This is a genomic window from Enterobacter sp. E14S, assembly GCF_055666685.1.
The window spans coordinates 111,665-207,928 of the sequence record NZ_JBVODQ010000006.1 but is presented as its reverse complement, the minus strand read 5'-3'; the positions used below and the strand labels follow the sequence as shown (position 1 = coordinate 207,928).

The following is a 96,264-nucleotide window of genomic DNA, read 5'->3' as shown; positions in this document are numbered from 1 at the left end:
GGCGGCTTTAGCGCGGTGGTCCCACCTGACCCCATGCCGAACTCAGAAGTGAAACGCCGTAGCGCCGATGGTAGTGTGGGGTCTCCCCATGTGAGAGTAGGGAACTGCCAGGCATCAAATTTAGCGTGCTGATATGGCTCAGTTGGTAGAGCGCACCCTTGGTAAGGGTGAGGTCCCCAGTTCGACTCTGGGTATCAGCACCACTTTATACTTAGGTTAAAGTTCGGCAAGAAGTAAAAGAATTTGTCTGGCGGCTTTAGCGCGGTGGTCCCACCTGACCCCATGCCGAACTCAGAAGTGAAACGCCGTAGCGCCGATGGTAGTGTGGGGTCTCCCCATGTGAGAGTAGGGAACTGCCAGACATCAAATAAGTGAAAAGGCCATCCGAAAGGATGGCCTTTTTGCGTTTATGCGCCGAAAAAACGGTAGGCCGGGTAAGGCGAAGCCTCCACCCGGCAGAGCAAACAACTAATGAATCACCTGTGACAGGAATGCCCGCGTACGTTCTGACTTCGGATGGGCAAAGAACTCATCCGGCGGCGCCTGTTCGACAATCTCACCGCGGTCCATAAAGATCACCCGGTCGGCCACGGTTCGCGCAAACCCCATCTCATGTGTAACACAAAGCATGGTCATGCCGGATTGTGCCAGCCCAATCATGGTGTCCAGAACCTCTTTCACCATTTCCGGATCGAGGGCAGATGTCGGTTCATCAAACAGCATAATTTTCGGCTTCATACACAGCGAACGGGCGATAGCCACACGCTGCTGTTGGCCACCCGATATCTGGCCAGGGAATTTATTGGCATGCTCCGCGATACGTACGCGTTCCAGGTAGTGCATTGCCAACGCCTCCGCTTCCTTTTTCGGCATCTTTCGTACCCAAATCGGCGCAAGCGTACAGTTCTGCAGAACGGTCAGGTGCGGAAACAGATTAAAGTGTTGAAATACCATTCCTACTTCCTGACGTACGCGTTCGATATTGCGGATATCTTCATTCAGCTCGATACCATCAACCACAATGCGTCCTTGCTGATGTTCTTCAAGATGATTAATACAGCGAATGGTTGTGGATTTCCCGGAGCCCGAAGGGCCGCAAAGGACAATGCGTTCTCCCTGCTTTACCTTAAGATTAATGTCCCTCAGGACATGAAATTGTCCGTACCATTTATTCACATTTTCCAGCGTAATCATCGCGTCGGCGGGTGTCATAGTTATTTGGCTCATAATTTCCTCAGTGCGGTGTACGCCCGGTGTTAAAGCGCTTTTCCAGATGCTGGCTGTAGCGCGACATGCTAAAACAAAAGATCCAGTAGATCAGGGCAGCAAAGACATATCCTTCGGTGGACATGCCCAGCCAGACAGGGTCAACGGTTGCCTGTTGCACGCTGCTAAAGAGATCGAACAATCCGATAATGATCACCAGGCTGGTATCCTTGAAGAGGGCAATGATCGTGTTGACCAGACCCGGAATGACCAGCTTGAGTGCTTGTGGGAGAATGACCAGTCCCTGCGTTTTCCAGTAACCGAGAGCCAGTGATTCCGCCGCCTCGTACTGGCCTTTAGGCAACGCTTGCAGACCACCACGTACAACTTCAGCGACATAGGCGGACTGGAAGAGAATCACCCCCACCAGGGCACGGATCAGCTTGTCGATGGTTGTTCCCTCTGCCATAAACAGCGGCAGCATGACCGACGACATAAACAACACGGTGATAAGCGGTACGCCGCGCCAGAACTCAATGAAGATAACGGAGAGCACGCGGACGATCGGCATTTTTGAACGCCGTCCCAGGGCCAGTAAAATCCCCCACGGTAAAGCACCGGCTATCCCCACTGAAGCGATAATCAGCGTCAGCGTCAGCCCGCCCCACTGGCGTGTTTCAACGCGTTCCAGTCCCAGGAAACCGCCATACAACAGTACCCAGACAATAATCGGATAAACTACGGCCCAGGCAGCAATATAGCGTCCACGATGAGGCAGCTTTTTCCAGAACATAGCCGCGACAGAGAGCAGGCCGATAACCAGCGCCAGATTTATCCGCCAGCGCTGTTCATGGGGATACAATCCATACATGAACTGACCGAAACGTTCATGAATAAACACCCAGCAGGCGCCGGCTTTAGTGCAGTCAGCTCGGGTTGAACCGACCCAGTTGGCCTGTAAAAACGCCCAGTTCAGCAGGGGAGGAATCAATTCCCACATGAGCCACAGGCAGACAATCGTCAGCAGGCTGTTGCTCCAGCTGGAGAACAGATTCTTACGCGCCCAGAGAATGAAACGTCCACCTGTCGAGTTGGCAGGGCGCGAGGAGTGCGACAGTATCGCTTTTGTCATCATAGATCCTTAGCGCTCGACCAGTGCTATACGGCGGTTATAAAGGTTCATCAGCAGTGAAATCACCAGGCTGATGATCAGATAGACAGACATCGTGATGGCGATGGTTTCAATGGCTTGTCCGGTCTGGTTAAGCACGGTTCCGGCGAAGAGTGACACCATATCCGGATAACCAATCGCAGCGGCCAGCGACGAGTTTTTGACAATATTGAGATACTGGCTGGTCAGGGGTGGAATGATGACCCGTAAAGCCTGCGGAATAATGACCTGGCGAAGCGTCACGGTATGGGGTAATCCCAGCGAGCGCGCCGCCTCGTGCTGCCCATAAGGAACGGCCTGGATCCCTGCACGGATAATCTCTGCTATAAACGCGGACGTATAAATCGACAGCGCCAGCGTCAGGGCTGCCAGCTCGGGAATTAATACCATTCCGCCCTGAAAGTTAAAGCCCCGCAGATGTGGAACATCCCAGTGCAAAGCGGCCCCAAACAGCCAGTGTGCAATTAGCGGCAGGCTAACGATCAGGACAATTGCCGTGGGCCAGGTTCTACGAAGCTGACCGGTTTTGATCTGATGCTTGCGGTTAAAACAGAATACCCCCGCAGAGAGCGCAAGCGCTATCACAATCGCGCCGATAAAAGCGTACAGCCCTTCACCCGGCTGAGGAGAAGGAATGGACAACCCACGGTTACTGAGGAAAAACAGCTCAAACGCGTCGACGGCCTGGCGGGGGCCGGGAAGGTTACGTAGTACGGCGAAATACCAGAAGAAGATCTGCAGGAGCGGGGGGATATTGCGGAACGTCTCAATATAAACAGTCGACAGTTTCCGCAGGAGCCAGTTTTCAGAAAGACGCGCCAGGCCAATAAAGAAGCCCAGTATCGACGCGAAGACGATACAAAGCGCCGATACCAACAGCGTATTCAGTAAACCGACCACGAATACGCGTCCGTACGTGTCACCTTCCTGGTAATCAATAAGGTGCTGAACAATGCCAAACCCCGCGCTGCGATCTAAAAACGCGAAACCGGAGGTAATGCCGCGGTTATTCAGGTTGGTGATGGTGTTATGGATGAGATACACGGCGATGAGAACAACCGCAACAATAGCAATAATCTGGAATAGCCAGGCGCGGACCGCGGGATGAGAAAAGGATAGCGATCCTTTTACGGCTGAGCGGCGATGGGACATAAAGAAACCTCAGTAACCATGACTCTGGAGTGGGCACTGCCGGAGCAGTGCCCGTTACAGCTATGACTTAACGTACTGGTGGTGCGTACTGAATACCGCCGTTGTTCCAGAGATTGTTCTGGCCGCGTTTGATCTTCAGCGGGCTCTCCGATCCCACGTTGCGTTCAAAGATCTCAGAGTAGTTGCCCACCTGTTTGATGATGTTGTAAGCCCACTTGTTATCCAGCTTCAGATCCTTGCCGAAATCACCTTCTTTACCGAGCAGGTGCGCCATATCAGGGTTGGATGGCTTAGCGGCTTTCTCATCAACGTTTTTAGAGTTGATGCCCATCTCTTCTGCGTTCAGCATGGCAAACAGCGTCCAGCGAACGATGGAGAACCAGTCTTCATCGCCACGACGAACAACGGGGCCGAGAGGCTCTTTGGAGATGACTTCAGGCAGGACAATCCACTCTGCCGGGTTGCTCAGCTTAATGCGTAAGGCATACAGCTGTGACTGGTCAGAGGCCAGCGTGTCGCAACGGCCGGATTCCAGCGCTTTGGCCGATTCATCCGAGCGGTCGAATGTCACCGGGGTGTATTTCATGTTGTTTGCTTTGAAATAATCCGCGACGTTCAGCTCGGTATCGGTGCCCGCCTGGATACAAACGGTGGCGCCATCCAGTTCCTTAGCGCTTTTCAGGCCCGCTTTATTGTGGGTCAGGAAGCCGATGCCGTCATAATAGGTCACGCCCGTAAATGACATCCCCATGCCGGCATCACGGGAGGAAGTCCAGGTGGTATTACGGGAGAGCATGTCGACCTCGCCGGACTGCAGCGCCGTAAAGCGTTCTTTCGCCGTCAGCGGGGTATATTTTACTTTGCTGTCATCGCCAAAAACGGCGGCTGCAACGCCACGGCAGACATCCACATCAATACCGGTAAATTTGCCGTTCGCATCGGCATAAGAGAAGCCAGGCAAACCGTCACTGATACCACATTGAACAAAACCTTTCTTTTTAACGGCATCCAGTGTCGTTCCCGCATGGGCTTGACCGGCTACGGCAAACAACATGCCTGCAGCGGCCAGGCTGGCTATCATCGTCTTTTTCATAATGCATCCTGTGTGGCGAAATTTATCGTTATAGAGGCGTTTTTAAACGCTTTACCTGTCTGTGGCTTTGGCCAACGTTTATAAAGCAAACGTAATGCCAGTTTTGCGTTCGACAAAATAAGAGACGAGTGAACGCTTAATGCTGAGTGTAGACAGGCTTAAATAAAACGAGCGCCCCGAAACGGTGCGAAATTACAACCTGTGCCACAAATCGGAGCAAAAGTTGCGAGTCGGGCAAGGAAAAAGAAGAGATAGTTTTCAGCGTGAATATTGGCAGGGTATTCAATAATCTTAATGTGTGAAAATCATCACGATAGAATAAGTAATTTGAATGAATATGCGAAAAAGTTGTGACTGACTTCAGGCTTAGATTAATTGCGTGAATAAATACGGGGCTAATTTTTTACTTATTTGAAAATACTGCACTCATTAAAAGCAAAAGCGCGGCCAGAGCCGCGCTTTCTCAACAGATGTTACTTCGTGAGGGCAACAATACCCAGTGTTAAACCCGCTACTGCGGCGGCACCGCCGGCGATAGCACCCGCAGTCTCCCAGTTATCCTGAGTGGTGCCTTTCATACAGGTATTGGTATGAACCAGTCGGCCCTGGTCGTCGTAAACCGGTACACATGGAGAGTCGTGCGCGCAACCAGCAAGCAGCGCAGCGAGAAGTGCAACGGAAATGAATCTTTTCATGATGTTACCTCAGTATTATTTCTCATCCGCTATAAAGCCAGGAGGGCTATTAACGAACTGGAGGTTATTTTACCACCGGGGTAAGTCCTCGTTACACGAGGAATAATCTCAAATTATGTAGTTTGTAAAAATCGTGGAGAAAAGTCGGTTTCAGGAGGAATTAATGGAGAAATTATGAAGTTACAAGAGACTGTTTTTGCTTAATGCAAATCATCATATTCTTAATACTGCCTTCCTGTAAAACCTAATTCGTTGTTTATGTTAAAAATAAAAAGGCACCAGAGGTGCCTTTTCAGGGAAACATTAATCTTTATGGTGAGTAAACCGTCGCCGAACAACCACAAAGAAGACGGGCACGAAGAAAATCGCCAGAAGCGTTGCGGAAAGCATTCCCCCCATAACGCCCGTACCGACGGCGTTTTGCGCGCCGCTCCCGGCCCCGGTGCTGATTACCAGCGGCATGACGCCAAGAATAAAGGCCAGGGACGTCATCAGGATCGGTCGAAGGCGCATCCTGGAGGCTTCCAGCGTGGCCTCAATAATGCCTTTGCCTTCTTTATCCATCAGGTCTTTAGCAAATTCGACGATCAGAATGGCGTTTTTCGCCGATAAACCAATCGTCGTCAGCAGGCCGACCTGGAAATAGACGTCGTTGTTTAACCCGCGCAGCAACGCTGCGAGAAGAGCCCCAATGACCCCCAGCGGCACAACCAGCATGACGGAGAACGGAATGGACCAGCTTTCATACAGCGCAGCCAGGCACAGGAACACCACGATCAGTGAAATGGCGTACAGTGCTGGCGCCTGGTTACCCGAGAGGCGCTCCTGATAAGACATCCCCGTCCAGTCATAGCCGATACCGGAAGGCAGTTTTGTCGCGAGGCTTTCCATCATAGCCATGGCCTCGCCGGTACTTTTACCCGGAGCGGATTCACCCAGGATCTCCATAGAGGGCATCCCGTTATAGCGTTCCAGACGAGGTGAACCATAGACCCAGTGAGCGTTGCTAAAGGCGGAGAACGGGACCATTTCCCCATTCGCGCTGCGCACGTAAAGGTTATTAATATCTCCCGGCAACATACGGAATTTTGCGTCGGCCTGGACGTAGACCTTTTTCACGCGCCCATGATCGATAAAGTCGTTCACATAGCTGCCACCTAAGGCCGTCGAAATCGTCTGGTTGACGTCAGAAAGACTGACGCCCAGCGCCTGCGCTTTCTCCTGATCGACATCCAGCTTGAACTGAGGCGTATCTTCAAGACCGTTAGGACGCACGCGAACCAGCAGGTCAGGGTGCTCTTTCACCATGCTGAGCAGTTGGTTACGCGCCTGCGTCAGCTGGGTATGCCCCAGGTTAGCCTGATCGATCAATTCAAAGTCGAAGCCCGTGGCGGTACCCAGTTCGATAATTGCAGGCAGGTTAAACGGGAACACGAGGCCATCTGTAATTTGACTGAAGGCTTTTGTCGCGCGACCCACAATGGCTTCAACGCCGTTTTCCGCCCCCGGGCGCTCCTCCCAGGGCTTCAGGCTGACGAAGGCAATACCGGCGTTCTGACCCTGGCCGCTAAAGCTAAAGCCATTTACGGTAAAGACGGATTCCACGTTCGCCTTTTCGTTGTTCAGATAGTAGTCCTGAACCTGATCGAGGACCTGCTGAGTACGCGTCTGGGTTGCACCCGCCGGGAGTTGAACCATCGTCATAAACACCCCCTGATCCTCTTCGGGCAGGAAGGAAGTGGGCAAGCGCAGGAAGAGCACCGCCATCCCACCGACAATAATGACGTACACCGCCAGATAGCGCCCTGTCTTACGCAAAATACCGCTCACGCTGTTGCTGTAGTGCTCCACGCTTTTATCGAAGAGCGCATTAAACCAGCCGAAGAAGCCACCTTTTTTCTCATGATGGTCGCCGGATACGGGCTTAAGCAACGTTGCGCAGAGTGCGGGCGTCAGGATTAGCGCAACCAGTACGGACAACGCCATCGCGGAAACGATAGTCAGCGAGAACTGACGATAGATCGCCCCCGTCGAGCCGCCAAAAAAGGCCATCGGAATAAAGACCGCCGAGAGCACCATGGCGATCCCCACCAGTGCACCCTGGATCTGCTCCATCGACTTCTGCGTGGCCTCTTTCGGCGGCAGTTTGTCCTCGACCATGACGCGTTCAACGTTCTCAACGACCACGATAGCGTCATCGACCAGCAGACCTATCGCCAGCACCATGCCGAACATCGTCAGGGTATTGATGGAGAAACCGAATGCCGCCAGAACCGCGAAGGTACCCAGCAGAACGACCGGCACCGCGATAGTTGGGATGAGCGTCGCGCGCAGGTTTTGCAGGAACAGGTACATGACCAGGAAGACAAGAATGATTGCTTCAAACAGGGTCTTCACCACTTCGTGAATGGAGATCTTCACAAAAGGCGTGGTGTCATAGGGATAAACCACTTTCAGCCCCTGCGGGAAGAACTGCTGCAGTTGCGCCAGCTTGCTCTTAATGGCTGCCGCGGTGTCCAGCGCATTTGCCCCGGTTGCCAGCTTAATCCCCAGGCCGGTTGCCGCCTGCCCGTTGATTTTAGTGACCATGTTGTAGTTTTCGCCACCCAGCTCAATACGTGCCACGTCCTTCAGATGAACCATCGAACCGTCCTGGTTCACCTTCAGCGTCACGCGGCCAAACTCCTCTGGAGATTTCAGGCGGGTTTGCGCGATGATCGAGGCATTCAGCTGCTGCCCGGGAATGGACGGCGTTCCGCCCAGCTGGCCTGCCGCTATCTGGTCGTTCTGCGTTTTCAGCTGGTTGATAATATCCTGCGGCGTCAGCTGGTATTTGTTCATCGCGTTGCTGTCGAGCCAGATGCGCATCGCATACTGCGCGCCAAACAGCTGAACGTCACCGACGCCAGACGTTCGGCTGATGGCATCTTTGACGTTCGACGCGACATAGTCAGAGATGTCGTTCTGCGTGAGATTTTTGTTGTCTGAAACAAAGCCGGCGACCAGCAGGAAGCTACTGCTGGATTTCTCCACGCCAATCCCTTGCTGCTGTACCTCTTGCGGCAGTAGCGGCATGGCGAGCTGCAGCTTGTTCTGCACCTGCACCTGGGCGATGTCCGGATCGGTCCCTGACTCGAAGGTCAGGGTGATGGTGACGTTACCCGCTGAATCGCTGGTGGAGGACATATACATCAGCTTATCGATACCGTTCATGTTCTGTTCGATAACCTGGGTCACGGTATCCTGCACCGTTTGAGCATCGGCTCCCGGGTAGGTCGCGGATATCGCCACAGCGGGAGGGGCAATGGTCGGATACTGTGCGACGGGAAGTTTGAGAATGGCCAGCCCGCCTGCAATCATCAAAATGATGGCAAGTACCCAGGCGAAAACTGGTCTCTGAATAAAGAAATTAGCCATGTCGTCGTCCCTTAACCGGCTGGGGTCGTGGTGGTATCCGGCATGGCGACGACGGTTGCCCCCGGTCTGACTTTCTGTAGCCCGCTGACAATCACGCGATCACCGTTTTTCAGCCCTTCCGTCACCAGCCAGCGATCGCCAATTGCCTGAGGGGCCACGACGGTTCGCGGCTCAACCTGATTTTTATCGTTCACCACCAGGACGGTTGCATCGCCTCGCGGTGTACGGGTCACGCCTTGCTGAGGAACCAGAATCGCATCCGGCTGGGTGCCTTCATCAATGCGGGCGCGAACGAACATGCCGGGTAACAACAGATGCTGAGGGTTCCGGAAAATGGCGCGCAGAGTGATCGAGCCGGTACTTTCATCGACCGTGACGTCAGAGAACTGCAATGTGCCTTTCAGCGGATAGGGATGCCCGTTCTCCATCAGCAGTTCAACGCTGCTGGCGGTATCGCCTTTTTGCAGGCTCGTCTGTTTCAGGCGCATAAAATCATTGCTGGACTGGGTGACATCGACATAAATCGGATCGAGCTGCTGGACCGTTGCCAGCGCTGCGGCTTGTCCGTTCGTCACCAGCGCCCCTTCGGTCACGCTGGATTTCCCGATACGACCATCAACCGGAGAGGTCACTTTGGTGTAGGCAAGGTTGATACGTGCGCTTTCAACGCCCGCTTTTGCGGCAACCACGCTGGCATCTGCCTGCTGAGCCGTCGCTACGGCCTGGTCATACTCCTGCTTACTGACATACTGGGTGCCTACCAGCGGGAGATAACGTTTCACCGTCAGGTGTGCAATATTGGCCGCCGCCTGAGCCTTCGCCAGTTCGCCTTTCGCGCTGTCATAGGCTGCCTGATAGGTCGCAGGATCGATCTGGTAGAGTGACTCGCCCGCTTTTACATCGCTACCCTCCGCGAAGTTACGGCGAAGGATAATGCCGCTAACCTGAGGACGAACCTCCGCAACGCGAAATGCATCTGTTCTGCCCGGGAGTTCAGTGGTGACGGCCAGAGGCGCGCTTTTCACAATATGCACGCTGACCTGAGGCGCCTGCAGATGCTGTTGTTGATTTTCCTGACCATCGCATCCAGTGAGCAGTACCGTGCAGACAATGAAACCGGATAAAGGCAAGAGTCTGAAATGATTCGTCATTACTGTTCCTTTAAATACCCATTAACCGATATATGCCGCGAATCGGTAGCAGGGGCAGAGGGATAAAAATAAAATGTAGCTGCGTATAATAATGAGGGTATTTAATGTTTTTTAATTTATAAGTGCGAATGACCATGCTTATAGAAGAAAATCAGAATCAGACCGGCTTCATTCTGGGATATAGTTCAGGCATGTTAATCAGGTAAATGAGTTTAATATTTTATAATTATTCATTTCGTCAATTTAATTGATTGGATGTATTTGTATTAATTATAAATCAAGAGGGGTGACTTTTTTTGTGCAAAATTAAAACGGATTTTAGTGAATACTTACATTTGCATGAACGCAATATGACCTTTAAACCTTGTGAGTAACGAGTAGTTGCCTATGGCGCGTAAAAAGAAAGAAGAGGCTCAACAAACCCGGCAGCAGCTGATTGAGGCGGCTATCGGACAGTTTGCCACGCGTGGCGTAGCCAGCACGACGCTGACGGATATCGCTGATGCCGCTAAGGTGACGCGCGGCGCGATCTACTGGCACTTCACCAGTAAATCTGAAATATTTAATGCCATCTGGGAACACCAATTACCGCTTCGCGACATTATTCACGACAGGCTTTCCCTTTCCGATAGTGACGATCCATTGTTAAAACTTCGTGAGCAATTTATTACCGCGCTGCAGTATATTGCCCATGAACCCCGGCAATGTGCGCTTTTACAAATTCTGTATCATAAGTGTGAATTTAGCAGTGATATGATTTCAGAGCGCGAAATCAGAAAGCGTATCGGATTCAACGATGACACGCTACGCGCCACGCTGGAGACCTGTATTTCGCGAAACATCATTTCGCCACAGGTGAATGTTGATCTCACCTTGATTGTATTTCACGGTTTTTTTAGCGGAATAATTAAAAACTGGTTAATGAATAACGACAGTTTTAATCTTTATCAGCAGGCTCCCGCTCTGGTCGATAGCATACTGGCGACACTCCCGGTTATTCGCGTGTCGCCAGATGAGGGTGCTTACTGTTCAGCGCCAGGTAACATTTCCCCTCGGGCACAAAGTGCCTCTATGGTCTGCGCGCTGACGGGTTTACCTAACAGATAACCCTGAAGGGTGTTACAGCCAAGCTCGGTTAAAAAGGCTTGCTGCGCTTCGGTTTCCACACCTTCAGCCACGACTTTCAGGTTAAGTGTTTTAGCGAGAGCCACAATTGCTGAGACAATAGTGGCATCCTCGCTCTCGCCGCTGAGCTCTTTCACAAACGCCCTGTCGATTTTCAATTCGCAGGCCGGTAAGCGCTTGAGGTACAGCAGGCTCGAATATCCGGTGCCAAAATCATCAATGGAGGCTTTCACGCCTGCATCCGTCAGCTCTGTCAGCACGCGTACGCTCTCATCCGGGTTGCTCATCGCCGTGGTTTCCGTCACTTCGAGGATCAGCATTTCCGGTGGCACCTGGTGAAGTGCCAGGCAGTCGAGAACCGTTTTAACCAGCGAAGGTTGTTCAAACTGCAGTGTCGACAGGTTTACAGCCATTGACCAGCTTTGATGCCCCTGGAGATGCCATTCCCGCAGCTGACGACAGGCTTCATTAATCACCCAGTTGCCAATGGGGACGATTAGCCCCGTTTTTTCCGCCAGCGGCAGAAAAAGGTCAGGCGTCAGTAGCCCCTGCTTAGGATGCTGCCAGCGCAATAACGCCTCGAATCCGAGGACCGGGCCCGCCGGGGCGTGAAATTTTGGCTGATACAGCAGGCGCAGCTCATTGCGATCGATTGCCATCCACAGATCGTTCATTAACTGGAGATGGGTTTGCGCCAGGGTGTTCATGGAGGGCTGGAAAAAGTGGTAACCGTTACGGCCCATATGCTTCGTGTGATACATCGCCGCGTCGGCGTTAAACATCAGCTCACGCTCGGTTTTGCCGTCGTGAGGGTACAGCGCGATACCAATGCTGAGGGTCACTACCAGTTCATAGGGGCTGAGATTGAACGGGCTATCGATCGCGCGCACCAGCGAATTTGCCAGCGATGCCGCGTCGTCCGGACCTTCTCCCTCTGCCAGCAGAACAAATTCATCACCGCCGATGCGTGCAAGGGTGAACTGGCCTTTCAGGAGAAGCAGCAGACGCTGCGTAACGGCGACCAGCAGCCTGTCACCGACATCATGGCCGTAGGCATCATTGATGGCTTTAAAGCCGTCAAGATCCATGAACATCAGGGCAAAGTGGTTCCCTTCACGATCGGCTTTGCTGATGGCCTGATCGAGTCTATCTTCCAGCAGGATACGGTTAGGCAGGCGCGTCAGGGTATCGTGTAGCGCCAGTTGAGCGAGTTCCCGGTTAGCTTCTGCCAGCGACGAGGCCAGAAGGGCGGTGCGTGCCTGAAGGCGGGCATCCAGCATCGACACCAGCAGGGTGATCCCAAGAATAGAGAGCGCGACGACGCTGACCAGCACCGCAAGCCAGCTCCCGTTGATACCCTCATGGTGAACCATTGTGGACATCGGAAACTGCGCCGCTTTCATCCCGGCATAGTGCATGCCGGCAATGGCAATTCCCATCGTGATGGCGGCACCCATGCGCATCAGCACGACCTGAGCGGCTTCGCGACGCAGGCGGAAGGTCAGCCATAATGCCGCGAGCGAAGCGGCAAGCGCAATCACGACCGAAATGGCCACCCACATCTTGTCCCAGATAATCCCGGGCATCACTTCCAGCGCCGCCATGCCGGTGTAATGCATAGCAACAATACCGCTTCCCATCACTAGCGCGCCGGGCAGCAGTCGGCGCAGGCGTAATTGCTCGCAGCTCACGAGCCATAGCGCAAACAGCGACGAACCTACGGCGATGACCATGGATAACACCGTCAGGGTGGCGTTGTAGCTCATGCTCATGGAGAGGTCCATCGCCAGCATGCCGATAAAATGCATGGCCCACACGCCAATCCCCATAGCAATACCGCCGCCAGCCAGCCAGACGCGGGCAGCGACACCTTCACTCCCGGCGACGCGTGCAGCCATGTTCAGCGCGGTATACGCAGCAAGAATGGCAACAACAAAGGAGAGGACGACAAGGATAGGGTTGTATTGGCTGACCAGCATGGACGGTTCTACTCGAGTGTGGGGTTACGCTAGAGCGGTTGAGAAGGGCGAGACATTATCACCGTCAGGTAATGGCTCAAAGGGATTTAAATCCCCGTTTTTAGTGGGTAATAACGGGGTGATTTGCGCAATCGGGCGGTTAGTCGAGCTCTGAGCAGTTCACGAGTTTCAGCGGATTGACGGAGTTCATATTGCGACACTTATCGGTTTCGGTGCTCATCAGTTCAATCCACTGCATCAGGAGTGCATCGAAAATGAGAACGGAGATTGCAAAGACAACCAGCCACCAGTATTTACGAATCATTGTGTCATTCCGCGGGAAGAGCGCCAGTAAGGTGGGGGAAATATACACGAAAAATTGGGGTTGAAAAGCAGGAGAGGCGAAGGTTTACAATGCGTTGACGGAGAAGCGCAGGTAATAAAAAAGGCGCTTCCCCATGCCGAAGAGCGCCTTTTTAAACAAGCATTTAACTGATTAGTATCAGTTCATGCCGTATTTTTTCAGTTTCTTACGCAGAGTACCACGGTTGATACCCATCATCAGCGCAGCGCGGGTTTGGTTACCGCGGGTGTATTGCATCACCATGTCCAACAGTGGCTGTTCAACTTCAGCCAGTACCAGCTCATACAGATCATTAACATCCTGACCATTCAGTTGAGCAAAATAGTTCTTCAGTGCCTGTTTAACCGAGTCACGCAGGGGCTTTTGAGTTACCTGGTCCTGAGAGTTAACGGTAGAAACGGTCAGTACGTCAGAATTTACGCGTTGTTCGAACATAGTTCTGTCAGCTCTTTATTTCATTACGCAAGATTTTCGAAGTATGCCTCCAACGCCTCCAGCTGTACGCTGGCATCCTCTATGGCGTTGAATGTGCGCCGAAACTGGTCATCTGGAGCGTGCTCCTGGAGATACCAGGAGACGTGTTTACGCGCAATTCGGTACCCTTTTGCCTGACCGTAGTGGTCATGCAGTTCCCGAACATGCGAACAAAGCAAGCGCTTAACCTCTGCCAGAGGCAGCGGGGCAAGCAGCTCCCCAGTGTCCAGATAATGCTGGATTTCCCGGAAGATCCAGGGTCTTCCCTGAGCGGCACGTCCTATCATCAGAGCATCAGCTCCCGTATAGTCGAGTACAGCTCTGGCTTTAAGCGGGTCAGTTATGTCGCCATTCGCGATAATCGGAATGGAAACTTTCTGCTTAACTGCCCGAATGCTGTCGTATTCAGCTTCACCGTTGAACAAACAGGCGCGAGTGCGTCCATGGATGGTCAGGGCCTGAATGCCACAGTCTTCGGCCAGTTGGGCAATCTCTACACAGTTACGGTGTTCCGGCGACCAACCCGTGCGAATCTTCAACGTAACAGGAACGTCCACCGCGCTGACAACCGCCGTCAGGATAGCTTTCACCTGGTCGGGGTATTGCAGAAGGGCTGAACCTGCAAGCTTGCGATTCACCTTTTTGGCCGGGCACCCCATATTGATATCAATAATCTGGGCACCACTGTCCACGTTAATCCGCGCGGCATCTGCCATCTCTTCAGGCACGCTTCCGGCAATTTGCACGGTGCGAATACCTGGTTCATCAACGTGCACCATCCGAAGGCGGGATTTATCGCTTTCCCAAACCTGCGGGTTAGACGACATCATCTCGGATACGGTTAAACCGGCTCCCATCTCATAGCACAGCGTCCTGAACGGCCGGTCTGTAATACCTGCCATTGGGGCTGCGATCAGGCGATTTCTAAGCTGGTGGTGTCCGATGCGCATGAGTTAAGAAATGACCATACTGTGACTGCAAGGCGGCGTATATTACGCATTTTTTGCACGAGATGAAAGGCCAAACTTTGAACAATCCACTGTTGTAGATCAAGGAATCGCCGCCCAATCTTTCCGTTCAAAATTATTCATTATTTAAATCATTAAGTTATATAATAATGGTTATTTTATGGACGCTTACAATTTCCCGTAACTTCTCATCATTTCTGAATAAATGCATCGCTGAAGCGGGATAATCTGCTGTTTTTAGCAGCAGATTTCCCTAGTTCTTTGCGATCTGCGTCGCATTTTAGAACATGATCGTCATGCGAAAAATGCGTGTTATTCGACCACGACGCGCCCATGCAGCGACTGTACCGGACGGTTATTATCGTGATGCATTGTCTGGGTGAATCTGGCAAGTTGTTCTGCAGAAACCGTCAGGGGCTGTTTAAGCACAATCCAGATAACGCCTTCTGAACACGGTGGAGTGGTCAGTGAACCGCTAAAGCGCCAGTACGTTTTATTTTTTGGCAGCAGTTTGTTCAGGTTGAGATCCTGTTTGATAGAGACGTTCTGCTCGGCCTGCTGAGGCATAACGCGCCACAGTTTTTCAAGCTCCGGGTTTGCGGCCCCTTTATCAAACATGACCGCCACCACCGTCAGTTCTCCACCGGCATTTTTATGAACCAGGTGCATTTCCATCGCGTATCTCTTGCCATGTACGGTGTTTTCGCTCGGCGCGTGGAAATGGAACTGCTGTAACGTCCAGGTTTGCTTATCAAGAGTAAGGGTATCGCGGGTGTTCGCCTGTTCACCTGCCTGAATGGTATGGCCATTGTTCGTCAGTGTAACAGGGCCATCAACGTAGTGGGTTTGTAGCGGAGAGAGATGGGCGTTAACGGTCGAATCAATATTAATGGGAGACTGGTTCATTCCGCTTTGACAGGTCTTGTATGCCTCGTCCAGTTCGCTCCAGTGTTTCGGCGAACCTTCCCCTTCGTAGCTCCAGTGTGATGCGAATGCTGAACCCGAGATCACGCTCAGCGCCAGCAGCGCTGCCTTGCCTGTAATGTGTTTCATCATATTCTTCCGGTGAATTTTTGTAATACAAATCAATGTGATTTGTAGGGTTATTTTACCGAAGAATGAACGAAGGAGAGAGGATTATCAGAGGGGGTGAGGCGTGGTCAGATGACCACGCCAAATGCTTATTTTTTACGACCGGTGATGCGGCACCACTCTTCTTTTTCCACTACCGGGTCAAGGGCAAAGAGATCGGCGTAGGCTTCACATACGCTGTCGGCCTGGCTCGCCAGGATACCGGAAAGCCCCAACAGACCGCCCTCAACGGGCAGCACGCTGATTAACGGGGCCAGCTCGCGCAGTGGGCCCGCCAGAATGTTTGCGACCACCACATCGGCTTTCATGGCTTCTGGCTGAGCATCCGGCAGATACAGCTCCAGACGATCGGAGACGCCGTTACGCTCGGCATTATCGCGGCTGGCCTGAATCGCCTGCGGATCGATATCGATCCCGATGGCTTTTGCCGCGCCCAGCTTCAGGGCTGCAATCGCGAGGATCCCGGATCCACAGCCGAAGTCGATCACTGTCTTACCGTCCAGATCCAGCCCATCCAGCCACTGCAGGCACAGAGACGTGGTTGGGTGAGTACCGGTACCAAACGCCAGACCCGGGTCGAGCATCACGTTGACTGCGCTTTCATCAGGGACATCGCGCCAGCTCGGGCAGATCCACAGACGTTTGCCGAACTGCATCGGGTGGAAGTTATCCATCCACTCGCGTTCCCAGTCTTTATCTTCAAGCTGTTCGATTTTGTGCACGAAACCCGCGCCCAGCAGAGGATGATTCTCCAGAATCGCGACAACCTCTTTCATATCGGTTTCGGCATCAAACAGGCCAATAACGTCGGTATCACCCCACAGGCGGGTTTCGCCCGGCAGCGGCTCAAAGACCGGCGTGTCATGCGTGTCCTGGAAGGTGATAGAGACCGACCCGGCCTCCATCAGCGCATCGCTCAGTTCTTCGGCGTTAGCGCCGGTTGTGTTCAGTTTTAGTTGGATCCACGGCATGGCAAAACTCTTTATTTATCAGTAGAAATCATAGCGGGTTGTGGGACGGGCTGACCGAAACGGTTCCCCACCACAAACGCCAGTAAACTTAGCAGTAACGAAGGCACAATCGGATGGAAGCCCAGGTACTGAATCTTAAACGTTGCGAGGACGGCGTAAAGCACGCCGCCTACAATCATCGCGCTCAGCGCACCGGCGGCATTCGCGCGCTCCCAGTAGAGCCCTAACACCAATGGCCACAGGAATACCGCTTCAAGCCCACCAAATGCCAGCAGGTTCAGCCAGATGATCATCTCCGGCGGGCGCCACGCGGCTAACAGCAGCAATGCCCCTAACGCCAAAGTAATAACGGCCGACATGCGCTTCAGGCGCCGTTCATTCTCTGCCTGCTCAGGACGCAGGTTCAGATAGAGATCTTTTATGATCGTAGCGGAACTTTGCAGCAGCTGAGCGTTGATTGTCGACATAATGGCGGCCATCGGTGCGGCGAGGAAGATCCCGGCGGCAAATGGCGGCAGCACTTTAACCATCAGGGTTGGGATAACCAGATCGGGTACGGTAAGGTCGGGAATAACTGCCCGACCTAACGCGCCCGCCAGGTGCATACCAAACATCAGGATTGCGACAACGATAGTGCCGATAATGATACCTCTGTGCACGGCTTTGCTGTCTTTGTAAGAGATACAGCGCACGGCGGTATGCGGCAGGCCAATCACCCCAAAGCATACCAACACCCAGAACGAGGTCATAAAGGTTGGCGAAAGGATGTCATCCGCGCCCTGCGGCGAAACCAGTTTTGGATCGATCGCCTCGAGCGTTTCAACCGCATGGCTCAGGCCGCCCGCGGCGTGGACGATGCCGACCAGCAGGACAATAGTGCCGATAAGCATAACCATGCCCTGCATCGTATCGTTCAGCACGCTGGCGCGAAATCCGCCAAACGCGGTATACAGCGCAATGCTGACTCCGAAGATGATCAAGCCTGTCTCGTAGGGGATACCCGCAGCCGTTTCCAGCAGGCGTGCCCCGCCGATAAACTGCACCGTCATTGCGCCAATAAAGGCCACCAGCAGGCTTAAGCTGGCCAGCCACACCAGTAAACGGCTCTGATAGCGGGCAAACAGCATATCGTTGAGCGTCACGGCATTATAACGGCGCGCCAGAATGGCAAATTTTTTACCCAGTATGCCCAGCGAGAGCCAGACGGCTGGAAGCTGGATCATCGCCAGCAGCACCCAGCCTAACCCGTATTTATAGGCCGCACCGGGCCCGCCGATAAACGAACTGGCGCTGATGTAGGTCGCGGTCAGCGTCATGGCCAGCACGACGCCACCCATCGAGCGGCTGCCAAGAAAATACTCGTTCAGGAAGGTGCCCGTTGTTCTTTTACGCATGGCGTAAACGGATAAACCAAACACCACTAACAAGTAAGCGATAAGCGGCAGAATGACTTCAAGCTGCATCATCGTCCTCCAGCGGAATATCGCGATAGATGAATTTCACCATTGCCCAGCACAGCAGGATGAAGACCAGCGGTACCAGCAGACACGCCATTTCGAACCAGTGCGGCAGGCCGGTGATGCCAATAGCGGAGTCAGGTAAGTAAGCAGTTACTATCCATGCTGCGAGATAGAGAAGGGTCAGCCACAGCGCCCAGCGCGCTTCTTTATGGGCCTGAACAAAACGTTTGTCCATTTTTTGTCCCTTGTGGATGAAGAAAGCGGGGATTGTACATGATGAGGCTTTCCAGGCCCCAGAAATAAAAAAGGCCGGATAATCCGGCCTTTTAGCAACACAGGTCTCTTACTTCTCGTTCAGACCGAGTTTTTTCTCCAGATAGTGGATGTTAGTTCCACCATTCTGGAAGTGCTCGTCGCTCATGATACGCATCTGCAGATCAACGTTGGTTTTGATACCGTCGATGATCAGTTCCTGCAGGGCGTTTTTCATGCGGGCAATCGCCACGTCACGGTTTTCGCCGTAGCAGATAAGCTTGCCGATCATTGAGTCATAGTACGGCGGTACGGTGTAACCGGCGTAGATATGAGACTCCCAGCGCACACCAAAGCCACCCGGCGCGTGGAAACGCGTGATTTTACCCGGGCTTGGCAGGAAGGTGTTCGGGTCTTCGGCGTTGATACGGCACTCTACCGCATGGCCTTTCACCACAACTTCTTCCTGCTTGATGGACAGCGGCTGGCCTGCAGCGATACGCAGCTGTTCTTTGATCAGGTCAACGCCGGTGATCATTTCGGTAACCGGGTGTTCAACCTGAATACGGGTGTTCATTTCGATGAAATAGAACTCGCCGTTTTCGAACAGGAACTCAAAGGTACCTGCACCGCGATAGCCGATATCGACACACGCTTTGGAGCAACGCTCGCCGATGTAGCGACGCAGTTCCGGGGTAATGCCCGGTGCTGGTGCTTCTTCGACCACTTTCTGGTGACGACGCTGCATGGAGCAGTCACGTTCTGCCAGATAGATCGCGTTACCCTGACCGTCAGCCAGCACCTGAATTTCGATGTGGCGTGGGTTTTCCAGGTATTTTTCCATGTACACCATGTCATTGCTGAAAGCGGCTTTCGCTTCTGCTTTGGTCATGGAGATGGACTGCGCCAGTTCAGCATCGCTACGCACAACGCGCATACCGCGACCGCCGCCGCCGCCGGACGCCTTGATGATAACCGGGTAGCCAATGCGTTTAGCATGAGCACGGTTAGCATCCATGTCGTCGGTCAGAGGGCCGTCAGAGCCTGGTACGGTTGGAACACCGGCTTTTTTCATCGCGGTGATTGCAGACACTTTGTCGCCCATCAGGCGGATGGTGTCGGCTTTCGGGCCGATGAAGATGAAGCCAGAGCGTTCCACCTGCTCAGCAAAGTTGGCGTTCTCAGAGAGGAAGCCGTAACCCGGATGAATTGCCACCGCGCCGGTGATTTCAGCGGCGCTGATGATAGCCGGGATGTTCAGATAGCTTTTTACGGACGGAGCCGGGCCAATACAGACCGTCTCATCCGCCAGCAATACGTGTTTTAAATCGCGATCCGCGCTTGAGTGCACAGCGACGGTCTTGATGCCCAGTTCTTTACAGGCACGAAGAATACGCAGTGCGATCTCGCCGCGGTTGGCGATAACAATTTTATCCAGCATGTACGCCTCGTTACTCGATGACGACCAGCGGCTCGTCAAATTCAACCGGCTGACCACTTTCGACCAGAATCGCTTTCACAGTACCTGATTTGTCTGCTTCGATCTGGTTCATCATTTTCATCGCTTCAACGATGCACAGGGTATCGCCTACGTTGACTTTCTGACCCACTTCGATGAACGCCTTCGCGTCCGGGCTCGGGGTGCGGTAGAAAGTACCAACCATTGGGGAACGTACGATGTGACCACTGATTTCTGCTGCAGCGGCAGGTGCGGCTTCAGCTGCTGGCGCAACGGCTGCGGAGAGCGCAGGCTGCTGCACTGGCGCAGCATAAGCTTGCTGCATTACCGGGAAGCTAGCGGCTGGGGCTGCACGGCTGATGCGTACAGACTCTTCGCCTTCAGAAATTTCCAGTTCGGAGATGCCTGATTCTTCAACCAGCTCGATCAGTTTTTTAATCTTACGAATATCCATGAGTGGGTTCCGTACTCTTGTTTAGTGTGATTGTGACAAGCGTTTTACCGCTGTCTGTAAAGCGTATGAATAGCCGTCTGCGCCCAGTCCACAGATAACGCCAGCAGCGATATCCGACAGATACGAATGGTGACGGAACGGCTCTCGGGCGTGCACATTACTCAGGTGGATCTCGATAAACGGGATACTCACCGCAAGCAGTGCGTCGCGGATAGCAACACTGGTGTGCGTAAACGCGGCCGGATTGATCAGGATATAGTCCACATTGTCTTTAGCCTGATGAATACGGTCGATGAGTGCGTACTCCGCATTCGACTGAAAATGATCCAAATCCACATTTAGTGACGCTGCTTCCGTTCCCAGACGGTTAACAATTTCACTCAATGTTAGCGTGCCATACTTCTCTGGCTCACGGGTGCCGAGCATGTTCAGGTTCGGTCCGTTCAAAACTAAGATATGGAACTTATCAGTCATAATGCCGCTATCTCCTGCGATTTTCGGGTAAAAAACAAAATATACCTTCGAAACGCAAATGTCACCTTTTCAGAGGCTTAAAACCGCTGTCAGGCGAACCAAGGTCGCACATTATAACGATTTCGTAGCATTTAGCAGCTAAATACTGGTCTTATCAGGGAAGATTATCAACCGCTATCCGAAAAAGATTTGCGGTTGACGGGTAATCTGCGGGAAAACGCACAGTTTCGCGAACTATCGCAACCACTGGCGGAACTTCTTGTAACGCCATGCTAAAAGCGCCACGGCCGCCAGTGCATACAGGATTGGCTGCGGCGAGAGGATCTTCACCGACCACAGGTAATGAATGGGAGCGAGGATCGCGACAAGATAGACGAGGTTGTGCAGAAGCTGCCAGCGCCTGCCCAGTTTTCGCTGCGCATATTGCGTGGATGTCAGCGCTAACGCCAGTAAAACCACCCAGCTCACGATACCCAGCGTCAGATAAGGACGTGTCACCAGTTCGCGGCCAAGCAGCGCCAGATTGTTAATTCCCAGTTCCAGCAGGGCGTAGCTGGTGAGGTGCAGCGTCGCCCAGGCAAAACACCATAGCCCTAACAGGCGACGGGTGCGTATCAATAAGGGCTGTTTAGCGTAGCGCGCCAGCGGCGAGACGAGCAAGGTAGCCAGCAAAAATTTCAGAGCCATCCGACCGGTAAAATGCTGGATATCCTTCGCCGGGTCTGCGCTAAAGAGCCCCTGGCTTGCGGCCCAGAACAGCCATATAAAAGGAAGCAGCCCGGCCAGGTGCAGCAGCACTTTCAGCCAGGTAATCTGTTTTGCCGTTAAACGCACTCAGAAGTTCTCCCGTAAGTTGAGGCCACGGTAAAGCGAGGCCACTTCATCCGCATAGCCGTTAAACAGCAGCGTCGGCTGGCGCTTCACGTCCAGCGCACCGCCGGAACCGATAAACCGCTCGGTTGCCTGCGACCAGCGCGGATGATCCACGTGCGGGTTCACGTTGGCGAAGAAACCGTATTCGTCCGGGGCCGCCAGATTCCAGGTGGTTGGCGGACGTTCGCGGGTAAGCTTAATGCTGACGATAGATTTAATCCCTTTGAAGCCATATTTCCACGGTACGGTTAAACGGATGGGGGCGCCGTTCTGCGGCGGAAGCGCTTTGCCATAAACGCCAACGGTCAGCAGGGTGAGGGGGTGCATAGCTTCGTCGAGACGTAGCCCTTCCACATACGGATACTCAAGCCCGCCACCGATAAACCGATCTTTCTGCCCGGGCATCTCGTCAGGCGCATAGCGCGTCTGGAAAGCGACATATTTTGCGTTGCTGGTGGGTTCAACCATCGCCAGCAGCTTATGAAGCGGGAAGCCGACCCAGGGCACCACCATCGACCAGGCTTCCACGCAGCGCATGCGATAGATACGCTCTTCGAGCGGGAAGCGGGTAGTGAGATCGTGGTGGTCCAGCGTCAGGGGTTTCGCCACTTCGCCATCAATTTTCAGCGTCCACGGATCGGTTTTGAGGCTCCCCGCGTTGGCGGCAGGATCGGCCTTATCGAGACCAAATTCGTAGAAGTTGTTGTAGCCGGTAACTTTATCTTCCGGCGTGAGCGTCAGCTTTTTTTGCCATTCGGCCGGTTTCGTAAAGGTGAGCGGGGCGCCGGATGGGGCCTTTGGCCGATCGTTGCCTTTAAACCAGTCGAGCAGGTCGGCGTGTGCCGCTGGAGAGAGCGTCAGGGCAGTGGCGCTGATGCCAAGCATTTTCAGGATCTGGCGGCGCTGTAACATAAAGACAGACTCAGACGTTACGTCGGCTTCCGTCAGTTTTCGGTTTTTCATGGCATCCTCCGTCATGCGTTTTTCTAAGCATGACGGAGGAGAGGGATTCGCGCGAATATGTCACGAAAATTTGAAGATTAGGCGATTTTCACCAGCGCGCGGCCGTGGAACTGGTTGTCCATGATCTTACTGGCGTATTCCGGCGCCTGGCTGAGGGTTATCTCCGTTGCGCTCTGGGTATAGAAAGATTCCGGCAGATCGCGCACCAGCCGTTCCCAGGCTTCATGACGACGGGCCGCAGGGGTCATCACGGAATCCACACCCTGCAGGCGTACGTTACGCAGAATAAATGGCATCACGGTGGTTGGCAGGGCAAATCCGCCGGCCAGACCGCAGGCTGCCACGCATCCGCCGTAGTTCATCTGCGCCAGGACTTTTGCCAGCACCTTATCGCCGACGGTATCCACCGCCCCTGCCCAAACCTGTTTTTCCAGCGGACGGGTTTCGGCAAATTCGTCGCGGCTGAGAATGCGGCTGGCGCCGAGCTGGCGCAGATAGTCATGTGTGCTTTCTCGGCCGGAAACCGCAGCGACCTGATAGCCCAGCTTGTGGAGCAGCGTGACTGCCGTGCTGCCCACGCCGCCGCTGGCACCGGTGACGACAATTTCCCCTGATTCAGGGCGGATACCCGCATCTTCCAGCGCCATCACGCACAGCATGGCGGTAAAGCCTGCCGTGCCGACGATCATTGCCTTGCGGCCATCCATGCCTTTCGGCACAGGCACCAGCCAGTCGCCCTTCACGCGCGCCTGCGTTGCCAGCCCGCCCCAGTGATTTTCACCCACGCCCCAGCCAGTGAGCAGTACATGCTGGCCTGGATGGAAGCGCGGGTCCTCGCTGGTATGAACCCGGCCAGCGAAATCGATCCCCGGCACCATAGGGAAATTTCGGATGATTTTACCCTTACCGGTAATAGCCAGCGCATCTTTATAATTTAAACTGGACCAGTCGATGTCGACGGTTACGTCGCCTTCCGGCAGGCGACTCTCTTCAACCGCCTGCACTGAGGCAAGCGTTTTGCCGTCCTGCTGTTCTAAGATCAAAGCCTGCATAAGGGGTCCTCACGACTCAGATGATTGGAAAATAATTTCTGAAGACTATACTCGCTCAGGGAAACGCAGTGCCGATTTAACGCAATAAATTGCCAGATACACCCGATTTGGTAGTATGCCGCATTTGAAATGCAAGTTAGCGCTTACTCGCTACCCCATCAACCACGGAGTAATCTCAAGGATGCGATTAACGACGAAGTTCTCAGCTTTTATCACCTTGCTGACGGGGCTTACCATTTTTGTCACGCTTCTGGGCTGTTCCCTGAGCTTTTACACCGCCATTCAGGACAAGCTGGTCAACCGGGTACAGTCTGTTGCCTCGGTGATTGATACGCGTCTGCTGACGACGCCGCTACCGGCGCTCTCCCGTGAGCTCGATGAGTTGATGGTACCTGTTGATATCGTTCAGATCGACATTCTGCAGGGAAAGCATCGTGTTTTAAGCCACGAACGACCGGGAAGCTATCGCCCCGCGGGCGTGGTAAGCCAGTATCGGGAAGTGACGGTGCATTCCCTTAAAAATCCGGGGATGACCATACACATGGTCTACCTCGATCCGATGGCCAGCTATTTTCGTTCCATGATGACCACCGCGCCGCTCACCGTCGCCGTTGCGTTTATCGTCCTGCTGATCTTTCTCGCAGTCCGCTGGCTGCGCCGCCAGCTCTCTGGTCAGGAGCTGCTTGAGATGCGATCCGTACGTATCCTGAACGGTGAACGCGGCCCGCAGGTGCGTGGCTCTGTCCACGAGTGGCCGTCACGCGCCAGCAGCGCGCTCGATACCCTGCTCTCCGAAATCCAGTTTGCCAGCGACCAGCGCAGCCGTATGGATACGCTGATCCGCTCTTATGCGGCGCAGGATAATAAAACTGGCCTTAACAACCGTCTTTTCTTTGATAATCAGCTCGCCACGCTGCTCGACGATTCAGAAAAAGTGGGGACACACGGGGTGGTGATGATGATTCGCCTGCCCGATTTCGATCTCCTGCGCGACACCTGGGGACAGCGAGCCGCGGAAGAAAACCTCTTTACGCTGATCAACCTGCTCTCCACCTTTATTATGCGCTACCCGGGCGCGCTGCTGGCCCGCTATCACCGCAGCGACTTTGCCGTGCTGTTACCTCACCGTACGCTGAAGGAATCCGAAAGCATCGCCAGCCAGCTGCTGAAGGCGGTAGATGCGCTGCCGCAGAGCAAAATGCTCGACAGGGACGATATGGTCCACATGGGGATCTGCGCCTGGCGTGGCGGACAATCGACTGAACAGGTGATGGAGCACGCGGAAGCCGCTACCCGCAACGCCGTGTTGCAGGGGGCCAACGGATGGTCGGTTTACGATGACTCGCTGCCGGAAAAAGGGCGTGGCAACGTGCGCTGGCGCACGCTGATTGAGCAAATGCTCAGCCGCGGCGGTCCACGTATTTATCAAAAACCCGCGGTCATGAAAAACGGCAACGTTCATCACCGTGAACTGATGTGTCGTATTTTTGACGGTACCGAAGAGGTCATCTCTGCGGAATATCTGCCGATGGTGCTGCAATTTGGCCTGTCCGAAGAGTATGACCGCCAGCAAATTACCCGGCTGATTCCGTTTTTATCCTTCTGGCCTGAAGAAAACCTGGCGTTACAGGTGACCGTGGAGTCGTTAATACGCCCACGTTTTCAGCGCTGGCTACGTGATACGCTAATGCAATGCGAAAAATCGCAACGTAAACACATTATTTTTGAACTTGCTGAGGCCGATGTAGGTCAACACATCAGCCGGTTACGTCCGGTGGTACGTCTGATCAATGCGCTCGGTGCACGTATCGCTGTGACGCAGGCAGGTTTAACGCTTGTCAGCACCAACTGGATCAAGGAACTGGATGTGGAGTTATTAAAGCTACATCCGGGGCTGGTAAGGAATATTGAGAAGCGTACGGAAAACCAGCTGCTGGTACAGAGTCTGGTAGAAGCGTGCAAGGGTACGCGAACACAAGTATTTGCCACGGGCGTGCGCTCCAGAAGCGAATGGCAGATGTTAACAGCGCGCGGCGTGATGGGCGGTCAGGGGGATTTTTTTGCTGCCTCTCAACCGCTTGACACCAACGTGAAAAAATATTTGCAAAGATACTCTGTTTGACCTGCCGTTTACGCTGTTTTCACGTAGAATATCGCGCCTGTAGCTTTGAGTATGTCGAGCAAAAAGCCAGTGAACGACCTGTAACGGGTTACAAATGTCAGTGGGAAACGCTACTGTTTACTCAGCCCTGAGGAAATCAGGGGATGATTTTGTAACATCAGGAAACGTACTGCACAAATTTTCACCGTTGCAGATGATTTTTGCGCCTTGTCGCTGCTGCGTGTGGTTGGTAAAGTAAGCGGATTTTGTTTTCCGCCCCAGCTTTCAGGATTATCCCTTAGTATGTTGAAAAAATTTCGTGGCATGTTTTCCAATGACCTGTCCATTGACCTGGGTACCGCGAATACCCTTATTTATGTAAAAGGACAAGGCATCGTATTGAATGAGCCTTCCGTTGTGGCCATTCGTCAGGATCGTGCAGGCTCGCCGAAAAGCGTGGCTGCAGTGGGTCATGACGCGAAGCAGATGCTGGGTCGTACCCCTGGCAACATCGCCGCCATTCGCCCAATGAAAGACGGCGTTATCGCCGACTTCTTCGTGACTGAAAAAATGCTTCAGCACTTCATCAAGCAGGTTCACAGCAACAGCTTCATGCGTCCAAGCCCGCGTGTTCTGGTGTGTGTGCCGGTTGGTGCAACCCAGGTAGAGCGTCGCGCAATCCGTGAATCTGCCCAGGGTGCAGGTGCACGCGAAGTGTTCCTGATTGAAGAGCCAATGGCTGCGGCCATCGGTGCTGGCCTGCCTGTATCCGAAGCTACCGGTTCTATGGTGGTGGATATCGGTGGTGGTACCACTGAAGTGGCCGTTATCTCTCTGAACGGCGTGGTGTACTCCTCTTCCGTACGTATCGGTGGTGACCGCTTCGATGAAGCCATCATTAATTATGTGCGCCGTAACTACGGCTCTCTGATCGGTGAAGCCACCGCAGAGCGTATCAAACACGAAATCGGCTCTGCGTATCCGGGCGATGAAGTGCGTGAGATCGAAGTACGTGGCCGTAACCTGGCTGAAGGTGTTCCACGCGGTTTCACCCTGAACTCCAACGAAATTCTGGAAGCTCTGCAGGAACCACTGACGGGCATCGTGAGCGCGGTAATGGTTGCGCTGGAACAGTGTCCACCAGAGCTGGCGTCCGATATCTCCGAGCGCGGTATGGTTCTGACCGGTGGTGGTGCGCTGCTGCGTAACCTCGACCGCCTGTTAATGGAAGAGACAGGTATTCCTGTCGTAGTTGCAGAAGATCCACTGACTTGCGTCGCCCGTGGTGGTGGCAAGGCGCTGGAAATGATCGACATGCACGGCGGCGATTTGTTCAGCGAAGAGTAGTCGAGTTTGAGAGGGTAGCAATTTGCTACCCTTTCTCTCTGACGCGAGAATACGCATAGCCTATGAAGCCAATTTTTAGCCGTGGCCCATCGCTACAGTTTCGCCTCATTTTGGCGGTTCTGGTTGCGCTTGGGGTCATTATTGCCGATAGCCGCCTCGGTACGTTCAGCCAGATCAGAACGTACATGGATACCGCCGTCAGTCCTTTCTACTTTGTTTCAAATGGTCCCCGTGAACTGCTCGACTCCGTTTCTCAAACGCTGTCTTCGCGCGACCAACTCGAACTCGAAAACCGGGCATTACGTCAGGAACTGCTGCTCAAAAACAGCGAACTGCTGATGCTGGGGCAATACAAGCAGGAAAACGCGCGTCTGCGTGAACTGCTCGGCTCGCCGCTGCGTCAGGATGAGCAGAAAATGGTCACCCAGGTGATCTCCACCGTGAACGACCCCTACAGCGATCAGGTTGTGATCGACAAAGGGAGCGTGAACGGGGTGTATGAAGGTCAGCCTGTTATCAGCGATAAAGGCGTTGTGGGCCAGGTTGTTGCCGTGGCCAAACTGACCAGCCGCGTGCTGCTGATTTGCGATGCCACGCATGCGCTGCCGATCCAGGTTCTGCGCAACGACATCCGCGTGATTGCGGCCGGTAACGGCTGTACGGACGACCTGCAGCTGGAACACCTGCCGGCTAACACGGATATCCGCGTAGGCGACGTGCTGGTGACGTCCGGTTTGGGTGGACGCTTCCCTGAAGGCTATCCGGTTGCGGTGGTCTCTTCGGTCAAGCTGGATACCCAGCGTGCCTATACCGTGATTCAGGCCCGTCCAACCGCCGGTTTGCAGCGTCTGCGCTATCTGCTGCTGCTGTGGGGCGCCGATCGTAACGGTTCTAATCCGATGACGCCTGAAGAGGTGCATCGCGTGGCGAACGAGCGCCTGATGCAGATGATGCCGCAGGTTCTCCCACCTGCGGATTCCATGGGGCCGCCTGCGCCAGTACCGGCGCCGGCAACCGGGTTAACGCAGCCGCTGCCGGATGCGCCGCCACCGCCTAAACTCTCTTCGGGAGGGCAGTAGTGGCAAGCTATCGTAGCCAGGGACGCTGGGTCATCTGGCTCTCGTTTCTCATTGCACTGTTACTGCAAGTGATGCCCTGGCCGGATGACATTCTCGTTTTCCGGCCAAACTGGGTATTACTCATTTTACTCTACTGGATCCTTGCCCTGCCGCATCGCGTAAATGTCGGCACAGGTTTCGTGATGGGTGCCATACTGGATCTCATTAGCGGCTCTACGCTTGGCGTGCGCGCCTTGTCCATGAGCATTATTGCGTACCTCGTCGCACTCAAATTCCAGCTCTTTCGTAACCTTGCGCTCTGGCAACAGGCCCTGGTAGTGATGCTATTGTCGCTCGCTGCGGATATCGTTGTTTTCTGGGCAGAGTTTTTAGTGATCAACGTCTCTTTCCGACCGGAAGTGTTCTGGAGTAGTGTAGTAAACGGTGTGCTCTGGCCTTGGTTATTCCTGCTGATGCGTAAGGTTCGCCAGCAGTTTGCTGTGCAATAAAAGGTTTCTATGACGTCTTTGTATCTCGCTTCCGGCTCCCCGCGCCGTCAGGAACTCCTGACGCAGCTAGGCGTCTCTTTTGAACGCATCGTTACCGGCATTGAAGAAAAACGTGCTGAGGGCGAAAGCGCTCAACAGTACGTGTCTCGCCTGGCGCGCGAGAAAGCGCAGGCGGGCGTGGCCAGTGTGCCACGCGATCTTCCCGTGCTGGGAGCAGATACCATCGTTATTCTGAACGGTGAAGTGCTTGAGAAACCGCGCGACGCCGATCATGCGGCGCGCATGCTGCACAAAATGTCCGGACAAACGCATCAGGTGATGACGGCCGTCGCGCTGGCTGACCACCAGCACGTGCTGGATTGCCTGGTGGTGACCGAAGTGACGTTCAGAGTACTTACCGACGACGACATCGCCGCTTATATTGCCAGCGGTGAACCAATGGATAAAGCAGGTGCATACGGTATTCAGGGGCTGGGTGGCTGTTTTGTCAGGAAGATTAATGGCAGCTATCACGCCGTAGTCGGCTTACCGCTGGTGGAAACGTATGAGTTGCTGAGCAATTTTAACTCACTGCGTGAGGGAAGGGATAATTATGACGGCTGAATTGTTGGTAAACGTAACGCCATCGGAAACCCGTGTGGCCTATATTGATGGTGGCATTCTTCAGGAAATTCATATTGAGCGTGAAGCGCGGCGCGGAATAGTAGGCAATATCTACAAAGGTCGTGTCAGTCGTGTACTACCGGGTATGCAGGCGGCTTTTGTAGATATTGGACTGGATAAGGCGGCGTTTTTACATGCCTCCGATATCATGCCGCACACCGAGTGCGTCGCGGGCGAAGAGCAAAAGCAGTTTGCCGTGCGCGATATTTCTGAACTGGTGCGTCAGGGACAGGATCTGATGGTGCAGGTGGTGAAAGACCCCCTCGGTACCAAAGGTGCCCGTCTGACCACCGACATCACCTTACCTTCCCGCTATCTGGTCTTTATGCCCGGCGCGTCGCACGTGGGCGTTTCGCAGCGTATTGAGAGCGAAACCGAGCGCGAGCGTCTGAAGAAAGTGGTCAGCGCCTACTGCGATGAACAGGGTGGGTTTATCATCCGTACCGCTGCGGAAGGGATCAGCGAAGAAGACCTCGCGTCGGATGCGGCTTACCTGAAGCGCGTCTGGACCAAGGTGATGGAGCGTAAAAAACGCAACCAGACCCGCTACCAGCTTTACGGTGAACTGGCGCTTGCTCAGCGCGTTCTGCGCGACTTTGCCGATGCCCAGCTCGACCGCATTCGCGTGGACTCGCGTCTGACCTATGAAGCGCTGCTGGAATTTACCGCTGAGTACATCCCGGAGATGCCAGGCCTGCTGGAGCATTATTCAGGGCGTCAGCCGATCTTCGATCTCTATGATGTCGAAAACGAGATCCAGCGCGCGCTGGAGCGTAAGGTCGAGCTGAAGTCAGGCGGCTATCTGATCATCGATCAGACCGAAGCGATGACCACCGTCGATATCAACACCGGCGCGTTTGTCGGCCATCGCAACCTCGATGACACCATCTTCAACACCAACATCGAAGCCACGCAGGCGATTGCGCGCCAGCTTCGTCTGCGCAATCTGGGCGGTATTATCATCATCGACTTCATCGATATGAGTAATGAAGACCACCGTCGCCGCGTGCTGCACTCGCTTGAGCAGGCGCTGAGCAAAGACCGCGTGAAAACCAGCATCAACGGCTTCTCGCAGCTGGGGCTGGTGGAAATGACGCGTAAGCGTACCCGCGAGAGCGTTGAGCACGTGCTGTGTAATGAATGCCCAACCTGCCATGGGCGCGGAACGGTAAAGACGGTTGAGACCGTCTGCTACGAAATTATGCGCGAAATCGTGCGTGTTCATCATGCCTACGACTCCGATCGTTTTCTGGTCTATGCTTCCCCTGCGGTGGCTGAAGCGCTGAAAGGCGAAGAGTCACACGCGCTGGCGGAAGTGGAAATCTTTGTCGGCAAACAGGTAAAAGTACAAATTGAACCGCTCTATAACCAGGAGCAGTTTGACGTCGTGATGATGTAAGACGCAGTACGCTGCGTGACGAAAGCTGACAAGGAGAGATGCGTGAGGCGATTGCCGGGGATTTTATTGCTTACAGGGGCAACGCTGGTCGTGATTGTCGCGTTGCTCGTGAGCGGGCTACGCCTCGTATTACCGCATCTGGACAGCTGGCGTCCGCAGCTGCTGGCTAAAATTGAATCCACCACCGGCGTGCCGGTGAACGTAAGCCAGATTAGCGCTAACTGGCAGAATTTTGGCCCGACGCTCGATGTCCGGGATATCAACGCCAGCCTGAAAGATGGCGGTCACCTGAAAATCAAACGCGTGACCCTGGCGCTGGACGTCTGGCAAAGCCTGCTGCATCTGCGCTGGCAGTTTCGCGATCTCACCTTTTATCAACTCCAGTTCCTGACCAATACGCCTCTGTCCGGCGGCGATAGCGGTCAGGGTCTGGAAGCCAACCGCTTCAGCGATCTTTTCCTCCGTCAGTTCGATCACTTCGATCTGCGCGACAGCGAAGTGAGCTTCATTACCCTTTCCGGCCAGCGCGCCGAACTGGCGATCCCCCAGCTGACCTGGCTCAACGGTAAAGAACGTCACCGCGCCGAGGGGCAGGTCAATCTCTCAAGCCTGAATGGCCAGCACGGCGTGATGCAGGTGCGCATGGATCTTCGGGACGATGACGGCCTGTTAAACAACGGCAAAGTCTGGCTGCAGGCCGACGATGTTGACGTGAAGCCGTGGCTGGGCGACTGGCTCCAGCAAAATATGCAGCTGGAGACAGCCCGTTTCAGCCTTGAAGGCTGGCTGACTCTGACCAAAGGCGAATTTGCCAGCGGCGATATCTGGCTCAAGCAGGGGGGCGCCAGCTGGAAAGGCGAAAAACAGCAGCATCAGCTTTCCGTCGATAACCTCACCGCGCACGTGACGCAGGAGAAAGAGGGTTGGCAGTTTGCCATTCCGGATACGCGCATCACCATGGACGGCAAGCCGTGGCCGCGCGGTGCGCTGACGCTGGCCTGGATGCCGGAGCAGGACGTCGGCGGCACGGCCAGTAAACGCAGCGACGAGCTGCGCATCCGCGCCAGCAACCTCGATTTGGCGGCCATTGAGGGCCTGCGCTCGATGGCGGCAAAGCTCTCTCCGGACCTGGGCGAGATCTGGCTGGCAACCCAGCCGAGCGGGACGATCGATGCGCTGGGGCTGGACATCCCGCTCCAGGCGACGGAAAAAACCCGCTTCCAGGCAACGTGGAAAGATCTTGCCTGGAAGCAGTGGAAGCTGCTGCCGGGGGCGGAGCACTTTAGCGGCAAGCTGGAAGGCAGCGTGGAAAACGGCAGGCTAACGGTTGATATGCACGACGCCAAAATGCCTTATGAGACGGTCTTCCGCGCGCCGCTGGAAATCGAACAGGGCAGCGCGGTGCTTAACTGGCTCCGTAACGACAAGGGTTTTCAGCTTGATGGCCGCCATATCGACGTGAAAGCCAAAGCGGTGCACGCGCGCGGCGATTTCCGCTATCTGCAGCCTGTAGGTGACGAGCCGTGGCTGGGCATTCTGGCCGGGATCAGCACCGATGACGGCTCTCAGGCCTGGCGCTACTTCCCGGAAAACCTGATGGGAAAAGCCCTGGTGGACTATCTCAGCGGCGCGATTCAGGGCGGTCAGGCGGACAATGCCACGCTGGTGTACGGCGGAAATCCGCATCTTTTCCCGTACAAACACAATGAAGGCCAGTTCCAGGTGCTGGTGCCGCTGCATAACGCGACCTTTGCGTTCCAGCCCGGCTGGCCCGCGCTGAAAGACCTGGATATCGAGCTCAACTTCCTCAATGACGGGCTATGGATGAAGTCCGACAGCGTGGCGCTGGGCGGCGTGACGGCCAGCAACCTGACGGCCAACATCCCGGATTACTCCAAAGAGAAGCTGCTGATTGATGCCGACATCAATGGCCCGGGCAAAGCGGTGGGGCCGTACTTTGAGGAGACGCCCCTGAAAGATTCGCTGGCGGCGACGCTCCAGCAGCTACAGCTTGATGGCGATGTGAATGCTCGCTTACATCTTGATATCCCGCTGGACGGCGAGATGACCACCGCCAAAGGTGACGTCCGCCTGAAGAACAACAGCCTGTTCATCAAACCCCTTGAGAGCACGCTGAAAAATCTCAGCGGGCAGTTCAGCTTTGACAACGGAAATCTTAAGAGCGAGCCGCTTACGGCCAGCTGGTTTAATCAGCCCGTTAATATCGACTTCACGACCACCGAGGGTGAAAAGGCTTATCAGGTGGCCGTCAATCTGGACGGTAACTGGCAGCCAGCGCGCATGGACGTCCTGCCGAAGCCCATTGAGGCGTCAGTGCAGGGCGCAGTCGCCTGGCAGGGTAAAGTGGCAATCGACCTGCCTTATCACGCGGGCGCCCAGTATAAGGTCGACATCACGGGCGATCTGAAAAACCTTCAGAGCCAGCTGCCTGCGCCGCTGGATAAACAGGCCGGACAGCCGCTGCCGGTAAAGCTGAACGTCGATGGCAACCTGAACAGCTTCGCGCTGACCGGAAGCGCGGGCGAGACAAACCACTTCAACAGCCGCTGGCTACTTAACCGCAAGCTCACCCTCGACAAAGCCATCTGGACAACGGATAGCCGCTCCACGCCGCCTCTGCCGGAGCAGTCGGGCATTGAGCTGAATCTCCCGCCGATGGACGGTGCAGAGTGGCTGGCGCTGTTCCAGAAAGGCGTTGGGCAAAACGTTGATGAAACCGCCCAGTTCCCACAAGCCATTACCGTACGCACGCCGTCACTGATGCTGGGCGGGCAGCAGTGGAACAACCTGAGCCTGGTTTCACAGCCTGGCGCTAGCGGCACTAAGGTGGAGGCCCAGGGAAGGGAGATCAACGGCACGCTGACCATGCGCAATCACGCGCCGTGGCAGGCGGCGATCCGCTACCTCTACTACAACCCGGCAAGCGCCGCGAGCGGGAAAGATAAACCGGCAGAAGCGTCGCCGCTGAGCAATGTCTCCCGCGTCGATTTTAGCGGCTGGCCCGATCTCCAGCTGCGCTGCGCGGAGTGCTGGCTGTGGGGGCAGAAATATGGCCGTATCGACGGTGATTTCACTATTCAGGCCAACACGCTTACGCTCTCCGGCGGCCTGGTTGATACCGGTTTTGGCCGCATGACGGCCGCAGGGGAATGGGTGAATAACCCGGGCGAGCAGCGAACGTCCCTGAAGGGCGACATTAAAGGCAACAAGCTGGATGCGGCAGCCAATTTCTTTGGAATCAGCACGCCGCTGCGCGGCTCGTCGTTTGACGTCGATTACGATCTTCACTGGCGTGACGCTCCGTGGAAGCCGGATGAAGCCTCGCTGAACGGCATTCTGAAAACCCGCTTCGGCAAAGGTGAAATTGCCGACGTGAGCACGGGGCGCGCCGGGCAGATCCTGCGCCTGCTGAGTTTTGATGCGCTGCTGCGCAAGCTGCGCTTCGATTTCAGCGATACCTTCAGCGAAGGTTTCTACTACGATTCCATCCGCAGCACGGCGTGGATCAAGGACGGCGTTCTGCATACGGACGACACGCTGGTGGATGGCCTGGAAGCGGATATCGCCATGAAAGGCTCCGTTAACCTCGTGCGTCGCGAGCTGGATATGGAAGCCGTGGTGGCGCCGGAAATTTCCGCCAGCGTGGGCGTGGCGGCGGCCTTTGTGGTGAACCCGATTGTCGGTGCGGCGGTGTTTGCCGCCAGCAAAGTGCTGGGTCCGCTGTGGAGCAAGGTCTCCATTCTGCGCTACCGCATTACCGGTCCGGTAGATAAACCGCAGATTAACGAGGTGCTGCGCCAGCCGCGCAAAGATGCACAGCAATGATTTGACGTGGGCAGGTAATTGCCTCACTCTCAATAAATACGATCTTTATACCGCCACGGGCGGCAACGAACGAGTAGCAATACGATGAGTCTGAACCTGGTAAGTGAACATTTGCTCGCAGCGAACGGCCTGAGCCATCAGGACCTGTTCTCCATTCTTGGTCAACTGACCGAACGCCGTCTCGACTACGGCGACCTTTATTTCCAGTCGAGCTATCACGAATCCTGGGTTTTAGAAGACAGCATCATCAAAGATGGCTCCTACAACATTGACCAGGGCGTCGGCGTCCGTGCCGTCAGCGGCGAGAAAACCGGTTTTGCCTATGCCGATCAGATTAGCCTTACCGCGCTCGAGCAGAGCGCGCAGGCCGCACGTACCATTGTGCGTGATACCGGTGATGGTCGCGTGAAAACCCTGGGCGAAGTGCAGCACTCAGCGCTTTATACCAGCATCGATCCGCTGCAGAGCATGAGCCGTGAAGAGAAGCTGGATATCCTGCGTCGCGTGGACAAAGTCGCCCGCGCGGCGGATAAACGCGTGCAGGAAGTTTCAGCCAGCCTGAGCGGCGTATATGAGTTGATTCTGGTTGCGGCAACGGATGGTACCCTTGCGGCGGACGTTCGCCCGCTGGTGCGTCTCTCCATTAGCGTGCAGGTCGATGACGACGGCAAACGCGAGCGCGGCTCAAGCGGCGGCGGCGGTCGTTTCGGCTATGACTGGTTCCTGGGCGACGTTGACGGTGAAGCACGCGCTGACGCCTGGGCGAAAGAAGCCGTGCGCATGGCGCTGGTGAATCTGAATGCCGTCGCGGCGCCGGCGGGCTCATTCCCGGTGGTGCTGGGCGCCGGCTGGCCGGGCGTACTGTTACATGAAGCCGTAGGCCACGGCCTGGAAGGCGACTTTAACCGTCGCGGGACGTCCGTGTTCAGCGGTCAAATCGGGCAGCTTGTCTCCTCTGAGCTGTGCACCGTGGTGGATGACGGCACCATGCGCGATCGTCGCGGCTCGGTGGCTATCGACGATGAAGGTACGCCAGGCCAGTACAACGTGCTGATCGAAAACGGCGTGCTGAAAGGCTACATGCAGGACAAACTCAACGCGCGCCTGATGGGCGTCGCGCCGACGGGCAACGGACGCCGTGAATCTTACGCGCATCTGCCGATGCCGCGCATGACCAACACGTACATGCTGCCGGGCAAATCGACGCCGCAGGAGATTATCGAATCCGTCGATTACGGTATCTTTGCGCCAAACTTTGGCGGCGGCCAGGTGGACATCACCTCCGGTAAGTTTGTTTTCTCCACGTCAGAAGCGTATCTGATCGAGAAAGGCAAAGTGACCAAAGCGGTGAAGGGTGCGACGCTGATTGGCTCCGGCATTGAAGCCATGCAGCAGATCTCTATGGTCGGTAACGATCTGAAGCTGGATAACGGCGTGGGCGTCTGCGGTAAAGAGGGCCAGAGCCTGCCGGTTGGCGTGGGCCAGCCAACGCTGAAGGTGGACAACCTGACGGTGGGCGGCACGGCGTAATTTCCTGACCCTCTCCCCAAAGGGGAGAGGGGACTGCTCCGCGCTGTATTTTCTCCCGCGTCCTTTTGGAAAAAGGCCTACTCTTTCCTTCTCCCCCGCATCCCCTGAAACAGCTCCGCCACGTCCACAAAATACTCGGTCAGATAGTTAATACACACCTGAACCTTGAGCGGGAGTTTGTCTTTTTCGGTATACAGGGCGTACACCGGGCGCGGATCGGACTGGTAGCGCGGGAAGAGGATCTCCAGCACGCCGCTGTTGATCTCGTTGATCACCCACATTAACGGCACGTAGGCGATCCCGGCGCCGGCCACCAGCCAGCGTGAAATCGTCATCGGATCGTTAGTGACAAACCGCCCTTCCGGCAGCAGTTTGGTAGAAATCCCTTCCGGGGCAATCAGCTCAAATTCATTATCGGGCCGCACGCTGTACTCCAGCCACGAGTGGTTGGTGAGATCGGCGGGCTTCTCCGGAACGCCGTACTGCGCCAGATAGCTTTTCGAGGCGCAGACGACCATCGGCATGCTGCCCAGCCGTCGCGAGAACAGGCTGGAATCCTGCAACGCGCCGACGCGGATCACCACGTCCAGCCCGTCGGCAATCAGATCCGGCGCCGGGATACCCGTCACCAGATTGACCGTAAGACCGGGGTACTCTTTCAGCATATCCGCCGTCATGGCAGCGAGAACATTTTGTGCCATAGTTGAAGAACACCCGATGCGCAGCGTGCCGATGGGGGTGTTGTTGAAGGCATAGAGCTGTTCGTGAACATCCTGCACTTCAAGCAGCATACGGCGACAGCCCTGATAGTAAATTTTACCCGCTTCGGTCAGCCCAATGCTGCGGGTACTGCGGTTGAGCAGCTTGACCTGAAGCTCATCTTCCAGTTTGGACACCGTCTGGCTGATGGATGAGACGCTCATCTGAAGCTGGCGTGCAGCGGCGGTAAAAGAGCCCAGCTCAACCACTTTGGCGAAGACCGACATGCGTTTTAAACGTTCCATTGTTCACTCTGGCTTAAAAGTGATTTAGATCACATATTATAGATAACAGCATAACAGTTACGTTAATATATTATTAATTACATAACGGCTGCGCCATTCTCGCCCGGCGTTTCTTGCTCTCCTGCGGTGGCGTGCGCTAAAAAATTCTGAAGCCTGCACTCTCTCTTATCAAGGTCAACATGAGTCTGTTTCCCGTTATCGTGGTGTTCGGTCTGTCGTTCCCACCGATATTTTTCGAGCTTCTTTTATCACTGGCGATCTTCTGGCTGGTGCGCAAGGTGCTGGTCCCTACCGGGATCTACGATTTCGTCTGGCACCCTGCATTGTTCAATACCGCGCTGTATTGCTGCCTGTTTTATCTGATATCGCGCATGTTTGTCTGAGGTTGATGTGAAAACGCTAACAAGAAAAATCTCCCGCACCGCCATCACGATGGCGCTGGTTATCCTCGCCTTCATCGCTATTTTCCGCGCCTGGGTTTATTACACCGAATCACCGTGGACGCGTGATGCACGCTTCAGCGCCGATGTGGTGGCAATAGCCCCTGACGTGGCCGGTCTTATCACAGCGGTCAACGTCCACGATAACCAGCTGGTGAAGAAAGATCAGGTCCTGTTCACCATCGACCAGCCTCGTTACCAGAAAGCGCTGGAAGAGGCGGAAGCGGACGTGGCCTATTACCAGGCGCTGGCTGCGGAGAAACGCCGCGAGGCAGGGCGCCGTAACCAGCTGGGCGTTCAGGCAATGTCCCGTGAAGAGATTGACCAGTCCAACAACGTGCTGCAAACCGTGCTGCACCAGCTGGCGAAAGCGCAGGCAACGCGCGATCTGGCGAAGCTCGATCTCGAGCGCACCGTGATCCGCGCGCCGTCCGATGGCTGGGTGACCAACCTTAACGTCTATGCCGGGGAATTCATTACCCGTGGCTCTACCGCCGTGGCGCTGGTTAAACAGAACTCCTTCTACGTGCTCGCCTATATGGAAGAGACCAAGCTGGAAGGCGTGCGCCCAGGTTACCGGGCGGAAATCACGCCGCTCGGCAGCAATCGCGTCTTTAAAGGCACCGTCGACAGCGTCGCCGCAGGGGTGACTAACTCCAGCAGCTCTAACGATGCCAAAGGGATGGCGACGGTAGATTCCAACCTGGAGTGGGTGCGTCTGGCCCAGCGCGTGCCGGTACGTATTCATCTGGATGAACAGCAGGGAAATCTGTGGCCCGCGGGTACCACGGCGACGGTGGTGATCACCGGTGAAAAGGACCGGGATGCCAGCCAGGACTCGTTCTTCCGTAAAATTGCCCACCGCCTGCGCGAGTTTGGTTAATCGCCATGGGTATCTTTTCCATCGCCAGCCAGCACATTCGCTTCGCCGTGAAGCTGGCGTGCGCCATCGTGCTGGCGCTGTTTGTTGGCTTTCACTTCCAGCTTGAAACCCCTCGCTGGGCAGTGCTGACGGCTGCGATTGTCGCGGCGGGTCCTGCCTTTGCCGCGGGCGGGGAACCCTATTCAGGCGCGATCCGCTATCGCGGGATGCTGCGTATCATCGGGACGTTTATCGGCTGTTTCGCGGCGCTGACCATTATTATTTTGATGATCCGCACTCCGCTACTGATGCTGATGGTCTGCTGCATCTGGGCCGGTTTCTGCACCTGGATCTCGTCTCTGGTGAAAGTGGAGAACTCCTACGCCTGGGGACTGGCGGGCTATACCGCGCTGATTATTGTCATTACTATCCAAAGCGAACCGCTGCTCGCGCCGCAGTTTGCGGTTGAGCGCTGCAGCGAGATTGTGATTGGCATTGTCAGCGCGATCGTCGCTGACCTGCTTTTCTCCCCGCGCTCCATCAAGCAGGAAGTCGACCGTGAGCTTGACGCGCTGATCGTTGCCCAGTATCAGCTGATGCAGCTGTGCATTAAGCATGGCGATAGCGAAGAGGTGGATAAAGCCTGGAGCGGGCTGGTACGTCGTACGCAGGCGCTGGAAGGAATGCGCAGCAACCTTAATATGGAGTCGTCGCGCTGGGCCCGCGCGAATCGACGCCTTAAAGCCCTTAACACCGTCTCTCTGACGCTGATTACCCAGGCCTGTGAAACCTATCTGATTCAGAACACCCGGCCGGAAGCGGTCACCGATACGTTCCGCGAACTGTTTGCCGAGCCGGTAGAAACCGTACAGGACGTGCATAAGCAGCTTAAGCGCATGCGCCGGGTGATTGCCTGGACCGGGGAGCGCGACACGCCGGTGACCATCTACACCTGGGTCGGCGCCGCGACGCGCTACCTGCTGCTGAAGCGCGGCGTGATCGGTAACACCAAAATCAGCGCGGCGGAAGAAGAGGTGCTGCAGGGGGAAGTGGTGATCAAGGCGGAATCCGCCGAGCGCCATCACGCCATGGTCAATTTCTGGCGTACGACGCTTGCCTGCATGCTCGGCACGCTGTTCTGGCTGTGGACGGGCTGGACGTCCGGCAGCGGCGCGATGGTGATGATTGCCGTTGTGACCGCACTGGCGATGCGTCTGCCTAACCCGCGTATGGTTGCCATTGATTTCCTTTACGGCACGATTGCCGCGTTGCCGATAGGCGCGCTCTATTTCCTGGTCATCATCCCGTCGACGCAACAGAGCATGCTGCTGCTCTGTATTAGCCTGGCGGTAATGGCGTTCTTTATAGGCATTGAAGTGCAAAAGCGGCGTCTGGGATCGCTGGGGGCGCTGGCGAGTACGATTAACATCATCGTGCTCGATAACCCGATGACCTTCCATTTCAGCCAGTTCCTCGACAGCGCGTTAGGCCAGCTGGTGGGCTGCTTCCTGGCCATGATGGTGATACTGCTGGTGCGGGATAACTCGCAGGCAAGAACGGGCCGCGTGCTGCTGAACCAGTTCGTGTCGGCTGCCGTGTCGTCTTTGACAACCAATACCGCGCGCCGTAAAGAGAACCACCTGCCCGCGCTCTACCAGCAGCTGTTTTTGCTGCTGAACAAGTTTCCGGGCGATATCGCGAAGTTCCGCCTGGCGTTAACCATGATCATTGCGCACCAGCGTTTGCGTAACGCGCCCGTGCCGATCAACGACGATCTGTCGGCATACCACCGCCAGCTGCGTCGTACCGCCGATCACGTGCTTTCTGCCAGCAGCGATGACAAACGGCGTCGCTACTTTACGCAGCTGCTTGAAGAGCTCGATACCTATCAGGAAAAGCTCAAGCACTGGGAGGCGCCGCCTCAGGTGACCGAGCCGGTAGGACGGCTGGTGTTTATGCTGCATCGCTATCAGAATGCCCTCACGGATAACTGACTGAAGTAAAAAAACCGACGCCAAAAGCGTCGGTTTTTTTGTGGCTATACTTATCCCAGCACGTTCTTACATTTCAGAAAGGGAGAACACATGACGACCCAGGCGCTTCAGGACCACATCCTTTTTCAGACCGGTTATCTTGTCAACGGAATCTGGAAAACGCTGGATACAACCTTTGATGTGCTGAATCCCGCGACCGGCGAGGTCATTGCTAAAGTCGCAAAAGCGGGTAAAGCGCAAACCGAAGACGCTATCGCAGCGGCTACCCAGGCCTTCCCGGCATGGCGTGCCAAAACCGCGAAAGAACGCTCGGCGATTCTCTACCGCTGGTACGAACTGATTATTGAGAATAAAAGCTGGCTCGGTCGGTTGATGACCACCGAACAGGGCAAACCCCTGAAAGAGGCGGAGGGAGAAGTCGAGTACGCCGCCAGCTTTATCCAGTGGTTTGCCGAAGAGGCCAAACGCGCGAACGGTGAAATTATTCCGCCGATAAAACCCGGCTCACGCATTCTGGCGACCCGTGAACCCATTGGCGTGGTCGCGGCGATTACGCCGTGGAACTTCCCGATGGCCATGCTCACCCGCAAGTTAGGCCCGGCGCTGGCAGCAGGATGCACCGGGGTCATTAAACCGGCCAATAACACGCCGCTCAGCGCATTTGCGCTGCTTACGCTGGCGAAACAGGCCGGTGTGCCCGACGGTGTTCTCAACGCCGTCGCCGGGAATACGCATGAAATAAGCGATGCGATCATGGCAAGCCGCGACGTGCGTAAAATCTCCTTTACCGGCTCAACCTCCGTCGGCAAAACGCTGGTGCGTAACGCCGCAGAAACCATGAAAAAAGTCTCGATGGAGCTGGGGGGAAATGCCCCGTATATCGTTTTTGAGGATGCGGACATCGACGCGGCGGTTAAGGGCGCGATCGCCAACAAGTTCCGCAATGCCGGGCAGGTCTGCGTCAGCGTGAACCGTTTTTATATTCAGGAAACCGTCTACGACAAATTTGTGAATAAACTTGCCGATGCGGTGAAGGCGCTGAAGGTGGGTAATGGTCTCGAAGAGGGGGTGGTCGTCGGGCCGCTGATTGAACCTTCTGCGGTCAACAAGGTGCGTGAGCATGTCGACGACGCCGTTGCCCGGGGCGCAACCGTACTGGCAGGAGGTAAGCCTCATCCGCTTGGCGGGAATTTCTGGATGCCAACCGTACTGGGCGACTGCCATGAAGGCATGAAGCTGGCAGAAGAAGAGACGTTTGGCCCGGTGGCGGCGTGCTTCCGTTTCACCTCGGAAGATGAAGTCATCCAGCGCGCCAACAACACGCCCTATGGGCTGGCGGCTTACTTCTACACCCAGAATCTCTCGCGGGTCTTCCGCGTTTCACAGGCCATCGAGAGCGGGATGATCGGCATCAACGAGTGCGCCGTCTCCACAGAGCTCGGCCCCTTTGGCGGCGTAAAAGAGTCAGGTCTTGGACGAGAGGGCTCCGTGCTGGGACTGGAAGAGTATCTGGAAGTTAAAACCCTGCATATTGGGGGATTATAATAGACAGGGCGGCATCTGCCGCTCGCCTGGACTGGGTGGCTGGCAATGAAAACCTATACGTTTGATTTTGACGAGATCGACAGTCAGGAAGACTTTTACCGTGAATTTATCCGGGCGTTTGATCTTGAACGGGAAAGCGTGACGAATCTGGATACGCTGTGGGACGTGGTCACCGGCAGTCAGTTGCCGCTACCGCTGGAAATTGAGTTCATCCATTTGCCCGATAAGCTGCGAAGACGTTTTGGCGCGCTGATATTGCTGTTCGATGAAGCGGAAGAAGAGCTTGAAGGGCAGCTGCGCTTTAACGCGCGGCATTGAATGAAAAAAGCCCCTGACCATGAGGCCAGGGGCAAGTCGTATGATGAGATACGACGAGGGTTTATTTATACAGCTCTGCCGTTGCATGCCAGTGGTCACCCTGATTCAATTCGGTGACGCGATAGCTGCTGGCGCCTGCTTTTTCAGCTTTGGCGGCAAGTTCGTGACGGATATCCATCGGTGAACCGGTGACAGACGTTACGGAGACGCTGCCCATACGCTGTAGATTTTGTGCCTGGTCGGCATTCACCTGCTGTACGGCTGCGATCGCGCCGAAAGAGAGAACGGATGCCAGACCGAGGGTTGCGATGATCAATTTGGTTTTCATAGTCTTTACTCCTGAATAGGGTTTTTTACTCAACGGCGAGAAGGGTTGAACCGCTATTTTTATGCCTGGTGCCGTTGAGTGGAGATTTTCGTTTTCAGCTATTACTAAAACTTATTTGTACAGCTCAGCGGTGGCGTGCCAGTGGTCACCAGAACGCGCTTCGATGATGCGATAGGATGACGCACCCTGTTCTTCCGCTTTTTTGTTCAGCATCTCATGCATGTCCATTGGCGATGTGCCGACCGCGCCGACAGAAACCGTACCGATGGCCTGACGGGATTGCGCCTGATCAGCATTGATAGAGTCAGCTGCGAAAGCACCGAATGACAGGACGGACAGGACGCTGAGCGCCGCTACAGTTGATTTGATTTTCATGATTTTTACCTCGTCGAATTTTTTAGTGGGGTCTTGTTTCGTGACCCTCATCACAAAATCAAGTATACACTAATAACGGCAAAAATTAATACCAGACTAATGGTTTCTATTGTTATTACGTGTTAACCAGTCTGGTTTTTATAACCAAATTGCATAATATTGGGCGTTTTTTGTTCATTTTTATTGGTTATATGTAATAAAATCATATGGATATCAGCTTTTGATTTTTTGTGCGATTTTTTGATTTAGCATTCACCGGATGAATGTTAATGGGTGGTAAAAAGCACTATTTGTCAAAGTGAAGGGCAGTAGAAAAGAGGGGAGAACGCAGCGGAAGCAGAACGATCCCCGCAGCGGCGCTACGGGGAGAGGGGATTAGAGTTCCTGTTCAAACAGTACCAGAATGGCTTCGTGGAGATCTTTCACGGAGAAACCGCTAGCCGGTGTGGTAAAGATAGTGTCATCGCCGGCGATAGTCCCGAGGATACCTTCCGTTTTACCCAGCGAGTCCAGCATGCGGGCAATCAGCTGCGCGGCACCCGGGCTTGTGTGGATCACCACGACGGCGTCGTTATGATCGATATCCAGAACCAAGTTTTTGAGCGGGCTGGAGGTGGTCGGCACGCCAAGTTCTGCCGGCAGGCAATAGACCATCTCCATCTTGGCGTTTCGCGTACGCACCGCGCCAAATTTCGTTAACATGCGGGAGACTTTCGACTGATTGATGTTATCGAAGCCTTGTTCCTGCAGCGCCTGAACAATTTCTCCCTGAGAACTAAATTTCTCTTCTTTGAGTAGCGCCTTAAACGCCTTTACTAATTCTTCTTGCTTAGACGAGCTTCGCATAAGTCACCCGGAATATGACGATAGAAACAACATTATTATGCATGTGGATGAATTTTTATGCAAATTATCTACTCAGCGCCAGGCTGAAATAATGTTATGAAAGGGAGTGATTTTATCAGATTTCGTTATCAGAAAACATGCCTGGGTCACGCCGCGCAAATAAGCTTAAAAGTAAATTAAATGTTATCAAAATGATGTTGTTTTGGTGGCGGGGCAGGGTGTATTGTAACCACCTCTTAATGCGTTGCCCTCTGTCGTCAGATAGTCTTCTGGTGAGAGATAAAGTCGCGTGACCTCAAATTCTTTAGCTACGAAAATTGTAATTATTTACTTGCTGAATTATGGTCGCCGCAACGGATTTACAGATACTTAAGTTAACCATAATAAGGAGTTTAGGATGAAAGTCGCAGTCCTCGGCGCTGCTGGTGGTATCGGCCAGGCGCTTGCCCTACTACTGAAAACCCAACTGCCTTCAGGCTCAGAACTCTCCCTGTACGATATTGCTCCGGTAACCCCAGGTGTGGCGGTTGACCTGAGCCACATCCCGACTGCTGTAAAAATCAAAGGCTTCTCCGGTGAAGATGCACGTCCTGCGCTGCAGGGTGCCGACGTGGTGCTGATTTCTGCAGGCGTGGCGCGTAAGCCAGGCATGGATCGTTCAGACCTGTTCAATGTCAACGCGGGCATCGTGAAAAACCTGGTGCAGCAGATTGCAGAAATCTGCCCGAAAGCATGCATCGGGATCATCACCAACCCGGTGAACACCACCGTGGCTATCGCGGCAGAAGTGCTGAAGAAAGCGGGTGTTTACGACAAAAACAAACTGTTCGGCGTTACCACGCTGGATATCATCCGTTCCAACACCTTTGTTGCTGAGCTGAAAGGCAAGCAGCCAACAGAAGTGGAAGTTCCGGTCATCGGCGGTCACTCTGGCGTCACCATCCTGCCTCTGCTGTCGCAGATCCCAGGCGTGAGCTTCACCGAGCAGGAAGTGGCTGACCTGACTAAACGTATCCAGAACGCGGGCACCGAAGTGGTGGAAGCGAAGGCGGGTGGCGGTTCTGCAACCCTGTCTATGGGCCAGGCGGCTGCACGTTTTGGTCTGTCGCTGGTTCGCGCTCTGCAGGGCGAGAAAGGCGTTGTTGAATGCGCTTACGTTGAAGGCGATGGCGAACACGCTCGCTTCTTCTCTCAGCCGCTGCTGCTGGGTAAAAACGGTATCGAAGAGCGTAAATCCATTGGTACGCTGAGCGCGTTTGAACAACACGCGATGGAAGGCATGCTGGATACGCTGAAGAAAGATATCACCCTGGGCGAAGAGTTCGTTAACAAGTAATACGAACCGTCTCCCGGTAAAAAAAAACGGAGCTTATCGCTCCGTTTTTTTATGCCTGTCAGTTAGTGGCCGGGTATTCCTGAATCGTCACGTGCAGCGTCAGTTTCTTATCGTTGCGCATGACCTCAACAGGGATAATAGAACCCGGGCGAATTTCTGCCACCTGATCCATCGTCTCCAGCGCAGAGACCGCTGGCGTGCCGTTGACCGACACAATGACATCGTTTACCTGAATCCCCGCGTTAGCCGCCGGACCACCCGGTGCCACCTCGTTAACCACGATGCCCTGAATCTGATCGATACCGCCGCCCTGGGTATGCATCGGTGCAATTTCGCGCCCGCCGATACCGATATAGCCACGGATCACGCGTCCGTCGCGAATCAGTTTATCCATAATTTTGGTCGCCAGCTGGAACGGAATAGCAAAGCCGATCCCTTCCGGCGTCTCACCGTCGTTACTCTTATCGAACGAGAGGGTGTTGATGCCCATCAGCTCGCCCAGCGAGTTGACCAGCGCCCCGCCGGAGTTACCGTGGTTGATGGAGGCATCGGTTTGCAGGAAGTTCTGCCGCCCGGAGGGGTTCAAACCGATACGACCGGTCGCGCTGATAATCCCCTGGGTGATGGTCTGGCCCAGGTTGTAAGGGTTACCGATAGCCAGTACGACGTCACCAATATGCGGGGTACGTTTACGGTTGATCGGGATGACCGGCAAACCGCCGGTGGCGTTAATTTTCAGAACGGCCAGGTCGGTCAGGCTGTCAGAGCCAACGAGTAACGCCTCAAACACGCGGCCATCCTGCAGGGCGACGATGATCTGGTCGGCATCGTTAATTACGTGCTTGTTGGTAATAATGTAGCCGCGCTCGTCCATGATCACGCCGGAGCCGAGGGTGCGGATCTCCAGCTGGTTATGGGCTGAGGTATTCAGGCCTCGGTTATAGACGTTAACCACGGCAGGTGCGGCACGGCGAACGGCCTGGTTATAGGTGGCCGGCGTTTCATCCGTGCTATCGAACTGGGGAGCCGACAGTTTATTGAACTGACGTAAAGACGGCAGCGCCAGCAGCAGCAGGCCAGCGACAATCAAACCGATGACAGTAGAACGTAAGAGCTTTAAAAGCATGATGCGCGTGTCGTTAAAAAAGGAACGATTTGCAGCATAACATGAGTTATCCGGACATCACACGCAGCGGTGATGTCCGGGTCGCAAATGCTTAGCGCAACAGAATATAGATGGACTCATTGCCACGCATGACCTGCAGGGCAATAACCGCTGGTTTGCTTTCCAGCACCTTGCGCAGTTCGGCAATAGACTGCACGCGGTTGCGGTTTACACCGATAATCACGTCATCCTGATGCAATCCGGCCTGTGCGGCAGGGCTGCTCTTCTCGACGGTGTCGATGCTAATGCCTTTCGTACCGTCCTTCAGCTGCCCATCGCTCAACGTAGCCCCTTGCAGCGCCGGGGCGATAAGCTCCGCGCTGGCCGAGGATGACGTGCTCTTATCCAGCGTCACTTCAACGTCAAGCGGCTTACCGTCACGTATCAGGCCCAGCTTCACTTTGGCGCCAGGTTCCGTCGTGGCAATCCGTGAGCGCAGTTCTGCAAAGCTGTTCAGCGGTTTGTCGTTCAGGCTGACGATCACATCCCCCGATTTCACGCCCGCTTTTGCCGAGCCGGAGTTTGGCAGCACTTCACTGACAAACGCCCCGCGCTGTACGTTGATATTGAACGCTTTTGCGATATCCGCGCTCATCTCCATACCTTTAATACCCAGCAGCCCGCGTTTGATTTCACCGAACTGGATCAGCTGCTGCGCCAGGGTTTTGGCCATATTGCTGGGGATAGCAAAACCGATCCCGATGCTGCCGCCGCCCGGGGCCAGAATCGCCGTGTTAATCCCAATCAGCTCGCCGTTAAGGTTGAGCAACGCTCCGCCGGAGTTACCCCGGTTGATTGAGGCATCGGTCTGGATAAAGTTTTCCAGCCCTTCCAGATTGAGGCCGCTGCGCCCGAGCGCCGAGACGATCCCGGAGGTGGCGGTCTGCCCTAAGCCAAAGGGGTTGCCTACGGCGACGGCAAAATCGCCGACGCGCAGTTTGTCGGAATCCGCGATGGCAATCTGGGTCAGGTTGCTTGGGTTTTGCACCTGCAGCAGCGCGATGTCGCTCTGGTCATCGCCGCCGATCAGTTTGGCATCAAATTCACGGCCATCGTTCAGCTGGACGCTGATTTTATCGGCCTGGCTGATGACGTGGTTGTTGGTCAGGATATAGCCTTTTGCCGCATCAATAATGACGCCAGAACCCAGGCCTTCAAAAGGCTGAGCCTGCTGGTCGGGAGACTCATCGCCAAAATATTTTTTCAGTTCTTCAGGGACGCGTTGGCTTTGTACTGCGGTGCCCTCAACCTGAACGCTGACGACCGCCGGCAACACTTTTTCCAGCATAGGCGCGAGGCTTGGAATGGCCGCCTGGCCAGGTACCTGGGAAGGAATGGCGGCAAATACAGGGACGGACGCCGAGAGAGATAACCCGACACTTAACGCGATAGCGCTCAACAGCTGGTTTTTTTTCTTCATCGATGTTGACTCTCGTAACCTGGAATAAAGGAAAAACGGCCCTAAAAACACGTTGATGTTATTGAATTTTAAACCGCTGAACAATGAGGTGTTTAACTAAATGATAGCTGGGGTCATCAGGAAAGGACGGGCGCAATTGCTGCGCCCGTAAAATAAATTCAGGTTGTGCGATTAATCGCGTTTTACACCGCCGCGCAGCAGGCCGGACGCGCCATCGGAATAGTCGCGAGGCATCTGAACGGGCGCCTGATCGTTACCGGCTTCAGAGTCAGCCAGACGGTTGCGGAACGGATTAGTCTCCGCGGTCATTTCCGGCAGCAGGCTGCTGGAGCTTTTCGCCATATGCTGATACAGCTGGCGGTAGTCGGTCGCCATGTTGTCCAGCAGCTCGGCGCTACGGGCAAAGTGGCTGACCAGCTCTTCGCGATACTCTTCCAGCTCGGCTTTGTTCTTTTCCAGTTCGTACTGCAGTGACTGCTGCTGACGCAATTTGCGGTTACCGAAACGCATGGCCACAGCACCGATCACGATGCCGACGACTAAACCGATTAGCGCATATTCCCAGGTCATGAACTTCTCCCGTTGTCTTGTTGTTCCGTAGGGTGTTGGCTCGGCTCCTGCCTGTGCCTGATAATGCCACTATAACCGCTATTTCCGCAGAAGTGGAATCCTGACGTATCATCGCGTAGTGTAGAACGGCCTTTTTTTCATCAGTCACCTCTGCTGGTGAGCGTTAATTGAAGGAATAACAATAAGATTATGCAAAACCTGTCCCCTGCATTGCGATATCAACAGGCCCTTAATGAGGGCACTCATCAGCCTGATGACGTTCAGCGTGAGGCGGTAAATCGTCTGGAGATGATTTATCAGGAGCTCACGGCAAAACCCGCTGAAGTCGAACAGAACGGTGGGCTAAAGGCGGCGTTTGGGCGGTTGCTCGGTAAAAAAGCGCCACAGGCTCACGCGCCGGTGCGCGGTTTATATATGTGGGGCGGGGTCGGTCGCGGAAAAACCTGGCTGATGGACCTGTTTTATCTAAGCCTGCCTGGCGCACGTAAACAGCGTCTGCACTTCCATCGTTTTATGCTGCGGGTGCATGAAGAGCTGACCGCACTGCAGGGCAAAAGCGATCCGCTGGAGAATGTGGCCGACAGGTTCAAGGCGGAAACGGACGTGCTCTGCTTCGACGAGTTTTTTGTGTCTGACATCACCGATGCCATGCTGTTAGGCGGCCTGATGAAGGCGCTATTTGCCCGCGGGATCACGCTGGTGGCCACGTCGAATATCCCGCCGGATGAACTCTATCGTAACGGCCTGCAGCGGGCACGCTTCCTGCCCGCCATCGATGCCATCAAGCAGCACTGCGATATCATGAACGTCGATGCCGGTGTCGATTATCGTCTGCGCACGCTGACCCAGGCGCACCTGTGGCTTTCGCCGTTAAATGCCGATACCACCCGCGAGATGGATACACTCTGGCTGGCGCTGGCGGGAGCAAAACGCGAGCACGCCCCAGAACTCGAGATTAACCATCGCCCGCTGCCCACACTCGGCGTCGAAAACCAAACGCTGGCGGTCTCCTTTACGACGCTCTGCGTGGATGCCCGCAGCCAGCACGACTACATTGCGCTTTCGCGTCTGTTCCACACCGTGATGGTGCTGGATGTACCGGTGATGACGCGGCTGATGGAGAGCGAAGCACGGCGCTTTATTGCGCTGGTGGACGAGTTTTATGAGCGCCACGTCAAGCTGGTGGTCAGCGCCGATGTACCTTTATATGAGATTTACCAGGGCGAGCGGCTGAAATTTGAGTTCCAGCGCTGCCTGTCGCGCCTGCAGGAGATGCAGAGTGAGGAATACCTGAAGCTGGAGCATATGCCATAAATGCCACCCTCTCCCTGAGAAGGGAACCTTGTAGGCCGGGTAAGGCGCAGCCGCCACCCGGCATTTTCCACACCCCCGAAAAACCCATTCCAAATCACATTTAAGGGTCGATCTTTGACCTCAACTTCTCTATAATCTTGCGACCCCACGTTACGAGAAGGTTTTTTTCCCGAAACTTTCTATGTGTCGGCATGTGCTATTCGAAGGGGTAGGTTTGCCGGACTTTGTCGTGTGAACCTCAACTGACTAAACGTTTGGGTGTTCACCAACGTGTAACTTATTATTTGGGTAAGCTTTTAATGAAAACTTTTACAGCTAAACCAGAAACCGTACAGCGCGACTGGTATGTTGTTGACGCGACCGGTAAAACTCTGGGCCGTCTGGCTACTGAACTGGCTCGTCGCCTGCGCGGTAAGCATAAAGCGGAATACACTCCGCACGTTGATACCGGTGATTACATCATCGTTCTGAACGCTGATAAAGTTGCTGTAACCGGCAACAAGCGTACTGACAAAATGTACTACCACCACACCGGCCACATCGGTGGTATCAAAGAAGCGACCTTTGAAGAGATGATTGCCCGCCGTCCTGAGCGTGTGATTGAAATCGCGGTTAAAGGCATGCTGCCAAAAGGCCCGCTGGGTCGTGCTATGTTCCGTAAACTGAAAGTTTACGCAGGCAACGAGCACAACCACGCGGCACAGCAACCGCAAGTTCTTGACATCTAATCGGGATTATAGGCAATGGCTGAAAATCAATACTACGGCACTGGTCGCCGCAAAAGTTCCGCAGCTCGCGTTTTCATCAAACCGGGCAGTGGTAAAATCGTAATCAACCAGCGTTCTCTGGAACAATACTTCGGTCGCGAAACTGCCCGCATGGTAGTTCGCCAGCCGCTGGAACTGGTTGACATGGTAGAAAAACTGGATCTGTACATCACCGTTAAAGGTGGTGGTATCTCCGGTCAGGCAGGTGCGATCCGTCACGGTATCACCCGCGCTCTGATGGAGTACGACGAATCCCTGCGTTCTGAACTGCGTAAAGCTGGCTTCGTTACTCGTGACGCGCGTCAGGTTGAACGTAAGAAAGTGGGTCTGCGTAAAGCACGTCGTCGTCCACAGTTCTCCAAACGTTAATCCATTCTGCTTACGCAGAACGATTGGCGAAAAACCCGCTTCGGCGGGTTTTTTATGGATAATGCGCAGGTTATCCACAATATCCATGCATATATCTTCTCTTTTTCCACATTTCCAGAATCCCCTCACCACAAAGCCATCAAAATCTGGTAAACTATCATCCAATTTTCTGCCCAAATATCGGTGAATACTCGATTTTTGTTCGTTTCTTGAACAATGTGTTTTCTCTGGGATGGGCGATACAACATCTGGCTGGCCCCTGTTGGGCTGGTAGCAGTAAAAATTCTGAATATACCTGGAGGTTTTCATGGCTGTCGCTGCCAACAAACGTTCGGTAATGACGCTGTTTTCTGGTCCTACTGACATTTATAGCCATCAGGTTCGTATCGTGCTGGCCGAGAAGGGTGTCAGTTTTGAGATCGAGCATGTGGAAAAGGATAACCCGCCTCAGGATCTGATCGATCTCAACCCGAGCCAAAGCGTACCGACGCTGGTGGATCGCGAGCTGACCCTGTGGGAATCCCGTATCATTATGGAATATCTGGATGAGCGTTTCCCGCATCCGCCACTGATGCCTGTTTACCCTGTCGCGCGTGGTGAAAGCCGCCTGTACATGCAGCGTATCGAAAAAGACTGGTACTCGCTGATGAACGTGATTACCAGCGGTTCCGCTTCTGAAGCTGACGCTGCACGTAAGCAACTGCGTGAAGAGCTGCTGGCAATCGCCCCTGTGTTTGGTCAGAAACCGTTCTTCCTGAGCGATGAGTTCAGCCTGGTGGATTGCTACCTGGCACCGCTGCTGTGGCGTCTGCCAACCCTGGGCGTAGAGTTCAGCGGTCCTGGCGCGAAAGAGCTGAAGGGCTATATGACTCGCGTATTTGAACGCGACTCTTTCCTGGCATCTTTAACTGAACCGGAACGTGAAATGCGTCTCGGCCGAGGCTAATGACTGTGGAAATGTCACAACTTACCCCACGCCGTCCGTATCTGCTGCGCGCCTTCTATGAATGGCTGCTGGATAACCAGCTCACGCCGCACCTGGTTGTGGATGTGACGTTGCCGGGCGTGCTGGTTCCAATGGAATACGCGCGTGACGGACAAATCGTACTGAACATTGCGCCGCGTGCGGTGGGTAACCTGGAGCTGGCAAACGATGAAGTGCGCTTCAACGCGCGTTTCGGCGGCGTGCCGCGTCAGGTTTCCGTGCCGCTGGCAGCCGTGCTGGCTATCTACGCGCGTGAAAACGGTGCGGGTACCATGTTCGAGCCGGAAGCGGCGTATGATGAAGATGTTGCCAGCCTGAATGATGACAACGCATCCGACGAGCGCGAAAGCGACACGGTGATGTCACTTATCGATGGCGATAAACCCGATCATCACGACGACAATGATCCTGATGACGATCCGCCTCCGCGCGGTGGTCGTCCGGCTCTTCGCGTCGTGAAATAAAAACAGGCCCAAGCGGGCCTGTTTTTTTTTTACACTTCCAGGTAGTTCAGGATCCCGTCAGCCGCCTTACGGCCTTCGGCAATCGCCGTTACCACCAGGTCAGAACCGCGAACGATATCACCACCGGCGAAGATTTTCGGGTTGCTGGTCTGGAATGCGTTGTCGCTGCCTTCTGGCGCAATCACGCGGCCCTGCGAATCCAGCTCAACGCTGTGCTTCGCCAGCCATTCCATGCTGTGAGGACGGAAACCGAACGCCATCACCACGGCATCGGCCGGGATCACGTGCTCAGAACCGGCGACGATCTCGGCGCGACGACGGCCTTTCGCATCCGGTGCGCCCATCTCAGTGCGCGCCATCTTCACGCCGCTCACTTTACCGTTGGCATTCACTTCAATACCCAGAGGCTGGATGTTGAACTGGAACTCCACGCCCTCTTCACGCGCGTTTTTCACTTCGCGTTTAGAGCCCGGCATGTTCTCTTCGTCACGACGGTAGGCGCAGATCACGTGTGCCGCATTCTGACGAATGGAGGTACGCACGCAGTCCATCGCGGTATCACCGCCGCCCAGCACCACCACGCGTTTGCCTTCCATGCTGACGAACGGCTCATCGGCGGTTTCGCCGTAGCCCATGATCTGCCTGGTGTTGGCAATCAGGAACGGCAGCGCGTCGTACACGCCCGGCGCGTCTTCGTTTTCCAGACCGCCGCGCATGGACTGATAGGTGCCCACGCCGAGGAATACGGCGTCGTAATCCTTCAGCAGGTCGTCGAGCTGCACGTCGCGGCCCACTTCCACGTTCAGTTTGAACTCAATGCCCATACCGGTGAAGATTTCACGGCGACGGGTCATGACCTCTTTTTCCAGCTTGAAGGCCGGGATACCGAAGGTCAGCAGGCCGCCGATCTCCGGATGGCGGTCAAAGACTACCGCCTTCACGCCGTTGCGGGTCAGCACGTCCGCACAGGCCAGGCCCGCCGGGCCCGCGCCGATGATTGCCACACGCTTGTCGGTTTGCTTCACGCCGGTCATATCCGGACGCCAGCCCATCTCGAACGCTTTATCATTGATATAGCGCTCAATGTTGCCGATGGTCACCGCGCCGAACTCGTCGTTCAGCGTACAGGAGCCTTCGCACAGACGGTCCTGAGGACACACGCGGCCGCACACTTCCGGCAGGGTGTTGGTCTGGTGAGACAGCTCGGCGGCTTCAAAAATACGCCCTTCGTTGGCCAGCTTCAGCCAGTTAGGGATGTAGTTGTGTACCGGACATTTCCATTCGCAGTAAGGGTTACCGCAGGACAGGCAGCGGTCTGCCTGCGCTTTGGCCTGGCCTTCTGAAAACGGCTCGTAGATTTCAACAAATTCAATTTTGCGGATCTTCAGCGGTTTCTTTGGCGGATCAACACGCTGCAGGTCGATAAACTGGTATACGTTCTGGCTCATCTGAATTCCTTACTGCGCCTGCACGCGCAGCTCTGCTGCGCTACGACTACGGTGACCCAACAGGGCTTTAACATCGCTGGACTTCGGCTTAACCAGCGCGAATTTCGCAGAGAACGCCGGCCAGTTCGCCAGGATCTCTTCGCCGCGCGAAGAACCGGTATGCTGCACGTGTTCGGTAATCAAACCGCGCAGGTGTTCTTCATGGATAGCCAGCGTATCAACGTCCAGCACTTCTACCAGCTCCGGGTTCACGCGTTTGCGGAACTCACCGTCTTCATCCAGGACGTACGCAAAACCGCCCGTCATGCCCGCGCCGAAGTTCACGCCGGTTTTACCCAGAACGCAAACAATCCCGCCCGTCATGTATTCACAACCGTTATCGCCAATGCCTTCCACCACGGTGATAGCACCGGAGTTACGCACCGCAAAACGCTCGCCCGCACGGCCTGCTGCAAACAAACGACCGCCGGTCGCGCCGTACAGGCAGGTATTACCGATGATGCTGGCTTCATGACTGCGGAAGGCTGAGCCAACCGGAGGACGCACCGCCAGCAGACCGCCCGCCATGCCTTTACCGACGTAGTCGTTGGCATCACCGGTCAGATACAGCTCAACGCCGCCTGCGTTCCATACGCCGAAGCTCTGACCCGCGGTACCGCTGAAGTGCGCGGTAATCGGATCCGCTGCCAGCCCCTGGTCACCGTGCGTCTGCGCGATATAACCGGAGAGGGAGGCCCCCACGGAGCGGTCGGTGTTGCGGATATCAAACCAGAACGTTTTGCTCTGCTTGTCGTCCACGTACGGTTTCGCCTGCTGCAACAGCTGTGCGTTCAACACGCCGTTATCGAACGGCGGGTTGTTCTCGGTGCAGTAGACCGCTTTGCCAGGGTGCGGCTGCGCGGTTTCCAGCAGCTTAGACAGCTCAAGCTTCTGCTGCTTCGCCGTGAAGCCTTCCAGCTCTTTCAGCAGGTCAGTGCGGCCAATCAGGTCCACCAGGCGCTTCACGCCCAGTTGCGCCATCAGCTCGCGGGTTTCGCGGGCGATGAAGTCAAAGTAGTTGGTCACTTTGAACGGCAGACCGTGATAGTGGTTCTTACGCAGCTTCTCGTCCTGGGTAGCAACACCGGTTGCGCAGTTGTTCAGGTGGCAAATACGCAGGTATTTACAGCCGAGCGCAACCATTGGGCCGGTACCGAAGCCGAAGCTTTCCGCGCCGAGGATCGCCGCTTTAATGATGTCGAGACCGGTTTTCAGGCCGCCGTCCACCTGCAGGCGGATCTTGTGACGCAGGCCGTTAGCCACCAGCGCCTGCTGGGTTTCCACCAGGCCAAGCTCCCACGGGCAGCCCGCGTATTTCACGGAGGAGAGCGGGCTTGCGCCGGTACCGCCGTCGTAGCCGGCGATGGTGATCAGGTCAGCATAGGCTTTCGCCACGCCGGTAGCGATGGTACCGACGCCCGGTTCGGAAACCAGCTTCACGGAGATCATCGCCTTCGGGTTGACCTGCTTCAGGTCGAAAATCAGCTGCGCTAAGTCCTCGATAGAGTAGATATCGTGGTGCGGCGGCGGGGAGATCAGCGTCACGCCCGGCACGGAATAGCGCAGTTTGGCGATGTACGGGGTAACTTTATCACCCGGCAGCTGGCCGCCTTCGCCCGGTTTAGCACCCTGAGCGACTTTAATCTGGATCACGTCGGCGTTGACCAGGTACGCAGGCGTCACGCCAAAGCGACCGGATGCCACCTGCTTGATACGGGACACTTTGTTGGTGCCGTAACGCGCCGGGTCTTCACCGCCTTCGCCGGAGTTGGAGTTGCCGCCGATGCTGTTCATGGCTTCCGCCAGCGCTTCGTGGGCTTCCGGGCTCAGCGCACCGATGGACATCGCCGCGGTATCGAAGCGTTTGAACAGCTCGGATGCAGGCTCAACCTCGTCAATGCTGACCGCTTCATCACCCGGGTTCAGGGCAATGAGGTCGCGCAGCGTTGCCGCCGGGCGGTTGTTTACCAGCTCAGCGTACTGCTGGTAATCGCTGTATTCACCGCTCTGAACCGCCTGCTGCAGCGTGCGCACCACGTCAGGGTTGTAGGCATGATACTCGCCGCCGTGAACGTATTTCAGCAGACCGCCCTGATCCAGCGGCTTACGTGCCAGCCAGGCGCGTTTGGACAGGTTTACCAGATCCTGCTGGAAGTCAGCAAAACCGGCGCCGCCGATGCGGCTGACAACGCCCTGGAAGCAGAGGTTTGCGACCTCGTCATGCAGGCCGACCGCTTCAAACAGCTTCGAACAGCGGTAGGAGGCAATGGTCGAGATGCCCATTTTGGACATGATCTTGTACAGGCCTTTGTTGATGCCGTTACGGTAGTTCAGCATCACCGCGCGGTAATCTTTGTCGATCGCGCGGGTATCCACCAGACGGGCCAGCGTTTCGTAGGCCAGGTACGGGTAGATCGCCGTCGCGCCAAAGCCTAACAGCACGGCAAAGTGGTGCGGGTCGCGGGCGCTGGCGGTTTCCACAATGATGTTGGCATCGCAGCGCAGGCTCTTGTCGACCAGACGCGTCTGGATAGCGCCAACCGCCATCGGGGCAGGTACCGGCAGACGGTTTTTCGCGATATTACGGTCGGACAGCACCAGCAGAACGGTACCGTTACGCACCATCTGTTCGGCTTTGTCACACAGCGCATTCACCGTCTCTTCGAGGCTCGCTTCGGTCACGTCGAAGGTAATATCGAGCGTGTCGGCGCGGTAGTGCTCCTCTTTCATGGTGGTGAGCTGTTTGAAATCGGAGTACAGCAGGATCGGCGATTTAAAGGTCAGACGGTGCGCCTGGCCTTCGGCCTCGCAGAAGACGTTCATCTCGCGACCGATACTGGTGGCCAGCGACATCACGTGCGCTTCGCGCAGCGGGTCGATCGGCGGGTTGGTCACCTGCGCGAACTGCTGGCGGAAGTAATCGTAAATGATGCGCGGCTGGCTGGAGAGCACGGCAAACGGGGTATCGTCCCCCATGGAGCCGACCGCTTCCTGGCCGTTTTCACCGAGCACGCGAATAACGGAATCCAGCTCTTCCGCGCTGTAATTAAACTGTTTCTGGAAGCTTGCAAGCGTATCGTCGTCCAGTTCGCGGCGGCCCACTTCTTCATCCGATAAATCTTCGAACGGCACGAGTCGACGCACGTTCTTTTCCATCCACTCTTTGTACGGATGGCGGCTTTTCAGATCGTGATCGGTTTCGGCTGAGTGCAGAATGCGCCCGCCGCGGGTGTCGATCACCATCAGCTCGCCCGGACCGACGCGGCCCTTCTCGACCACTTCGTCAGGCTGGTAATCCCAGATACCCACTTCAGAGGCGCAGGTGATGAGCTTGTCTTTGGTGATGACGTAGCGCGCCGGACGCAGACCGTTACGGTCCAGGTTACAGGCGGCGAAGCGGCCGTCGGACATGACGATGCCCGCCGGGCCGTCCCACGGCTCCATGTGCATGGAGTTAAAGTCGAAGAACGCGCGCAGCTCAGGGTCCATATCCGGGTTGTTCTGCCAGGCCGGTGGCACGAGCAGACGCATGGCGCGCACGATGTCCATCCCGCCTGCCAGCAGCAGTTCCAGCATGTTATCCATTGAGCTGGAGTCAGAGCCGGTTTCGTTCACGAACGGCGCGGCATCGTGCAGGTCAGGGATCAGCGGCGTCTGGAACTTATAGGTACGGGCGCGGGCCCACTGGCGGTTACCGGTGATGGTGTTGATCTCGCCGTTGTGCGCCAGGTAGCGGAACGGCTGAGCCAGCGGCCAGCGTGGAACGGTGTTGGTGGAGAAGCGCTGGTGGAACAGGCAAATGGCCGATTCCAGACGCAGGTCCGCCAGGTCCAGGTAGAAGCGCGGCAGGTCAGCCGGCATACACAGACCCTTATAGATGTTCACCAGGTTAGAGAGGCTACAGACGTAGAACTCTTTATCGTCCTGAAGACGTTTTTCAATGCGGCGACGGGCAATAAACAGACGGCGTTCCATATCACGCGGACGCCAGCCCGCAGGCGCGTTGACGAAAATCTGTTCAATACGAGGCAGCGAGGAGAGGGCGATTTCACCGAGCACCCCTTCGTTGGTTGGCACATTGCGCCAGCCGACAATCGACAGGGTTTCACGCTGAAGTTCTTCTTCGACGATGCGGCGTGAGGCGGCAGCCTTTTCAGGATCCTGATTCAGGAACAGCATGCCGACAGCGTAGTTTTTGGCTAAACGCCAGCCGCGCTCTTCCGCCACGATACGGAAGAAACGATCCGGTTTTTGCAGCAGCAGGCCGCAACCGTCCCCGGTTTTACCATCGGCAAGAATAGCGCCACGGTGCTGCATTCGGGCCAGTGCGTGAATAGCAGTACGCACTACCTTGTGGCTAGGTTCGCCTTCTATGTGGGCGATCAGGCCGAAACCACAGTTATCCTTCTCAAGGGATTTATCGTACAACATATCAGTGAACCTCCCCAGGCTCGTCGGGCTTCCCACTGAACTTTACCGTGGCGCACAGGCACAGAAAGAGCATGGCGACGGGGTTTGCGTTTCATACGCGGACCTCGCATTCGCCCTCTTTTTCATCCTTTCGCGCAGGTAAACAAGTTTGAGGACTTGCTTCAGAGGGAATCTCAATTACTGCATAAATATGATGAGCAGGCCGCTCATCCAGAAAGCTTCCAGCGGATTTCCAACTTATCGGGAATTGGTACACAGGTCAAATGGCAATCTTATTTATACAAAAATGTGCTAAAGAGAGTTTATGTGATTGTATTTAAGGGTATTTAACTAATTTTACATTGATTGAAAGCCCTGGAAGAGCACAGCGGAGTGTGATCTGACTCACTATATGAAAGCGGTATTATCAATGTAGCGTGCTGAATAGCAGTTTTATAGCAGAATAATAATCTGGCATTGGTTGCAAACCCGCATAAACCCACTGTTTTTCAGTGGTGGCGCTATAAATGAAAAAAACAATCAGAACATAAGGAAAAGTAATTACGAATGGCGTGAATGAAATTGCAGTAATCCTGATTATTTATTCATATAGATAAAGGCCGTCCGGGGCGATTGATCCAGGTCATCGCCGACAGAGGCTAAAAGTGGCAGGCTTGTCCCCTTTCTCCGGGACGGTCTATCAGATTATGCAGTTACAGAAATTAGTCAATATGTTTGGTGGGGATCTTTTGCAGCGATACGGACAAAAGGTTCATAAGCTGACGCTGCACGGCGGGTTTAGCTGCCCGAATCGCGATGGCACCATCGGGCGCGGCGGCTGCACCTTCTGTAACGTTGCGTCCTTTGCTGACGAAGCCCAGCAGCATCACTCTATCGCTGAACAGCTTGTCCATCAGGCCAGCCTGGTGAACCGCGCGAAGCAGTATCTGGCCTATTTTCAGGCCTACACCAGCACGTGGGCGGAGGTGCAGGTGCTGCGCTCTATGTATCAGCAGGCCGTCAGCCAGGCTAACATCGTTGGGCTGTGCGTGGGCACGCGCCCGGACTGCGTACCGGACGCGGTGCTGGACCTGCTCGGCGAGTACAAAGAACAAGGCTACGAGATCTGGCTGGAGCTGGGCTTGCAGACCGCGCATGACAAAACCCTGCACCGTATTAACCGTGGCCATGATTTCGCCTGCTACCAGCGTACCACGCGCCTGGCCCGCGAGCGCGGGCTGAAGGTCTGCTCGCATCTGATTGTCGGCTTGCCGGGTGAAGGGCAGCAGCACGGCCTGGAGACGCTGGAAAAGGTGGTTGAGACCGGCGTGGACGGCATTAAGCTGCACCCGCTGCATATTGTTACGGGAAGCATTATGGCGAAAGCCTGGGAAGCCGGGCGGTTAAGCGGTATTGAGCTTGAGGACTATACGGTGACGGCGGGGGAGATGATTCGCCACACCCCGCCGGAAATTGTCTACCACCGCATCTCGGCCAGCGCCCGCCGTCCAACGCTTCTGGCACCGCTATGGTGTGAGAACCGCTGGACGGGGATGGTGGAAATCGACCGCTATCTGCAGGAGAACGGCGTACAGGGCTCAGCGCTTGGTCGTCCGTGGGTTCCCCGTCTACCGGCGACGGCCGCCTAACAGACTTCCCAGCATGCCGCGTACTATCTGATTGGTGACCTGCCGTGCCGCGCTTTTCGCCATGGTCTGTACCACGCCGTCGCGTTTGCCGCCGCGCGGCCCGGTGCTGCCGAACAGGATATCTTTGAGCCCCCCGAGAATACCGTCATCCACGGCGACGGACTGCCCTTTAGCGACAGGCGCATCCTGCGACTCCGTTGTCGCCTGCACTCCTTTTTGCAGCATCTCGAACGCGGACTCGCGATCAACCTCGTCTTCGTACTTTCCGTAAACCGGAGAGTGGTTAATCAAGCCGTTACGTTCATCGTCGGTAACGGGCCCCATGCGCGAGCAGGGCGCGATCACCATGGCGCGTTCCACCACGGACGGGCTGCCCTTCGCATCCAGGAACGAGATCAGCGCTTCACCGGTGCCTAACGCCTGAATCGCCGCTTCGGTATCAAAGGCAGGATTGGCGCGCATGGTTTGCGCGGCGGCTTTTACCGCTTTTTGATCCTTCGGCGTAAAGGCGCGCAGGGCGTGCTGCACGCGGTTACCAAGCTGGCCGAGCACGTTATCCGGGATATCCGACGGATTTTGCGAGACAAACCAGACGCCAACGCCTTTGGAGCGGATCAGGCGAATGACCTGTTCAATCTTATCCAGCAATACCTGCGGCGCGTCGTTAAACAGAAGGTGCGCTTCGTCAAAGAAGAAGACCAGCTTCGGTTTTTCCAGATCGCCCGCTTCCGGTAACTGTTCGTAGAGCTCTGAGAGCATCCACAGCAGGCTGGCGGCGTAGAGCTTTGGCATCTGGTAGAGCTTCTCGGAGCTCAGAATGTTGATGATGCCTTTGCCGCTGCTGTCGGTGCGCATCCAGTCTTTGATATCCAGCATCGGCTCGCCGAAGAAGTGCTCTGCGCCCTGTTGCTCCAGCGTCAGTAACCCGCGCTGAATGGCACCCACCGAGGCGCTGCTGATATTGCCGTACTGGTTCTGGAAGGATTTGGCGTTATCGCCGATGTACTGGGTAATGGCGCGCAGATCTTTGAAATCAAGCAGCAGCAGCCCCTGATCGTCGGCAATGCGGAAGATAATATTCAGCACGCCGGACTGCACGTCGTTGAGGTTAAGCAGACGGGCCAGCAGCAGCGGGCCGAGATCGGAGACGGTAGCGCGCACCGGGTGGCCTTTCTCACCAAAGATATCCCATACCACCACCGGATTGTTATGCGGCGTCCAGTCCGTGATGCCAATATTCTTCAGCCGTTCGAGCAGTTTCTCAGAGGCCGTACCTTCCTGAGCCACACCCGTTAAATCGCCTTTCACGTCAGCCATAAAGACCGGTACGCCAATCTCCGAAAGCGACTCTGCCAGCTTTTGCAGGGTGACGGTTTTCCCTGTCCCGGTCGCTCCGGTGATCAGACCGTGGCGGTTCGCCATCGCAGGCAGTAAATACAGCTCTTTCTCCAGCGTCCGGGCAATTAACAATGGTGTACTCATGATGCGCTTCCTCTCTTTGTCCTGGGTGGAGTATAGGCAACCTGACCGCAATTTGGTTGAGTAAATTCCTGACTTTGCGGCGCATTATCCAGCGCGGACTATGCTTTTGCATACGGTTCACAAAAATAGTGAGAAACGATGTCCAGATTCTTCTTTAACGATCGCAAACAGCTGGTCAACGATGCCATTGAAGGCATACTGCTTTCTGCGCCACACGCAAACCTCGTCAAACTTGATATCGATCCGGCCATCAGGATCGTCGCCCGCGGCGACTGGGACAAAAGCCGCGTGGCGGTGATCTCCGGCGGCGGCTCAGGCCACGAACCCGCGCACGCCGGGTTTGTCGGCAAAGGGATGCTGACGGCGGCAGTGTGTGGAGATCTGTTCGCCTCGCCGAGCGTGGATGCGGTGCTGAACGCCATTGTGGCGGTCACGGGCGATCGCGGCTGTCTGCTGATCGTCAAAAACTACACCGGCGATCGCCTGAACTTTGGCCTGGCGGCTGAAAAAGCCAAACGCTACGGACTCAAGGTGGAGATGGCGATCGTGGCGGACGATATCGCGCTGCCGGATAACAAACAGCCGCGCGGTATTGCCGGTACGGCACTGGTGCATAAGATTGCGGGCTATGCGGCGGAGCACGGGAAATCGCTAAGCGAGGTGCGGGATATTGTGCAACAGGCCTGCGATAACCTCTGGAGCCTGGGCGTTGCGATGCAAACGTGCAACCTGCCGGGCAGCGACGAGGAAGAGGGGCGCATTAAGCAGGGCCATGTCGAGCTGGGGCTGGGCATTCACGGCGAGCCCGGTGCTTCCGTCGTGGATACGCAGAACAGTAAAGCCATTATCGACACGCTGGTGACGCCGTTACGCGCGCAGGCGGGAGAAGGGCGGTTTGCGGTATTGATTAACAATCTTGGCGGCGTCTCGGCGCTGGAGATGGCGCTGCTGACCAAAGAGCTGGCGCATTCGGCGCTGAAAGAGGAGATCGCGTACCTGATAGGCCCCGCGCCGCTGGTGAGCGCGCTGGACATGAAGGGCTTTTCGCTCACGCTGCTAAAGCTCAATGACTTCTTTGAAAAGGCGATTCACGCCGAGGTCGAAACGCTGGGCTGGCAGAAGCCCGTGGCGTTTGCGCCACTGCGCACCGTGGCACATACCGCCATTCACGATCGCGTGGAATACACTCCGTCGGACAATCTGCGGGTGGGCGAGTATGTCTCCTCGGTGACGAAAACGCTGCTCCAGCTGGAAAACAGACTGAACGCGCTGGATGCCAAAGTGGGCGACGGCGATACCGGCTCCACTTTTGCGCAAGGGGCGCGGGATATTGCGCAGCGTCTGGAGGATCGCAAGCTCCCGCTTGATAACGTATCGACGCTGCTGTTGCTGGTGGGCGAGCGGCTGGCGACGGTGATGGGCGGATCGAGCGGGGTGCTGATGTCGATCTTCTTCACCGCGGCCGGGCAAAAGCTTCACGATGGTCAGCCGCTGCCCGAGGCATTGCTCAGCGGGCTGGCGCAGATGAAGCAGTACGGTGGGGCAGATCTCGGCGATCGTACCCTGATCGACGCGCTGCAGCCGGCGCTGGAGGCGTTGCTGAAAGGCGATGTCGATGCAGCGGCGAAGGCAGCACAGCACGGTGCCGAAGCAACGGCGAAAATGGCGAAAGCCGGCGCGGGGCGCTCGTCGTATGTGAATAAAGAGAATCTGGATGGGGTAATGGATCCCGGTGCGGTCGCGGTGGCTGAGGTGTTTAAGGCCATGGTAGATGCAAAACGGTAACGACCGTTACCGTTTTTAGTGTGTGCGCCTTCTCCCTGTGGGAGAGGGTTGGGGTGAGGGAATCAGGCCGCACATTCCCCGCCAATATCACATCAAAAATCCGCTTTCAACACCACGCGGTAGCGGGCTTTGCCGTCACGCACGTGCTGGATCGCTTCGTTGATTTTCGACATCGGATACAGTTCGGTGGTCGGCGCCACTTTGGTGCGTCCGGCAAACTTCATCAGCTTGCGCAACTCAAACGGCGTACCGGTCGCGGAGCCTGACACGCTGCGATCCCCGCCGATCAGGGTAAACGCCGGAACCGGCAGTGGCTTCATCACGGCACCTACGGTGTGGAAGTTACCGCCGTAGGCCAGCGCCTCAAAGTACGGCTGCCAGTTGAGATCCACGTTAACGGTGTTGATGATCAGGTCAAACTGCCCAGCCAGCGCGTTCAGCGCGTCAGGATCGCGGCTGTTCACCACTTTATCCGCACCCATCGCCAGCACTTCTTTCTCTTTCGCCGGGTTGGAGCTGAACGCCGTGACTTCACAGCCCATCGCGTGCAGCAGCTTGATGGCGATATGCCCCAGGCCGCCAATACCGATGACGCCCACGCGGCTGGTGGCGGTGATGTGGTGCATCAGCAGAGGTTTGAAGACGGTGATACCGCCGCACAGCAGCGGACCTGCGGATTCGATATCAATGCTGTCCGGCAGCGGGATCACCCATTGCCAGTCGGCGCGCAGTTTGTCGGCAAAACCGCCTTTGTTCAGAATGGTGGGAACGGCGCCTTCGAGGCAGTTGATCTGATTCCCGCTGATACAGGCGTCGCAGTGACCACAGCTGCGTGCCGTCCAGCCAATGCCCACGCGTTGGCCTACCTTCAGCCCTTTGTCCTGTGCGGCACTACCGAGCGCCACGACGCGGCCAATGACTTCGTGCCCGGCAACCAGCGGATAGCTCGAGAAGCCCCATTCGTTGTCGATCATCGAGAGATCCGAGTGGCAGATCCCGCAGTAATCAACCTGTACTTCGACGTCTTCTGCTTTTAGTTCGCCCGCATCGTACTCGTACAGCTCAAGTTCTGCACCCGCCTGCGGTGCGGCGTAGCTTTTTATCTTCGACATCGTGTTTCCCCCGTTGTGGTGTGAACTGAGAGTGTAGAGCATTCAGTTTACAGCCGCTTAACAGAACAGGGCAGGAACGAAACTTACAGACTTTTCAGCATCCTGACTTCGCAATCAACGTGGCCGGTACAGCCCAGCGGCGCATCGATATGCTCAAAGCCCAGATGTTCATACAGGCCGATGGCCTCTTTGAGGAAAGCGGTGGTTTCCAGGTAGCAGCGGGTAAAACCCTGCTTGCGCGCGTGGTCCAGCGCCATCAGCGCCAGCTTTTTCGCCAGCCCTTGCCCGCGCGCCGTTGGCAGAAAATACATTTTCTGCAGCTCACAGATATCCGGCTCGCTGCAGCTGAGGGGCGCCACGCCGCCGCCGCCCACAACCTGACCGTTCAGCTCGATTACCCAGTAGGCATGCCCTGGCTGGCTGTAGAGCTGGTAAAGCTCGTCCAGGTTCGGGTCGGCAACCGTGTAGCCTTTGTCAGCCGTCAGGCCATATTCGGCAGAAACGGTGCGGATAACGGCGGCGATTGCCGGGTTATCCTGCTCAGCGATCCGGCGCATCGTCGTCGCGACGGGGGTAATCACGCTCATAGCATTACTCATTACAAAAATTGACACATAACTGCTGTTAATAGCACCGCAGAAAGGGGAGTGCAAGCGAGGAGTTTTCAGGAAGGATACCCCTTACGCCCTGAAGCGTAAGGGGTAAAAGCATTACAGGGCTGCGATAACCGCCTGCTGCTCGATCAGCTTGGTCTTCGCATCGGCGAAGGCAACCAGACGCTCGCGCTCTTTCGCGATGACCGCTTCCGGCGCGCGGGCGACAAAGCCTTCGTTCGCCAGCTTGCTTTCGATTTTGCCAATTTCCACGTCGACTTTTGCCACTTCTTTCGCCAGACGAGCCAGCTCGGCGTCTTTGTCGATCAGGCCCGCCATTGGGATCAGCAGCTCGGCGCCGTCGATGATTTTTGTCACGGAAACCGGACCTTTGTCATCCGCAGGCAGCACGGTGATGCTTTCCAGACGCGCCATGGTTTTCAGGAAGGTGTTGTTCTCGGTGACGCGACGAACGGCAGCCTCGCTGCAGCCACGCAGCAGCAGCTCCAGCGGTTTGCCAGGGGCGATGTTCATTTCAGCGCGGATGTTACGTACCGCAACGATCGCCTGTTTCAGCCACTCGGTATCCGCGGACGCCGCTTCATCAACCTTGGCCGCATCGAATTCCGGGAACGGCTGCAGCATGATGGTATCGGCGTTGATGCCTGCAATCACCTTCACGCGCTGCCAGATGGTTTCGGTGATGAATGGAATGACCGGATGCGCCAGGCGCAGCAGACCTTCCAGAACGGTAATCAGCGTATTGCGCGTGCCGCGCAGCTCCGCCTCAGTGCCGCCGTTCATCACCGGCTTCGCCAGCTCCAGATACCAGTCGCAGAACTGGTTCCAGGTGAATTCATACAGGATGCCCGCCGCGATATCGAAGCGGTAGCTGTCCAGCGCCTCGCGGAACGCTTTCACCGTCTGGTTGAATTCCGCCAGGATCCAGCGGTCTGCCAGAGACAGCGTCATCTCGCCGCCGTTGAAGCCGCAATCCTGATCTTCGGTATTCATCAGCACGAAGCGGCTGGCGTTCCACAGCTTGTTACAGAAGTTACGGTAACCTTCCAGACGCTTCATGTCCCAGTTGATGTCACGACCGGTTGAGGCCAGTGCCGCCAGGGTGAAGCGCAGGGCGTCGGTACCGTGAGACTCGATCCCGTTCGGGAACTGCTTCTCGGTACGCTTGCGGATTTTCTCAGCCAGCTGCGGCTGCATCATGTTGCCGGTACGTTTTTCCAGCAGATCTTCCAGAGAGATACCGTCAACCATATCCAGCGGGTCAATCACGTTCCCTTTGGACTTGGACATCTTCTGGCCTTCGTCGTCGCGGATCAGACCGGTCATGTAGACGGTATGGAACGGAACCTGCGGCTTGCCGTTTTCGTCTTTGATGAAGTGCATGGTCATCATGATCATGCGGGCAATCCAGAAGAAGATAATGTCGAAGCCGGACACCATCACGCTGGTTGGGTGGAACTGACGCAGCGCGTCGGTGTTTTCTGGCCAGCCGAGGGTGGAGAAGGTCCACAGCGCGGAGGAGAACCAGGTGTCCAGCACGTCTTCGTCCTGACGCAGCGCAACGTCCGCGCTCAGGTTGTGTTCCTGACGCACTTCGTCTTCGCTACGGCCAACGTAAACGTTGCCTTCGTTGTCGTACCACGCCGGAATACGGTGACCCCACCACAGCTGACGGGAGATACACCAGTCCTGAATGTCGCGCATCCAGGAGAAGTACATGTTTTCGTACTGCTTCGGCACGAACTGAATGCTGCCATTTTCAACCGCTTCGACAGCCGGTTTCGCCAGCACGTCGGCACGCACGTACCACTGGTCGGTCAGCATTGGCTCGATAACCACGCCGCCACGGTCGCCGTACGGCACGGTCAGATCGTGAGGTTTGATCTCTTCCAGCAGGCCGAGCGCGTCAACGGCTGCCACGATGGCTTTACGCGCGGCAAAGCGTTCCAGCTTCTGGAACTCTGCCGGGATGTCGCTGGAGTAAACGTCGGATTCGTTGCCTTTGGTGTCGTACACTTCTGCGCTTTCGCGGATATCACCGTCGAAGGTCAGAATGTTGATCATCGGCAGGGCGTGACGACGGCCGACTTCATAGTCGTTGAAATCGTGTGCAGGGGTGATTTTTACGCAGCCGGTGCCTTTTTCCATGTCGGCGTGTTCGTCGCCCACAATCGGAATACGGCGGTTTACCAGCGGCAGCACCACGAATTTGCCGATCAGATCTTTATAACGCGGATCTTCCGGGTTAACGGCCACGCCGGTATCGCCCAGCAGGGTTTCCGGACGGGTCGTTGCAACCACCAGGTAATCTTTACCGTCGGCGGTTTTTGCGCCATCGGCCAGCGGATAGCGGATGTGCCACATGGAGCCTTTAGACTCGCGGTTTTCCACTTCCAGGTCAGAGATGGCGGTGCGCAGTTTTGGATCCCAGTTTACCAGGCGTTTGCCGCGGTAAATCAGGTCTTCTTTGTACAGACGGACGAAGACTTCTTTAACGGCGTTGGATAGGCCTTCGTCCATGGTGAAGCGCTCGCGCTCCCAGTCCACGGAGTTGCCGAGACGGCGCATCTGACGGGTAATTGTGCCGCCGGATTCCGCCTTCCACTGCCAGATTTTGTCGATGAACGCGTCGCGACCGTAGTCGTGGCGGGTTTTTCCTTCTTCAGCGGCAATTTTACGCTCAACCACCATCTGGGTCGCGATACCCGCGTGGTCAGTCCCCGCCTGCCACAGGGTGTTTTTACCCTGCATGCGCTGGTAGCGGATCATGGTGTCCATGATGGTCTGCTGGAAAGCATGACCCATATGCAAACTGCCGGTGACGTTCGGCGGCGGGATCATGATGCAGAAGGACTCTTTGCTTTCGTCGCCGTTAGGCTTGAAATAGCCCTGCTGTTCCCAGTGCTCGTAAAGCGGCTGTTCGATATCGCGTGGGTTATATGTCTTTTCCATTATTTCCAGGTTGCCGTATTCAGGTTAAAACCAGCCAGGCGGTACGCTTTATAGCGTTCGCGCGCCAGTTGTTTCAAAGATTCTTCGTAAGGGACAAAGTCTACCACTTCTGTGAAAGCGGTGGCAAAATCTGCAAAATCTATCCGCAGGCTAATCAGAATATCGCGCGCGCTGCTGTTGCGCTTTTGCGGCCAGGCTATTTCAACCGGTGCACCGCCGCGCGGGCCTTCGCCCGACAGGTTATGCGGCACAAAACTCTCCGGCGGGCGCGCCCACAGCGCTTCATCCAGGCGAATCGCCTGCTGTTCATCTTCACAGGCAATCAGAACGCGTTTACCTGCGCGCCAACGTTCTGCGGCAATTTCACACACCAGCTGTTCTACGGCGCTGAGGCCATCCTGATGGGTGTCGTTGTCCAGAAGGTAGAACGTTGCATTCTTCATATATGGGGCTTCTTGTGCTCACTTTAAATGCTTAAGCCGGGCGGCGGCTTCGCCTTACCCGGCCTACGGTTTACTGCCGTTTTGACTTACTCGTCGCCGTTAAAACCTGCGCGGTTCAGCAGGAACTGCGACAGCAGCGCCACTGGACGACCGGTTGCGCCTTTGGCTTTACCGGAGCGCCATGCGGTGCCCGCGATATCCAGGTGCGCCCAGTTGTACTTGCGGGTGAAGCGTGCCAGGAAGCAGCCCGCGGTGATCGCCCCGCCAGGACGTCCGCCAATGTTCGCCATATCCGCAAAGTTAGACTCCAGCTGATCCTGATACTCGTCACCCAGCGGCAGACGCCATGCGCGGTCCCCGGCCTGCTCTGAGGCACCGATAAGCTCATGCGCCAGCGGGTTGTGGTTCGACATCAGGCCGGTGATATGGTGGCCCAGCGCAATCACGCAGGCTCCGGTGAGGGTAGCGACGTCAATCACCGCTTCCGGCTCGAAGCGCTCAACGTAGGTCAGCACGTCACACAGCACCAGACGCCCTTCGGCGTCGGTGTTCAGCACTTCAACGGTCTGGCCGGACATGGTGGTCAGAACGTCACCCGGACGATAGGCGCGCCCGCCAGGCATGTTTTCGCAGCCCGCCAGTACGCCGATCACGTTGATAGGCAACTGCAGTTCCGCGACCATGCGCATCACGCCGTAAACCGCCGCCGCACCGCACATGTCGTACTTCATCTCATCCATGCCTTCGGCAGGCTTGATGGAGATACCGCCGGAATCGAAGGTGAGGCCTTTACCGACGAGCACAATCGGGCGCGCGTCTTCGGACGGATTGCCTTTGTACTCGATGACGGACATCAGGGATTCGTTCTGCGAGCCGTTACCGACCGCCAGGTAAGAGTGCATCCCCAGCTCTTTCATCTGCTGTTCGCCGATGACGCGGGTAATGACGTTTTTGCTGTAGGCGTCGGCCAGCTGACGCGCCTGAGAGGCCAGGTACGCCGCGTTACAGATGTTAGGCGGCATGTTGCCGAGATCTTTGGCCGCTTTAATGCCGGCCGCGATCGCCAGACCGTGCTGGATCGCACGTTCGCCGCTGGTCAGCTCGCGACGGGTTGGCACGTTAAAGACCATTTTACGCAGAGGACGACGCGGCTCGCTTTTATTGGTCTTCAGCTGATCGAAGCTGTACAGGCTCTCTTTTGCCGTTTCAACCGCCTGACGCACTTTCCAGTAGGTGTTACGCCCTTTAACGTGCAGCTCCGTCAGGAAGCAGACGGCTTCCATTGAGCCAGTATCATTCAGCGTATTGATTGTTTTCTGAATTACCTGCTTATACTGACGTTCATCCAGCTCGCGTTCTTTGCCGCAGCCAATCAGCAGAATACGTTCTGACAGTACGTTCGGAACATGGTGCAGTAACAGCGTCTGCCCAGGTTTGCCTTCCAGTTCGCCACGGCGCAGCAGGGCGCTAATATAGCCGTCACTGATTTTATCGAGTTGCTCGGCGATCGGGGAGAGTCGGCGTGGTTCAAAGACGCCCACAACGATGCAGGCACTCCGCTGTTTCTCCGGGCTACCGCTTTTTACACTGAACTCCATGCACTACGCTCCTGAATCTTAAAGACAACGGCGGCAGCTACGGATAGAATTGAAACCTTTCGTAACTCATGTCCGCTGTTGTGGTGACTTCGTGTTAATCTTACGTTACTACGGTTTCGACACGTCAGAAAAAGTCCTGAAGCGTGAATCCGCCGGATGTTTTAATCTTAGCGATGATTTCGACGACTCAAGAGAATAAATGACGTTTAAGCCATGAAACAAGCGAAATTCCTGCAAAGAGACGGGTTTTTACGGGCGTATTTAAAGTGATAATCATAAGATATCTGGTGCGGGAGACGCTCAAAAGCCAACTGGCGATCCTCTTCATCCTGCTGCTGATTTTTTTCTGTCAGAAGCTGGTTAAGATCCTCGGTGCGGCCGTTGACGGCGAAATTCCAACAAATCTGGTGCTTTCCCTGCTTGGCTTAGGGATCCCGGAAATGGCGCAGCTCATCCTGCCGCTAAGTCTTTTCCTTGGCCTGCTCATGACGCTTGGGAAACTCTACACCGAGAGTGAAATCACGGTGATGCATGCCTGTGGCCTGAGCAAAGCGGTACTGGTGAAAGCGGCCATGATACTGGCGCTGTTCACGGGTATTGTCGCGGCGGTGAATGTGATGTGGGCGGGTCCCATGTCTTCCCGTCATCAGGACGAAGTGCTGGCCGAAGCGAAAGCCAACCCCGGCATGGCAGCCTTAGCCCAGGGGCAATTCCAGCAGGCGACCGACGGTAACTCCGTGCTGTTCATTGAGAGCGTTGACGGCAGTAAATTCAACGACGTATTCCTGGCGCAGTTACGTCCCAAAGGTAACGCGCGTCCTTCCGTGGTGGTTGCAGACTCCGGTCAGCTTGCTCAGCGCAAAGATGGTTCTCAGATCGTGACGCTGAACAAAGGCACCCGTTTCGAAGGCACCGCCATGCTGCGCGACTTCCGTATTACGGATTTCCAGAACTATCAGGCCATTATCGGCCATCAGGCGGTGGCGCTCGATCCAACGGATACCGAGCAAATGGACATGCGTACCCTGTGGAATACCGATACCGACAGAGCGCGCGCTGAGTTCCACTGGCGTATTACGCTTGTATTCACCGTGTTTATGATGGCGCTGATTGTCGTTCCGCTGAGCGTGGTGAACCCGCGCCAGGGACGTGTGCTCTCTATGCTGCCGGCGATGCTGCTTTACCTGATCTATTTCCTGCTGCAAACCTCGATTCGTTCTAACGGCGCGAAGGGTAAGCTGGACCCTATGGTCTGGACATGGTTCGTCAACAGCCTGTACATCTTACTGGCGCTGGGATTAAACCTGTGGGATACGGTGCCTGTGCGCCGCATACGTGCCCGATTCTCGCGTAAAGGAGCCATCTAATGCAGGCGTTTGGCGTTCTTGATCGCTATATCGGTAAAACCATTTTTACCACCATCATGATGACGTTGTTCATGCTGGTGTCGCTCTCCGGCATTATCAAATTTGTCGATCAGCTGAAAAAAGCCGGCCAGGGGAGCTATGACGCGATGGGCGCGGGGATGTATACCCTGCTCAGCGTGCCGAAAGATGTACAGATCTTCTTCCCGATGGCGGCCCTGCTGGGCGCGCTGTTGGGGCTGGGGATGCTGGCGCAGCGCAGCGAGCTGGTCGTTATGCAGGCCTCGGGCTTTACCCGCATGCAGGTTGCGCTGTCGGTCATGAAAACCGCGATCCCACTGGTGCTGTTGACCATGGCGATTGGCGAGTGGGTCGCGCCGCAGGGCGAACAGATGGCGCGTAACTACCGTGCTCAGGCCATGTACGGCGGCTCGCTGCTCTCGACTCAACAAGGTTTATGGGCGAAAGACGGTAAAAACTTCGTCTACATCGAACGGGTGAAGGGGAATGATGAACTGGGGGGGGTGAGCATCTATGCTTTCGATGACCAGCGCCGTCTGGAGTCAGTCCGCCACGCCTCTTCGGCGAAATTTGACGCCGAACATAAACAGTGGCGTTTGTCCCAGGTTGATGAATCTAACCTGACCGATCCGAAACAGATTACGGGTTCTCAGACGGTAACCGGTACGTGGAAGACCAACCTGACGCCTGACAAGCTCGGTGTTGTTGCGCTGGATCCTGACGCGCTCTCCATCAGCGGTTTGCACAACTATGTGAAATACCTAAAGTCGAGCGGGCAGGATGCGGGACGTTATCAGCTCAACATGTGGAGCAAGATCTTCCAGCCGATGTCCGTGGCGGTGATGATGCTGATGGCGCTGTCGTTTATCTTCGGCCCGTTACGCAGCGTGCCGATGGGCGTGCGCGTCGTGACCGGTATCAGTTTCGGCTTTGTGTTCTACGTCCTCGATCAGATCTTCGGTCCGCTGACGCTGGTTTATGGCATTCCGCCAATAATTGGTGCGCTGCTGCCAAGCGCCAGTTTCCTCCTGATCAGCCTCTGGCTGCTGTTGAAACGCTCCTGATTGACCTCTCCTCGCTTCCGGTTAACCGGGAGCGAGGCTAATCTCCTGTTTCACCCCGCACTTTTTCTCACAACCTTCAACGCCTCGCCCTGAATTTGAGTATTATTGAGCGATAAAGTCGTGAAGGGATCCTCTATGAAGCAAATTCGAATGCTTGCCCAGTATTACGTCGACCTGATGATGAAGCTTGGGCTGGTGCGTTTCTCCATGCTGCTTGCGCTGGCGCTGGTCGTTCTGGCCATTGTCGTACAAATGGCCGTCACCATGGTTCTGCATGGTCAGGTCGAGAGTATCGACGTCATCCGCTCCATCTTCTTTGGCTTGCTCATTACTCCCTGGGCGGTCTATTTCCTTTCCGTAGTGGTTGAACAGCTGGAAGAGTCCCGTCAGCGTCTGTCAAAACTGGTCGATAAACTTGAAGAGATGCGCGAGCGCGACCTGAAGCTCAACGTCCAGCTTAAAGACAACATTGCGCAGCTGAATCAGGAGATCGCCGATCGTGAGAAGGCGGAAGCCGAGCGTCAGGCCACGCTGGAGCAGCTGAAAATCGAAATGAAAGAGCGCGAGGTCACGCAGATCCAGCTTGAGCAGCAATCCTCTTTCCTGCGGTCGTTCCTCGATGCTTCGCCGGATCTGGTGTTTTACCGTAATGAAGATAAAGAGTTTTCCGGCTGTAACCGGGCGATGGAGTTGCTCACCGGGAAAAGCGAAAAGCAGCTGATTAACCTGAAGCCGCAGGACGTTTACTCTGAAGAGGCGGCGGCCAAGGTCATGGAGACGGACGAAAAAGTATTCCGCCATAACGTCTCGCTGACCTATGAACAGTGGCTGGATTACCCGGACGGACGCAAAGCCTGCTTTGAGATCCGTAAGGTGCCCTACTATGACCGCGTGGGGAAACGCCACGGCCTGATGGGCTTTGGCCGCGATATCACCGAGCGTAAGCGCTATCAGGATGCCCTGGAGCGCGCCAGCCGCGACAAGACTACCTTTATCTCCACCATCAGCCACGAGCTGCGTACGCCGCTTAATGGCATTGTCGGGCTGAGCCGTATTCTGCTGGATACCGACCTGACCGCAGAGCAGGAAAAATACCTCAAGACTATCCATGTCTCAGCGGTCACGCTGGGAAATATCTTCAACGATATTATTGATATGGATAAGATGGAGCGCCGTAAAGTTCAGCTTGATAATCAGCCTGTTGATTTCACCAGCTTCCTTGCCGACCTCGAAAACCTGTCCGGCCTGCAGGCGCAGCAGAAGGGACTGAGTTTTGTCATGGAGCCAACACTGCCGCTGCCGCATAAAGTGGTGACTGACGGCACGCGTCTGCGTCAGATCCTGTGGAATCTCATCAGCAACGCGGTGAAATTTACCCAGAAGGGTCAGGTGGCGGTGCGCATCCGCTATGACGAAGGCGATATGCTGCACTTCGAGGTGGAAGACTCCGGGATGGGTATTCCGCAGGAGGAGCAGGACAAAATTTTCGCGATGTACTACCAGGTGAAGGACAGCAACGGCGGGAAACCGGCGACAGGAACAGGCATTGGCCTGGCGGTCTCTAAACGGCTGGCGAAGAGTATGGGTGGCGATATCACCGTTGTCAGCCAGCCGGGCAAAGGATCAACCTTCACGCTGACGGTCCATGCGCCGGCGGTGGCAGAGGAGGTTGAAGACACCTTTGAAAACGACGACATGCCGCTGCCCGCGCTGCACGTCCTGCTGGTGGAAGACATTGAGCTGAACGTGATTGTGGCGCGCTCGGTGCTGGAAAAACTGGGCAACAGCGTGGATGTCGCGATGACCGGTAAGGCCGCGCTGGAGATGTTTAAACCGGGCGAATACGATCTTGTCCTGCTGGATATTCAGCTGCCGGATATGACCGGGCTGGATATTTCGCGTGAGCTGACGCGTCAGTACGCGGCTGACGAGCTGCCGCCGCTGGTGGCGCTGACGGCGAACGTGCTGAAAGATAAAAAAGAGTATCTCGATGCTGGTATGGACGATGTACTCAGCAAGCCGCTGGCGGTGCCTGCTCTGACCGCTATGATTAAGAAGTTCTGGGATACCCATGATGAAGAGGAGAGCACCATGACGTCTGTTGATAGCGCAAAAGCCCAAACGATACTCGATACCGCGATGCTGGAGCAGTACATCGATCTGGTCGGCCCGAAACTGATTACCGATGGTCTGGCGGTGTTCGAAAAAATGATGCCGGGCTATCTGAGCGTGCTGGAATCAAACCTGACCGCCCGGGACCAGAAGGGCATCGTCGAAGAAGGACATAAAATCAAAGGTGCCGCCGGCTCGGTCGGCTTACGCCATCTGCAGCAGCTGGGTCAACAGATTCAGTCGCCTGATTTACCTGCATGGGAAGATAACGTGGGTGATTGGGTTGAAGAGATGAAACAAGAGTGGCAAAACGATGTGGCGGTGCTTAAAGCCTGGGTCGACGCCAGAAAAAAATGACCCCGGATTAACCGGGGTGCGCGAATACTGCGCCAACACCAGGGAAATCGTGGCTGCGCCTGTTTTTTAAAGTTATTTTCGAAATGGCGCTGCCTGAAAAATTTAGGCCGCACGCAGATAAGATAGCAAATCTTAAATGGTTTGTTACATGAATCAGTGAAATGTGTGAAGCATAGCGTTTTAATCAAAATTATTAATGTGCTTCAGCAAGTTGCAGAAAAGGATTGTCATGATGAAAAAGATTGGTGTCGTGCTGAGCGGATGCGGTGTTTACGATGGTTCTGAAATACATGAAGCCGTAATCACGCTGCTGGCCCTGGCTAAGCAGGGAGCAGAGGTTATTTGCTTTGCGCCGGACAAAAATCAGGCGGATGTGATTAATCATCTAACCGGCGAGCCGATGGCGGAAACCCGTAATGTACTGATTGAAGCCGCGCGTCTTGCGCGAGGTGATATCCATCCTCTTATTCAGGCAGACCCTACAGAGCTTGATGCGCTCATTGTGCCGGGTGGGTTTGGCGCGGCCAAAAATCTCAGTACCTTTGCTGCGCAGGGTGCGGAGTGTCAGATCGATCCTCATCTTAAAGCGCTGTCGCAGGCCATGCATGCGGCTGGAAAACCGCTGGGCTTTATCTGCATCGCGCCGGCAATGCTGCCCAGGATTTTTGATTTCCCGCTGCGCCTGACTATCGGGACGGATATTGATACCGCAGAGATCGTCGAGGAAATGGGGGGCGAACACGTTCCGTGCCCGGTTGATGACATTGTGGTTGATGAAGATAACAAAATTGTCACCACGCCGGCGTATATGCTGGCGAACAATATCGCTGAGGCGGCCTCAGGTATTGAAAAGCTGGTGGATCGCGTGCTGGTGCTGACTGAATGAAGGGTAAATTTGCCGCAGGCGCAGGGGTGAAACGTTTTCTCTTGCGCATCGTACTTGTGCTGGCGGTATTCTGGGGAGGCGGGCTGGCTTTATTCAGCATTATGCCGGTACCGTTCTCTGCCGTTATGGTTGAGCGCCAGCTTAGCGCGTGGTTCAGCGGCGATTTTGGTTACGTTGCCCACTCTGACTGGGTGAGCATGGATGAGATCTCCCCGTTCATGGGGCTGGCGGTCATCGCTGCGGAGGACCAGAAATTTCCGGAGCACTGGGGGTTCGACGTGGCGGCCATTGAGAAAGCGCTAGCCCATAACGAACGCCATGAAAACCGCGTGCGCGGGGCATCAACCTTGTCGCAGCAGACGGCAAAAAACCTGTTCCTGTGGGATGGCCGAAGCTGGGTGCGAAAAGGGCTGGAAGCGGGGCTCACCCTGGGAATGGAAACGGTCTGGAGCAAAAAACGTATTCTGACCGTCTATCTCAACGTCGCTGAGTTTGGCGAGGGGGTATTTGGTGTCGAAGCTGCATCACAACGCTATTTTAATAAACCAGCCAGCAGGCTGAGCATGTCGGAGGCGGCGCTGCTCGCGGCTGTTCTGCCTAATCCTATCCGCTTTAAGGCCAGCGCCCCGTCAGGGTACGTGCGAAGCCGCCAGGCGTGGATTATGCGCCAGATGAATCAGCTGGGTGGAGAGGGGTTTATGCAGCGTAATAATCTTATGTAGAGCGGGTAAGCGAAGCGCTACCCGCCTGAATAGCAGACCTTAATCTTCGTCGAACCCTGCGTTAAACAGGGCAATCACCGCCGCCAGCGCTTCCTCTTCCTGAGGACCGGTGGCTTCTACCTCAATCTGGCGCCCTTTGGCGGAATCCAGCATCAGCAGCGCGATCACGCTGTTCGCTTCCGCTTCGGTGCCTTCGTCATTCCGCAGCAGTACCTCTGCATCGAAACCCTGCATCAGCTCAAACAGCTTCATCGCCGGGCGTGCATGCATACCCAGCTTGTTGGTGATCTCAACGGTTTGTTTTACGGTCATGTTTTACGTTTTTCCAGCGTGCGATGACGGGACTGAACGTTCTTCCCGCGCGAGCGGAAATAGTCGGCCAGCTGTTCGGCGATGTAAACCGAACGATGTTTACCGCCGGTACAGCCAATCGCCACCGTCAGGTAGCTACGATTGTTTGTCTCCAGCATAGGTAACCATAGCTCAAGGTAGCTTCGCGTCTGGTAGATAAAATTGTGTACTTCTGTGTGCCGGTCGAGGAACGCCGCCACCGGCTTATCCAGACCGGTCATTGGACGCAGTTTTGGATCCCAGTGCGGGTTCGGCAGGAAGCGCACGTCGAAAACATAATCCGCATCAATCGGAATACCGTGCTTAAAGCCGAAGGATTCGAACACCATCGTCAGTTCGCGCTCGCGTTTACCCAACAGCCGGGTACGCAGCATTTCCGCCAGCTCGTGAACGGACATTTCAGAGGTGTCGACAATCAGGTCGGCACGAGAACGCAGCGGCTCCAGCAGGTCGCTCTCTTCATCGATAGCGCTCTCCAGAGAGAGGTTCTTGCTGGATAGCGGGTGCAAACGACGGGTATCACTGTAGCGGCGGATCAGCGTATTGCGGTCTGCATCGAGGAACAGCAGCTGAGGCGAGAACGCGTCAGGCAGGTTGCTCATGGCCTGTTCGAAGATCTCTGGCGATTCAGGCATGTTACGAACGTCGATACTGACGGCGGCAGAGGTTTGTCTCTCCGCCAGCGTGCGGGCCAGGTCGGGTAACAACACGACCGGCAGGTTATCGACGCAGTAAAAACCCATGTCTTCCAGGGCGCGCAGAGCAACGGATTTCCCCGACCCTGAACGGCCACTGACAATCATCAGCACCATGTTCCGTTTCTCCTCAGGACAACAGATGTGAAGGCCATCTCCTGGTTATGCATCATCCTGATTGCCTTCTGCTTCAGTGATAATTTGATAGAGCTCTTCATCACTTTGGGCCGAGCGCAGTCGACGGCAAATGGTTTTATCGGCCAGACGTTTTGCGACCAGCGACAGCGTATGCAGATGGGTTTTCGTCTGGTCGGCAGGCACCAGCAGCGCGAAGAGGAGATCGACGGGCTGGTTATCAATGGCATCGAAGGCGATGGGTGTTTCAAGCTGCACAAACACACCAACGGCACGCAGGGTATCCTCTTCCAGTTTGCCGTGCGGGATCGCGATGCCGTTGCCAATACCGGTACTGCCCATTTTTTCACGGGTCAGAATCGCTTCGAATACCACCTGCGGCGGCAGGCCCAGCTGTTTTGCAGCCAGTTCACTGATGATCTCCAGCGCACGTTTTTTGCTCTGGCAGTGAACCGCACTGCGGGTACATTCCTGGTTAAGGACATTGCTCAGTTGAAGAGCGGAATCGTTGTTCATCATAATTTCACCTAAGCGCTAACTGTACAAATGGCCTGTTGTGTTTCACAACAGGCGTCCTGCACCCGTTAACTGCCCGGACAATTAGTGTTGTTTCAGTTTATCTTTATGTTTATTGAGCTGTCGCGCAAGCTTATCAATCAAGCCGTCGATAGCAGCGTACATGTCTTGCCCTTCCGCACTGGCATGCAGTTCACCCCCGTTAACATGCAGGGTGGCATCCGAGATATGAGTCACTTTCTCCACTTTCAACACAATATAGACCTGATTGATCCTTTCGAAATACTGCTCGAGTTTTGCAAACTTCGCGTTCACGAAGTCGCGTAAAGCCTCAGTAATTTCGACGTTTTGTCCAGTGATGTTGAGCTGCATAGTGTCTTCCTTATCGGTTGTGTCAGACCAGCTGTTTACGCTGGTTGGACGGCGGAATGGATAAAGACTCTCGATACTTCGCAACAGTACGACGTGCCACCATAATACCCTGATCGGACAGCATGGTGGTTAACTTACTGTCGCTTAGTGGCTTCGCGGGGTTTTCCGCGGCGATCAACTTCTTCACCAGGGCACGAATGGCCGTTGACGACGCTTCGCCGCCGCCCTCGGTATTCACATGGCTGGAGAAGAAATACTTAAGCTCAAAAATACCGCGTGGACTGTGCAGATACTTCTGCGTGGTGACACGGGAAATGGTTGATTCATGCATCTCGACGGCCTGGGCGATATCCGCCAGTACCATCGGTTTCATATACTCTTCGCCCTGCTCAAAGAACGCCTGCTGCTGTTCGACAATACAGCGGCTGACGCGCAGCAGCGTATCATTTCGGCTCTCCAGACTTTTGATCAGCCATCGCGCTTCCTGAAGATTGCTACGAATATATTGATTGTCGGAGTCGTTACGCGCGCTGGTGCACATGGAGGCATACTGCTGGTTGATTTGCAGGCGAGGGATGCTGTCTGAATTCAGTTCAACGACCCAGCGGTCATTGTGTTTTCTGACCAGCACGTCCGGGATGACGTACTCGGGCTCGCTGGTTTGGATCGACTGTCCCGGACGCGGATCGAGTGACTGGATCAGATTCACCGCTTCTTTCAGCACCTCTTCCTTCAGGCGCGTAACGCGCATAAGGCTGCGGAAATCGTGGTTGGCCAACAGATCCAGATGATCGCTGATGATTAAACGCGCCTCGTCGAGCCATGGCGTCTCTTTGCTGAACTGAGAAAGCTGGATCAGCAGGCAGTCGCGCAGATCTTTTGCGGCCACGCCTACCGGATCGAAACGCTGGATGCGCTTCAGTACGGCTTCGACTTCCTCAAGCTCAATCTCTTCGTCGCCCATGCTTTCCAGGATATCGTCCAGCGTGACGGTCAAATAGCCGGTGTCGTCAACGGCATCGACAATTGAGGTGGCAATCGCGCGGTCGGTATCGGAGAAGGGGGTAAGTTCCACCTGCCACATCAGGTAATCCTGCAGCGACTGGGTGGTTTCTCCCTGATAGACCGGTAGCTCATCATCCTGGTAGTCTGCACGCGTACCGGAAGGGGTTCCGGCGGTGTAGATTTCATCCCAGCTGGCATCCAGCGGTAGCTCGTCGGGCATCTCTTTTTGTTCGAGTGCATCCGCGGTGTCGAGCGCTTCTGTATCCTGTGACTGCTGAGTATCTACCTCGTCATGAAGATCGGTTTGTTCCAGCAGGGGGTTGCTGTCCAGCGCCTGCTGGAGTTCCTGCTGAAGTTCTAACGTGGACAGTTGCAACAGGCGAATTGCCTGCTGTAGCTGCGGCGTCATTGCCAGTTGTTGGCTGAGCCTTAATTGCAAACCTTGCTTCATGTTCAGAGCGTTTTTCTCCGGTTCGGCGTTACGTTACCTCTACCCTATCAGAGTCTGAAGTCTTCCCCAAGATAGACGCGCTTAACATGATCGTCTTCGAGGATCTGCTGCGGCGTACCGTGGGCGATCAGATTGCCCTGGCTCACAATATACGCGCGTTCACACACGGCCAGCGTTTCACGGACGTTGTGGTCGGTGATCAGTACGCCAAGCCCGCTGTCACGCAGGTGTTCAATGATGCGTTTGATATCGATAACCGAGATCGGGTCAACGCCGGCAAACGGTTCATCCAGAAGGATAAATTTCGGGTTTGCGGCCAGCGCACGCGCAATCTCAACGCGACGGCGTTCCCCCCCGGAGAGTGCCTGACCGAGGCTGTCGCGCAGATGCTCAATGTGGAACTCTTCCATCAACTCGTTGGCACGATCCTGACGCTGTTCGCTGGTCAGATCGTTACGAATTTCCAGGACCGCCATCAGGTTATCGTAAACGCTAAGACGACGGAAAATGGAGGCTTCCTGCGGCAGGTAGCCGATCCCGCGACGCGCGCGCGCGTGCAGCGGCAGAAGGCTGATGTCTTCATCGTCAATGATAATGTTGCCGGCATCGCGCGGCACAATGCCAACGACCATGTAGAAAGTGGTGGTTTTACCCGCACCGTTAGGGCCAAGCAGCCCCACGATTTCGCCGGAGTTGACGGTCAGACTGACATCTTCTACGACACGGCGGCCCTTGTAGGCCTTCGCGAGATTTTTTGCAGTTAATGTTGCCATAACGAATTAGTTACTCTTCTTCTGTGCCGGGGCCTGGCCTTTGCCTTTGTCCTGCAGCTGCGACGGAACCAGTACGGTCGTGACGCGTTTGCCTTTCTCGCTGGAGGCCTGCATTTTTTGCTCTTTCACCAGATAGGTGATCTGGTCGCCGGTAATGTTGCTGTCCAGCTGTTCCAGATACGCGTTTCCGGTCAGTATGACCAGGTCCTTCGCCAGCTCATAGTGCATATGCGAAGCGCGGCCTTTCACCGGTTTGCCGTTGTCCTGCATCTGGTAGAAGGTGGCCGGGTTGCCGTAACCATCAATGATCTCTTTGCCCTGCTCGCCACCCGGACGGGTCACGACCACTTTGTCGGCGTTAATTTTGATGGTGCCCTGAGTCATGACGACGTTACCCGTGAAGGTGACGACGTTGCCCTGCATATCGAGAGACTGGGTATCAGACTCGATATGGATCGGTTGGTCGGTATCGCCCGTTACAGCAAGCGCGGGGAGACTGGTCGCCAGCATCGCACTGGCGATAATTACTTTAAGGCTGAGTTTGTTTGTTTTGAATTTCATAGGAGGTTCTAACCTTTTCAATCAGCTCGGCGTTCTTGCTGCGTAAGTTCCCGCGCATTCTCAAACCGCTGGAATTAAATGTTGTGCCATACAGTGTGACCAGATCCTGCGAGGTCACGTCCTGGGTTACCAGGTTAATTTGGGCATTATCCGTCGTAATTTTTCGCAGTTGCGAGTCAGCGGTCAGGGCGTTGACTTCAACGTGGCCATACAGATAAAGCATACGGTCATTTGTCAGTTTTGCCCGATCTGACTTAATTGACCACGTCGGCACTTTGTCCTTATCAAATGTGGTCATGACCGGTTGGGTAAACCACGAAATACCGTCATCTGAAAAATATTCAACATGCTGGGCGATCAGGCGATAGTTCAGCGCGCCTTCCGGGCTGTAGACCACGGTGTCGCTGTGATCGCTTTTATAGGTTGGATCGTTATTGTTGACCACTTCCGTTTGCGGATCGTCGCGATCGGCAAGGTTCACGCCAATCAATACCAGTGCGACAAGCGAAAGCAAAATGATAATCCAGCGTCTGGTTTTACTCATATCGATTGCCCTTTGGCCTCATCAAGCTTGCCCTGCGCCAGCAAAAGCAGATCGCAGACTTCACGTACGGCACCGCGGCCTCCGTTGATGTGGGTAACGTAGTCAGCGCGCGGGATCAGCAGCGGATGCGCATCGGCAACGGCGATGCTCAGCCCGACTTCAGCCATCACGGGCCAGTCAATCAGATCGTCCCCGACGTAGGCTACGTTTTCCGGTGCGATAGCCAGTTTACCCAGTAAATCCTTAAACGCCGCCATCTTATCGGATTGACCCTGATACAGATGGGTAATTCCTAAGGTTTCACAGCGGTCTTCTACCAGTTTAGCTTTTCGCCCGGTGATGATAGCCACCTCAATACCCGAGGTGAGCGCGCAGCGGATACCGTAGCCGTCGCGAACGTTAAACGCTTTCAGCTCTTCACCATTATTGCCCATGTAAATCAGGCCATCGGAAAGTACGCCATCCACGTCCAGGATGAGCAGACGAATGTTTTCCGCCTTTGCCATCATCTGGGTACTGACCGGTCCATAACAGGTTGCAAGGGATGCACCCGCATTACTCATTGTTTTATCCTTCATTACACTACGCCTGCGCGCAGCAGATCATGCATATGTACCACACCCAGCAACTGGTCGCCATCGGCAACCATCACTGAGGTAATGTGGCGGGACTGCATCAGGTTCAGCACATCCACGGCCAGCGTACCCGGACGGACGCGGATACCGCCCGGCGTCATCACATCGGCAATGCCGAGCGTGCGGACATCTACACCCATGTCGAACACGCGGCGCAGGTCGCCATCGGTGAAGATCCCCTGAATTTTCATCAGATCGTCGCACACGACCGTCATACCCAAATTCTTACGGGTGATTTCCAGCAGCGCATCACGCAGGGAGGCTTCTTTACTGACGTGAGGGATCTCATCCCCGGTGTGCATAATATCGTTTACCCGAAGCAGAAGCTTGCGCCCCAGCGCGCCGCCCGGGTGGGAAAGCGCGAAATCTTCCGGCGTAAAACCGCGGGCTTCGAGCAGCGCGACGGCAAGCGCATCACCCATGACCAGCGCGGCGGTGGTGCTGGACGTCGGCGCCAGGCCGAGCGGACAGGCTTCCTTGGGCACTTTCACGCACAGGTGAATATCGGCCGCCCGCGCCATGCTGCTTTCCGGACGGCTGGTCATGCAAATAAGCGGCACCTGCAGTCGCTTCAGTACCGGAATCAGCGCCAGAATTTCATTGGACTCCCCGGAGTTGGACAGCGCGATGACGATATCCTGCGGCGTGACCATACCCAGGTCACCGTGCGCGGCTTCCCCCGGATGTACAAAGAAGGAAGAGGTTCCGGTGCTGGCAAACGTTGCCGCCATTTTGCGTCCAATGTGGCCGGACTTACCCATCCCCATCACCACGACTTTGCCGGCACAGTAGAACATCTTCTCACATGCCAGACTAAAATCCTGATTAATGTACTGATCTAACTGCGCCAGACCTTCACGTTCAATCTCCAGAACCTCTTTGCCTGCTTTCTGAAAGTCAAAACCCGGCTGCAATTCTATTTGCGACATAATGCGTTTCCGTTTACCCAGAGAGAAGAGGCGAGAGCCAGTACAGCATCGCCATCCATACGATAAATCCACCCGTCAGCAGCGCGCCTGCGCCTTTGCCGATCTGTCGTTGCCGCCGCCAGCAGAGCAGGGCAAATATCACGCTGACCAATAACATCACGCCATAGTCGCGTGAGAACGCCAGGGGATTAAAGGGCCCTGGCGTAATCAGGGCCGGCAGGCCCATCACAATGGCGATATTAAATATGTTGGAACCGATGATATTACCTATGGCAATGTCATCCTCACCTTTACGAGCCCCCGCAATGGCCGTGGCCAGCTCCGGCAGGCTGGTGCCGATGGCGATCACCGTCAGGCCAATGGTCAGTTCACTGATGGCGAAATAGTTCGCCAGCACCGTCGCGTTATCCACGACCATGCGCGTTGCCATCGGCATGATGATCAGCGCAACGCCAAGCCAGAGCAGGGCAACAGGCAGCGTGCCTTCTCGCGGCAGTTCGGCGACCTGCTCCCGCGTGAGGCTATCCTGACCCTGCTTCTCAGCCAGACGGGCGATTTTAACACTATACAGCAGCCAAATAACGGCCAGAGCCAGCAGGAAAATGCCGTCGCTGTAGCTCAGCACACCATCGTAAAATACGCAGCCTGCCAGCAGGCTTACGATTAACATTAGCGGCAATTCGCGGCGCAGAACATCAGAATGCACGCGAAATGGATGGAGCAGTGCGGCCAGGCCTAAAATCAAGAGTATATTAACGATGTTGGAGCCAATCGCGGTACCTACTGCCAGGTCTAACTGACCATGCAGCGATGCCGAGACAGAGACGATGATTTCAGGAAGTGACGTTCCCACACTGACAACGGTCATCCCGATGACGACAGGCGGTACGCCCGTCAGGCGACACAGGATAGATGCAGCAAACACTAAACGGTCAGCACTGTAGACCACCAAAAGTAAACCAATTATTAACAGTGCTGTTGCTAAAAGCATCAAAAGTCCTTTCTTCAGGTATACTCGTCGGTCCATCGCACGGGAATGGCTGGACTGCATACAGTCTGAGGCGTAACGAATTCCTAATTTTGACTTTATGCGCCGGAAAAGTAAAACAAATGCCAGCTTTCGCTAACCTCAACGGCTATTATTCTGTAAAAATGCAGAGTTGAGGGCTGATTCAGGCGGCATGCCTTAACGTGAGCAGGGTAATAAAGGAACCATAAATGAGCCAAACGATGGCGAATTTAGTCGATGTTCGCGGCGTGAGTTTTTCTCGCGCCAACAGATTGATATTTGATGATATTTCGTTGACCGTACCGCGTGGCAAGATCACTGCCATCATGGGGCCGTCCGGGATCGGTAAAACGACCCTGCTGCGCCTCATTGGTGGGCAAATCCCACCCGATCGCGGTGAAATCCTCTTCGATGGCGAAAACATCCCGGAGATGTCACGCTCGCGTCTGTATACTGTCCGCAAACGCATGAGCATGCTCTTTCAGTCGGGAGCCTTGTTCACCGACATGAATGTCTTTGATAACGTCGCCTATCCGCTGCGTGAGCATACCAGCCTGCCGCCTGAACTGCTGAAAAGCACGGTGATGATGAAGCTCGAAGCCGTCGGTTTGCGGGGCGCCGCAAAGCTGATGCCTTCGGAGCTGTCCGGCGGGATGGCGCGCCGCGCCGCGCTGGCACGCGCTATTGCATTAGAACCTGATTTAATCATGTTCGACGAACCGTTTGTTGGACAGGATCCCATCACGATGGGCGTGCTGGTGAAGCTCATCTCTGAACTGAACAGCGCGCTTGGCGTCACCTGCATTGTGGTATCTCACGATGTACCGGAAGTATTGAGCATTGCCGATTACGCCTATATTGTGGCGGACAAAAAGATCGTCGCACACGGTAGCGCTCAGGCGCTGCAGGAAAATTGCGATCCGCGCGTGCGGCAGTTCCTTGACGGTATTGCCGATGGCCCTGTGCCGTTCCGCTACCCGGCGGGCGACTATCGTGACGATTTACTGGGAATAGGGAGTTAAGCCACTCATGCTGTTAAATGCGTTGGCCGCTCTCGGACACCGTGGCATAAAAACCATCAGGACGTTCGGGCGTGCCGGATTGATGTTATTCAACGCGCTGGTCGGCAAGCCGGAATTCCGTAAGCACGCACCGCTGCTGGTGCGGCAGCTTTATAATGTCGGCGTGCTGTCGATGCTCATCATCATTGTCTCCGGTCTGTTTATCGGTATGGTGCTTGGGCTGCAGGGCTATCTGGTTCTGACCACCTACAGTGCGGAAACCAGCCTCGGGATGCTGGTGGCGCTCTCGCTGCTGCGCGAGCTGGGGCCGGTTGTGGCGGCGCTGTTGTTCGCCGGGCGCGCGGGGTCGGCATTAACGGCTGAAATTGGCCTGATGCGTGCGACCGAGCAGCTCTCCAGCATGGAGATGATGGCGGTCGATCCGCTGCGTCGCGTGATCTCGCCGCGTTTCTGGGCTGGGGTGATCTCTTTACCGTTACTGACTATTCTGTTTGTCGCCGTGGGTATCTGGGGCGGTTCGCTGGTTGGTGTGCACTGGAAAGGCATTGATGCCGGTTTCTTCTGGTCCGCGATGCAGGACGCCATCGACCTGCGAATGGATCTGGTTAACTGCCTGATTAAAAGCGTGGTATTTGCCATTACGGTCACCTGGATTGCATTGTTCAATGGTTACGATGCCATCCCGACGTCGGCGGGCATTAGCCGCGCAACTACACGTACAGTCGTACATTCGTCGCTGGCCGTACTGGGTCTGGATTTTGTGCTCACCGCACTGATGTTTGGGAATTGAGTTCATGCAAACGAGAAAAAATGAAATTTGGGTCGGTGTATTCCTGCTGCTGGCGCTGCTGGCCGCGCTGTTTATCTGCCTGAGAGCGGCGGATATCACGTCTGTACGCACCGAGCCGACGTATCGCATCTATGCCACCTTCGATAACATCGGCGGGCTGAAAGCGCGTTCACCGGTCCGCATAGGTGGCGTGGTGATCGGACGCGTATCTGACATTACGCTGGATGAGAAAACCTATCTGCCACGCGTCGCGATGGATATCGAAGAGCGTTACAACCATATCCCGGACACCAGTTCCCTTTCTATCCGTACTTCCGGCCTGCTGGGCGAACAATATCTGGCGCTTAACGTTGGCTTTGAAGATCCCGAGCTGGGAACGACTATCCTTAAAGACGGTAGCGTCATTCAGGATACGAAATCCGCGATGGTTCTGGAGGATATGATTGGTCAGTTCCTTTACAACAGTAAAGGGGATGAGAAAAAAACCGACGCTGCCCCTGCGCAGAGCGAAGATCATACCGACGTCGCACCGACGCCAGGTGCTGCGAATTAATATCAGGAGAAGTCATTCATGTTTAAACGACTGTTAATGGTTGCCATGCTGGTCATCGCCCCTCTAACCGCCGCCCACGCTGCGGATCAGAGTAACCCGTACAAACTGATGGACGAAGCGGCGAAAAAGACCTTCGACCGTCTTAAAAACGAACAGCCTAAAATTCGTGCTAATCCTGATTATTTGCGTGAAGTTGTTGACCAGGAGCTGCTGCCGTACGTGCAGATTAAATATGCGGGTGCGCTGGTGCTGGGACGTTATTACAAAGACGCGACCCCTGCGCAGCGTGATGCCTACTTTGCCGCGTTCCGTGAATACCTGAAACAGGCTTATGGCCAGGCGCTGGCAATGTACCACGGCCAGACTTATCAGATTGCGCCTGAGCAGCCGCTGGGCGATGCGACCATCGTCCCTATCCGTGTGACGATCATCGATCCTAACGGTCGTCCGCCGGTTCGTCTGGATTTCCAGTGGCGTAAAAACAGCCAGAGCGGTCACTGGCAGGCGTATGACATGATTGCCGAAGGGGTAAGCATGATCACCACCAAACAGAACGAATGGAGCGACCTGCTGCGCACCAAAGGCATTGATGGCCTGACCGCTCAGCTGCAGTCTATCTCTCGCCAGAAAATTACCCTGGACGAGAAGAAGTAATGTCACAGCAACTCAGCTGGTCGCGTGAAGGCGAGACATTAAAGCTGTCCGGTGAACTGGATCAGGATCTGCTGAACCCACTGTGGGACAAACGCCACGAAGCGATGCAGGGCGTGACGCTTATCGATTTGACAGACGTCACGCGGGTGGATACGGCAGGTGTTGCGCTGCTTGCCCATCTGATTGCCGTGGGGAAAAAGCAGGGGACAAGCGTCACGCTTCACGGCGCGAGCGATAATGTCGTGACCCTTGCGCAGCTCTACAATCTCCCTCAGGACGTACTGCCTCGTTAATATTTTCAGTGCGTTACTTCCGAAAGCCCTGACTGTTTCATCGTCGGGGCTTTTTGCTTGTTTAAGACAACGCCACTTTGCTCTAAGATGTTGGGCTTGTTTTCACTATCAGATGATTAAGAGCCCATGGAAAATCATGAAATCCAGACAGTGCTGATGAATGCACTCTCCCTTCAGGAAGCCCACGTCACTGGCGATGGCAGTCACTTCCAGGTTATTGCTGTGGGTGAGATGTTCGACGGTATGAGCCGCGTGAAGAAACAGCAGGCTGTGTACGCGCCGCTGATGGAATATATTGCGGATAACCGCATCCACGCCCTGTCGATTAAAGCGTTCACCCCGCAAGAGTGGGCACGCGATCGCAAACTAAACGGTTTTTGAGCTGAGGGCGACAGGCCCGCAGCACGGTTGAATTTATAAGAGAGCACATAATGGATAAATTTCGTGTACAGGGGCCAACGCGTCTCCAGGGCGAAGTCACAATTTCTGGCGCTAAAAACGCCGCGCTGCCAATCCTCTTTGCTGCGCTGCTGGCTGAAGAGCCGGTAGAAATTCAGAACGTACCGAAGCTGAAAGATATCGACACCACCATGAAGCTGCTCACCCAGCTGGGCACGAAAGTTGAGCGTAACGGTTCCGTCTGGATCGACGCCAGCAAGGTGAACAACTTCTCGGCCCCTTACGATCTGGTGAAAACCATGCGTGCATCCATCTGGGCGCTTGGCCCGCTGGTGGCGCGTTTTGGTCAGGGTCAGGTCTCTCTGCCGGGCGGTTGCGCCATCGGTGCGCGTCCGGTTGACCTGCACATCTTTGGTCTGGAGAAGCTGGGCGCCGAGATCAAGCTGGAAGAAGGTTACGTTAAAGCGTCCGTTAATGGTCGTCTGAAAGGCGCGCACATCGTCATGGACAAAGTGAGCGTGGGCGCAACGGTCACCATTATGTCTGCGGCGACGCTGGCAGAAGGTACCACCATCATCGAAAACGCCGCGCGCGAACCGGAGATTGTAGATACCGCCAACTTCCTCGTGGCGCTGGGGGCGAAGATTTCCGGTCAGGGTACCGACCGAATCACCATCGAAGGCGTTGAGCGTCTGGGCGGCGGTGTCTATCGCGTACTGCCTGACCGTATCGAAACCGGTACCTTCCTGGTCGCTGCGGCGATTTCTGGCGGGAAGATTGTTTGTCGCAACGCGCAGCCAGATACCCTGGATGCGGTGCTGGCGAAACTGCGCGATGCGGGTGCGGATATCGAAATCGGCGAAGACTGGATAAGTCTTGATATGCACGGGCAGCGTCCAAAAGCGGTCAATGTGCGTACGGCGCCGCATCCGGCGTTCCCTACGGACATGCAGGCACAGTTCACCCTGTTGAACCTGGTTGCCGAAGGCACTGGCTTCATCACAGAAACCATTTTCGAGAACCGCTTTATGCACGTACCGGAGCTGATCCGTATGGGCGCGCATGCTGAGATCGAAAGTAATACCGTGATCTGCCACGGCGTTGAGAAACTGTCAGGTGCTCAGGTGATGGCAACCGATCTGCGTGCGTCTGCAAGCCTGGTGCTGGCGGGTTGTATCGCGGAAGGTACAACGATCGTGGACCGTATCTATCACATCGATCGTGGTTATGAGCGTATCGAAGATAAACTGCGCGCGCTGGGTGCCAACATCGAGCGTGTGAAGGGCGAGTAATCGTTCCGGCAGCCCCCTGCCAGCAATGACCGGGGGGTTGCTGTTCCTGTCAAAAACGCGTTATTCCTGCGGTTCTCTTTTTACCTTTCTCTGGCGAATCATGCGCGATCTGTCGATAAATTCATGGGTAATGGGATCGTGGTAGCGCGAAGGCCAAATTACCCACGGATGCGTATCCAGCGCCGTCGCGATAATTAATTCTCCCTTGGGCCAGGGGCGGGTGAGGGCGTTTGCCAGAGTTGAAGAACTCAGTCCATGGCGGCGGGACTCTGCTGCCAGTGAAGTGCCTCTTTTGCGCAGTGCGGCAATAATATCAGCCGTGTGCCAGTCGATAAATTTCGTATCCATAACGCCGTCCTTAAGTTCGGATTCACCTACGCCGTTTCTTCTGAAACGACGCGGTTACTATACCCATTTCAACTTCTTGTTCTAAAAAGTTCGCGTTACTTGAAGGGATATTCAGAATAAGACACGGCTTTATTCATGCGGTCTCTAAACCGATGAATTTACATGAACACGGAATTTACAGGTGTGTACTGGAATCTCCCCGCTATCGCTGCGGGGAGAAACAAGGGGATTAACGGTCGCGCTGAACGGCGATGTGGGCAAGGCCAATCAGTGCCTCGCGCCACGGACTGTCTGGAATGACCTGAAGCGCTTCGATGGCTTTGTCGGCTTCTTCTTCCGCACGCTGACGCGTCCATTCCAGGGATCCGCAGATAGCCATGGTTTCCAGTACAGGTTCCAGAAGATGGCGGCCATTTCCTTGCTCAATCGCTTCACGGATCATTTTCGCCTGGTCGGCTGTTCCATTGCGCATAGCATGAAGCAGCGGCAGAGTTGGTTTGCCTTCGTTCAGGTCATCGCCCACGTTTTTGCCGAGCGTCTCGCCGTCCGCACTGTAGTCCAGCAAATCATCAATCAGCTGGAATGCCGTACCCAGGTAGCGGCCATAGTCCTGCAGGCCTTTTTCCTGTGCTTCGGTACAGTCGGCCAGAATGCCGGAACACTGGGCAGCCGCTTCAAACAGGCGCGCCGTTTTGCTGTAGATGACGCGCATGTAGTTTTCTTCGGTAATGTCAGGGTCGTTGACGTTCATCAGCTGCAGCACTTCGCCTTCAGCAATGACGTTTACGGCTTCGGACATCACTTCCAGCACTTTCAGGGAGCCCAGGCTGGTCATCATCTGGAAGGCGCGGGTATAGATAAAATCCCCCACCAGGACGCTGGCTGCGTTTCCGAAAGCGGCGTTTGCCGTGGCTTTGCCACGACGCATATCCGATTCATCCACAACATCGTCATGCAGAAGCGTCGCCGTGTGAATAAATTCGATGAGCGCTGCGATAGTGATGTGAGCATTTCCCTGATAGCCAACGGCTCTGGCAGCCAGAATGGCAATCATCGGACGAATGCGTTTACCGCCGCCGCTGACGATGTAATAGCCCAACTGATTGATCAGCTGAACGTCAGAGTTGAGTTGCTCCAGGATTGCTGCATTCACACCCGCCATATCTTGCGCGGTTAACTCGTTGATTTTTTCTAAATTCATCGCAAAAGCCGGGCTTTTTATCCTGTTGATCCCATCTTCAATGGGGTAACGAAGGGTTTCGGTTTATCAATAGTAGTGCTGATTGTACTGAAAAAACGGCACAGATAAACGTTACCGTACGTGTTGTGTTTTTTTTCTTCATGTATTGACGGTAGCACTTGTCAAAGGCTCGCGTTTTGCGTAATATTCGCGCCCTATTGTGAATATTTATAGCGCACTCTGATTCATACGAGGACGTGCGCGGAAGCGGAGTTTATATGTACGCGGTTTTCCAAAGTGGTGGTAAACAACACCGAGTAAGCGAAGGTCAGACCGTTCGCCTGGAAAAGCTGGACATCGCAACTGGCGAATCTGTTGAGTTCGCAGAAGTTCTGATGATCGCAAACGGTGAAGAAGTCAAAATCGGCGTTCCTTTCGTTGATGGCGGCGTTATCAAAGCTGAAGTTGTTGCACACGGTCGTGGCGAGAAAGTTAAAATCGTTAAGTTTCGTCGTCGTAAGCACTACCGTAAGCAGCAGGGCCACCGTCAGTGGTTCACTGATGTGAAAATTACTGGCATCAGCGCCTAAGACCTGAGGAGAGATTTAAATGGCACATAAAAAGGCTGGCGGCTCCACACGTAACGGTCGCGATTCAGAAGCTAAACGCCTTGGCGTTAAGCGTTTCGGTGGCGAATCCGTTCTGGCGGGTAGCATCATCGTTCGTCAACGTGGTACCAAATTCCACGCTGGCAACAACGTAGGTTGCGGTCGTGACCACACTCTGTTTGCTAAAGCAGACGGTAAAGTGAAATTTGAAGTTAAAGGCCCGAACAACCGTAAATACATCAGCATCGTTGCTGAGTAAGGTTTTCTCGGTCCGGTAACGGATTAAAGCCCCGCAACCTGTTGCGGGGCTTTTTACATTGGAAACCCGGTAATTTTTTCTGTAGGGAAAACGGGCATGAAGCAGCAGGCCGGCATTGGTATTCTTTTGGCGCTCACTACCGCAATGTGCTGGGGTGCGCTGCCAATTGCAATGAAGCAGGTACTGGAAGTGATGGAGCCGCCTACGGTGGTCTTTTATCGCTTTCTGATGGCAAGCATCGGCCTCGGGGCCATTCTCGCTATCAAAGGTAAGCTTCCACCCTTGCGGCTCTTTCGCAAACCGCGCTGGCTGGTATTGCTGGCTATCGCGACGGGCGGTCTGTTCGGTAACTTCATCCTGTTCAGCTCTTCCCTGCAATATCTCAGCCCCACGGCGTCGCAGGTGATAGGTCAGCTTTCACCGGTGGGCATGATGGTCGCCAGCGTCTTTATCCTCAAGGAAAAGATGCGCGGTACGCAGATTATCGGGGCAAGCATGCTGCTGTGCGGTCTGGTGATGTTCTTCAACACCAGTCTGATTGAGATTTTCACCCGCCTGACGGATTACACATGGGGTGTAATTTTCGGCGTGGGGGCGGCAACGGTCTGGGTGAGCTATGGCGTCGCACAAAAGGTGTTATTGCGTCGTCTTGCCTCACAGCAGATCCTCTTTTTGCTGTACACTTTGTGTACAATAGCATTGCTGCCATTAGCAAAGCCGGGTGTGATTTCCCAGCTTAGCGACTGGCAACTGGCGTGCCTCATTTTTTGTGGGCTGAACACGCTGGTCGGTTATGGCGCGCTGGCCGAAGCGATGGCGCGCTGGCAGGCGGCACAGGTGAGCGCGTTAATTACGCTTACTCCGCTGTTTACGCTGTTATTTTCAGATTTGTTATCAATGGCCTGGCCCGATGTCTTCGTCAGACCGATGCTCAACCTGTTGGGTTATCTCGGTGCGTTTGTCGTGGTTGCGGGCGCGATGTATTCCGCCATTGGTCATCGTCTTTGGGGACGTTGGCGCAAAAATGAAGCGGTTGTAGTAGTCCCCCGCTCAGGCGAATGAGTTACGGAGAGTAAAATGAAGTTTGTTGATGAAGCGACGATCCTGGTCGTGGCTGGTGATGGCGGCAATGGTTGCGTGAGCTTCCGCCGTGAAAAGTATATCCCACGTGGCGGTCCTGACGGCGGCGACGGCGGGGATGGTGGTGACGTGTGGCTGGAGGCGGATGAGAACCTCAACACGCTGATCGACTACCGTTTCGAAAAATCCTTCCGCGCTGAACGTGGCCAGAACGGCCAGAGCCGTGACTGTACCGGGAAACGCGGTAAAGACGTCACCATTAAAGTTCCGGTCGGTACGCGTGTGATTGACCAGGGAACCGGTGAAACCATGGGTGACATGACCAAGCACGGTCAGCGCCTGATGGTGGCGAAAGGCGGCTGGCACGGTCTGGGTAACAGCCGTTTCAAATCCTCCGTTAACCGTACTCCGCGTCAGAAAACGATGGGTACGCCGGGCGATAAGCGCGATCTGCAGCTGGAGCTGATGCTTCTGGCAGACGTGGGCATGCTGGGTATGCCAAACGCCGGTAAATCGACGTTCATTCGCGCCGTTTCTGCGGCGAAACCAAAAGTGGCGGACTATCCGTTTACCACGCTGGTACCAAGCCTGGGCGTTGTCCGTATGGATAACGAGAAGAGCTTTGTGGTTGCCGATATTCCGGGTCTGATTGAAGGCGCTGCGGAAGGCGCGGGTCTGGGTATTCGCTTCCTGAAACACCTTGAGCGTTGCCGCGTGCTGCTGCACCTTATCGATATCGATCCTATCGACGGTTCCGATCCGGTTGAAAACGCCCGCATCATCATCGGTGAGCTGGAAAAATACAGCGAAAAACTGGCGAATAAACCACGCTGGCTGGTCTTCAACAAGATCGACCTGATGGACAAGGCCGAAGCGGAAGCGAAAGCTAAAGCGATTGCTGAAGCGATGGGTTGGGAAGATAAATACTACCTGATCTCTGCGGCAAGCCAGGTTGGCGTGAAAGATCTGTGCTGGGATGTGATGACCTTCATCATTGAGAACCCAATTGTTCAGGCGGAAGAAGCGAAACAGCCTGAAAAAGTCGAATTCATGTGGGATGACTACCACCGTCAGCAGCTCGAAGAGCTGGAAACGGAAGAGGATGATGAAGACTGGGACGATGACTGGGATGAAGACGACGAAGAAGGCGTCGAGTTCATCTACAAGCACTAATATCTGTCCAAAGCCCCCATTATGGGGGCTTTTTTTATTCCAGCGTTGCGGGTAGCCAGCAGCTGGCGATCAAACCACCTTCAGCGCCATTCTCAAGCGTCAGCCTGCCGTGATGGAGTTGTACGATGCGCTGCACGATACTCAGCCCCAGACCGCTGCCACCGTAGCGCTGGTCAAGACGGCGGAATGGCTCGGTAATTGACTGTCGGTGCGCGTCATCAATACCGGGCCCCTGATCGATCACGCTGATCTGCGTCCCCCCGTCGACCCCGGTTAATGTCACTGTAATCGTTGTCCCTGCCGGGCTGTAGCGCCCGGCATTCTCCAGCAGGTTGCGCAGCATCAGACGCAGGAGCACGGCATCTCCCTGAACCGTGAGCACGCTTTTAGCGGGCCAAATCACCGTATGCTCTTTGGCTTCATGGCCCAGGCCGAGAGGTTCAATGATATTTTCCGTCCAGCTCACGGTTTCGTAGTGGCCGCTGGCCATTGCCTGTCCGGCACGGGCCAGCATCAGCAGCTGTTCGACGGTATGCATGAGCTGATCGATACGGCTAATTAACGTCACGGCCTGTGGTGCGCCTGACTGGGCCATGAGCTCCAGATGAAGCCGTATACCGGCGAGGGGCGTTCGAAGCTCGTGCGCGGCGTCAGCGGTGAAGAGACGCTCCTGCTGAATGGTATTGTCCAGCCGGGCGAGCAGCTGATTCAGGGAAGTTGTCACCGCGCCGATTTCTTCCATGTCGGAATACATAGGAAGCGGAGTTAAGTTATCTGCCGAACGGTTAGCCAGGCTGTCACGCAGTTTATTCAGCGGTTGGGTTATCCAGGTGACTGCCCAGAACGAGAAAAACAGCGTAAAGCCTACCATCACCAGAGAAGGGACGAGAAGGGAAGCAATCGCTTCGCGGATCTCTTTTTCGACATGGTTATTACGGGCTTTTGCCGACAGCGTTTCATTCACCAGAAAACCGATCTGCTCGCGGCTTTCATGCCACAGCCAGATCACGCTTATCAGCTGGAAAAATAAGAGAATGACCGCCAGCAGCACCATTAAACGCCGACGCATGCTGTTCATTTCTGACTCTCAAGGCGATAGCCAACGCCACGGACGGTTTTGATTCTGTCCTTGCCGAGCTTGCGACGCAGGTTATGGATGTGAACTTCAAGGGTATTTGATCCCGGATCGTCCTGCCAGGAGTAGATATCCTGCTGGAGGGTCTCTCTGTGCACCGTTTGCCCGCTGCGCATAATCAGACGCGTAAGCAAGGCGAACTCTTTTGGCGTCACCTCTACCGCCTGGTCCCGGCGCAGTACCTGCTGGGTTTGCAGATTCAGAGTAATATCGCCGTCGGTCAGTAAGTTATCACTATGGCCCTGATAGCGGCGAATCAACGCCCGCACCCGTGCCTGCAGCTCCGCGAGCGCGAAAGGCTTCACCAGGTAATCATCTGCGCCTGCATCGAGGCCGGTGATGCGATCTTCAATGGCATCGCGTGCCGTCAGGATCAACACCGGGTTGGCGATACCGCGGCGTCGCCACTGGCTGAGCAGCGTGGCGCCGTCTTTATCAGGCAAGCCCAAATCGAGGATCACCAGACTGTATTCGCCGCTCTGGATCAGGGCGTCCGCCTCCGCTGCGGTGCCAGCACAGTCGAGGGCATACCCTTCATTGGCCAGCCCCAGCGCCAGCCCTTCCTGCAATAACAGATCGTCTTCAACTATGAGTAGTTTCATCGCTAGTTATTCTGGTAGATGTCCTTATAAAGCCTGCTTTCGAAGCGAACAAGCGGAATACGGCGATTGCGCTGGTCGGTCGGTTCGACGGCATAGCCGGAAAGATACTGCACGAATGCCATGCGTTGTCCGCTGGCGGTAGTGATGAAGCCTGCAAGGTTGTAAACCCCCTGCAGCGAGCCTGTCTTAGCGGATACTTTGCCATCCACGCCGGCAGCGTGAAGCCCGGCGCGATACTGCAGCGAACCGTCATGCCCGGCCAGCGGCAGCATTGAAATAAAGTTTAGCTCAGTGTCATGCTGTGCAATGTACTGAAGCACCTGCATCATCGTGGCCGGAGAGATCAAATTATGACGCGATAATCCGGAGCCATCGACGGCGATGGTATTACCCAGCTCGATCCCGGCCTGCTGGCGCAGGATCTGACGAACGGCGTCTGAACCTGCGCGCCAGGTTCCCGGCA

Annotated in this window: 90 protein-coding genes, 1 tRNA gene and 2 rRNA genes (1 of these 93 running past the window's edge); 41 read left to right on the top strand and 52 right to left on the bottom strand. The window is 55.3% G+C overall.

Annotated elements, in window-relative coordinates; genetic code table 11:
• The 3 genes from rrf (ACZ6J2_RS14805) to rrf (ACZ6J2_RS14795) form a co-directional block, all read left to right on the top strand.
• Window positions 1–113 (top strand): 5S ribosomal RNA (rrf, locus tag ACZ6J2_RS14805); the annotation flags it as partial.
• 14 nt (window positions 114–127) lie between these two features.
• Window positions 128–203 (top strand) — tRNA-Thr (locus tag ACZ6J2_RS14800).
• A 43-nt stretch (window positions 204–246) separates the two neighbouring features.
• Window positions 247–362 (top strand): 5S ribosomal RNA (gene rrf, locus ACZ6J2_RS14795).
• A gap of 106 nt (window positions 363–468) precedes the next feature.
• Here rrf (ACZ6J2_RS14795) and ACZ6J2_RS14790 read toward each other — a convergent pair.
• The 7 genes from ACZ6J2_RS14790 to ACZ6J2_RS14760 form a co-directional block, all read right to left on the bottom strand.
• Entirely contained in the window at window positions 469–1,227 is a 759-nt protein-coding gene (locus ACZ6J2_RS14790) for an amino acid ABC transporter ATP-binding protein (RefSeq protein ID WP_023309440.1), read from the bottom strand.
• Window positions 1,228–1,234: 7 nt separating this feature from the next.
• Window positions 1,235–2,338, bottom strand: coding sequence for an amino acid ABC transporter permease (locus ACZ6J2_RS14785; protein WP_058841654.1), 1,104 nt, complete (start codon window positions 2,336–2,338; stop codon window positions 1,235–1,237).
• Between the two features lie 9 nt (window positions 2,339–2,347).
• Window positions 2,348–3,529 (bottom strand): amino acid ABC transporter permease, encoded by a 1,182-nt coding sequence (locus tag ACZ6J2_RS14780; protein WP_471726045.1) that lies wholly within the window; start codon window positions 3,527–3,529, stop codon window positions 2,348–2,350.
• A gap of 67 nt (window positions 3,530–3,596) precedes the next feature.
• The gene (locus tag ACZ6J2_RS14775; RefSeq protein WP_023333654.1) at window positions 3,597–4,622 is read right to left on the bottom strand and encodes an amino acid ABC transporter substrate-binding protein; all 1,026 of its coding nucleotides are present in this window, start codon (window positions 4,620–4,622) and stop codon (window positions 3,597–3,599) included.
• A gap of 473 nt (window positions 4,623–5,095) precedes the next feature.
• Entirely contained in the window at window positions 5,096–5,317 is a 222-nt protein-coding gene (locus ACZ6J2_RS14770) for a lipoprotein (RefSeq protein WP_008502867.1), read from the bottom strand.
• 303 nt (window positions 5,318–5,620) lie between these two features.
• Window positions 5,621–8,734 (bottom strand): efflux RND transporter permease subunit, encoded by a 3,114-nt coding sequence (locus tag ACZ6J2_RS14765; protein WP_471726044.1) that lies wholly within the window; start codon window positions 8,732–8,734, stop codon window positions 5,621–5,623.
• An 11-nt stretch (window positions 8,735–8,745) separates the two neighbouring features.
• Window positions 8,746–9,885 carry an efflux RND transporter periplasmic adaptor subunit gene (locus ACZ6J2_RS14760; protein ID WP_471726043.1) on the bottom strand — a complete coding sequence of 380 codons (1,140 nt, stop codon included), beginning with the start codon at window positions 9,883–9,885 and terminating at the stop codon, window positions 8,746–8,748.
• Between the two features lie 387 nt (window positions 9,886–10,272).
• On the opposite strand from ACZ6J2_RS14760, the gene envR reads away from it, so the two are divergent.
• A complete protein-coding gene (envR, locus tag ACZ6J2_RS14755) occupies window positions 10,273–10,992 on the top strand; it encodes an acrEF/envCD operon transcriptional regulator (RefSeq protein ID WP_126796043.1) in 720 nt (239 codons plus the stop codon).
• Here envR and ACZ6J2_RS14750 read toward each other — a convergent pair.
• The 14 genes from ACZ6J2_RS14750 to acuI all read right to left on the bottom strand — a co-directional run bounded on the left by ACZ6J2_RS14750 (window position 10,908) and on the right by acuI (window position 23,824).
• Entirely contained in the window at window positions 10,908–12,989 is a 2,082-nt protein-coding gene (locus ACZ6J2_RS14750; RefSeq protein WP_196350399.1) for a putative bifunctional diguanylate cyclase/phosphodiesterase, read from the bottom strand. The two genes, envR and ACZ6J2_RS14750, sit on opposite strands and share 85 nt — an antisense overlap.
• 139 nt (window positions 12,990–13,128) lie before the next feature.
• Window positions 13,129–13,293 carry a DUF2556 family protein gene (locus ACZ6J2_RS14745; RefSeq protein ID WP_008502862.1) on the bottom strand — a complete coding sequence of 55 codons (165 nt, stop codon included), beginning with the start codon at window positions 13,291–13,293 and terminating at the stop codon, window positions 13,129–13,131.
• A 177-nt stretch (window positions 13,294–13,470) separates the two neighbouring features.
• On the bottom strand, window positions 13,471–13,767 hold the full coding sequence (fis, locus tag ACZ6J2_RS14740; RefSeq protein WP_000462905.1) for a DNA-binding transcriptional regulator Fis: 297 nt from the start codon (window positions 13,765–13,767) through the stop codon (window positions 13,471–13,473).
• Window positions 13,768–13,790: 23 nt separating this feature from the next.
• Window positions 13,791–14,756, bottom strand: coding sequence for a tRNA dihydrouridine synthase DusB (dusB, locus tag ACZ6J2_RS14735; protein WP_471726042.1), 966 nt, complete (start codon window positions 14,754–14,756; stop codon window positions 13,791–13,793).
• Between the two features lie 330 nt (window positions 14,757–15,086).
• Entirely contained in the window at window positions 15,087–15,827 is a 741-nt protein-coding gene (locus ACZ6J2_RS14730) for a carbonic anhydrase (RefSeq protein ID WP_471726051.1), read from the bottom strand.
• A 128-nt stretch (window positions 15,828–15,955) separates the two neighbouring features.
• Window positions 15,956–16,837, bottom strand: a complete 882-nt coding sequence (gene prmA, locus ACZ6J2_RS14725) for a 50S ribosomal protein L11 methyltransferase (protein ID WP_039260393.1) — start codon at window positions 16,835–16,837, stop codon at window positions 15,956–15,958.
• An 11-nt stretch (window positions 16,838–16,848) separates the two neighbouring features.
• On the bottom strand, window positions 16,849–18,300 hold the full coding sequence (panF, locus tag ACZ6J2_RS14720) for a sodium/pantothenate symporter (RefSeq protein ID WP_033146770.1): 1,452 nt from the start codon (window positions 18,298–18,300) through the stop codon (window positions 16,849–16,851).
• Complete coding sequence (locus tag ACZ6J2_RS14715; RefSeq protein WP_471726041.1) at window positions 18,290–18,532, bottom strand: YhdT family protein; 243 nt, start codon at window positions 18,530–18,532, stop codon at window positions 18,290–18,292. The genes panF and ACZ6J2_RS14715 overlap by 11 nt, the downstream gene beginning before the upstream one ends.
• A 108-nt stretch (window positions 18,533–18,640) precedes the next feature.
• Window positions 18,641–19,990: an acetyl-CoA carboxylase biotin carboxylase subunit gene (gene accC, locus ACZ6J2_RS14710; RefSeq protein WP_023333644.1), complete on the bottom strand. Its 1,350-nt coding sequence runs from the start codon at window positions 19,988–19,990 to the stop codon at window positions 18,641–18,643.
• Between the two features lie 10 nt (window positions 19,991–20,000).
• Window positions 20,001–20,462 (bottom strand): acetyl-CoA carboxylase biotin carboxyl carrier protein, encoded by a 462-nt coding sequence (accB, locus tag ACZ6J2_RS14705; protein WP_010436174.1) that lies wholly within the window; start codon window positions 20,460–20,462, stop codon window positions 20,001–20,003.
• 21 nt (window positions 20,463–20,483) lie between these two features.
• Window positions 20,484–20,936 (bottom strand): type II 3-dehydroquinate dehydratase, encoded by a 453-nt coding sequence (aroQ, locus tag ACZ6J2_RS14700; protein WP_023309405.1) that lies wholly within the window; start codon window positions 20,934–20,936, stop codon window positions 20,484–20,486.
• Between the two features lie 234 nt (window positions 20,937–21,170).
• Window positions 21,171–21,770 carry a protein-methionine-sulfoxide reductase heme-binding subunit MsrQ gene (gene msrQ / locus ACZ6J2_RS14695; RefSeq protein WP_471726040.1) on the bottom strand — a complete coding sequence of 200 codons (600 nt, stop codon included), beginning with the start codon at window positions 21,768–21,770 and terminating at the stop codon, window positions 21,171–21,173.
• Complete coding sequence (gene msrP, locus ACZ6J2_RS14690; protein ID WP_471726039.1) at window positions 21,771–22,772, bottom strand: protein-methionine-sulfoxide reductase catalytic subunit MsrP; 1,002 nt, start codon at window positions 22,770–22,772, stop codon at window positions 21,771–21,773.
• Between the two features lie 77 nt (window positions 22,773–22,849).
• Window positions 22,850–23,824: an acrylyl-CoA reductase (NADPH) gene (acuI, locus tag ACZ6J2_RS14685; RefSeq protein ID WP_448159358.1), complete on the bottom strand. Its 975-nt coding sequence runs from the start codon at window positions 23,822–23,824 to the stop codon at window positions 22,850–22,852.
• A gap of 181 nt (window positions 23,825–24,005) precedes the next feature.
• On the opposite strand from acuI, the gene csrD reads away from it, so the two are divergent.
• From csrD to tldD, 8 genes are all read left to right on the top strand, one after another.
• A complete protein-coding gene (gene csrD, locus ACZ6J2_RS14680; RefSeq protein ID WP_471726038.1) occupies window positions 24,006–25,946 on the top strand; it encodes an RNase E specificity factor CsrD in 1,941 nt (646 codons plus the stop codon).
• Between the two features lie 282 nt (window positions 25,947–26,228).
• Entirely contained in the window at window positions 26,229–27,272 is a 1,044-nt protein-coding gene (mreB, locus tag ACZ6J2_RS14675; RefSeq protein ID WP_000913396.1) for a rod shape-determining protein MreB, read from the top strand.
• A 62-nt stretch (window positions 27,273–27,334) separates the two neighbouring features.
• Window positions 27,335–28,351: a rod shape-determining protein MreC gene (mreC, locus tag ACZ6J2_RS14670; protein ID WP_033146767.1), complete on the top strand. Its 1,017-nt coding sequence runs from the start codon at window positions 27,335–27,337 to the stop codon at window positions 28,349–28,351.
• Window positions 28,351–28,839 (top strand): rod shape-determining protein MreD, encoded by a 489-nt coding sequence (gene mreD / locus ACZ6J2_RS14665; protein WP_023309399.1) that lies wholly within the window; start codon window positions 28,351–28,353, stop codon window positions 28,837–28,839. The genes mreC and mreD overlap by 1 nt, the downstream gene beginning before the upstream one ends.
• A gap of 9 nt (window positions 28,840–28,848) precedes the next feature.
• Window positions 28,849–29,442, top strand: coding sequence for a Maf family protein (locus ACZ6J2_RS14660; protein WP_219940274.1), 594 nt, complete (start codon window positions 28,849–28,851; stop codon window positions 29,440–29,442).
• Window positions 29,432–30,901 (top strand): ribonuclease G, encoded by a 1,470-nt coding sequence (gene rng / locus ACZ6J2_RS14655; protein ID WP_010436156.1) that lies wholly within the window; start codon window positions 29,432–29,434, stop codon window positions 30,899–30,901. Before ACZ6J2_RS14660 ends, rng begins: the two co-directional genes overlap by 11 nt.
• Window positions 30,902–30,943: 42 nt before the next feature.
• A complete protein-coding gene (gene yhdP, locus ACZ6J2_RS14650; RefSeq protein ID WP_471726037.1) occupies window positions 30,944–34,747 on the top strand; it encodes an AsmA2 domain-containing protein YhdP in 3,804 nt (1,267 codons plus the stop codon).
• 84 nt (window positions 34,748–34,831) lie between these two features.
• Window positions 34,832–36,277: a metalloprotease TldD gene (gene tldD / locus ACZ6J2_RS14645; RefSeq protein WP_029740073.1), complete on the top strand. Its 1,446-nt coding sequence runs from the start codon at window positions 34,832–34,834 to the stop codon at window positions 36,275–36,277.
• A gap of 77 nt (window positions 36,278–36,354) precedes the next feature.
• Here the strand turns inward: tldD and aaeR are convergent, their stop codons facing one another.
• A complete protein-coding gene (gene aaeR, locus ACZ6J2_RS14640) occupies window positions 36,355–37,281 on the bottom strand; it encodes an HTH-type transcriptional activator AaeR (protein ID WP_023616809.1) in 927 nt (308 codons plus the stop codon).
• Between the two features lie 179 nt (window positions 37,282–37,460).
• On the opposite strand from aaeR, the gene aaeX reads away from it, so the two are divergent.
• From aaeX to ACZ6J2_RS14615, 5 genes are all read left to right on the top strand, one after another.
• Window positions 37,461–37,664 (top strand): p-hydroxybenzoic acid efflux pump operon protein AaeX, encoded by a 204-nt coding sequence (aaeX, locus tag ACZ6J2_RS14635; protein ID WP_003860416.1) that lies wholly within the window; start codon window positions 37,461–37,463, stop codon window positions 37,662–37,664.
• 7 nt (window positions 37,665–37,671) lie between these two features.
• Window positions 37,672–38,604: a p-hydroxybenzoic acid efflux pump subunit AaeA gene (gene aaeA, locus ACZ6J2_RS14630; RefSeq protein WP_023309394.1), complete on the top strand. Its 933-nt coding sequence runs from the start codon at window positions 37,672–37,674 to the stop codon at window positions 38,602–38,604.
• Window positions 38,605–38,609: 5 nt separating this feature from the next.
• On the top strand, window positions 38,610–40,577 hold the full coding sequence (gene aaeB / locus ACZ6J2_RS14625; RefSeq protein WP_033146764.1) for a p-hydroxybenzoic acid efflux pump subunit AaeB: 1,968 nt from the start codon (window positions 38,610–38,612) through the stop codon (window positions 40,575–40,577).
• Between the two features lie 90 nt (window positions 40,578–40,667).
• Complete coding sequence (locus ACZ6J2_RS14620) at window positions 40,668–42,122, top strand: NAD-dependent succinate-semialdehyde dehydrogenase (RefSeq protein ID WP_032659670.1); 1,455 nt, start codon at window positions 40,668–40,670, stop codon at window positions 42,120–42,122.
• Window positions 42,123–42,167: 45 nt separating this feature from the next.
• Window positions 42,168–42,440 (top strand): barstar family protein, encoded by a 273-nt coding sequence (locus tag ACZ6J2_RS14615; protein WP_023309391.1) that lies wholly within the window; start codon window positions 42,168–42,170, stop codon window positions 42,438–42,440.
• Window positions 42,441–42,501: 61 nt separating this feature from the next.
• Here ACZ6J2_RS14615 and yhcN (ACZ6J2_RS14610) read toward each other — a convergent pair whose 3' ends face one another.
• The 3 genes from yhcN (ACZ6J2_RS14610) to argR all read right to left on the bottom strand — a co-directional run bounded on the left by yhcN (ACZ6J2_RS14610) (window position 42,502) and on the right by argR (window position 43,989).
• The gene (yhcN, locus tag ACZ6J2_RS14610; protein ID WP_471726036.1) at window positions 42,502–42,768 is read right to left on the bottom strand and encodes a peroxide/acid stress response protein YhcN; all 267 of its coding nucleotides are present in this window, start codon (window positions 42,766–42,768) and stop codon (window positions 42,502–42,504) included.
• Between the two features lie 111 nt (window positions 42,769–42,879).
• Window positions 42,880–43,143 carry a peroxide/acid stress response protein YhcN gene (yhcN, locus tag ACZ6J2_RS14605; protein WP_023309389.1) on the bottom strand — a complete coding sequence of 88 codons (264 nt, stop codon included), beginning with the start codon at window positions 43,141–43,143 and terminating at the stop codon, window positions 42,880–42,882.
• A 375-nt stretch (window positions 43,144–43,518) separates the two neighbouring features.
• A complete protein-coding gene (gene argR / locus ACZ6J2_RS14600) occupies window positions 43,519–43,989 on the bottom strand; it encodes a transcriptional regulator ArgR (protein ID WP_023309388.1) in 471 nt (156 codons plus the stop codon).
• Window positions 43,990–44,386: 397 nt separating this feature from the next.
• Between argR and mdh the strand changes: the two genes are divergently transcribed.
• Window positions 44,387–45,325, top strand: a complete 939-nt coding sequence (mdh, locus tag ACZ6J2_RS14595; RefSeq protein WP_023309387.1) for a malate dehydrogenase — start codon at window positions 44,387–44,389, stop codon at window positions 45,323–45,325.
• A 58-nt stretch (window positions 45,326–45,383) separates the two neighbouring features.
• Here the strand turns inward: mdh and degS are convergent, their stop codons facing one another.
• The 3 genes from degS to zapG form a co-directional block, all read right to left on the bottom strand.
• Entirely contained in the window at window positions 45,384–46,451 is a 1,068-nt protein-coding gene (gene degS / locus ACZ6J2_RS14590) for an outer membrane-stress sensor serine endopeptidase DegS (RefSeq protein WP_023309386.1), read from the bottom strand.
• A 91-nt stretch (window positions 46,452–46,542) separates the two neighbouring features.
• Complete coding sequence (gene degQ / locus ACZ6J2_RS14585) at window positions 46,543–47,910, bottom strand: serine endoprotease DegQ (RefSeq protein ID WP_023309385.1); 1,368 nt, start codon at window positions 47,908–47,910, stop codon at window positions 46,543–46,545.
• A 171-nt stretch (window positions 47,911–48,081) separates the two neighbouring features.
• Entirely contained in the window at window positions 48,082–48,480 is a 399-nt protein-coding gene (zapG, locus tag ACZ6J2_RS14580) for a Z-ring associated protein ZapG (protein WP_008502832.1), read from the bottom strand.
• A gap of 189 nt (window positions 48,481–48,669) precedes the next feature.
• On the opposite strand from zapG, the gene zapE reads away from it, so the two are divergent.
• From zapE to sspB, 5 genes are all read left to right on the top strand, one after another.
• Window positions 48,670–49,794: a cell division protein ZapE gene (zapE, locus tag ACZ6J2_RS14575; protein WP_471726035.1), complete on the top strand. Its 1,125-nt coding sequence runs from the start codon at window positions 48,670–48,672 to the stop codon at window positions 49,792–49,794.
• A gap of 299 nt (window positions 49,795–50,093) precedes the next feature.
• The gene (rplM, locus tag ACZ6J2_RS14570; RefSeq protein ID WP_003860434.1) at window positions 50,094–50,522 is read left to right on the top strand and encodes a 50S ribosomal protein L13; all 429 of its coding nucleotides are present in this window, start codon (window positions 50,094–50,096) and stop codon (window positions 50,520–50,522) included.
• 15 nt (window positions 50,523–50,537) lie between these two features.
• Window positions 50,538–50,930, top strand: coding sequence for a 30S ribosomal protein S9 (rpsI, locus tag ACZ6J2_RS14565; protein ID WP_003860436.1), 393 nt, complete (start codon window positions 50,538–50,540; stop codon window positions 50,928–50,930).
• Between the two features lie 307 nt (window positions 50,931–51,237).
• Complete coding sequence (gene sspA / locus ACZ6J2_RS14560; protein ID WP_014885418.1) at window positions 51,238–51,876, top strand: stringent starvation protein SspA; 639 nt, start codon at window positions 51,238–51,240, stop codon at window positions 51,874–51,876.
• 5 nt (window positions 51,877–51,881) lie between these two features.
• Window positions 51,882–52,379: a ClpXP protease specificity-enhancing factor gene (gene sspB / locus ACZ6J2_RS14555; RefSeq protein ID WP_024906337.1), complete on the top strand. Its 498-nt coding sequence runs from the start codon at window positions 51,882–51,884 to the stop codon at window positions 52,377–52,379.
• A gap of 29 nt (window positions 52,380–52,408) precedes the next feature.
• On the opposite strand, the gene gltD is transcribed toward sspB, so the two are convergent.
• Both gltD and gltB read right to left on the bottom strand, forming a co-directional pair.
• Window positions 52,409–53,827: a glutamate synthase subunit GltD gene (gene gltD / locus ACZ6J2_RS14550; protein ID WP_471726033.1), complete on the bottom strand. Its 1,419-nt coding sequence runs from the start codon at window positions 53,825–53,827 to the stop codon at window positions 52,409–52,411.
• A gap of 9 nt (window positions 53,828–53,836) precedes the next feature.
• On the bottom strand, window positions 53,837–58,297 hold the full coding sequence (gene gltB, locus ACZ6J2_RS14545; protein WP_064673375.1) for a glutamate synthase large subunit: 4,461 nt from the start codon (window positions 58,295–58,297) through the stop codon (window positions 53,837–53,839).
• Window positions 58,298–58,983: 686 nt separating this feature from the next.
• Between gltB and mnmL the strand changes: the two genes are divergently transcribed.
• A complete protein-coding gene (gene mnmL, locus ACZ6J2_RS14540) occupies window positions 58,984–59,925 on the top strand; it encodes a tRNA modification radical SAM protein MnmL/YtqA (protein ID WP_471726031.1) in 942 nt (313 codons plus the stop codon).
• Here mnmL and ACZ6J2_RS14535 read toward each other — a convergent pair.
• A complete protein-coding gene (locus ACZ6J2_RS14535; protein ID WP_471726030.1) occupies window positions 59,905–61,407 on the bottom strand; it encodes a helicase HerA-like C-terminal domain-containing protein in 1,503 nt (500 codons plus the stop codon). The genes mnmL and ACZ6J2_RS14535 overlap by 21 nt on opposite strands.
• 138 nt (window positions 61,408–61,545) lie before the next feature.
• Between ACZ6J2_RS14535 and ACZ6J2_RS14530 the strand changes: the two genes are divergently transcribed.
• Complete coding sequence (locus ACZ6J2_RS14530) at window positions 61,546–63,192, top strand: dihydroxyacetone kinase subunit DhaK (RefSeq protein WP_471726029.1); 1,647 nt, start codon at window positions 61,546–61,548, stop codon at window positions 63,190–63,192.
• A 92-nt stretch (window positions 63,193–63,284) separates the two neighbouring features.
• Here ACZ6J2_RS14530 and ahr read toward each other — a convergent pair whose 3' ends face one another.
• The 5 genes from ahr to pepA form a co-directional block, all read right to left on the bottom strand.
• The gene (gene ahr / locus ACZ6J2_RS14525; RefSeq protein ID WP_033146757.1) at window positions 63,285–64,304 is read right to left on the bottom strand and encodes an NADPH-dependent aldehyde reductase Ahr; all 1,020 of its coding nucleotides are present in this window, start codon (window positions 64,302–64,304) and stop codon (window positions 63,285–63,287) included.
• Between the two features lie 83 nt (window positions 64,305–64,387).
• Window positions 64,388–64,891, bottom strand: coding sequence for a GNAT family N-acetyltransferase (locus ACZ6J2_RS14520; RefSeq protein ID WP_033146756.1), 504 nt, complete (start codon window positions 64,889–64,891; stop codon window positions 64,388–64,390).
• Between the two features lie 123 nt (window positions 64,892–65,014).
• Window positions 65,015–67,870, bottom strand: coding sequence for a valine--tRNA ligase (locus ACZ6J2_RS14515; RefSeq protein ID WP_471726028.1), 2,856 nt, complete (start codon window positions 67,868–67,870; stop codon window positions 65,015–65,017).
• Window positions 67,870–68,313, bottom strand: coding sequence for a DNA polymerase III subunit chi (gene holC, locus ACZ6J2_RS14510; RefSeq protein WP_008502815.1), 444 nt, complete (start codon window positions 68,311–68,313; stop codon window positions 67,870–67,872). The genes ACZ6J2_RS14515 and holC overlap by 1 nt, the downstream gene beginning before the upstream one ends.
• 86 nt (window positions 68,314–68,399) lie before the next feature.
• On the bottom strand, window positions 68,400–69,911 hold the full coding sequence (gene pepA, locus ACZ6J2_RS14505) for a leucyl aminopeptidase (protein WP_023309366.1): 1,512 nt from the start codon (window positions 69,909–69,911) through the stop codon (window positions 68,400–68,402).
• Between the two features lie 266 nt (window positions 69,912–70,177).
• On the opposite strand from pepA, the gene lptF reads away from it, so the two are divergent.
• The 5 genes from lptF (at window position 70,178) to mtgA (ending at window position 76,437) form a co-directional block, all read left to right on the top strand.
• Window positions 70,178–71,278, top strand: a complete 1,101-nt coding sequence (gene lptF, locus ACZ6J2_RS14500) for an LPS export ABC transporter permease LptF (RefSeq protein WP_024906345.1) — start codon at window positions 70,178–70,180, stop codon at window positions 71,276–71,278.
• Entirely contained in the window at window positions 71,278–72,360 is a 1,083-nt protein-coding gene (gene lptG, locus ACZ6J2_RS14495; protein WP_024906346.1) for an LPS export ABC transporter permease LptG, read from the top strand. The genes lptF and lptG overlap by 1 nt, the downstream gene beginning before the upstream one ends.
• 135 nt (window positions 72,361–72,495) lie before the next feature.
• Window positions 72,496–74,829: an aerobic respiration two-component sensor histidine kinase ArcB gene (gene arcB, locus ACZ6J2_RS14490; RefSeq protein WP_471726027.1), complete on the top strand. Its 2,334-nt coding sequence runs from the start codon at window positions 72,496–72,498 to the stop codon at window positions 74,827–74,829.
• A 232-nt stretch (window positions 74,830–75,061) separates the two neighbouring features.
• Entirely contained in the window at window positions 75,062–75,715 is a 654-nt protein-coding gene (elbB, locus tag ACZ6J2_RS14485; protein WP_471726050.1) for an isoprenoid biosynthesis glyoxalase ElbB, read from the top strand.
• A complete protein-coding gene (gene mtgA, locus ACZ6J2_RS14480; RefSeq protein ID WP_471726026.1) occupies window positions 75,712–76,437 on the top strand; it encodes a monofunctional biosynthetic peptidoglycan transglycosylase in 726 nt (241 codons plus the stop codon). Before elbB ends, mtgA begins: the two co-directional genes overlap by 4 nt.
• A 39-nt stretch (window positions 76,438–76,476) precedes the next feature.
• Here mtgA and npr read toward each other — a convergent pair whose 3' ends face one another.
• From npr to ACZ6J2_RS14425, 11 genes are all read right to left on the bottom strand, one after another.
• Window positions 76,477–76,749, bottom strand: coding sequence for a PTS phosphocarrier protein NPr (npr, locus tag ACZ6J2_RS14475; RefSeq protein ID WP_003861872.1), 273 nt, complete (start codon window positions 76,747–76,749; stop codon window positions 76,477–76,479).
• On the bottom strand, window positions 76,746–77,600 hold the full coding sequence (gene rapZ, locus ACZ6J2_RS14470) for an RNase adapter RapZ (protein WP_014885397.1): 855 nt from the start codon (window positions 77,598–77,600) through the stop codon (window positions 76,746–76,748). The genes npr and rapZ overlap by 4 nt, the downstream gene beginning before the upstream one ends.
• A gap of 45 nt (window positions 77,601–77,645) precedes the next feature.
• Window positions 77,646–78,137, bottom strand: coding sequence for a PTS IIA-like nitrogen regulatory protein PtsN (gene ptsN / locus ACZ6J2_RS14465; protein WP_008501443.1), 492 nt, complete (start codon window positions 78,135–78,137; stop codon window positions 77,646–77,648).
• Between the two features lie 81 nt (window positions 78,138–78,218).
• Window positions 78,219–78,506, bottom strand: a complete 288-nt coding sequence (gene hpf, locus ACZ6J2_RS14460; protein WP_008501444.1) for a ribosome hibernation promoting factor — start codon at window positions 78,504–78,506, stop codon at window positions 78,219–78,221.
• A gap of 22 nt (window positions 78,507–78,528) precedes the next feature.
• Complete coding sequence (rpoN, locus tag ACZ6J2_RS14455; protein ID WP_198886068.1) at window positions 78,529–79,962, bottom strand: RNA polymerase factor sigma-54; 1,434 nt, start codon at window positions 79,960–79,962, stop codon at window positions 78,529–78,531.
• A 47-nt stretch (window positions 79,963–80,009) separates the two neighbouring features.
• Window positions 80,010–80,735: an LPS export ABC transporter ATP-binding protein gene (lptB, locus tag ACZ6J2_RS14450; protein ID WP_033146751.1), complete on the bottom strand. Its 726-nt coding sequence runs from the start codon at window positions 80,733–80,735 to the stop codon at window positions 80,010–80,012.
• Window positions 80,736–80,741: 6 nt separating this feature from the next.
• The gene (lptA, locus tag ACZ6J2_RS14445) at window positions 80,742–81,296 is read right to left on the bottom strand and encodes a lipopolysaccharide ABC transporter substrate-binding protein LptA (protein WP_033146750.1); all 555 of its coding nucleotides are present in this window, start codon (window positions 81,294–81,296) and stop codon (window positions 80,742–80,744) included.
• Window positions 81,265–81,840, bottom strand: a complete 576-nt coding sequence (gene lptC / locus ACZ6J2_RS14440) for an LPS export ABC transporter periplasmic protein LptC (RefSeq protein ID WP_033146749.1) — start codon at window positions 81,838–81,840, stop codon at window positions 81,265–81,267. Before lptC ends, lptA begins: the two co-directional genes overlap by 32 nt.
• A complete protein-coding gene (kdsC, locus tag ACZ6J2_RS14435; protein WP_023309356.1) occupies window positions 81,837–82,403 on the bottom strand; it encodes a 3-deoxy-manno-octulosonate-8-phosphatase KdsC in 567 nt (188 codons plus the stop codon). The genes lptC and kdsC overlap by 4 nt, the downstream gene beginning before the upstream one ends.
• Window positions 82,404–82,417: 14 nt before the next feature.
• Window positions 82,418–83,404: an arabinose-5-phosphate isomerase KdsD gene (kdsD, locus tag ACZ6J2_RS14430; protein ID WP_023333606.1), complete on the bottom strand. Its 987-nt coding sequence runs from the start codon at window positions 83,402–83,404 to the stop codon at window positions 82,418–82,420.
• 13 nt (window positions 83,405–83,417) lie between these two features.
• A complete protein-coding gene (locus ACZ6J2_RS14425; RefSeq protein ID WP_023309354.1) occupies window positions 83,418–84,395 on the bottom strand; it encodes a calcium/sodium antiporter in 978 nt (325 codons plus the stop codon).
• 227 nt (window positions 84,396–84,622) lie between these two features.
• Here ACZ6J2_RS14425 and mlaF point away from each other — a divergent pair, with 227 nt between their 5' ends.
• The 7 genes from mlaF to murA all read left to right on the top strand — a co-directional run bounded on the left by mlaF (window position 84,623) and on the right by murA (window position 89,416).
• Entirely contained in the window at window positions 84,623–85,435 is an 813-nt protein-coding gene (gene mlaF / locus ACZ6J2_RS14420; protein WP_023309353.1) for a phospholipid ABC transporter ATP-binding protein MlaF, read from the top strand.
• Window positions 85,436–85,442: 7 nt separating this feature from the next.
• The gene (gene mlaE, locus ACZ6J2_RS14415) at window positions 85,443–86,225 is read left to right on the top strand and encodes a lipid asymmetry maintenance ABC transporter permease subunit MlaE (protein ID WP_010436044.1); all 783 of its coding nucleotides are present in this window, start codon (window positions 85,443–85,445) and stop codon (window positions 86,223–86,225) included.
• Between the two features lie 4 nt (window positions 86,226–86,229).
• On the top strand, window positions 86,230–86,778 hold the full coding sequence (gene mlaD, locus ACZ6J2_RS14410) for an outer membrane lipid asymmetry maintenance protein MlaD (protein WP_039260519.1): 549 nt from the start codon (window positions 86,230–86,232) through the stop codon (window positions 86,776–86,778).
• An 18-nt stretch (window positions 86,779–86,796) separates the two neighbouring features.
• Window positions 86,797–87,432 carry a phospholipid-binding protein MlaC gene (gene mlaC / locus ACZ6J2_RS14405; protein WP_471726025.1) on the top strand — a complete coding sequence of 212 codons (636 nt, stop codon included), beginning with the start codon at window positions 86,797–86,799 and terminating at the stop codon, window positions 87,430–87,432.
• A complete protein-coding gene (mlaB, locus tag ACZ6J2_RS14400) occupies window positions 87,432–87,725 on the top strand; it encodes a lipid asymmetry maintenance protein MlaB (RefSeq protein WP_023309350.1) in 294 nt (97 codons plus the stop codon). The genes mlaC and mlaB overlap by 1 nt, the downstream gene beginning before the upstream one ends.
• 126 nt (window positions 87,726–87,851) lie before the next feature.
• Entirely contained in the window at window positions 87,852–88,106 is a 255-nt protein-coding gene (gene ibaG, locus ACZ6J2_RS14395; protein ID WP_008501458.1) for a BolA family iron metabolism protein IbaG, read from the top strand.
• 50 nt (window positions 88,107–88,156) lie between these two features.
• On the top strand, window positions 88,157–89,416 hold the full coding sequence (gene murA, locus ACZ6J2_RS14390) for a UDP-N-acetylglucosamine 1-carboxyvinyltransferase (RefSeq protein ID WP_023309349.1): 1,260 nt from the start codon (window positions 88,157–88,159) through the stop codon (window positions 89,414–89,416).
• A gap of 60 nt (window positions 89,417–89,476) precedes the next feature.
• Here murA and sfsB read toward each other — a convergent pair whose 3' ends face one another.
• Together sfsB and ispB are read right to left on the bottom strand one after the other, a co-directional pair.
• The gene (gene sfsB / locus ACZ6J2_RS14385) at window positions 89,477–89,764 is read right to left on the bottom strand and encodes a DNA-binding transcriptional regulator SfsB (RefSeq protein WP_023309348.1); all 288 of its coding nucleotides are present in this window, start codon (window positions 89,762–89,764) and stop codon (window positions 89,477–89,479) included.
• A 229-nt stretch (window positions 89,765–89,993) separates the two neighbouring features.
• Window positions 89,994–90,965 carry an octaprenyl diphosphate synthase gene (ispB, locus tag ACZ6J2_RS14380; protein ID WP_024906360.1) on the bottom strand — a complete coding sequence of 324 codons (972 nt, stop codon included), beginning with the start codon at window positions 90,963–90,965 and terminating at the stop codon, window positions 89,994–89,996.
• Between the two features lie 257 nt (window positions 90,966–91,222).
• Between ispB and rplU the strand changes: the two genes are divergently transcribed.
• The 4 genes from rplU to cgtA all read left to right on the top strand — a co-directional run bounded on the left by rplU (window position 91,223) and on the right by cgtA (window position 94,064).
• Window positions 91,223–91,534 carry a 50S ribosomal protein L21 gene (gene rplU / locus ACZ6J2_RS14375; protein ID WP_003025032.1) on the top strand — a complete coding sequence of 104 codons (312 nt, stop codon included), beginning with the start codon at window positions 91,223–91,225 and terminating at the stop codon, window positions 91,532–91,534.
• 19 nt (window positions 91,535–91,553) lie between these two features.
• A complete protein-coding gene (gene rpmA / locus ACZ6J2_RS14370) occupies window positions 91,554–91,811 on the top strand; it encodes a 50S ribosomal protein L27 (RefSeq protein WP_004385076.1) in 258 nt (85 codons plus the stop codon).
• A 96-nt stretch (window positions 91,812–91,907) separates the two neighbouring features.
• Window positions 91,908–92,873, top strand: a complete 966-nt coding sequence (locus ACZ6J2_RS14365; protein WP_023309346.1) for a DMT family transporter — start codon at window positions 91,908–91,910, stop codon at window positions 92,871–92,873.
• Between the two features lie 15 nt (window positions 92,874–92,888).
• Window positions 92,889–94,064, top strand: a complete 1,176-nt coding sequence (cgtA, locus tag ACZ6J2_RS14360; RefSeq protein WP_262770393.1) for an Obg family GTPase CgtA — start codon at window positions 92,889–92,891, stop codon at window positions 94,062–94,064.
• A 34-nt stretch (window positions 94,065–94,098) separates the two neighbouring features.
• Here the strand turns inward: cgtA and pmrB are convergent, their stop codons facing one another.
• The 3 genes in view from pmrB to dacB are tightly spaced (at most 2 nt apart) and all read right to left on the bottom strand, a layout consistent with a single transcriptional unit that may run on beyond the window.
• The gene (gene pmrB, locus ACZ6J2_RS14355; RefSeq protein WP_471726023.1) at window positions 94,099–95,142 is read right to left on the bottom strand and encodes a two-component system sensor histidine kinase PmrB; all 1,044 of its coding nucleotides are present in this window, start codon (window positions 95,140–95,142) and stop codon (window positions 94,099–94,101) included.
• Window positions 95,139–95,801 (bottom strand): two-component system response regulator PmrA, encoded by a 663-nt coding sequence (pmrA, locus tag ACZ6J2_RS14350; RefSeq protein ID WP_033146744.1) that lies wholly within the window; start codon window positions 95,799–95,801, stop codon window positions 95,139–95,141. Before pmrA ends, pmrB begins: the two co-directional genes overlap by 4 nt.
• Window positions 95,802–95,803: 2 nt before the next feature.
• Window positions 95,804–96,264 carry the 3' portion of a serine-type D-Ala-D-Ala carboxypeptidase gene (gene dacB / locus ACZ6J2_RS14345; protein ID WP_471726022.1) on the bottom strand. 973 nt of this gene lie beyond the right edge of the window, so 461 of the gene's 1,434 nt are visible here — the last part of the coding sequence; the start codon falls outside the window, past its right edge — the gene reads right to left on this strand; the stop codon is at window positions 95,804–95,806.

Excerpts from the sequence above, each read along its gene's own strand:
- ACZ6J2_RS14790 (WP_023309440.1), bottom strand. The coding sequence starts at position 1,227 with ATGAGCCAAATAACTATGACACCCGCCGACGCGATGATTACGCTGGAA.
- ACZ6J2_RS14785 (WP_058841654.1), bottom strand. The coding sequence starts at position 2,338 with ATGACAAAAGCGATACTGTCGCACTCCTCGCGCCCTGCCAACTCGACA.
- ACZ6J2_RS14780 (WP_471726045.1), bottom strand. The coding sequence starts at position 3,529 with ATGTCCCATCGCCGCTCAGCCGTAAAAGGATCGCTATCCTTTTCTCAT.
- ACZ6J2_RS14775 (WP_023333654.1), bottom strand. The coding sequence starts at position 4,622 with ATGAAAAAGACGATGATAGCCAGCCTGGCCGCTGCAGGCATGTTGTTT.
- ACZ6J2_RS14770 (WP_008502867.1), bottom strand. The coding sequence starts at position 5,317 with ATGAAAAGATTCATTTCCGTTGCACTTCTCGCTGCGCTGCTTGCTGGT.
- ACZ6J2_RS14765 (WP_471726044.1), bottom strand. The coding sequence starts at position 8,734 with ATGGCTAATTTCTTTATTCAGAGACCAGTTTTCGCCTGGGTACTTGCC.
- ACZ6J2_RS14760 (WP_471726043.1), bottom strand. The coding sequence starts at position 9,885 with ATGACGAATCATTTCAGACTCTTGCCTTTATCCGGTTTCATTGTCTGC.
- envR (WP_126796043.1), top strand. The coding sequence starts at position 10,273 with ATGGCGCGTAAAAAGAAAGAAGAGGCTCAACAAACCCGGCAGCAGCTG.
- ACZ6J2_RS14750 (WP_196350399.1), bottom strand. The coding sequence starts at position 12,989 with ATGCTGGTCAGCCAATACAACCCTATCCTTGTCGTCCTCTCCTTTGTT.
- ACZ6J2_RS14745 (WP_008502862.1), bottom strand. The coding sequence starts at position 13,293 with ATGATTCGTAAATACTGGTGGCTGGTTGTCTTTGCAATCTCCGTTCTC.
- fis (WP_000462905.1), bottom strand. The coding sequence starts at position 13,767 with ATGTTCGAACAACGCGTAAATTCTGACGTACTGACCGTTTCTACCGTT.
- dusB (WP_471726042.1), bottom strand. The coding sequence starts at position 14,756 with ATGCGCATCGGACACCACCAGCTTAGAAATCGCCTGATCGCAGCCCCA.
- ACZ6J2_RS14730 (WP_471726051.1), bottom strand. The coding sequence starts at position 15,827 with ATGAAACACATTACAGGCAAGGCAGCGCTGCTGGCGCTGAGCGTGATC.
- prmA (WP_039260393.1), bottom strand. The coding sequence starts at position 16,837 with ATGCCGTGGATCCAACTAAAACTGAACACAACCGGCGCTAACGCCGAA.
- panF (WP_033146770.1), bottom strand. The coding sequence starts at position 18,300 with ATGCAGCTTGAAGTCATTCTGCCGCTTATCGCTTACTTGTTAGTGGTG.
- ACZ6J2_RS14715 (WP_471726041.1), bottom strand. The coding sequence starts at position 18,532 with ATGGACAAACGTTTTGTTCAGGCCCATAAAGAAGCGCGCTGGGCGCTG.
- accC (WP_023333644.1), bottom strand. The coding sequence starts at position 19,990 with ATGCTGGATAAAATTGTTATCGCCAACCGCGGCGAGATCGCACTGCGT.
- accB (WP_010436174.1), bottom strand. The coding sequence starts at position 20,462 with ATGGATATTCGTAAGATTAAAAAACTGATCGAGCTGGTTGAAGAATCA.
- aroQ (WP_023309405.1), bottom strand. The coding sequence starts at position 20,936 with ATGACTGATAAGTTCCATATCTTAGTTTTGAACGGACCGAACCTGAAC.
- msrP (WP_471726039.1), bottom strand. The coding sequence starts at position 22,772 with ATGAAAAACCGAAAACTGACGGAAGCCGACGTAACGTCTGAGTCTGTC.
- acuI (WP_448159358.1), bottom strand. The coding sequence starts at position 23,824 with ATGCAGGCTTTGATCTTAGAACAGCAGGACGGCAAAACGCTTGCCTCA.
- csrD (WP_471726038.1), top strand. The coding sequence starts at position 24,006 with ATGCGATTAACGACGAAGTTCTCAGCTTTTATCACCTTGCTGACGGGG.
- mreB (WP_000913396.1), top strand. The coding sequence starts at position 26,229 with ATGTTGAAAAAATTTCGTGGCATGTTTTCCAATGACCTGTCCATTGAC.
- mreC (WP_033146767.1), top strand. The coding sequence starts at position 27,335 with ATGAAGCCAATTTTTAGCCGTGGCCCATCGCTACAGTTTCGCCTCATT.
- ACZ6J2_RS14660 (WP_219940274.1), top strand. The coding sequence starts at position 28,849 with ATGACGTCTTTGTATCTCGCTTCCGGCTCCCCGCGCCGTCAGGAACTC.
- rng (WP_010436156.1), top strand. The coding sequence starts at position 29,432 with ATGACGGCTGAATTGTTGGTAAACGTAACGCCATCGGAAACCCGTGTG.
- tldD (WP_029740073.1), top strand. The coding sequence starts at position 34,832 with ATGAGTCTGAACCTGGTAAGTGAACATTTGCTCGCAGCGAACGGCCTG.
- aaeR (WP_023616809.1), bottom strand. The coding sequence starts at position 37,281 with ATGGAACGTTTAAAACGCATGTCGGTCTTCGCCAAAGTGGTTGAGCTG.
- aaeX (WP_003860416.1), top strand. The coding sequence starts at position 37,461 with ATGAGTCTGTTTCCCGTTATCGTGGTGTTCGGTCTGTCGTTCCCACCG.
- aaeB (WP_033146764.1), top strand. The coding sequence starts at position 38,610 with ATGGGTATCTTTTCCATCGCCAGCCAGCACATTCGCTTCGCCGTGAAG.
- ACZ6J2_RS14620 (WP_032659670.1), top strand. The coding sequence starts at position 40,668 with ATGACGACCCAGGCGCTTCAGGACCACATCCTTTTTCAGACCGGTTAT.
- ACZ6J2_RS14615 (WP_023309391.1), top strand. The coding sequence starts at position 42,168 with ATGAAAACCTATACGTTTGATTTTGACGAGATCGACAGTCAGGAAGAC.
- yhcN (WP_471726036.1), bottom strand. The coding sequence starts at position 42,768 with ATGAAAACCAAATTGATCATCGCAACCCTCGGTCTGGCATCCGTTCTC.
- yhcN (WP_023309389.1), bottom strand. The coding sequence starts at position 43,143 with ATGAAAATCAAATCAACTGTAGCGGCGCTCAGCGTCCTGTCCGTCCTG.
- argR (WP_023309388.1), bottom strand. The coding sequence starts at position 43,989 with ATGCGAAGCTCGTCTAAGCAAGAAGAATTAGTAAAGGCGTTTAAGGCG.
- mdh (WP_023309387.1), top strand. The coding sequence starts at position 44,387 with ATGAAAGTCGCAGTCCTCGGCGCTGCTGGTGGTATCGGCCAGGCGCTT.
- degS (WP_023309386.1), bottom strand. The coding sequence starts at position 46,451 with ATGCTTTTAAAGCTCTTACGTTCTACTGTCATCGGTTTGATTGTCGCT.
- degQ (WP_023309385.1), bottom strand. The coding sequence starts at position 47,910 with ATGAAGAAAAAAAACCAGCTGTTGAGCGCTATCGCGTTAAGTGTCGGG.
- zapG (WP_008502832.1), bottom strand. The coding sequence starts at position 48,480 with ATGACCTGGGAATATGCGCTAATCGGTTTAGTCGTCGGCATCGTGATC.
- zapE (WP_471726035.1), top strand. The coding sequence starts at position 48,670 with ATGCAAAACCTGTCCCCTGCATTGCGATATCAACAGGCCCTTAATGAG.
- rplM (WP_003860434.1), top strand. The coding sequence starts at position 50,094 with ATGAAAACTTTTACAGCTAAACCAGAAACCGTACAGCGCGACTGGTAT.
- rpsI (WP_003860436.1), top strand. The coding sequence starts at position 50,538 with ATGGCTGAAAATCAATACTACGGCACTGGTCGCCGCAAAAGTTCCGCA.
- sspA (WP_014885418.1), top strand. The coding sequence starts at position 51,238 with ATGGCTGTCGCTGCCAACAAACGTTCGGTAATGACGCTGTTTTCTGGT.
- gltD (WP_471726033.1), bottom strand. The coding sequence starts at position 53,827 with ATGAGCCAGAACGTATACCAGTTTATCGACCTGCAGCGTGTTGATCCG.
- gltB (WP_064673375.1), bottom strand. The coding sequence starts at position 58,297 with ATGTTGTACGATAAATCCCTTGAGAAGGATAACTGTGGTTTCGGCCTG.
- mnmL (WP_471726031.1), top strand. The coding sequence starts at position 58,984 with ATGCAGTTACAGAAATTAGTCAATATGTTTGGTGGGGATCTTTTGCAG.
- ACZ6J2_RS14535 (WP_471726030.1), bottom strand. The coding sequence starts at position 61,407 with ATGAGTACACCATTGTTAATTGCCCGGACGCTGGAGAAAGAGCTGTAT.
- ACZ6J2_RS14530 (WP_471726029.1), top strand. The coding sequence starts at position 61,546 with ATGTCCAGATTCTTCTTTAACGATCGCAAACAGCTGGTCAACGATGCC.
- ahr (WP_033146757.1), bottom strand. The coding sequence starts at position 64,304 with ATGTCGAAGATAAAAAGCTACGCCGCACCGCAGGCGGGTGCAGAACTT.
- ACZ6J2_RS14520 (WP_033146756.1), bottom strand. The coding sequence starts at position 64,891 with ATGAGCGTGATTACCCCCGTCGCGACGACGATGCGCCGGATCGCTGAG.
- ACZ6J2_RS14515 (WP_471726028.1), bottom strand. The coding sequence starts at position 67,870 with ATGGAAAAGACATATAACCCACGCGATATCGAACAGCCGCTTTACGAG.
- holC (WP_008502815.1), bottom strand. The coding sequence starts at position 68,313 with ATGAAGAATGCAACGTTCTACCTTCTGGACAACGACACCCATCAGGAT.
- pepA (WP_023309366.1), bottom strand. The coding sequence starts at position 69,911 with ATGGAGTTCAGTGTAAAAAGCGGTAGCCCGGAGAAACAGCGGAGTGCC.
- lptG (WP_024906346.1), top strand. The coding sequence starts at position 71,278 with ATGCAGGCGTTTGGCGTTCTTGATCGCTATATCGGTAAAACCATTTTT.
- arcB (WP_471726027.1), top strand. The coding sequence starts at position 72,496 with ATGAAGCAAATTCGAATGCTTGCCCAGTATTACGTCGACCTGATGATG.
- elbB (WP_471726050.1), top strand. The coding sequence starts at position 75,062 with ATGAAAAAGATTGGTGTCGTGCTGAGCGGATGCGGTGTTTACGATGGT.
- mtgA (WP_471726026.1), top strand. The coding sequence starts at position 75,712 with ATGAAGGGTAAATTTGCCGCAGGCGCAGGGGTGAAACGTTTTCTCTTG.
- npr (WP_003861872.1), bottom strand. The coding sequence starts at position 76,749 with ATGACCGTAAAACAAACCGTTGAGATCACCAACAAGCTGGGTATGCAT.
- rapZ (WP_014885397.1), bottom strand. The coding sequence starts at position 77,600 with ATGGTGCTGATGATTGTCAGTGGCCGTTCAGGGTCGGGGAAATCCGTT.
- ptsN (WP_008501443.1), bottom strand. The coding sequence starts at position 78,137 with ATGATGAACAACGATTCCGCTCTTCAACTGAGCAATGTCCTTAACCAG.
- hpf (WP_008501444.1), bottom strand. The coding sequence starts at position 78,506 with ATGCAGCTCAACATCACTGGACAAAACGTCGAAATTACTGAGGCTTTA.
- rpoN (WP_198886068.1), bottom strand. The coding sequence starts at position 79,962 with ATGAAGCAAGGTTTGCAATTAAGGCTCAGCCAACAACTGGCAATGACG.
- lptB (WP_033146751.1), bottom strand. The coding sequence starts at position 80,735 with ATGGCAACATTAACTGCAAAAAATCTCGCGAAGGCCTACAAGGGCCGC.
- lptA (WP_033146750.1), bottom strand. The coding sequence starts at position 81,296 with ATGAAATTCAAAACAAACAAACTCAGCCTTAAAGTAATTATCGCCAGT.
- lptC (WP_033146749.1), bottom strand. The coding sequence starts at position 81,840 with ATGAGTAAAACCAGACGCTGGATTATCATTTTGCTTTCGCTTGTCGCA.
- kdsC (WP_023309356.1), bottom strand. The coding sequence starts at position 82,403 with ATGAGTAATGCGGGTGCATCCCTTGCAACCTGTTATGGACCGGTCAGT.
- kdsD (WP_023333606.1), bottom strand. The coding sequence starts at position 83,404 with ATGTCGCAAATAGAATTGCAGCCGGGTTTTGACTTTCAGAAAGCAGGC.
- ACZ6J2_RS14425 (WP_023309354.1), bottom strand. The coding sequence starts at position 84,395 with ATGCTTTTAGCAACAGCACTGTTAATAATTGGTTTACTTTTGGTGGTC.
- mlaF (WP_023309353.1), top strand. The coding sequence starts at position 84,623 with ATGAGCCAAACGATGGCGAATTTAGTCGATGTTCGCGGCGTGAGTTTT.
- mlaE (WP_010436044.1), top strand. The coding sequence starts at position 85,443 with ATGCTGTTAAATGCGTTGGCCGCTCTCGGACACCGTGGCATAAAAACC.
- mlaD (WP_039260519.1), top strand. The coding sequence starts at position 86,230 with ATGCAAACGAGAAAAAATGAAATTTGGGTCGGTGTATTCCTGCTGCTG.
- mlaC (WP_471726025.1), top strand. The coding sequence starts at position 86,797 with ATGTTTAAACGACTGTTAATGGTTGCCATGCTGGTCATCGCCCCTCTA.
- mlaB (WP_023309350.1), top strand. The coding sequence starts at position 87,432 with ATGTCACAGCAACTCAGCTGGTCGCGTGAAGGCGAGACATTAAAGCTG.
- ibaG (WP_008501458.1), top strand. The coding sequence starts at position 87,852 with ATGGAAAATCATGAAATCCAGACAGTGCTGATGAATGCACTCTCCCTT.
- murA (WP_023309349.1), top strand. The coding sequence starts at position 88,157 with ATGGATAAATTTCGTGTACAGGGGCCAACGCGTCTCCAGGGCGAAGTC.
- sfsB (WP_023309348.1), bottom strand. The coding sequence starts at position 89,764 with ATGGATACGAAATTTATCGACTGGCACACGGCTGATATTATTGCCGCA.
- ispB (WP_024906360.1), bottom strand. The coding sequence starts at position 90,965 with ATGAATTTAGAAAAAATCAACGAGTTAACCGCGCAAGATATGGCGGGT.
- rplU (WP_003025032.1), top strand. The coding sequence starts at position 91,223 with ATGTACGCGGTTTTCCAAAGTGGTGGTAAACAACACCGAGTAAGCGAA.
- rpmA (WP_004385076.1), top strand. The coding sequence starts at position 91,554 with ATGGCACATAAAAAGGCTGGCGGCTCCACACGTAACGGTCGCGATTCA.
- ACZ6J2_RS14365 (WP_023309346.1), top strand. The coding sequence starts at position 91,908 with ATGAAGCAGCAGGCCGGCATTGGTATTCTTTTGGCGCTCACTACCGCA.
- cgtA (WP_262770393.1), top strand. The coding sequence starts at position 92,889 with ATGAAGTTTGTTGATGAAGCGACGATCCTGGTCGTGGCTGGTGATGGC.
- pmrB (WP_471726023.1), bottom strand. The coding sequence starts at position 95,142 with ATGAACAGCATGCGTCGGCGTTTAATGGTGCTGCTGGCGGTCATTCTC.
- pmrA (WP_033146744.1), bottom strand. The coding sequence starts at position 95,801 with ATGAAACTACTCATAGTTGAAGACGATCTGTTATTGCAGGAAGGGCTG.